Raw genomic sequence first — 115,343 nt, forward strand, 5'->3', positions numbered from 1 at the left:
AATTATAGATTTAGCCGAAAATCAGAAATTGGCGATTCTTATTTCTTCACATATTATTGAAGAGCTTAGTAAAATTTGCAACACCATGTATGTGATGAAGCAAGGCCAAATTATTAAATCGGGATTAGCTCAAGACATTATTTTAGAAAATACAACGAGTTTTAGTTTTAGTGCGCCAAATATTAAGTCGTCTAAAACTTTAAAACACTACGATGTGATTTTTAAAGGAGAAATTGCTCATGTTACCCTAACTACTAATCAAGTTCCAAAATTAATTCAGGAATTATCAGACGAAGAGATATTTATCACTTCTTGTGTTCCCGAATTAGATATGGATAAATTGTTTCAATAAGCCTAAACATGCTCGCACTAATTTCAACAGAATTTTATAAACTTTTTAAACAAAGTAAAACTTACTATGCGCTAGCAGCACTTTTTATTATAGAAGCTGTGGTGTTGGTTAGCGCGTATTTTCAAGGGACTAATATTATAGACATTCTATTAGATAATCTTAAACAAACCTTTTATTTTGAAGGGACTTTGCTAAATGGTAATCTTTTAGTATATCTAATTTTAAACACCTTGTGGTTTCATTTGCCATTAATATTAATGATTATTGTTTCGGGAACCTTAACCTCCGAATATAAAGACAGAACCCTACAGGCCGTTATGTTGCAACCTATAAGTAAATGGAAATTTATAGCTAGTAAATACATTGTGTCTATTATTTTTACAATAATAGTAGTGTTTTTTGTGGCCTTATCGGCTTTTGTTCTGTCGTATAGTATATTTGGAACAGGCGATTTAATTGTGTATTTAAACGCTTTAAATTTCTTTGAACAAGCCGATGCGTTTTACCGCCTAAAATGGGCTTTTGTATCAGGTGCTTTTTCTATGGTATTCTTCTCTGTAGCGAGTTTAACCATTGCTGTTTTTTTAAGGAGGCCACGAAAACATGGATAGTTTCGGCTTTCTTTTTAATTCTTTCGAATATTTTACTGAAAGTCGATTTTGGTGTAGAATGGTTTAACAGATTGTTTTTTGCCAAGTTAAACGACACATGGCAATACTTTTTCTACAATACAATTCACTGGGATGCCATATTTCAAAACACATTAGTATTAACACTGTATATTGGGTTAATTATGTGGCTTGGAATTTATGTTTTTAATAAAAAAGATATAGGATGATACGATTTTTACTTTTGTTTTTATGTGCTTCTTCTTTGTATGCACAAGAGATTGATGCCGATTTGTTAGCTATTAAATCTCGTATGGATGCTGTAGAAGCCTTTACGGCAGATATAGAATTAAATGTAGATGTTAGTTTTATTAACATGCCCACTAAGCATGCCAAAATGAAATATGTAAAAGGGAAACGCGCGGAATTTGAGTCTGATGATTTTGTGATGATTCCGAAACGAGGTTTAGATTTTTCGCTACAACAATTATTTGAATACCCCTTTATTACGGTCGATCGTGGTGAAGAAACCAAAAACGGAATCGCATATAAAGTTATCAATGTTATTCCTACAGATAAACGTGCCGACTTTTCTATTGCTACGCTATATTTAGATACCCAGCGTGTGCGTATAGTGGAATCTGAAATTAATACCAAAAAGAACGGAACTTATAATCTAGAGTTTTATTTCGAGAATGACGATATGTTGTTACCGGAAATGGTGAATGTGAATTTTGAAATAGAACGTGTTAAAATTCCGCTTAATTATATGGGAAAAGACACGTCTATAGATAGAAAGCAAATGAAAGAGGATGGTGTAAAAACCGGAAAAATCATGTTGAAAATGACGAATTATAATCTTGAAACGCTATAACAGCTTTTCGAGTTCTAATTGGTAGTCATATTGTAAATCTTCGTGAAGTGTAGCAATACTTTTTTTTATGCTTTCTATGGTGCGATTATACAAATTCATTAAAGTTACATTCCGTTTAATAGAGGGACTAAAAGCCTTTAATTCTGAGCAAAAAAACAGTAATAGTTCGACTTCGGTTTCTTTTTTGCCAGAATATCTAGCATAGGTTTTTATCTGCCTTAATATTTTACGAACACTCTTTTTTATGTAGTGAAAGCTATTTGTGTTTATGGTTTTAAATTGCTCCGAGATTTCAGTTTTAATTTGATTTATATATTCGGCTTCGTTGTAGGATTCGAACAATAAATAGGTGAGGAGCTCTTTGTTTTCCTTTTTAAACTTAGATAAGCGTAAACAAAGTGCAATCAATTCCTCTGGAGTTTGATCTTGTAATTCTATTTTAATTTCTCTAACGGTTGCAGCTTTCATTTTTTAAACCTTGTAATGTTTCCTAATTAGTCTACGTACTTTAATTAATCTTATAATACCAATTGCTAAAACAATAGGGGCGAGTACCAACAGCACAATCCCGAACGATTCTAATTGAGCGAACATATGCATTTTAATAATTGTTAGTCCGGTTCCTAGAAAAACCATAAAGGTTCTAAAATATGCCAAAAACGTACGTTCGTTTGCAAGCTTGGTACGCTCTATAGCAAGCCAATCTCTGGTAATTAAAAGGGAGGTGTTATTTTGGTTGTCGGAAGCCATAATTGAGAGGGTTAGGTTTCAAAAATGAAAAAAGTTATGTAAAAGGTATTATTGAAATAAAGATAGTAAAAGCATAGTTTTTTGTACTATGTTCTCTTTTTGAATTAATGAATAGGATAAAAAAAAGCCCAATCGAAAGATTGGGCTTTATATATTTAATGAAGAAGGCTTATTTTTTATCAGCTTCAACTAAATTTTTCATTTCTTTTTCTACCATTTCGTAGAATTGATCAATTTTAGGAAGTACTACAATACGAGTACGTCTGTTTGTTGCTCTGTGCTCTGCAGTATCATTATCTACTAAAGGTACATAATGGCTTCTACCAGCTGCAATTAATTGTGCAGGATTAACAGAAAGGTCTTGTAACACTCTTACAACAGATGTTGCACGTTTAACACTTAAATCCCAGTTGTCTTCAAGAATACCACCTTTTTTGTAAGGTACGTTATCTGTATGACCTTCAACCATACACTCAAAGTCTGGCTTACTGTTTACAACTTTAGCTACTTTTGCTAACACATCTTTAGCTTTGTCTGTAACGATGTAACTTCCACTTTTAAATAATAATTTATCAGCAATAGAAATAAATACTACACCTTTTTCAACATTAATTTCAATGTCTGGGTCGTTAATACCAACTTCTTTCTTTAAGCTAGTAACTACAGCTAAAGTAACACTGTCTTTTCTAGTTAAAGCATCTTGTAATCTTGTAATTTTAAGATCTTTTTCTTTTAAACTCTCTAAAGATTTTTCTAAGTTTTCAGCACCTTTTTGAGTAAGTGTTGTTAAGTTACCTTTAGTATCAATTAAATCTGTAATTTGATCTTTTAAAGCTTCAGCTCTTGCTGTTGCTGCAGCCTTATCTGTTAAACAGCTATTTAACTTAACTGTTGCTGTATTTAATAAATCTTGAGTTTCTTTTTGTTTAGCTTCAAGGGCTGCGTATTCTTTTTTAGATACACATGATGATAAAAGGAGTAAAGCAGCTGCACTGCTTAAAATGAGTTTCTTCATAATAATTCTTAAATTATATTTAAACATACCAAAAATATAAAAAAAATAGTGTTAAAACGGCGTTTAACAAAACTTTTACTAACTATTTTATAAATCGCTGAACTTTTGTTTCTTTTTAATAAAATAATCCCAAACAATAGATCTGGTTTTAAAATAATTAGGCTTTTGTTTTAGTGTTTTTCGTTGTTTTAATAGTTTTGGTAACTGACTATAAAAACTGAAATGTGCCTTAATTATTGCCAAGCAGTGGCTAAATTTTAATCCAGTTATAAACCGAATTCCAGCTACGCCATCTAACACTAATCTACAGAGGATGATAGCCCATAAATTCCCCGAAGCATTTTTTACTAAAGTGTATAAACTATTTCTGAAATTTAAATAGGTTTTTTTCGGATTTGAAGCATTTAAGGTCGCGCCACCCACATGAAATACAACCGATGTGGGTATGCATTTTATTTTATAATCTAGATTGGTAGCCCGCCAACATAAATCGATCTCTTCCATGTGTGCAAAAAAAGCGTCGTCGAAACCGTTTAAAGTTTTAAAAACATCGGCTTTAATAAATAAACAAGCCCCACTTGCCCAAGCAATATCTAGCTTAGCATTATATTGCCCTGTATCTTGTTCTAGTGTATCAAAAATACGCCCCCGACAAAACGGATAACCATACTTATCTAGAAATCCTCCCGATGCTCCTGCATATTCAAAAAAGTCTTGTTTTTAAAGTCTAAAATTTTGGGTTGGATGATAGCCGTCTTAGGGTCAGACTTAAAGCTTGATAAAATGGGTGAAAGCCAATTAGGTGTCACTTCTATATCGTTATTTAACAAGCAAAACACATCTGCTTTTATTTGCTTTAATCCGTCGTTATAACCCTTTGCGAATCCTCCGTTTTCTGTGTTTTGAATGATTTTTACACCAGGAAATTGTCTGTGTAGTATAGCAACAGAGTCGTCGGTAGAGGCATTGTCGATTACATAAACATCGGCATTTTCAGAATTAGAAATTACAGATGGCAGAAACTGTTCTAGTAATTTTTTTCCGTTCCAATTTAATATAGCAATAGCAATGTTCATATTGTATTAAGCTTCGTAATTAGGGATGTCTTGTAGGAAATTATATTGCTCTGCATCAAAATCCATTTGGCAATAATAATGATTTAATCCGTTTGTTACCATCAAATAACTGGCATTAAGCGTTAAATTATAGCGTGCAATTTGATCGAATGTTGCTTGTGTAATATTTATTTTCGGAGCTTTACATTCCACAATAACGTGAATACTGCCATTAGGATTAAAAATTACAATATCGTAACGTTTTCGTAAGTTGTTTACTGTTAATTCCTTTTCAACATTAATTAACGAAATGGGATAACCTTTAACCTGCATTAAATAGTGTACACAATGTTGTCGTACCCATTCTTCGGGTTGAAGAATCACAAATTTTTTACGGATATCATCAAAAATAGAAATTTTATTTTCGCTATTTTTGAATCGAAATGAAAACTTCGGAAAGTTTAGTTCTTGCATTGTTAGATCTTGAATTTTCAAAGGTAGATTTCAAAATTCAAAAACCAAATTCCAAAAGGGTATTTTTGGAATAATCCTAGATAGTTTACAGTTTGGACGAGATTAAACAATTAGTTGCCGATATAAAACAGAAAAAGTTAAAACCTATTTACCTGTTAATGGGAGAGGAAACCTATTTTATAGATAAACTTTCCGATTATATTGAAACTAATGTTTTAAGCGAGGAAGAGAAGGGGTTTAATCAGATGGTTTTGTATGGTCGGGATGTTACGGTTGAAGATGTTGTTGGTCATGCTAAACGTTACCCTATGATGGCCGAATACCAAGTTATTATTGTTAAAGAAGCCCAAGATTTATCGCGCACCTTCGATAAGTTTCTTGAGTATGCAAAACAACCACAACCGTCCACTATTTTAGTGCTTAATTATAAGTATAAAAGTGTAGATAAACGAAAGGCAATTTATAAAACGCTGAAGAAATCTGGAGTTGTTTTTGAAAGTAAAAAACTATACGAAAACCAAATTGCCGATTGGATTCGTCGGGTGCTATCTCCAAAGTCTTATAGCATTACTCCCAAAGCATCGCAAATGCTTATTGAATTTCTAGGCACTAATTTGAGTAAAATAAACAACGAGTTGGAGAAACTTCAAATTGTTTTGCCCAAAGATAGCCAAATTACACCCGAGCATATCGAGGAAAACATCGGGATTAGTAAAGATTATAATAATTTTGAGTTGCGTAAAGCTGTCGGGTCTCGCGATGTTTTAAAAGCGCAGCGTATCGTAAAATATTTTGCCGAAAACCCCAAAGATAACCCTATGGTGGTTTCGGTGTCTTTGTTGTTTAGCTTCTTTTCTCAGTTGCTACATATTCACGGGATGCAAGATAAAAATCCGCGTAGTGTAGCGGCGGCTTTAAAAATTAATCCGTTTTTTGTCGATGAATATTTGGTGGCGGTTCGCAATTATCCCATGAAAAAAGTGAGTGCAAATATTGCAATCCTTAGGGAGTTCGATGTAAAAAGTAAAGGGGTGGGCTCGAATGCCGTACCTCAAGGCGATTTGTTAAAAGAACTTTTGGTGCACTTAATGTTTTAGCCTTAGGGTTTAAAAGCTTTTTTAATTATAGTTTGGTAATATGTTAATCTAAATCTGATTTCGCAGGTATCACATTTTGAAATGTAGGTAGATTCTCGGTAATACTTACGGCGCCCTTTTTGTTTATTTTAAAAATTAGGTCTTTAGTGGTTGTAAATAAAATAACCGATAAAAAGAGGTTTTTAAATAGGGTGTTAAAAAGGCAAGAGCTTCATCTAAAGTAAATTCGTATTCTTCATCTTCTGTTTCTTTAGATTGATATCTTAGTTTTACTAATACCTTTTGGTGGTCTTCTAAAGATAATGGTCTAACAAAAATATTTTTCAAATTCGGTTTTCCTATAGTTTTTGCTAGGGTTAATTTTGCAAATCGTCCTTCTTGGCAACTTAATTTTACCTGTTCCCAGAATAGAACAAATTCTTCTTGATATGTCATAAACTAAAATTTTTAGATGTAAAGCATAGTTTTGCAAAGCTAGGATTTAAAATTCAATTTTAAATTATCCTTTGATGCTCATTTTTACGGATGGTATAACCAAAGTTTGAGCCTTGAAACGCTTAAATTTGAAGAGGAATATCTATTTAAATTATATTTATTTTAAGATTTCTAGTTTCTAAAGCTTGCCGAAAAGCGGTATCTTTAACTCTTAATTTAAAAGCATCTTTTTGTGTGCCTAATGGTATGCAAATAATTAAAACACTTGTATTTATTTCCGTGATAATCTGAAGGTTATAGATGTAGGCTTGAAGATTTAATTTTTGATTTTTACAACAGAAAACATATTTGTTAATCTCCCCTAAATGGTGAAACGATTAAGCAATTATGGGGTGAACTCTGTTGTTAAATAATGCTTGTTAACAATTACGATAAAAATGGTAATAGAAAAACCAGATAATCTTGTTGAACTTTTTGAGATTTCGACAGAAAAATTTAGCAATAACAGACTTTTTGGAACTAAAAAACAATCAGGAGAATTCGATTGGATAAGCTATGGAGAGGTTCGGAACCGTGTTGATAATTTTAGAGGTGGTTTATCTCAACTTCATATTAAAAAAGGGGATGCTGTAGGTATTATTGCCAGTAATCGAGTAGAGTGGGCTGTTGCGGCATTTGCTGCTTATGGCTTAGGTGGCAGATTTGTGCCTATGTACGAAAGTGAAAATTATAGAACTTGGGAATATATCATAAAAGATGCAGCTATTACATTTTTGCTGGTTTCTACACCCGAAATTTATGAACAAGTTGAACATTTAATAGCCGAAATTCCTACACTGGAGTATGTCTACTGTATAGAAAGTGACACCGAGCAAAGTATGGCGCATTTGGAAGCTTTGGGAGAACAACACCCGGTGCCTTCTCAAATTCCAGCACCTTCAGATATTGCTTCCTTGATTTATACTTCGGGAACCACATCCGATCCTAAAGGGGTGTTACTAACTCACGGTAATTTTGTGTCGAACGCTAGAGCTGGTAACAGACGCTATAAAAGTCAGCTTAACGAAAGCTCTATAAGTCTTTCTATTTTACCATGGGCACACAGTTATGGCCAGACCGCAGAACTTTACAATTGGTTGTTGTTAGGTGGTGCCATTGGTTTTATGCAAAGTATGGAAACTCTAGCAGATGATTTTGTAAAAGTAAAACCTACGTTTTTAATCGCGGTGCCTCGTGTTTTTAATAAGATTTATGCCGGTATTCACCAGAAAATGGAAGACGAAGGTGGTTTAACTCTAAAATTATTTAATAGTTCTTTAAAAGCTGCTCGAGAGTATCGCTTAAAAAACGGAAATGTTGGACTTAGCACTAAACTTATGTATTGGATTGGGTCTAAGCTAGTATTTTCTAAAATTAAAGATCGTTTTGGCGGACAGTTAAAAGGGAGTATAACCGGAAGTGCTCAAATGAATGAGGAAGTATCTAATTTCTTTGCAGACATTGGTATTTCTGTATATAATTGCTACGGATTGAGTGAAACCTCTCCAGCAATCACCATGAATAGCCCAGAGATTAATAGACCAGGTAGCGTTGGTAGCGCACTTGAATTTATAGATATTAGAATTGATAAATCTATGGTTGAAGGCAATAGCGACGATGGCGAAATACAGGTTAAAGGCCCAAACGTTATGGTAGGATATCATAATAAACCAGAAGTTACAAAAGCCGTTTTTACAGAAGATGGTTGGTTAAGGACTGGAGATCGCGGAAAGTTAGATGCCGACGGGTTTTTATATATCACGGGGCGTTTAAAAGAACAATTTAAGTTAGAAAACGGGAAATACGTGTTTCCTTCGGCAATAGAAGAAGATATTGTGCTACTGCCTTATGTAGAAAGTGCTATGATTTATGGCGATGGTAGACCTTACAACATTTGTGTAGTTGTACCAGATAAGGAGATACTAAGAAAAACGGCACAGCATTTAAATATTAAAACGCAAGTCGATAAATTAATCGATTCTCCGCTCGTACAAGAATTCGTGGGATTAGAAATTAGAAAAACCTTGAAAGCGAAATATGGCGGTTACGAAATTCCTAAGAAGTTTATTTTTTCTGAAGAAAATTTCACCGTTGAGAACGGCTTTTTAACTCAAACCTTGAAGTTAAAACGACGTTTGGTATTAGATAAATTTAAAGATAAAATAGATGCGTTGTACAAAACCAAATTGGGTGTGTAACGCTTAAAATAGCGGCTCCAATTAGAATTAATTGAGGTTTAATAGGAGAGTCGCAAAGGGTTTTTGGATAAAAATTGATTTGAGTTCTTATAAATAATAAAGGATGTGAATTCGATAATGTGATTGCTTGTTTATGTGATTTATACATTTAAAAACTCTTGAAAATAAAAGCTAATTTTCTTTGATACGTCCTATATAATATTAAATTTGTTATTATTAATAATATTATTTTATAACAGTGAAAAACGGTACAGTAAAATTCTTCAATGAGTCTAAAGGATTTGGATTTATTATCGAAGAGGGTTCAAACAGCGAATATTTTGTTCATGTTTCTGGCTTAATTGACAGAATTGAGGAGGGTGATTCAGTTGAATTTGAATTAAAGGAAGGAAAAAAAGGATTAAACGCAATAAATGTAAAAGTAATTTAATTTTATTCTTTAATTTTTTAGCACAAAAAAGCCCGCAATATGCAGGCTTTTTCATTTTATAGCTATTACTAACTTCTAGCGTAATTCTGCTCCTAATTGGCGTTCAAAATTAGATTGAAGTTTATTCATAATCTTATCAATTTGCTTATCGGTAAGCGTTTTTTGTTCGTCTTGCAATATAAAGCTCACTGCATAACTTTTCTTTCCTTGTGGTAAGTTTTTACCTTGATATACATCAAACAAGTTAACCTCTTTTAAAAGTTGCTTCTCAGACTGTTTTGCAATGGTATATATTTCTTGAAAAGTAACTTGGTCGTCTAATAACAATGCAAAATCACGACGTACTTCTGGATGTTTCGCAATTTCTGTATACTTTGTTTTATTGTGTTTTGCAAAATCTATAATCGCATCCCAATTAAAATCTGCAAACAATACTTCTTGAGAAATATCAAAATGTTTTAGAATGCTAGATTTGATAAGGCCAAATTCTACAAGTTTTACTTTTCCTAAACTCAGTTGTAATCCTTCGCTAAAAATATCGCTAGATATCGGCGAAGTTTTATGTTTCGTTAAACCTAAGCGCTCTAAAACGGTATTAATAACACCTTTCATGTAAAAGAAATCTCCTTTAGCGGCTGCAGAATTCCAAGATTCATTGGATTTGTTTCCCGTAACAAAAAGCGATAAATGTTTAAACTCTTCGCGATTTTCGCTGAACTGATGATAGGTTTTTCCGAATTCGAAAAACTTTAAATGCGGACGTCTTCTATTGATGTTATGAGACACAGCTTCTAAACCAGAAAACAATAACGACTGTCTTAACACCGATAAATCGTTGCTTAAAGGGTTTAGCATGGTTATGTTGTGTTCGGTTTTTAATTGCTCGCTTAAGGCAATATAATCTGGAGAGGTTAGCGAGTTAGCTAAAATCTCGTAAAAGCCTTGTGCGGCTAATTGATTTCCTGTAATATTTTGAAGTTTATGGTCTTCAAAACGAGACGAATTTGATATCGAAGCGTTTAGCTTTTCTGTAGTTTTAACATTGTTATAGCCATACACACGAAGAATTTCTTCTATTACATCAGCTTCACGTTGTACATCGTTTCTGTAAGCAGGAATGGTTAAGCCTAATCCCGTTTCTGTAACGTTGTTTATCTTTATATCTAAAGACATTAAAATACGCTTGATAACATCTTTCGGAATTTCTTCACCAATAAGTCGTTTTGCGTTTTCGAAACTTAATCGCACTTGAAAGTCTTCAATTTTGTTGCTGTAAGAATCAATAATATCGCTAGAAATTTCACCGCCAGCTAGTTCAATAATCAACAGGGCTGCACGTTTTAAGGCGTATTCTGTTAAATTAGGATCGATGCCGCGTTCAAATCTAAAAGAAGCATCGGTATTTAAAGCATGACGTTTAGCTGTTTTTCTAACACTAACCGGATTAAAATAGGCGCTTTCTAAGAAAATGTTGGTTGTGTTTTCTGTAACTCCAGACTGCTCACCACCAAAAACACCAGCAATACACATAGGTTTTTCTGCATCGCAAATCATTAAGTCATCTTCATGTAAAGTTCGTTCGATACCGTCTAAAGTTGTGAATTTCGTTCCGGCTTCTACTGTTTTTACAATTACTTTCTGACCAGAAATTTTATTAAAATCGAAAGCGTGTAGGGGCTGACCTAAATCGTGAAGCACATAGTTCGTAGCATCAACAATATTATTTTTAGGTGTTAAACCAATTGCTTTTAGTCGGTTTTGTAACCATTTAGGAGATTCGGCAACTTTAATTCCCGAAATACTTACACCGCAATAACGGGGTGCTAACTCTTTATTTTGCACATCGACATCTACGCGAAACGTTCTGTTATTCACGTGAAAAGCACTAACAGACGGGGTGATCAATTCGGTGTGAATGTCTTTTTGCAGCAATCCTGCTTTTAAATCGCGAGCCGTTCCATAATGACTCATAGCATCGGCACGGTTTGGAGTTAAACCTATTTCAAAAACCATATCGTTTTCTACCTCAAAGAGTTCGGCTACAGCGGTACCAACTTTCAAGTCGGCATCTAAAACCATGATACCTTCATGCGATTTTCCAAGACCTAGTTCGTCTTCGGCACAAATCATCCCGAAACTTTCTTCACCTCTAATTTTACCCTTTTTAATACTCCAAGCTTCACCTGTTTCTGTATATAAAGTAGTTCCAATAGTGGCTACAGGAACTTTTTGTCCCGCTGCAACATTAGGTGCTCCACAAACAATTTGTAACGGCTGCTCCTCGCCAATATTTACGGTTGTTACTTTTAATCTATCCGCATTAGGGTGTTGTATGCAAGTTAGAACTTCGCCAACTACAATGCCTTCTAATCCGCCTTTTACAGATTGAAATGCATCTATACCTTCAACCTCTAATCCAAGGTCCGTTAAAAGTTCTCCGGTTTGCTCTGCAGACCAGTCAGTTTTAATAAATTGTTTTAACCAATTGTATGAAATCTTCATGTAACGCTTGTTTTCTTAAAAGCGCAAAGATAGTAATACTTCAACGTCTATAAAATTGTAAAATGTTTTTTATTGTAAGGAATTTGATGTTTCTTCGAATACTATTTAAAACTTTATTTTATGCGTTATTGTGTAGTGCTTTTAGTAGCCTTATTTTTATTTAATTGTGAACAACCTTCGTCTGAAAAACTAAAACAGGGCATGTGGCGCGCTACTTTAGAAGCCCAAGACGGTGAAGTTTTACCGTTTAATTTTGAAGTTACAAATGATAGTCTGCTAACGATTTTTAATGCTGAGGAAAAAATTAAAGTAGATGAGATTACGTATAGTGATGATAGTATTTGGATTAAACCACCAGTGTTTGATGGGTATATTAAGGCGAAAATGGATGGAGATTCTGTGATGTCTGGATTTTATGTTAAAGATGAATTAAAGCGTTCTGTGCCTTTTAAAGCGGTGTTTGGTAAGGATGTGAGGTTTGAAACCAAAGATGACGCAACTGTGAATATAGAAGGTATTTGGGAGACAACCTTTAGTCCGAATAAAAGCGAGGATACATACAAAGCTAAAGGAATCTTTAAGCAGGAAGGAAATAAGGTAACAGGGACGTTTAGAACTACCACTGGAGATTATCGGTTTTTAGAAGGTGCAGTAGAAGGGAATAAGGTGAAACTTTCAGCTTTCGATGGCGCTCATGCTTTTTTATTCACAGCAGAGGTTACAGATAGTGTAATGTCTGGTATGTTTTATTCTGGAAATCATTACAAAGAACCATTTATAGCCAAGCGCAATACAGAGTTTGAACTGGCAGATGCCGATTCGTTAACTTTTTTAAAACCGGGATACGATGCTTTAGCATTTACTTTTCCTGATGAATCTGGGAATATGGTATCACTTTCCGATGAACAGTTTAAAGATAAAGTGGTTGTTGTACAGCTAATGGGGACGTGGTGTCCGAACTGTTTAGATGAAAGTAAATATTTTGTCGAGTATTTAAAGGCTCATAAAAATGAAGACATTGCGTTTGTAGGACTCGCTTTTGAGTACGCAAAAACCGAAGCTGCAGCCTTTAAAAATATAGAGCGATTAAAATCTAAATTGGGTATTACCTATCCTATTTTGCTTGCGCAATATGGTTCTACAAATAAACAATCGGCTCAAGAAAAGTTGCCCATGTTAAGTCATGTCTTGTCTTATCCTACGGCAATTTATATTGATAAAAACGGAAAGGTTAGAAAAATCCATACAGGTTTTAATGGGCCCGCTACAGGAAATCTTTATAAAGAATATAAATCTGATTTTGAAAGTTTTATGTCGAAATTATTAAATGAATAGTTTAGCTTATGTAATTCCAGATATTTTTATATTTCGCCAATTGTTGGTAGGTATAAAGTAAGGCGCGATGTTCTTCTTTTATTAGTCTAGGATCGTCTTTTAGAATGTTTTTAGCGTGAAAACGAGCGAGTTTTAAAATGTCGTTATCTTTAATAATATCGGCTATTTTTAAATTTAAAACACCACTTTGTTGAGTACCCATAATATCGCCTGGGCCTCGTAAGCGTAAATCTACTTCAGCAATTTCAAAACCATCGCTGGTTTTAACCATGGTTTCTAAACGTGTTTTGCTGTCGTTACTAAGTTTGTGGCTTGTCATTAAAATACAGAAGCTTTGTTCGGCACCACGTCCCACGCGACCTCGTAATTGGTGTAATTGCGATAAGCCAAAACGTTCGGCGCTCTCTATAATCATCACCGATGCATTCGGGACATTTACACCAACTTCAATAACGGTGGTGGCAACCATAATTTGGGTTTCACCTTTAATAAAGCGTTGCATTTCAAAATCTTTATCTGCGGGTTTCATTTTACCATGCACTATAGAGATTTGGTATTTTGGTGAGGGGAAATCGCGAGCGATACTCTCGTAGCCATCCATTAAATCCTTATAATCCATGTTTTCGCTTTCTTGAATTAAAGGGTAAACTATATAAATTTGGCGTCCTTTGTCGATTTCATCTCTTATAAAACGCAATACCTTTAAGCGGTTAGCATCGTATCGATGTACTGTTTTTATGGCTTGCCTGCCTGGTGGTAATTCATCGATTATAGAGATGTCTAGATCGCCATAAACCGACATGGCTAAAGTTCTAGGAATAGGCGTTGCAGTCATTACTAAAATGTGAGGGGGCACATGGTTTTTATGCCACAATTTACTTCTTTGTGCAACTCCAAAACGGTGTTGTTCGTCTATAATAGCAAGCCCTAAATTCTTAAATTTCACCTTATCTTCTAGTAGCGCATGTGTGCCAATTAAGATGTCTAATTCGCCATTTTCCAGAGCTTCATGAATTTCTTTTCTATCTGAAGTTTTAGTTGAGCCAGTGAGTAGTTTTATACTGATATTTAACTCTTTACATAGGTCAGTTAATCCATTATAGTGTTGGACTGACAAAATTTCAGTTGGCGCCATCAAGCAAGCTTGAAAACCGTTGTCAAGTGCGATTAACATTGACATTAGGGCGACTATGGTCTTGCCAGAACCTACATCGCCTTGTAAAAGACGATTCATTTGCGCATTGCTGCCTAAATCGGCACGAATTTCTTTAATTACTCGCTTCTGTGCATTGGTTAAATCGAATGGTAAATGATGTTTAAAAAACGTATTGAAATGTTCTCCAACTTGATCGAATGGAAAGCCTTTTATTTTTGATTTATGAATTAAATTTTTCAGAATTAATTGCAGCTGAATATAGAATAATTCTTCAAATTTTAAACGGAATTGCGAGCGTGCTAAAAGCTCTTGATTTTTTGGAAAATGAACATTAAAAAGCGCTTCAGATTTTGAAACTAATTTGAGTTCGGTTAATAAACCTGGCGATAAAGTTTCTTCAAATTTACCATGAGTTTCCAAAAATAATTGTTGCATGATTTTACTCATCACCCGATTTGTAATGCCTTTATTTGATAGTTTTTCGGTTGAAGGATAAACTGGCTGCATGGCCGAACGTAAATTTTTCTCATGCTCTTCTAATAATTCCATTTCTGGATGTGGCATGCTAAAAGAATTTCCGAACGCATTGGTTTTGCCAAAAATAACATAATCGGTATTTAGTTTTATGCTTTCTTTTAACCATTTAATGCCGCGAAACCAGACCAATTCCATAGCTCCCGAATCGTCTCTAAAGGAAGCAACTAATCGTTTTTTCTTACCCTGTGCAACCTCTTTTAAGCCGGTAACTCTGCCAGTAATTTGTACATCTGCATTATTGCGTTGTAATTGGGCTATTTTGTAATATTGGGTACGGTCTAAATACCGATTTGGAAATAGGTTTATTAAATCTTGATAGGTGTGTATGCCAAGTTCTTTTCTAAGTAAATCGGCGCGATTAGGGCCAACGCCTTTTAAATAATCAATAGGTGTTTGAAGCTTGGAATTCATAAAAACGAAGATAATTCTTATCGGTGAAACTTAAAACCTTAAATATTATCTATTTTAATAAAACCTTGCTATATTTAAGATATGAAGTACATTTTATACGTTTTTTTAAGTGTTTTTAGTTGCTTTTGTTGGGGGCAACAAATTGATGTGGTTGATTTTGAATCGATTACAGCAAATGTTACTATTCGTCCGTTGCAAAAGGAAATTTCTGGTCAGGTTTCCTATGTTTTCGATATCAAAAAAGCTACCGATTCCATTTATATCGATGCGCAACAACTAGAGATTTCTATGGTCACTTTAAATAAACAAGAGGTAAAGGTGAATAATGACGGCTCAAAGCTCTGGATTATTTCTAATTTCGAGCGTAGTGAGCATAACACCATAACGTTAAACTATAAAGCACAACCTAAAAAAGCGATGTATTTTGTGGGTTGGGAATTTGGTGCACGTGCCCAGGTATGGACTCAAGGTCAGGGCAAATATACCAGCAATTGGTTGCCAAGTTTTGACGATATGAACGAAAAAACAAGTCTAGACCTTACAGTTAATTTTCCAAAAGATTACGAAGTTATCGCGAATGGAGAATTAAAATCGTTTATAAAAACCGATTCGATTAGCACTTGGCAGTATGTTACAAAACAGCCAATGAGTAATTATTTGTTTGCCATAGCAGCAGGAACCTATGCTAAAGAAACAAGGCATTCTAAAAGTGGAATTCCACTAGAATTGTATTATTACCCTGAAGATACTGCGAAGGTTGAACCTACGTACCGCTATAGTCAGCAGATTTTCGATTTTCTCGAGGCAGAAATTGGCGTGCCTTATCCGTGGAAAAATTACAAGCAAATTCCTGTTTCAGATTTTTTATATGCGGGTATGGAAAACACGAGTGCAACTATTTTTTCTGATACTTATGTGGTCGATGATATAGGATTTATGGATAGGAGTTATGTCAATGTAAACGCCCATGAATTGGCACACCAATGGTTTGGCGATTTGGTAACCGAAACTTCCGGGACGCACCATTGGTTGCAAGAGGGATTTGCAACATATTATGCCTTATTAGCCGAAAGAGATATTTATGGTGCCGATTATTATAAAATGCGTTTATACCAATATGCTAAAGAACTTCAAGCTCAGGATAAACAAGGACAGAGTACGATATTGCTCGATCCGAAATCAAGCAGTACAACCTTTTATAAGAAAGGAGCGTGGCTGCTACATGCTTTACGAGCAGACATTGGAGATATGGCTTTTAAAACGGCTGTAAAGCGGTATTTAGAGTTGCATCAATTTAAAAATGTGTCGAGCCATGATTTTATAAAGGAAGTTGAAGCTGTAAGTGGAAAGGATTTAGAAGCCTTTTTCGAGTTGTGGTTGAATACAAAAGCATTCCCTTTGGAATCTATCATGAGTAATAAGCGTGATGAAATGCATTTCTATTTGGAATTCATGGAGCATATAGATTGCACCGCAGAGAACGATGCCGAGTTTTTACTAGATCCGTCTAAATTTTATTTTGAAAAGCAACAAATTATCAAAAAGCATCCCGAATTAATTTCGAGAAAAGTGATGCTTCAAAATGGTCCAGAAGTACGTCAAACTATAGCAGAAACCTTGACTAAGATTCCTTCAGAAGTACTGCCGGTTTACGAAACTTTTTTAGATGACCCCTCGTATCAAACTCAAGAAATGGCCTTGTATAATCTGTGGGTAAACGTTCCTGAAAAGCGATCTGTCTATTTAGATAAAATGAAAGGCAGTATTGGGTTTCGTTCTAAAAACATTAGGCAGTTATGGTTGGTTTTAGCGCTTTCTACACCAGAATACAAGCCTGAGAATAATACGGTATATGTAAATGAATTGATAGATTATACACATGCTAAATACGATTTTGAAGTGAGAGAGCTAGCGTTTAGTTATGTCGAGGCGCTTCAGCTTTATAATGAGGAAGTGATTGTAAATTTAAAACAAGCCACGAAACATCATAACTGGAGGTTGAGTAAAATGGCAAAACAACTTTTAGTGGCTTTAGAGGGAAATCCGAAATATAAACCCTTGTTAAATCAAATTCAACAAAACGGATCGACAAAATGAGAGCTTTAGTAATTTCTGGAGGAGGAAGTAAAGGCGCTTTTGCAGGAGGCGTTGCTCAGTATTTAATAGAGCACAAAAAGTATACTTACGATATTATTATTGGAACCTCTACAGGAAGTTTATTGGCCTCGCATTTAGCTTTGGGAAAGGTCGAAAAAATTAAGTCGATATATACCAGTGTAACACAAGACGATATTTTTAATAGTTGTCCCTTCTTGATTAAAAGAAAAAAAGGGATGGAAACCATTAGTATTAATCATGTTAATGTGTTGCGCAATATTTTAAATGGAAGGAAAACCTTTGGGGAAAGCTATAATTTAAAAAAGTTGATTAAAAAGGTGTTTACTGAAGCGGAGTTTTTTGATTTAAAACACAGTGGGATAGACGTTGTCGTTACAGTTTCTAATTTATCGATTAATATGGTGGAGTATAAATCGATTAAAGATTTTGACTATGATGAATTTTGCGAATGGATTTGGATTTCGTGTAATTACACGCCTTTTATGAGTTTAGTACAAAAAAATAGTTTTGAGTATGCCGACGGCGGATTAGGATCTATGGTACCAATAGAAGAAGCGATAAAACGGGGAGCTACAATTGTAGATACCATTATTTTGCAAACCGAAGTGACTCAGTTTAACCGAATGCCATCTCTCAACGCATTTTCGTTACTTACCAATATGTTTGCTTTTATGTTAGATAGAATTGAGAGTCAGAATATAAAAATTGGAAAATACGTGGCAACAAACCATAATGCGATTATTAATTTTTATTACACCCCAACCATACTAACCACCAATTCCTTAATTTTTAATAAGGAAAAAATGACAAAATGGTGGCAAAGCGGATTTGATTTCGCAAAATACAAAAATGAAGAAACAAGCCAATTAGAAGATAAATGAGAGCACTAGTAATTTCGGGAGGAGGCAGTAAAGGTGCCTTTGCAGGCGGTGTTGCCCAGTATTTAATTGAAAAGAAAAAACGCGAATACAACATGTACTTTGGTACGTCTACAGGGAGTTTGCTAATTCCGCATTTAGCCACGGGAGATTTAAGTAAATTATATAACATTTTTACGAATGTAAAACAGCGCGATATTTTTAGTGTAAGCCCGTTTGTACAACATAAAAAAGGCGATCGGGAGTATGTGTCTATTAATTTCTTGAATTCCACACTCCAGTTTATAAAACGCAAACGTACGTTTGGCGAGAGTAAATCGCTTAAACGAAATATTAAAAAGAATTTTACCGAAGCAGAGTTTAATCGAATTAAATTAAACAAGGAAGATGTTGTGGTAACCGTTACCAACTTGTCTAAAAGTGTGGTGGAATATAAGTCTATAAACGATTTTACTTACGAAGAGTTTTGTAATTGGATATGGATTTCTTGTAATTATTTACCGTTTATGTCGCTCGCAACCGTAGATGGTTACGAATATGCCGACGGAGGCTTTTCTTGTGTAGTACCCATTCGCGAGGCTATAAATCGAGGGGCAACAGAAATTGATGCTATTATTTTAGAATCGGAAAACATGGAGCGCAATAAAATTTTAGGCAGAAATCCGTTTTCGTTAATGCTAAATTTATTTGGGCATGTCTTAGATCAAGTAGAACATCATGATATTGTTATAGGAAAGTTAGCAGCGATACAAAAAAATGTAAAACTTAATTTGTATTATACCCCAACACAACTAACCGAGAACTCCTTGATTTTTAGTAAGCCACTAATGGAAAAATGGTGGAAGCAAGGCTACGAGTATGCCGAATTAAAGCATTCTAATGGTTTAGCATCTGCACATCAAGTAAAGGAAATTGTAAAACAAATGAAGTAAATATTATTTCATTTTAAGGTTACCACATGTCGCCCACTTCTTCTTTTATATAAGATAAGGCGGCATCGCTAGGGGCACGTTTTTCCATCATTTCAGATAACACAACTTCACGTAATTCGTTAGCTGTCTTTGTTTTTTCTAGCATAGAGGCTTTTCTTATTAATTGAATGGTGGCATTTTTTGCAGTGGTGATAATGCTCCAGCACTCGTCGCTTACATAAATTTGTTGCGAAAGATTATGTTCGAATTCTTGTTCTATATTATTGATTAATAGTAATTCGTAATCATTTTTATCGGCAGACATTGGCTGTACGCGGATTAGTAATTTGGAAGGTGAAATACGTTCTAAAAATAAAGCCATACGTTCGTAAGCCTGTAATCTTAACGGCATAGAATTTACTTGCATGTCTTTTTTTAATAAAAAGCGTCTGCGGCCATCTTCGTTTTTAGTGTGTTCTTTAAAAAAATAAAAGGCAATTAAACCTGTAACAAGTGCAGGTATGGTATATAAAAGAAGATTTATAATAGAATCTGTATTCATGAGTTTTTACTTTGTAGCAAACTTACTAGGTTTTTATGTTTCTGCAAAACATATTATGATAACAAGATTATAAAATTTAGATTTAATTTTATTGGTATTTTCCTCCTAAATGTTCGCAATCTTTAAGCGCTTGCATAGAGTTGAAGTGTACTATAGCTTTTTCGTAATTATACGTTTTATCTAATTCTGTAGAAAGGTTTTTATCGTCGACATTCACTTCAATATCGGTCATTTTAAATTGGCAGGGGTGTTCGTAGCCTGCTGCATGTGTAATCTCGATAAACTCTTTTCTAAAGGTTTTAAAATATTGTGCTAATCGTTCCGATTTAAGGGTTGGGTCTATACCATTTTGCAGCCATTTACTTTGTGTAGCCACACCACTAGGACAGCGGTTTGTATGGCATACTTGAGCTTGAATACAGCCTATACTCATCATAGCTTCTCGGGCTACATTAATACAATCTGCACCCATAGCGAAGGCCATGGCGGCTTTTGCAGGGAATCCTAACCTTCCACTACCAATAAACACTATGCGGTCTGTTAATCCGCGTCTTAAAAATAATTTATACAAATCGCTAAAACCATATACCCATGGTAAAGATACATGATCTGCAAAGCTAGGGGGTGCCGCGCCTGTACCTCCTTCGCCACCATCTACCGTAATAAAATCTGGGCCTTTACCCGAAACTCGCATAATATCGGCCAATTGTTCCCACTGGTCTAGTTTACCAATAGCACCCTTTATACCAACAGGAAGTCCGGTGGCTTCTGCTATATCTTCAATAAAAAGCATAAGTCCGGGAACATCGTTAAAGGCTGTATGGCTAGGCGGAGAAATAACATCTTTTCCTAGAGGTACATGACGAATATTCGAGATTTCTTGAGTGATTTTTGCAGCAGGTAGCACACCACCTTTTCCGGGTTTCGCCCCTTGCGATAGTTTTATTTCGATAGCTTTTATAAACGGATTGGCTTCTACCAATGCCAGAAGTTTTTCTATAGAAAAATTTCCGTTTTCATCTCGAATTCCAAAGTAACCCGTTCCAATTTGAAAAATGATATCTCCGCCATTACTATGGTAGGGCGAAAGACCACCTTCACCAGTATTGTGGTAGGCTCCTGCTATTTTTACGCCTTTGTTTAACGACTCTATCGCTCTTGCTGAAAGAGAGCCAAAACTCATAGCAGACACATTTACTACAGAAGCTGGTCTAAACGGTTTTTTACGTTTGTTGTAAGCCCCCATAACTTTAGCACAAGGTAAAAATGTTTTGTCTATAACGTTTGGATGGTCAAGTTCTGGCTTAAACGGAATCATGGCATTATTAATAAATATATGCTGAATGGCATAGATATCGCGGTCGGTTCCGAAACCTTCGTAATTATTTTCTTTTTTGGCAGAGGCATAAATCCATCCGCGTTCTATACGATTAAAAGGTAATTCCTCTCGATTGTTCGCTACAAAATACTGACGCATTTCTGGTCCTACGCTTTCTAACAAATATCTTAAATGACCAATAATTGGAAAATTATGACTAATGGTGTGTTTTTTCTGAATAAAAACGTCTCGTATGGCTACTAATACTAAAATAAGAATCACCCAGACCCACCAGCTAATATCACTTAAAATCATAAATTGTGTTTTAAAGAATTTAGGGTAAATATATTTAAAATAAAAGAATAACATAAACGCATGCTTTTTTCTATTATTTTTGAATGATATAAGTATATTAGTACCAACCGATTTATCGCTAAATGTCAAATAAATTTAATAAAAAAACAGGGGTAGGTATTGCCGTTTTTTTAATACTGTGTGCTGTGATTTTGTTCTTCGCAAACACTTTTGTTAAAATGAAGCTCGAATCTACAATAAAAACGTTACCAGAATCTGTACGTTTAAATTATTCAGCACTAGATGTTAATGTTTTTGATGGAGGGCTCTCTGTAGAAAATCCTGAATTAAATATAATAGAAGGTGCCAAGGGGAGAGTGGAACTAAATGTAAAACTTCAAGACATCAAACTAAAAAATGTGGGGTATTGGGATTATATTGTTAACAACACCATACATTTAGATACGATTTTAGTTAAAGGTGCCGAAATTTCTTTTGTTAGAGGTCTTGGAAAAGCCTCCGATTCTACGCAGCAAAAGGATAATAAGCCTAAAAACGAAAACAAAGACGCTAAGCCTAAAAAAGAATTTAATAAAATTGTAAAAATTGATAATTTTGATTTAAATCGGGCAACATTAACCATTTTTGAAACTACTAAAGATTCTATATTTTTAAAATCTGAAAATATAAATATCACTTTCGATAGTATATATTTTGATGCTAATACAGCAAAACAAAGTATTCCTTTTGAGTATTCCGACTATCATGTTTTAACCGATTCTTTAAAATTTAATGCAGGGCAGTACGAAACTATTAATTTGCATGCTCTAGAATTATCTAAAAAACGTTGGGTGTTTAGACAGTTTAAATTAAAAACAAAATACTCTAAACATGAATTGAGTAAGATTATAGATAAGGAGCGCGATCATTTTGATGTATCGGTCGATTCTATAACTATAGAAGCCCCAGAATTTGGTTCTGTCAATAAACGATTTTACTTTAAAAGTAATAAGGTTTTATTTCAGAAACCATTTTTAGAGGTGTATCGCGATAAATTGGTAGCCGACGATAATACCATTAAACCGCTTTATAGCGAAATGCTTCGGAATTTAAAATTCGATTTAACCTTACCTTCTGTAATTTTAAAAGACGGACAAATTGTTTATGAAGAGAAATCTAAACCGCATGTTAACGCAGGAACCATATCGTTTCACGAGTTTAATGCCGATATAAAAAATGTGAGTAATACCTATGCTTCTCCCGTAAAAACAGAATTAGATATTAACACGCTATTTATGAACTCGGCGCCATTACACGCCAATTGGACTTTCGATGTAAACGATGAGCATGATACCTTTTTATTTAAAACCCAAATAGGGAAGTTGCCAGTAAAACGATTAAATGCCTTTACAGAAAATAATGTAGGTATTAAATTAGAAGGACAATTTGATAAAATTTATGCACGAATAGATGGTAATGTACAGCGTTCTAGCATTGATTTCGATGTGAAATACGAAAATGTAAAAGTTCAGATTCTGAATAAAAAACATCATAAAAATAAATTCTTATCTACCGTAGCAAATATTTTTATAAGAAAAGATTCCGATAAAGCAGATGATGGATTTATAGTAAAGCGTGGCCATGTAACACGCGATAAAACCAAATCTGTATTTAATTTTTTATGGCTAAACTTTAAGGAAGGTTTAAAGTTGGTTTTTGTGGGTAAGATTTAAATTTCACCGAATTTTTCTTCTTAAGGGTTGTTTAGTGCTACTAATGTTTATAATTATTTATAAATCTATTTACTTAAACGGCTAACAAAGGTTAATTTTACAACCTAAATTGTAAGAACATTGGAGAAGTATTTAAGTCAGTTAAATGAAGCACAGTTAGCACCAACCATTCAAAAAGACGGCCCTATGATTGTTATAGCGGGTGCCGGCTCTGGTAAAACACGTGTGTTAACCTACCGTATTGCCTATTTAATGCACGAAGGTGTAGACCCTTTTAATATTTTATCGTTAACCTTTACTAACAAGGCAGCACGCGAAATGAAAGAGCGTATTGCAGATATAGTGGGAAGTAGTGAGGCAAAAAATTTGTGGATGGGTACATTTCACTCGGTTTTTGCTAAGATATTAAGAATTGAAGCCGACCGTTTGGGCTATCCGAGTAATTTTACTATTTACGATGCACAAGATTCTCAACGTTTAATTTCATCTATTATAAAAGAGATGGGATTAGATAAAGAACTTTATAAATACAAATCGGTTTTTTCTAGAATTTCTTCATATAAAAACAGTTTAATTACCGTACGTGCTTATTTTCAGAATCCAGAATTAATAGAAGCCGATACTATGGCTAGACGCCCGCGATTGGGAGATATTTATAAAGAATATGTCGAGCGTTGTTTTAAATCTGGTGCTATGGATTTTGATGATTTATTATTAAAAACCAACGAGCTGTTAACGCGGTTTCCAGATGTTTTGGCCAAATATCAAGATCGTTTTAGATACATTTTGGTCGATGAGTATCAAGATACCAACCACTCCCAATATTTAATTGTAAGAGCCTTGTCAGATCGTTTTCAAAATATTTGTGTGGTAGGAGATGATGCACAAAGTATTTACGCTTTCCGTGGTGCGAATATTAATAACATATTAAACTTTCAAAAGGATTACGACGATGTAAAACTGTTCCGATTAGAGCAAAATTACAGATCGACAAAAACTATAGTTAATGCCGCAAATTCTATTATAGATAAGAATGAAACCAAGTTAGATAAAGTGGTATGGACGGCGAATGATGAAGGCGGAAAGATTAAAGTAAATCGTTCTATGACAGATGGAGAGGAAGGGCGTTATGTGGCTTCTACCATCTTCGAGACCAAAATGAACGAACAACTTAATCATAGCGATTTCGCGATTTTGTATCGTACTAATGCACAATCAAGATCGATGGAAGATGCCTTGCGTAAGCGTGATATTCCGTATAGAATTTACGGAGGTTTGTCTTTCTATCAGCGTAAAGAAATCAAAGATATTTTATCGTATTTACGCATTATAATTAATCCGTCTGATGAAGAAGCACTAAAACGTGTTATTAATTTTCCGCCGAGAGGTATTGGTCAAACCACGATCGATAAGTTAATTATTGCAGCCAACGGTTATAAGCGTTCTATTTTTGAAGTCATGAAAAACATCGATAAAACCGATGTAAAAATCAATTCAGGAACAAAAAATAAACTTAAAGATTTTGTGACTATGGTTGAGAGTTTTCAAGTCATGAACCAAAATGTAAATGCCTTCGAACTTGCCGATCACGTTACAAAAACTACAGGATTAATTAAAGAATTTAGTAAAGATACCACGCCAGAAGGTGTTGCTAAAGTTGAAAATATTGAAGAACTTTTAAATGGTATTAAAGATTTTGTTGAAGAACAAAAAGAACTTGTAGACACTACAGGGTCTTTAACCGAGTTTTTGGAAGATGTGGCCTTAGCAACCGATTTAGATAATGATAATGGTGAAGACGACCGTGTAGCGCTAATGACTATTCACTTGGCAAAAGGGTTGGAGTTTCCGTATGTGTTTATCGTAGGACTTGAGGAAGATTTATTCCCGAGTGCTATGAGTATGAATACGCGTAGCGAATTAGAAGAAGAACGCCGTTTGTTTTATGTGGCCTTAACCAGAGCCGAAAAACAAGCCTATCTTACTTACGCCTTATCGCGTTACCGTTGGGGGAAATTAGTAGATTCCGATCCGAGTCGATTCATTCAAGAAATAGATGAGCAGTATTTAGACATTCTTACGCCAATAGAAGAGCGAAGAATGAACCCGATGTTAGATGCGAATATCTTTGGAGATGTAGATTCGCAACCATCAAGAAATATTCGTTTTAAGCCAGCTAAGCAATTGCCTATCCAGAAAAAAGGATCTGGAATTGCACGTAAGGAGCCAGAAAAATTCCAGGTAAGTACACCTAAAAACTTAAAACCTGTTGGCAAAACAACAGGGGGAGAAGCAGCCAATTTATTCGATAATAAGTTAGTGACAGGAAATATTGTTAAGCATTTGCGATTTGGTAAAGGTGAAGTTTTAAAGATTGAAGGTGCTGGAGCAGATACCAAAGCCGAAATAAAATTCGAAAATGGTGGTAACAAGAAACTATTGCTGCGTTTTGCGAAGTTGGAGGTTATTGGGTAGTTTTTTTAAGTTTTTGAGTTTTGAAGACTCAAAGTTTCAGAGCTGCGATAGGTAAAGAATTAGTTTCCCTGAATACGTTTCAGGGAAGTATTTTATTTTACCTTATGTTTATCGTAATTCTGAATCAGTTTTTTTTAGCTTAAATTAGAAATGTTTGTAGCTGTATTGACGTAATCCCAACTAGAGTCTTCGGAGTCTTTTTTTACAGTTGCTGTTCCAATAACTGTAGATTCGGAGAGGAGAGACCCTGTGTTTAAATCGTAAATTTTTACAGTGCTTTGGGCTTGATTGGTCTTAATCGTGTTACCTGTTCGTGGTGCGTGAGCAAAGGAGCTCATATCTTCTTTTTCAATAATCGACTTGATATTTATCAAATAATCGCAATGGGTGTTCCTTTTTAAGTCTTTTAAGGTTTCTGTGCTGGGATTAAAAGGAATCTCTTTAGCAGTAATATTTTCTTTTCTAATTTGGTGTAAAGTAAAAAGCGAGTCGTCAAGTATGGTTTTAAATTCGGATAAGGCAATGGTGTTGATGTCACTCTTTTTATTATTTGTTGTAGGAAAGTCGTTTAAAATCCATTTACCTTTAGAGAAGTCAATATGTTTTCCTTTTTCATAGTTGTAAGTGTATTTCGTGTTTCCGCACCCTAAAAGGAATGTTGTGCATATTAAAAAGAATAAAGTTTTTGTTATTCTCATTTGTACTCATAAAGAAAAGGCGTTTTGTAATATTCTATTCTAAATGTGCTTTTATAAACCCTTTTAATTTAGCCCAAGTATCTAATAGTTCTAATCCTGCCCAACCGTGACCTGCTTCTGGGTATAAGGTGTATTCGTGCATAACGCCCAAATCTTCCAGTTTTTCCTGTAACAAATTACCTTGCGAAACCGGTACAAGTGGGTCTTTACCTCCATAGAATAATATCGTTGGAGGTGCAGAATTAGTAACTTGATGATACGGACTAACTTCTTCTAAAAATTCTGTAGTTAGGTCTATGCCGTATAATTCTTCAAGCATTTTTAGGGTGTCAAAATTTACGTTTTCTGTGTAAGCGCTATCAGTAAAATTTGTTGGTCCTACAATGCTACACACCATTTTAGCGTGTTTATCATGATTAAAAGCATAGCTCCATAATAAGGCTAAATGTGCTCCAGCACTAGTACCAATAAACCCATAATCGTCAGAAATTTGGTAATCATCAAGATTATCGTTTAAATGTTTTACCACGGCAGTAATGTCGTTAATCTGCATAGGGTAAGCTTCGGTAGTTTCATCCACCAAGCGATAATTCATATTAACAATCGCTAAATTCGGTAAGTCTTTCTTTATTAATTCAACAAAACCATTCATGTCATTTTTATCTCCCGAGGTCCAACCTCCACCATGTACAAGAATAAGAGCTTTGGTGTCGATGTCGCGATGGGCTGGTAAATATATATCGTAAGTCTGAGATTCATGATCGCCGTATGGCACATCAAATTGTATAGCGGCTTCAAGATCTACAAAATCATTGCCATCTGTATTGGAGTCCGATGTACACGAATAACTCGAAACTGCAATAATTAGCAGGATGATAATGGTTTTTATTGGTTTCATTATAAAATATTAATTACTTTGTAGAACGATTCTACAATATACTTATTATGGCCGAGTTTTTAAAAATTTATGAAGAAAATCCTAACCCAAAGGAGATAAAAAAAGTAGTTGACGTTTTAAAGCGTGGCGGATTGATTATTTATCCTACAGATACGGTTTATGGATTGGGCTGCGACATTACTAATAACAAGGCTTTAGAGCGAATTGCCAGAATTAAAGGTGTAAAATTGGAGAAAGCTAATTTTTCATTTATTTGTCACGATTTGAGCAACTTAAGCGATTATGTGAAGCAAATTGATACCTCTACATTTAAAATTTTGAAGCGGGCACTGCCTGGGCCATACACTTTTATCCTTCCAGGAGCTAAAACTTTACCTACAGTTTTTAAAAAAAAGAAGACTGTTGGTATTCGTGTTCCCGATAATAAAATTGCTTTAGAAATCGTATTGCAATTAGGAAACCCGATTGTTTCCACGTCTATTCGCGATGAAGATGAGGTTTTAGAATACACCACAGATCCCGAATTGATTTACGAAAAATGGCAGAATTTAGTCGATTTAGTTATCGATGGTGGATATGGCGATAACCAAGCTTCTACAATTATAGATTTTTCGGAGTCTGAGCCTTCAATTGTTAGAGAAGGAAAAGGAAGTCTTGAAATTTTTTAAAATATAATCGTATCATATTTATTCAGTTTTTAAAGTGAATTTAATTCGCAATTAGTAATTTAGCATCAAACAATTGTTATGATTAGTAAAGCACAATTCGATAAGGAAATAGAAGGCATTATAGCCAACGCAGTACGCGAAGATGTTGGCGATGGCGACCATAGTTCATTGGCTTGTATTCCTGCTACGGCACAAGGAAAAGCAAAATTGTTAGTAAAAGATAATGGCGTTATTGCAGGCGTTGAATTTGCTAAAAAGGTTTTCGAATATATAGATAAGGATTTAAAAGTAGAGACTTTAATTGAAGATGGGAGCACTGTAAAATACGGCGATATTGTGTTTTATGTTGAAGGGGCGTCGCAATCTATATTAAAAGCAGAACGTCTGGTTTTAAATGCCATGCAACGTATGAGTGCGATTGCTACCAAAACAAAATCGTATGTCGATTTATTGGCGGGTACAGGAACTAAGATTTTAGATACTAGAAAAACCACTCCAGGCATTAGAGCCTTAGAAAAATGGGCAGTTAAAATAGGTGGGGGAGAAAACCATAGATTTGCCTTGTACGATATGGTTATGCTTAAAGATAACCATATAGATTTTGCAGGAGGAATTACACCAGCTATTACTAAAACAAAAGCCTATTTAAAAGCAAACAATAAAGATTTAAAAATTATTGTTGAAGCCAGAAACCTAAAAGAAATTGAAGAGATCTTACAAAACGAAGGTGTGTATCGTATTTTAATAGATAATTTTAATTACGAAGATACCAGAACTGCGGTTAAATTGATTGGCGATACGTGTTTTACAGAATCTTCTGGTGGGATAAACGAAAAAACACTCCGAAAATATGCCGAGTGTGGCGTAGATTGTATTTCGTCTGGTGCCTTAACGCATTCTGTTTACAATATGGACTTAAGCCTGAAAGCGGTTTAAAATGGCAAATGGTATAGAGGAAAATCTTGAGAAAATCCCGGTTATAAATGTTGTTATTAAACTTTTAAAAACAATTAAATTACCTGGGTTAGAGGGATTATCTTTATACGATTTATTGAAACTATATTTCACGGGCATAATTAAAGGAGCACTAACCTCTAGAGCTAGTGCAATTGCCTTTAATTTTTTTATGGCCATATTTCCATTTCTGCTATTTATCTTGATTTTAATTCCGCATATACCTATAGAAGGATTTAAATTGGAGTTTCTAGAGTTTTTGGAATCCTTTTTACCACCGAGCACATCAGAGTTTTTCTTTAAAAATATTTTCGAAAATATTGATAAATCAGAACGTGGCGGATTGCTTTCAACCGTGTTTTTGCTGTCTATATTCTTAATGTCTAATGGGGTGAGTGCTATTTTTTCGGCCTTCGAAAATTCTTATCATGAGCAATTAACCCGGAGTTTGTTTCGTCAATATTTATACGCCGTTGGTGTGGCTTTAATTTTAGGATTTTTAGTGTTAATTACGGTTGCGGTTTACGGGTTTGTAGAAATTTATGTGTTGGGTAGTTTGTTTAAATCGTTAGAGCTTCAAGGCTTGTCTATTGGAGATAGTGGGTTGATTTGGATTAATATCTCGAAATATTTATTCGGAATAATTATGGTGTTTTTATCGACTGCAACTTTGTATTATTTTGGGACTAGAGAAGGAAAACATTCTAAATTTTCTCAACCGGAGCATTATTCACAACCATTTTAATTGTATGTGTGTCTTATTTATTTGGAGTTTATATAGAAGATTTTTCAAGATATAACGAATTGTACGGTTCTATAGGTGCTTTGTTAATTTTAATGTTTTATTTGTGGATTAACTGTAATATATTTTTGTTAGGTTACGAATTAAATATATCACTACGTCAATTGCATAAAAGTCAATAAGTTTATGTTACATTTTATAGATGTTATTCTTCCTATTCCTGTAGAAAACCTGTTTACGTATGAAATTACAGAAGCTGAGGCTGGTTTTATAAAGCCTGGTATGCGAGTTGCTGTACCTTTCGGAAAATCTAAAGTGTACACGGCTATAGTAAAACGCTTGCATCAAAATCCTCCACAAATTTATGAAGCAAAACAAATTCATCAAATTTTAGATGAATACCCCATAGTAACAGATACGCAGTTGAAGTTATGGGATTGGATGGCAAATTATTATTTATGCACCGTAGGCGATGTTATGCGTGCCGCCTTACCCAATGCCTTTATTTTAGAAAGTGAAACTTTAATAAGTAAGAATAATAATAAGGTAATTCAGGATTCCGATTTAAAAGATGATGAATTTTTAATTTACGAAGCACTTCACCACCAATCGTCTTTACGTATTCAAGATATTGTAGATATAGTCGACAAAAAACAAGTGTTTCCTATTATTAAGCGCCTTTTAGAAAAGGAGGCTATTGTTGTCGAGGAGGAAGTTTTTGAAAAATATAAACCGAAATTAGTGAAGTATGTAAAACTTCAAGCTCAGCATACAACTCAAGACGGTTTACAAGCCTTACTAGAAGAATTAAGTCGAGCTCCAAAACAGCGCGATGTGGTTATGAGCTTGTTTCAGCTTTCTGCAAAAACTAAAAAAGCTATAAAAGTATCGGAATTAACGGAAGCCAGCGGCGCCTCGAGTAGTATTATAAAATCGTTGATAGATAAAGCTATACTAGAGGAATATTTTATACAAACCGATCGCGTAGAGTTTAACGGTAAAGATTCCGAAGATTCAAAAGCTTTAAATCCGGAACAAGAAGAAGCGCTGTTTCAAATTAAAAAAACGTTCGAAACACATCAAGTTACATTACTTCATGGTGTAACATCATCTGGAAAAACCGAAGTGTATGTAAAATTGATTGAAGATGCACTTAAATCAGAGAAACAAGTCCTGTATTTATTACCTGAAATAGCTTTAACTACACAATTAGTAAATAGGTTACAATCGTATTTTGGCGAGCAAGTTACGGTGTTTCATTCTAAATATTCGGCACACGAACGTGTTGAGGTTTGGAATAATGTGTTGACCAATTCGCCTAAAGCTAAGGTTATTCTAGGGGCACGATCCTCTATATTTTTACCATTTCGCTCGCTAGGTTTAATAATTGTAGATGAAGAACACGAGCAATCTTTTAAACAATTCGATCCTGCGCCAAGATACCATGCTCGAGATACAGCTATTGTTTTAGCTCATTTACACGGTACAAAAACTTTGCTGGGTTCTGCTACGCCAAGTTTAGAGAGTTACTTTAATGTAAAACAAGGAAAATATGGTTTGGTTGAAATTACAAAGCGCTATAATAATGTGCTTATGCCAGATATTGAGTTGGTAGATATTAAGGACAAGCAGAAACGCAAATTGATGAAAGGTCATTTTAGTGATCGTTTGATTGAGGCTATGACTGAAACTTTAGAAGAAGGGCATCAAATTATATTATTTCAAAACCGACGTGGATTTTCTCCAATAGTAGAATGTAATACGTGTGGACATTCTCCGCAGTGTCCAAATTGCGACGTTAGTTTAACCTTTCATAGTTATAGAAATCAATTGAGGTGTCATTATTGTGGGCATCATACAGCCATGTTACTTAAATGTCAGGCTTGTGGAGATCCGGGTTTAGATACAAAAGGTTTCGGAACCGAACAAATAGAGGAGGAAGTGAAACATTTATTTCCGAATTACAAAGTCGGTCGAATGGATCTAGATACCACGCGTGGGAAATATGGCTACGAAAAAATTATAACCGCCTTCGAGCAGCAAGAAATGGATATTTTGGTAGGTACCCAAATGCTAACAAAGGGATTAGATTTTAGAAACGTAGCTTTAGTGGGCATTATGAATGCCGATAATTTATTGAACTTCCCCGATTTTAGAGCCCATGAGCGTAGTTATCAATTATTATCGCAAGTATCGGGTCGGGCCGGAAGAACAGAAAAACAAGGGAAAGTTTTAATTCAAACCTATAATCCGTATCACAATATTTTGCAGCAAGTCTCTACCAATAATTATGAGGCTATGTATAAAGAGCAAATGGATGAGCGCTATAATTTTAAATATCCTCCAGTTTATAGATTGATTCGTGTAACCTTAAAACACAAAGATTTTAATCGGGTTAATAATGCATCCATTTGGTTAGGTACAGCTTTAAGGCAAGTATTTGGTGATTATGTTTTAGGTCCGGTAGATCCGCCGGTGTCGAGAATTCGGAATCAATTTCATAAAAATATAATGATAAAAATTCCTCAAAAGCAGTCGTTAGGAGGTACAAAAAAAGCCATTGTTAAAATAAACAATAGCTTTATGAATGTGAAAGATTTTAGATCTGTTCGCTTAATAATGAATGTAGACGCGTATTAAATGCTGTTTAAAGCATCAATAAGTTGCGACTTTTTATTTCGGCTTAAAGGAATTTCGTAAGAGCCTACTTCAACATTCTTGCTGTTAAATCTATCTATTTTATCTAGATTAACGATATAAGATTTATGAATTCTTAAGAATTTGCCTTCAGGAAGTTCCTGCTCGAAAGCTTTCATGGTAGATAATACCACTAAACTGCCTTCCTCTGTAACTAATTTAACATAGTCACCAAGGGCTTCAATCCATTTTATGTCGTTAATATATACTTTACGTTTTTTTAGATTACTTTTAACGAAGATATGTTCACCTTCGGTTTCATTGAAATCTAATTTTAGTTTGTGGTGCTCAATGGCTTTTTCAACAGCAACCATAAAGCGCTCACGAGTAATAGGTTTCTTTAGGTAATCGGTGGCATCGTAATTGAATGCTTTAAAAGCGTATTCTGTTTTTCCTGTTACAAAAATAATTTGGGGCTTATTATTTAAAACATCAAGAAGTTCGAATCCATTTAATACTGGCATTTCAATATCTAAAAAGATGAGATCAACCTTATGCGTGTTTAAACCATTTTTGGTTTCAAGCGCACTGCTATACTCTGCTATTAAATTAAGAGCAGGGTGGTTTTCTATCAACTTTACTATGGACAACCTCTGAATCGCAGAGTCATCTACTACTACACAGTTTAAAGTCATAACAATTAATTGTTTCGGTTAAGATATCGACAATAGTACAAAAAAATCGGATAAAAACAAAAAAAATACCGATTAAGTGAATAATTTTTGTTTTTCTTAACACTGTAAACGTGATTTTACGGGTAGAAAATAAAATAACGAGAGGTTTGTTATATTTAATAAAAATGTTTACTTTTGCAGCCATTTTTAACAATAAAATAGATTTGAATATGAATCATTATGAAGCTGTTTTCATCTTAAATCCCGTTTTATCTGAAACACAGATAAAGGAAACAGTACAGAAATACGAAGATTTTCTTGTTTCTAACGGTGCTAAGATGATATCAAAAGAAGATTGGGGACTAAAAAAATTAGCTTACCCAATTCAAAACAAAAAAAGTGGTTTTTACCATTTATTTGAATTTACTGTACCTGGAGAAGTAATTAACCAGTTAGAGTTAGAATTTAGACGTGACGAGCGTTTTATGCGTTACTTAACTGTAAAACTAGACAAGCACGCTGTGGCTTGGGCAGAGAGAAGAAGAGCTAAACTAAAACAAAAAGCGTAATTATGTCATCTATAGAACAACAAGCAAAAGGAAAAAAAGACGGAGAGATTAGATACTTAACGCCTTTAAACATTGAAACTAATAAGCAAAAGAAATATTGTCGTTTCAAAAAATCTGGAATCAAGTATGTAGATTATAAAGATGCAGACTGGTTATTAAGATTTGTAAACGAGCAAGGTAAAATTTTACCTCGTCGTTTAACAGGAACTTCATTAAAGTATCAAAGAAAAGTGTCTGTAGCTGTAAAAAGAGCTCGTCACTTAGCTTTAATGCCTTACGTAGCTGATTTATTAAAATAAAATACCGATAACAATGGAACTTATATTAAAACAAGACGTTGAAAATTTAGGATTTAAAGACGATGTTGTAACAGTTAAGAACGGTTATGGTAGAAACTTTTTAATTCCTCAAGGAAGTGCTATTTTAGCTACACCTTCTGCAAAGAAAGTATTAGCTGAAAACTTAAAGCAAAGAGCTTTTAAAGAAAAGAAAATTGTTGACGATGCTAACAAAATTGCTGAAGCTTTAAAAGCATTAGAAATTAAAATTTCGTCTAAAGTTGGTTCTGGAGACAAATTATTTGGATCTGTAAACAACATCGATCTTGCTGAAGCTTTAGAAAAAGAAGGTCAAGCAATCGATAAAAAATTTATCAACGTTACTGGAGGTAGTGTTAAGCGTTTAGGTAAATATAATGCCGTAATACGTTTACACCGCGAGGTATCTGTAGATTTACCTTTTGAAGTAGTTGCTCAAGCAAACTAATTTTAAAAGTAATTATATATTAAAAACCGTTTAGACTTGTTCTAAACGGTTTTTTTAATTCAAAGAAATAATTGTCCGTGTTCTTAGTCATAAAAAACTTGTTTCAGTCTACCATAACTAGTACCGTCAGTGAGAATCTGAACCACCAAGCTTCTCAATAAGCAATCATTTAAGATGGCGATAGACATTAATAAGGATTACGGATATTCTAATCAAAAATTATTAAAATGAAATACACACGTCTTACAAAAGAACAATTTGAAGAGTTACACCAAGAATTCATCAATTTTTTAGCAACTCAATCTATAGATGCTAACGAGTGGAAAACTATTAAAGACACAAAACCAGAAGTTGCAGAACAAGAATTAGATGTGTTTAGTGATTTGGTTTGGGAAGGTGTTTTAACGAGTGCTAAATTTTTAGAACACATTTCTGGGCAACACATGCATTTATTCTCTTTAGGCGAAACCAATATGCATTTAATAGCTATTAAGCTTAAAAATGATAAAGATTTGGCTACCCAAGAAGGTTTTAACTGGTTAAGAGAAAATTTGTTACATGACGATGTAGAGTTTCTTCAAGCGAACAAAACCTATTCTGAAGATAAAAAACTAGATATATTTAAATTGATTCAGCAAGGAGCGGTTATTACTAGAGGTGAGTTATACACCTATTTTAATGATCTGGTAAACGCGGAATAATCCTATTTTATTCGTAGCGTAACGATTCTATCGGGTCTAGTTTAGAGGCTTTAGATGCTGGGTAAGATCCGGAAATAATGGCTACAACAAACGTTATTACACTTGCCCAAATCATAGCTGCCCATGGCATACTAAATTGGAAATCGACCGCCGATGCAAATCCGAGGCCGAGTAAAATACCGAGAAGCATTCCGAGTAAACCTCCAAATTGTCCTATAATTATAGTTTCAATAAAAAACTGAAACGCAATGGTACCTTGTTTTGCGCCCAAAGCTTTACGTACTCCAATTTCACGGGTACGTTCGCTTACCGAAACGAGCATGATATTCATAAGTGCAATAGACGATCCTAAGATGGTAATGATACTTATAATCCAAGCAGCGGTTGCGAGGGCTCCTGTTATGGCACCAATTCGATTAATTAAATCGTCGCTACGTTCTAATCCGAAATTATTTTCTTCAATAGGGTTTAAACCTCTAATGTTTCTAAACGTTACAATGGCGTCATCTTGAGCGCTTTGTAGAAGTTCTTTCTTTTCAACCATAACACTTAAAGCGTAATTTATATTGGCATTGGTGAAAATAGAACGCGCTTTTTGAAGCGGCATGATAACTCTTAAATCTTGATTATTTCCGAAGGTAGAGCCTTTAGACTCTAAAGTTCCAATCACTTTAAATTTAAATCCTCTAACACTAATAATTTGATCTATAGGATTGTCATTTTTGAATAAGGCTTTAACCAAATCACTACCAATAACACAAACATTAGAGTTGTTTTCTACTTCTAAAGCGTTAAACTCACGACCACGATCGACTTTTAGTCCAGAATTTTGAATAAAATTTTCATTAGCTCCAATAACTTTTACTTCCGGGTCGGTTTTTTCGTTTTCAAATTTTACTTCTGCAGTAGATGTGCCGTCAAAAGAAACTGATGTTTTTGTGTATGGATAGTTGTACTGATCTACGAAATCACGAATGTTTTGGTAACTAATAATCGGGTTTACTTTTTGGCGTTCTCCGCTTTGTGGTCGTGCTGTAAATTTATAGCGCTGTATATTAAACGTGTTGGCACCCATAGACGAGAAATCGCTAGAAATGGTACTTTCTAAGGCCGAAACTGCACTTAAAATACCTACTAATGCAGTAATACCAATGGCAATAATAAGCACGGTTAAGATGGTACGTAGTAACTGACTTTTTATAGAATCGAAAGCAATTCTTATATTTTCTCGAACAAGTGAAAACATGTATAGGGTGTTATGGGTTGGGTGTTTTAATATAAGACTATTAAAACGGAATAAAGTTACTATAAAATTGAATTATCTTATTAAGTCAACTCAAAAATTTAGATATTTGTGCTCAAATTTAAAATACCAATGGCACAAAAACCAAGCATTCCTAAAGGGACACGAGATTTTAATCCGGAACAAGTAGCTAAACGACAATATATTTTTAAAACCATACAACACGTTTTTGAAACTTATGGGTTTCAACCTATAGAAACACCAAGCTTTGAAAACTCTGAAACCTTGATGGGAAAATATGGTGATGAAGGAGACCGATTAATTTTTAAAATTTTAAATTCTGGAGATTATCTTAGCAAAGTTAACGATGCCTTGTATGCGGAGAAGGATTCTACAAAAATGACCTCTAGTATTTCTGAAAAAGCGTTGCGTTACGATTTAACTGTGCCTTTTGCCAGATATGTTGTACAACACCAAAACGATATAGAATTTCCGTTTAAGCGTTACCAGATGCAACCTGTTTGGCGTGCCGACAGACCGCAAAAGGGACGATTTAGAGAATTTAATCAGTGCGATGCCGATGTTGTTGGATCTAAATCGCTTTGGCAAGAAGTTGAATTTGTGCAATTATACGATGCTGTATTTTCTGCATTACAACTAAAAGGTGTTACTATAAAAATTAATAACCGTAAAATTTTGGCCGGTATTGCTGAAGTTATCGGGGCACAAGATAAATTAATCGATTTTACAGTAGCTTTAGATAAGCTCGATAAAATAGGTGAGGAGAAAGTGAAAGAGGAAATGTTGGGTAAAGGAATTCCTCAAGCAGGCATCGATAAATTACAACCTTTATTTTCTTTATCGGGAACTTTTGAAGCTCAGATAAATAATTTAAAAACCATTTTAAGCATATCGGAAGAAGGTTTAAAAGGGGTTGAAGAATTAGAATTTATTAATACGGCTATAAACACGCTTAAACTCAAAACGGCAGCACTTCAATTAGATGTAACCTTAGCTCGAGGTTTAAATTATTATACCGGCGCCATTTTTGAAGTTGCGGCCCCAAAAGAAGTGCAAATGGGTTCTATTGGTGGCGGTGGTCGTTACGATGATTTAACTGGAATTTTTGGACTTAAAGATGTGAGTGGTGTTGGCATTAGTTTTGGATTAGATCGTATTTATTTGGTGTTAGAAGAATTACAATTGTTTCCAGAAACAGTGAATAAAAACATAAAAGTTCTATTTATAAACTTTGGAGATACAGAGGCCTTATACAGTTTGCAAGCCATACAAAAATTAAGAGCTGCCGGTGTAAATGCTGAATTATATCCGGATGCAGCGAAAATGAAAAAACAAATGAATCACGCCAATAAGCGTGTTATTCCGTATGTGGTTTTAGTAGGCGTAGAAGAAATGGAAGCGCAGACTTATACCCTTAAAAACATGGTTACTGGAGAACAAACTCAAAGTAGTTTAGATGAATTGATTGAGTTAGTTAAATAGTGAATCAATTTATTAATGTAATAATGGAGTAATAATTCAAAATGTAAACTAGCTAAAGTAAAGTTGATGAACTGGCTGGAACCAGATTTTGTTTTTTCCAAAGTATCGCAATAAGAAATATACAAAGAGGCTGTCTAAAAATTTTAAGATAGCCTCTTTTTTGTATTTAGCATTGGTTTTCTATGTTGCGTGTACTTTATTTTTTAACATCCACTAGTTGTAATTGTTTATAGTAAGTTTCCATTCTTCCATGGGCTGTTCCATCTACCAATAATATAACAATTAGCATAGCAATGGTGGTGATGCTAATGGCTCGCCATGTTGGTGTATTTATAAAAATAATGAGTAAAGCCGCAACAATTAGTATCATGGGAATAGCTTTAAAAACTACGGTGTTGTATTCTTTTAAGGTGCTTTCGGCACGTGCTATTTCCGATGTTACAAATGCCGGTGCATCTGTTTTGTATGCTGTTTCAAAAGTTTTAACCCGTGATTTGTTGGTGTAAAATAACCCCAGACCTATGGTTAAAAGCAAAGCTCCTGCTACCAAGGTAGGTATAATGTAAGCTTTAGCGATATCTGTTTTACCTAGCTGCCAAAAGCCAATGCTAGCCACTAAGAAAAGTATCGCAAATAATATGAAAAATCGTGTCGAGAAGACTTCTGCCTTTGCCCACTCTGTTGCTATTTTTAAGATGTCCATTTTAATTTAATTTACATTGTTCTCTGTATGAAGACGGACTTAATCCTTCCTTCTTTTTGAATAATCTCGAAAAGTAGGGAGGGTATTCAAACCCTAATTCGTAGGCCACTTCCGAAATGCTTTTATGGGGTTGTAATAAAATGTTTTTTGCCTCATCAATTAATAAGAATTGCAAATGCTCGGTTGTGGTTTTACCTGTTTCTTTTTTTAAAGTATCGCTTAAATAGCGCTGTGACACCCCCATGTTATTAGCGATTTGTTCTATACTGGGAATTCCTTTTTCTTGTAGATTTCCAGATTCAAAATATTCCGTTACATATTTATTAAATTGTTCTAATAAATCGGTAGATAATTCTTTTCTGTTTAAAAATTGTCTTTCGTAAAATCGGTTGGCATATTTAAAAAGCGTGTCTAGCTGCGAAATAATAATGTCTTTGCTAAAGGCATCTTGATTGTTCTGGTATTCAATATCAATATTATCTACAATAGCTTTTATTTGTTTTTCTTCCTTTGGAGAAAGGTGTAATGCCTCATTTACAGTGTATGAAAAGAACCCGTATTTTTTAATTTGTTGTGCTAGTTTGGTGCCTTTTAAAAAATCTTCATGAAAGGTTATAGAAAAACCTTTTTGCTCAAATACCACACTGCTATCCCATTGCAACACTTGTCTTGGCGCAATGAAAATTAATGCACCATTGGTAAAATCGTATGCTGTTCGTCCGTAATTTAAATTGCCTTTTACAAACTTTTTTAAGCTTATAGAGTAGCATTCGTTTGTAATTGGTGGCGAACTTTCTCTCGGACAAGGTAAAATTCCATCACCTTTTGAGTTAAAAATACTTAGCATGGGATGCTCAGGTCGAGGAAGTTCTAGATAATCTAAATACGATGATAAGGTTTTAAAATGTTGCATATTACTAATTTATAAATTCCACTTGAACTTTGTAGCCTTTTCTGAAACTTCCCACAATTTTTCTGCTACTGTCTTATCCTTAGCATGTGGCTGTAAGGTACATTCCCCAACAGGGCCTGTCCAGTAGTTTCTTCCTGTAGGTCCGTAAAAAGCTTGCTGGTCTAGGTTTGGCTCGATGGCACACATTAATTCTGGATACGCTCCTTTTTCTGCCGATTGTACAAAAGGGGATAATTTCATGAGCTGCCAAACAAATCGCGTCATTAAACTTCCACTTGTTTTAATTAAAGAGGTTCGAGAGGCACCGGGGTGACAAGCATAAACTTTTACCTCCTGATTTTTACTCTTTTTTATGCGATCTTGTAATTCGTAAACACTCATTATTTGTGCTAATTTACTTTGACTATAAACCCCATTAGGATTGTAGTTCTTGTCCCAATTCATATCATTAAACTGAATGGTTTTAATACCTAAATTATAACCCATACTGCCAACAACTACAATGCGTCCTTTAGAAGCTTCTATTCTTGGGTAAAGTAAGCCTTGTAATAAGAAGTTTCCATAATGATTTACGCCAAGCTGACTTTCAAAACCATCTGTTGTTAGTATTTGTTTAGGAACCTGTGCAATGGCAGCATTACAAATAAGTGCATCTATTTTTGATACCGTATTTAGTACATCTTGGGCAGCCCTTTTAACAGAATTTTGGTCTGCTAAATCCATTTGTATAGACACGAGGTCTATAGTATTACCAAGGGCTCGCTTTAATGCAGCCATAGTGGCCTTCGACTTTTTTGGGTTTCTATTAAGCATGACAACTTTTGCACCCTTAGAGAGTAATATTTTTGTGGCTTCAAAACCTGTACCACTGGTAGTTCCAGTGATTACAAATGTTTTTCCATTTAAATTTTCTATGCGGTCTGGTGTCCAACCTTGTTTTCCAAATTGATTTGTTTTCATCTTGCAACTGTGTTTGTAGTAATTAAAAGCATAATGCAAAGATCGGGTAGGAGACCATTTTAACTCTTATACAGATTTTCGAACCTTGTATACTTTTTAGTTTGTGGCCGTCTTTTAGGTTGGTGATATTGAATTGCCAAACATGATATATAGAAAGCTTAAAAATCTTAATATGTTATATTGAATAGATAAATTTTAGGATTTGCTAAATCAATTAATAAAAAATGATTTTAAGGTTAATGAATGTAAAGATGTAGCTATCTTGATTTGAATCGGTGATATTGTAACCTTGAGGCAAATTAACTTTAGTGTTCAATTTTTTTAACAATAAAACCTTTTTATATAGAAATAATAATAAAAAAAGTCCCAAACTTAGTGGGACTTTTCTGTACTTTATAATATAAAAATTAGGTTTAACTAATTAGTATTTTATACTAATTTTATTGGATTTCACACCGTTAGTAGTTTCTACTTTTATTATGTAATTTCCTTCAGATACTCTTCTAACAGGGATTTTACAATTTTGTGATAATGGTGCGTTTGTAGCATTCCAAGTTTGAACTGTTTGACCAAGTATATTAACTAAATATACTTGTTTGATTTCTGTATAATCTGGTGTTTTAATATGAATTTCATTTGTTTGGTTTAGATAATTAATCTTAATACTGTTGAATTCGTTTTCGACTATATCTAGTTTATTTTCATCTTTAAACGCTAAGAAATAACGGTCCATATAATCACCTTTATCTAAGTGTGTCTTATATTTTGAGTTGTTTATCTGTGTATAAGTATCTGAATAACTATCATAAATATAAACATCTATAGGGGTATCAAAATTTTCTAACTCCTTTAAACTAATTTCAATATTTCCATCTTTACCCATTAGTACGGCTAAAGGATATTGCTTGCTCTCGTCGAATGCACCAACTCCTTGAATAATATATGTTTTATTATTAATTAAGAATAGCATATCATTTGGCAGATTTTGAAAATTAGTAGCATCGTAACCAAAATCGATCCCATCTGTTGCCGCATTATCTGGTGTAAACCCTAATAATAATTGTCTAATGGCATTGTCTGGATTTTTAAAACTTAGTCGTAAACGTTGTACCTCATTATCTTCATTCGAGGAAGTGCTTACGCTACGAGAGAAAGTTACCCCATCTGTTTGTGTTTTAAAGATACGTTGTCCATTATTAAATATAACATTTCCACTTTGTCCAGCAGTTATAAAAAATCCTTGAGCTACAGGAACATAACGTCCAGGAACAAACTCGGATGCGTCTCCAGATCCTGCAATGCCTTCAGGTGCTACGCCTGGGGTGCCTCCAGTTAGATTATAAGATGCGTAACCACCTAGATATTCTTTAGTTACATGTGAGTTGTTTGTTGAAGCTTGCTTCCAATACCTAATTTCCCCATTATTACCACCGTCATTTAATATAGTTTCATTATCTGTAATAAAGGTGTTTGCATCGATAGCAGAAGGGTAGGGATTGCCTACCAAAGCATCATTACCCGCAGTTACAGAAGCTAAATAATCGCCATTATTCGGTTGACCAATAAAAGTGTAACTATCAGCAGAAGTACCTTTCATAATGAATCCAGATCCAACAGGTATTTCTTCGTTTTGAGTAATCTTGTTCCAACTATTCATATTGGCAATCGCATCATAAAATGTATATAGCCAACGAGTACTTATAGAAGGAGGATTTCCAGCTGCACCATTAAAATCGGCTGTCCAACCCACAGGTGTTGAACCAACGTGTAATATGTCCTGTAATGAATAAGTTCTACTATTTACATTACCAGCTGTACTAACAGGAGATGCCCAGTAATTATAATTATAAACATTTTTTGTTCCTTTCTGGTCCCTAAGTAATCCTCCCGCTCCAGTATAATCTACCAAACTTCCTTCTGGTTGTAATAACTGAGCTTCTCCATCTAATTTAAGTGTTCCATCTAACTTAAGGTATTTGGAAACGTAAAGTGGTGTTTCGTCTAGAACTGTTAAAGTATTGTCTTCTACAATTAAACCTAATACTGTAGTTTCTCTTTCAGAAGAAATATTAACATTATGATTGATTTTTACAATATTCCAATCTATATCTGTACTATTAGGTAATTGATTAACAGCACCATTAGCCCATGTGCTTTCGGTATCCCAATTTCCAGAAGCGAAAGTATTATAAGGTAGAGGTGCAGTTTCTTGTTGTATATCTGTCATATTTCTTAACACTCCTGTAGTTGAGCCTTTGGCAGAGGTTAAAATTCCATTTTGTACACTACTACCCATTTGATAGTAATCTACTAAATTAGAATTCCAATTTAAATCACCAGAAATGTTTTCTGGTATTACTACGCCACGAACTTTACCAGAGTTATCTTGAATTTCCTGATTCATCATTTCTCGTATTTGGTCTACACTAAGTGCTTTGTTCCAAATACGTAGTTCGTCTAACCATCCATTGTAAAAATTGTTAGGCAGTGTTGCGGTTTGCTTTGCACCTAAAAGAGCGAGACCTGAATTAGTTTGTACGCCATTACCAGCAGCTGTTGCTTTTTCAACTCCATCTATATATAGTTTATATATGGAACCGTTATAGGTTACTGCAATATGGTACCAACGTGTATCCGATAATCCAGATGCTGAAATAGTACCTCCGTCGTTATAGTTAAATTGGATACTTGTACCTGAAAGGGTTAAATCGTAACCAGACGTGGTATTGGTACTACTACGTTTAGAGAAAATCGTTTGGTTTCCAGAGTCACTATTTGGTTTAGCCCAAATTTCGATACTAAAAGGGCCTACTAAATTATATGCATTCCCAAAATTAACAGAAGTATTTATCCCATTAAATTCGAAATCGTTACCAGAACAAGCAGGAATATTTACAACCACTTCTGCACTGCTATCTCCACAGAGTTCGCCATTACTAATGGTCCACGTTAATGTGTAATTTGTACCACTTTCTCCTGTAAAAATTGCATTAGGATCTGTAGTGCTAGAGAACACACCTCCTAAAGGTAAAGCAGTCCAAACTCCAGCGATATTATTATTTGCCTGTAAGTTCACGGTAGTGTCATCGCAGTTTTCTAAAGTTCCTGAGTAACTCGCTACGGCTTCTATAAAAGGTAATACGGTAATCTCAATGGTTTTTGGTTCACCAGTTAGATCACAAGTTGTTGATTTTGGAGTTATAGTATAGGTTACTGTTATTGGGCTAGTTGATGTATTAATTAATTCATTACTTAATGTAAATACATTGTTGTCATCTATATCTGCAGAAGTTGATTCTCCACTATTAGCTCCTGTAACATCTGTTGTTTCATTCCTAGTCCAACTAAACGACATATCCGCATCTGTAATATTTCCATCAACAAGGATAGTAGTACTTGTACCACTACATATATTTTCTTCTTCAGCTGTTACTGAAAGTATTTTTGGAGTAGGATAAATTGTAACGTCTATAATTTCCGGAGAAATACTACAAATTAGATCATCCTCAGTAGGATTGTTTGAGTAATCGTAAACGTGAGGTGTGATTTCAAATTGACTCGTCACGGTTTCATTGGTGTTATTTTGTAATATTATTTGATCTGTACTTCCTTCAGATTCTCTAAATATATCCCACCAACCGTCGGGATCATCGGTAGTTCCTACAGGTCCTCCTGAAGCAGGAGAGAAAAACTCTGAATTAGATGACCATGAGTATCTTACTGCTGTCCACCTTCCATGAATTGAACTTATCGATATTGTGAAATCATCTCCAGGGCATTGAAAACCTTCTGGTTTTCCCGTAGATTCTATATTAAATCCCGCGTCAGTGATAACTTGGATAAATATAATATTACTAGTTTCTGTGCCACACTCATCAGAGACAACAACTCTGTAATAATAATTTACAGCATCCCAAGGCCAAAGAGGCACTCTTGGAGGTTGATATGTAATAGAATTGGCACCATTTATGTCTGTAAATTCATTATTAGCATTTTCACTACGTTGCCATTGATAAGAATAATTGCCAGAACCACCTAGGTTAGGGTTTATAAATTGTAGAGGTGTAGGATAGGAATATAAACATACGGCCTGGTCATCTCCAATTTCAGGTTTGGTAAATTGTGCATAAACATCAACTGTAGCCGTGGTAGTAGTACTACAACCAGCCCTTGTAGCGGTAATTGTAAATGTCACGGTTTGTGTCTCTGTAGTTGCATTTGTAAATGTACCTGAAGCTGTGATTCCTGTACCAGACGGGCTACTTGTTGTTACTCCAGCAGGTAGATTTGTAATTTCCCAAGAATAGTTTGTGTTATTCGTAGAATTCGTGGTATCAAAATTCATAGAGAATGAATCTCCATCGCAAATAGCTTGTGTAGTAGGATTGACTTGGACAATTGGAATTGGAGTAACTCTAATTTCAATACCTTCAATAACGTTACTTATACAACCATTTAGTTCAGCCCAAGCCTTAAATTTAACTATTCTGTTTCTGTTATGTGTACTTGTAAGCGTACCTGATATATTGGGACCTGTTCCATTCTCCATTCCAGAAACGGAAGATGAAAAATCATCCGTCCGCTCCCAAAAATACTTTACATCGTCAACATTATTAACATTTAAAATCTGAATAGGAGTTATTGAGCTGTCACTACATATAGTTTCATTAACACCAGGTCTTAAATCTGGGTCTATCGCAATTACAAGATCAGGATTTACCGTTATAGTAGCTGTTGTTATTTCGCTAGCACAGCCATTAGCCGTTGCAGTAATAGTAAACGTCGTTGTTTGTGGGGAATTCGTTACGTTAGTTAAAGATCCAGATATTGAGGACCCAGTACCGCTCTCTAAACCGGTAATTCCTGTAGTATTGTTACGTGTCCAACTGTAACTAACACCTGAAACATCATTAGGATTACTTAAAATAATGTCATTAATACTTTCTCCATTACAAATAGTTTGCAAGGTATTTGTAGCAGAAATGGTAGGACTAGGGTTAACGGAAATTGTAACGGTTAATGGTTCGGAAATACAATTATATTCAGAATTGGCAGTAACCGTAAATGTAGTAGTTTGTATTGTATTAGTTGTGTTTGTTAAATTAATAGCAATATTATTACTATCGCCATTTGAAGGTCCTGTAATTCCAGATGTATTATTTCTAGACCAAACGTAAGTTAAAGATTTGTCTACGTTATTTTCATCTACAATAGATATGTCCGTAGTTTCTCCAGAACAAATTTCAGGAGTAAACGTGGCACTTAGTTCTGGTTTCGGGTTAACTGTTATTGTAGCGGTCGTTTCGCTGGTACAACCGTTAGCTGAAGCTGTAATCGTGAATGTAGTAGTTTGTACAACTCCAGAGGTATTTGTCAAAGTTCCAGAAATTGGAGATCCTGTTCCGCCAGCATCAATTCCAGTAAGGTTCGTAGTATTGTCGCGAGTCCAGGTAAATGAAATGCCACTAACGTTATTATCATTAAGAATGTTTATAGCAGATATAGAGTCTTCACTACAAATGGTTTGACTAGGTAGATTAACAGAAACCACAGGTTCCGGGTTAACAGTTACTGTGGCAGTTGTTTTGCTGGTACAACCATTAGCAGAAGCAGTAATTGTGAATGTAGTAGTTTGAATAACTCCAGAAGTATTGGTTAAAGCTCCCGTAATAGGTGAGCCATTTCCACTTGTATTCATTCCAATAAGGTTGGTAGTATTATCTCGAGTCCAGGTAAATGAAATTCCGCTAACGTTATTCTCATTAATAATATTTATAGGTGTAAAGGAATCTTCACTACATATGGTTTGACTAGGCAAATTAACAGAAATTACAGGTTCCGGATTAACAGATACCGTAGCAGTCGTTTCGCTGGTACAACCATTAGCTGAAGCAGTAATTGTGAATGTGGTAGTTTGAATAACTCCAGAGGTATTGGTTAAGGCCCCTGAAATAGGAGAGCCACTTCCACTAGCATTCATTCCAGTAATATTGGTAGAGTTATCTCGAGTCCATGTATATGAAATTCCACTAACACTATTCTCGTTAATAATATTTATAGCTGAAATTGAACCTTCGCTACAAATGGTTTGACTTGGCAGATTAACAGAAATCACAGGTTCCGGGTTAACAGTTACTGTGGCAGTCGTTTCTATAGATTCGCAGCTGTTTGCAGAAGCTTTGATTGTAAATATTGCCGTTTGTGGAGCCCCAGTAGTGTTTAAAAAGCTTCCTGAAATTGTATTAGAAGTACTTGTTGAAATAAATGATAATCCACTTACATCGTCAATATTACTTTCCCATGAAAAAGTTGTTCCATTTACATTGTTTGGATTAGTTAGTACAATATCAGTAATTGTTTCTTCAGAACAAACAATTTGTGATGTAGGAGTTGCTATAACCGTAGGAATAGGATTAACCGTTATCGTAATTTGCGCACAAGATGTTTCTCCGCAATCCCCTTTGTAACGAGCAAAATAGGTAGTTGTGTTGGTAGGAGATACTGTAATGGTATTACCAGTTCCACCAGAAATAAGAGTACCACCACAGGAATTTGTAAACCATTCAACAGCACCATTTGTACCTAATGTTCCGCCATTGGCAGTAAGTGTAGTTGAAAATCCAGCACAAATAGTTTCTTGTGTAGCTGTAATATTTGAAGGAGCTACTGAAGGAGTATTCATTGTGACAGTTAGTGATGATGGATTACCTTCTCCGCAAACCTCATTGGTTCCTTTAACAGAAATATCTACAGATGATGTAGAGTTAGAATAATCGACTGTAATACTATTAGAATAAGGAGGTGTTGAAGTAATACTAGCACCTGTTGATACCGTCCATATATAACTTGTTGCATTTTCAATGGTAGGGACGGTATAAGTTACATTCGTATCACCCTTACAAACAATTTCGTTTCCTACGATGCTACCTGCCGAATCTACAGGTTGAACGACATTAATTGTGATTTGCGCACAAGATGTTTCTCCGCAATCCCCTTTATAACGAGCAAAATAGGTAGTTGTGTTGGTAGGAGATACTGTAATAGTATTACCAGTTCCACCAGAAACAGGAGTTCCACCACAGGAATTTGTAAACCATTCAACAGCACCATTTGTACCTAATGTTCCGCCATTGGCAGTAAGTGTAGTTGAAAATCCAGCACAAATAATTTCTTGTGTAGCCGTAATATTTGAAGGAGCTATGGGTACAATATTAGAATGTATAATTAATTCAGAAGCCAAAGCGCTTTCCCCGCATGCATTCACACCAACTACAGATATTGTAAAATTATTTGAAGGTATGTTAGAAATGTCTAAAGCAATTGAGTTGGTGTTTGAAGTTCCGTTAAAAGTAGCTGAGCCATTAGAAATTCTCCAGTCATAGGACGTTGTATTAGGTAGGCTAGGGATTGTGTACTCTACCATAGTTTGTTCTGGGCATACTGCTGTAGGGCCAGTAATAGGACCGGGATTATTTGGAACATTATTAATAGTTATTGGTAATGTTGAAGTATTTCCAGTGCCGCACGCATTTACTGCAGTTACAGTAATATTACCACTTGAAGCCGTATTAAAATTTACAGTTATAGATCGAGTTCCATTACCAGAAACTATAGAGGCTCCATTAGGGACTGTCCAATTGTATGAAGTCGCTCCAGGAATTTCTGAGACTGTATAAGTTTGAGAATCTCCATAACAAATATTAGAAACAGGATTAATGAAACTAGGTGCGTTTGGTACGTCTTCAATATTAATTACAAGGCTAGATTTCAATGAGTTACCTCCACAATCACCAACTCCATTAGCAACCACCGTTACATTTCCAGCGCTAGCATTTACATAATTTACTGTGATACTATTTGTGGTCGTTACTAAATTTCCTGTTGTAGACGAAGCACCAGGCGGAAGTGTCCAAGTATAATTAGCAGCATTGCTAACTTCTGGAACGGTGTAAGTTATATTGTTTGAGTTTTTACAGACCTCTTGTTGTCCAGTAATTGCACCAATAGAAGTGCCGTCTAAAGAACCACCTCTTGTTACTGTAACAGTGATGCAATCTGTAGTATTACAAGTGCCTTGATAGTTTACATAAAACGTTTTAGATTGCCCTTCAAGTAGATTTACAGGTAAATCATTTCCTTCCTTTTTTAAAGTTCCATTGCAACTTCCTTCATACCATTTTGGTCTAGCACCTTCTCCTAAAACACCCCCACTTACAGTTAGATTTATATTTTCATTCTGACCTGTATGGTTAATGCAGATATTAGACCCAGAAAAATTTGTATTATCAAATCTTATTGTTGTTGGAGCCACAGACAATCTTTTTATATCAATGACTTTCTGTCTGTCCTGACTTGTTACTGTATTGTTTTTGGCTACAACTTTAATATGCACTTGACCAAATGGTGCGGAGCTCTCAATAGATACCGTAATACTATTTGTATTTGCGCCATCAATAATAGTGAGACCTGTAGGTAAAGTCCAAATATACTCTGTGGCATTAGTAACTTGAGGTACACTGTACGTTACTGTTGTACCAGGACAGACATTTTGCGGTCCTTGTATTTCTCCAGGTTGGCTTAATTGTTGAATAGGTGTCAATTCAGAAGAATTCTCAAGTCCGTATAGATTTTTAGTTTTTGAGTAGGTATAATTATATGAAGTACTAAATGAATTTAAAACAGGTGCTTTAGCAAATACACCATGAGTACCAAGCGTAAACATACCAAAAAGTAGTATGAATAATCCTATAATTTTAAATGAAATAGTATTCACCAATTCGGTGATACTAGATTTTCTAGATAAAAAAGCGTGTAAAGTAAAGTTATGCATAGATTGGTTACTGTGTTAGTTAATAGAAAACAGCGTAATGGTTTAGTTGGTGTAAAAAGTAACAAATATAAGTGAAGTAAAATAAAAATTCCCAAGAAAATATGAATTTGTATTACTTTAAAATAAAAACCTTAAATTGTTTGTACTTAGAGGTATTATACCTCCAAATGAAATAGGGTAGGACGCGTAAATTGTGATCATGTAGTAAAGTTTGTTATTCCTATTGGGAGTATAGTTTTATGAAATTATTTGCAAAAAAATAAGGAATAATTGCTAAATCTCTTTTTTATAATTGCCTCCTAAACAATTGCTCAAGGTTTTTCTCCATCCTTTAAGATAATTCCATTATTTTTATGGAGTAATAAATTTACCACAGTATTGTGTGTTTTTTCCTAAATATTTATAGCTATGAGTCGTTTTAAGCACCACTTAAGGTTGCTACAATTTCTTTTGTTTTGTCTCTTAATTTCGTTTCAATTATCGGGGCAATCAACTAAAGACTCTTTAAACGCGTTGTATCTTGGTTACGCTGTAAATCCTCAAAATCCATCAGATTTATCGGAAGCTCATTCCTTTTTTAAATCTCAGTATGAAATAAATGTAGAAGAGAAAAAGTACAAAGAAGCCATATTTAATTTACGGTTACTAGCCATAACAGAACGTAATTTAGGTTTGTTTGTCGATAGTGAAAACACAGCAGTTTTAGGTCTAAAAATTTTAGATTCTTTGCCAGGATCTGTTTGGGCAAAAGACGGGAAAATAGGTTTGTTAAATCATTTAGGTACCCTAAATAAAACGTGGTATAATTACAAGGATGCTTTGAAATATTACGATAAAATTTTAAGCTTAGATCCTACCATAGACCAGCAAGAAGCTGTATTTATAAATAAGGGAAATGTGTATAAAGAAATGAAGGATTACAAAAAATCTGAAGCCGAATTTCTTAACATTTTTCAATTAGAAACAACGTCAAATTTGCCAGATAGACAGGCGAAGGCCTTAGATAATTTAGGTGTTGTTCAGGCAAAAATGAATAATAAAGAAGGTCTGGAAAAAATGATGAGCGCCTTGCGTATGAGGGAAAATGAAAACGATAGGTATGGCATGTTTATTAGTAATGTGCATTTAGCAGAATATTATAAAGAAAATTCAGATAAGGAACGCGCAATTCACTATGCAGATAGAGCATATGAATTAGCCGAAAAATTAATAGTGTAAATAATAAGGAGAAGGCCTTGGCTTTGCTTTTAAGTCTGCAAGACGATTCGCGATTGGTGTATTACCAAAAGCTTAAAGATAGTTTAGAAGAAGCGCATCAACTTAGAGTAAACGACTTTTCTGCTAAAAAATATAATCTAGACCAAGAGAAGGAACGAGCAGACAGTATGCAATTGTTAAATGAAAAGAAAAAACGTTCCATATTAATTTTACAAGCTTTAGGAGGCATACTGACTATTTGTGGCGTATCGGTTTTTATAATTTTTCAATTGAAACATCGAAAAGAAAAATTAGAAGTGGTTTATAATGTAGAGACTCGAATTTCTAAACAAGTTCATGATGAAGTGGCTAACGATGTGTATCAAGTGATGACGAAGTTACAAACTTCAAACATCAATAAATATCTTTTGTTAGATGATTTAGAATCTATTTATAATAAAACAAGAGATATTTCGAGAGAAAATAATAGCATCGATTTAAAATCTAACTTCGAAGAGGTTTTAAAAGGTTTATTACAAAGTTATTCTACATCTACTGTAAAAGTGATTACTAAAAACATGTCTGAAGTAAATTGGGATATTTTAGGCTATATTGAAAAAACCACGGTTTATAGGGTGTTACAAGAGCTTTTAACTAATATGAAAAAGCACAGTAATGCTTCTGTCGTTGTTGTAGGGTTTAAACAAAACTCAAAAAAAATTAATATTGATTATTCCGATAATGGGGTCGGATCTGCATTACATTATAAAAATGGTCTTCAAAATACGGAAACCCGTATAAAAGCTATTAAAGGAACTATTATTTTTGAATCTGAAAAAAATAAAGGATTTAAAGCTCACATAACGATATAGCATGTTTCAAAAGGTAATTATTGCAGACGATTTAGGAAGTATTAATCAGGGTGTTTTAACCATTCTTAATCGATTGGGGATAGAGCATGTAGAACAAGTACAATACTGCGATGATGCTTTATTAAAACTAAAAAAAGCAAGAGCAGACCAAGAGCCTTTCGATTTATTAATTACTGATTTATCTTTTAAACCCGACCATAGAATTCAGAAATTAAAATCTGGAGATGAATTGGCACAAGCCGTTCGAGACGAGAATATTCCCATAAAAATAATCGTGTATTCTGTAGAAGATAGAGCGCAACGTGCAAACAATTTATTAGAACATGTTAAGGTTAACGGCTATGTTTGTAAGGGCCGTTCTGGGTTAACCGAATTACAGAGCGCTATTGTTAGTGTTTATGAAGATGTTACCTATGTATCCACATCTATAGAACATGCACTAGACCAAACGTCTTTTGTAGAGATAAATGACTTTGATATTATTTTGGTTTCGTTTTTATCTGAAGGCCTTTCGCAAGAAGAAATATCGAAAAAACTAAAAACTAGAAATTTAAAACCTAATAGTTTAAGCTCTATAGAAAAGCGTTTAAACCGTTTAAAGGTGCATTTTAATGCCAATAATGCCATTCATTTGGTGGCTATTACCAAAGATTTAGGCTTAATTTAAATTTATTTTACTGTTTTACGGATTACCGTAAAATTAAATACTTCTACTACTGTATATTTGCAACAGCTATTAGTTGAAGTAGTCAATACTACTTATTTTAAAAAGAGGCTGTTTGGGAGGACAGCCTCTTTCTTTTTTATACTCTTATTTAAGTGCTTTTAACCCAGCGATAATATCGGCTGGTTCGGCTCTGTTACGGTAATCTACATCTAAAAACTCGTAAGTTATCATGCCATCTTGGTTAATAATGTATGTAGCAGCCAATGGTAATTCATTGGTTTCGTCTCCATTTACACCGTGCAAATCGAAACTTTTTGGTAACGTTCGGCAACGGCATCGGTTAGCGTATATACTATACCGTACTCTTTACCTACAACGTTTCCTACATCGCTTAAAACTTCAAATTCTAGTTCTTGTTTTTCAGCAGTATCTAAAGACTTGTCTGGTAATTCTGGAGTTAGTGCTAAAAGATTTGCGCCTTCTGCTTGAAAATTACTTAGTTCTTGTTGTAATCTTTGTAGCGTTAGGTTGCAATAAGGGCACCATCCACCACGGTACCAAGTAAGGACTACAGGTCCTTTTTTAAATAATCGCTTAAAGTAACTGTTTCACCAACTGCGTTCTTTAAGGTGAAATCTGGAGCTTTTTCACCAACATGTTTAGCTTGTTCTACAACACCACTTTCTTCTACAGCTTTTAATCCGTTAGCATAATCGGTTTTTACATCTTCATCTGCTTTGGCATTAAAATTATCTTTTCTGGCGTCTAATTCACTTTTTAAAGTAGGTACAGCTTCTTCTGGCATAGTGGTTTCTTGTTTTGTGGGTTCAACTACTGGTGTTTCTTGTTTTTGCTTGCAGTTAACTAATAATAATGCCGCAAATAGCGACAGACTAATGGTGCGTAAGTTCATTCTAAATGTTTGGTTTATAATTGTATTTAATTTAAGTCGGATAGGGCAGAGTAACATAACATCAAATTTTAATTTTATTTATGCTACGCTATATATAATTGGAAAGAGGGAATAACAGGTTTGTAAATGAAAGGAAAGTCCTTAGACATTAAATTAGAATTTTGAATACAAGGTGGTGTTTAGGTTTCTATATCTAATTGAAAATGTATAGTAACAACATCTTCAATTTTTATTAAACCTAAGACTTTTTTAGGATTTTCTAATCCAAAATCTCTAATGTTTAAACGGATATCTCCAGAAGCCTTTAATGTATGGTCGCGAGAAACTGAAATAGGAATGGTATACGTTTTTGTAACACCAGCAATTTTAAAATCTACAGTAGCTGTAGTACGTACAGGTTTTGTAATAGATCGTTTTACTTCTTTTAAATTAATTTCTATTTCAGGATAGTCTTCTGTTTTTAATAATTTATGAAAATCTTTATTAATTAATTTTCTTCCGCAGTCAAACTCATTATTTACCAATACTAATTTAGCTTTGTTAAAAGCAATACTGTTTTCTGAAATGGTATAACTTACCGGGATTTTATTTTTTAGTGTTAGGGCATTAAAATTACAAGCAAAGTTAGCAATGTTAGTAACCCCATTTACGGTGAGTTTACTACTTGGTAATATGCTTATAAATGCAGATTTATTTTGTGTGCTATTAACGAAAGATAAACCGATAATTACAACTAATAGGACAGCTAGTTTTTTTAATGTCATATTTAATTTTAATGGTTATGGGTTAGTGTTTTGTTTGAGTTAATCGCACTATGCATTTGTGGTTTGTTTGATTCGGTTGAAATGAATATCTAAAATTAATAATTAGGATTTAATTTTACTAGATTTTTAAGCGTTAATACGGTAGCTTAATAATGAAATACATTAAATATACGATTGTATTTAAGAAGAAAACCTACTGAATAAAAAAATCCTCACCAAGTTTAAACAGGTGAGGATTTTTTAGAAGGCTATTATGCAATCTATAAGTTTAGTTGTTTCTAGAATTAGAAACTAATTACAGCTTCGAACATGAATCCATTAAACTTACCATCGTTGTAGATGCTAGTTTCTGGGTAACCGTTGTACGATTGTGTTACATATTCTACTTTAGTTAAAATGTTTTTTGTCATAAACCAACCAGCACTTGCTTGGAATCTAGAAATATCGATATCGTCTGTGTCATCGTATTGAGAGTACACTACATTGTAACGTCCACCTACGTAGAATTTTTCATTCTGACCAAATCTGTAGATTAATTCTCCAGCATATTGTTGTGTTTTTCCGTCTTTAGTAGGAATAACAGTTACGTTTCCTTCGTCATCTGTAGTAGTCGTTGAATTTGTAGAACCAGAAGTGTTTTCAATTGTTCCGAAAAATTCTAATCCTCTATATTTCACGAATGGGTTAATCATAATAGCAGTTACACTATTTTTAAAGCTTGGGTTAAAACGTCCAGATCTAAATCCAGTAGAACCAGGAGCTTCTAATACATTGTAGTATCTAGAACCTGCTCTATCTGCACTATATAAGTATAAACTTGGGATATATCCAGTGTTGTATAAAGACCCTGTTAATCTTACTCTTAAGTCTGTGTTTATTTGCTTATCGTAACCTAATTTAGCTAAGAATGATGCACCACCAGTTTTTCCGTTACTTCCTTCAACAACAGATTGATTTAATTTACCGTTAGTAAAACCAACCATACTAATAAATCCATTTCTTTGGTAGTAAAGTTCCGCTCCAATTTCAGTTGTAAAAGAATCCATGATTAAGTTACCAACAAATGGGTTGTAAATAGCTTGGGCATTATCTGTTCTTCTAAAGTGAGCATCACCATAGTTGTTTTCCATCTGACCAATTCTAATAGTCGTATACTTCATAACGTTATCTAAAAGACCTTCTTTAATAAAGTCTAAAGCGTCTATTTGAAAGAAACCACCTTTTACATAAGGTTCTGGATGGTGACGAGAAGATAAATATGTTCTTAAGTGCATTCTAACACCTGGCGCTAAAGCAACGTCTAAATCTAAGTTTGCTGTAGGTAAGTTAAAGTTAGATCCGATTTGTGCTAAAGGCACACCTGAATTCTCATGACTTAAGCCTTGAAATTGTAAAGCGAAAGAACCACCCATTCTTACTTTAATTTTTTCGAAAGTAGAAATGGTATCTTTAGGATCTTCAAATACATTAATCCCACGTTGATCTGGTTTTCTGTAATTATCTAAATCTCTACTTTGAGCATTAACACTTATACCTGTAAGCGCTAAAACTACTACTAAAAGCGTTGTGTAAAATTGTTTCATTTGTTTTGATTTGAATTGATTAAATTATTGTTTTAAAACAGTGCTAAATTCTATTTTTAAATCATCACCTGTGGTAATGGTTCCAAACATAGCTTTAGGAGGATCTATTTTGAAGCTTGTCATTTTAAAGCTATAGTCTCCATTAAGTTTAGCTGTTGTACCATTAACATTTAAAGTAAAATCTAAAGCAATACTATTGGTTACTCCTGCAATGGTAAGGTCTCCAGTAGATTTTACTGCATAAGAACCATTTCCGTTAGCTGTAATCGCGTTAACTTTAGTTAATTTAAATTGAATGGTTTTAAATTTACTTGTATTTAAAGCCTTGTAAGTGTTTTTATCCATACCAGATTTTCCACTTTTTAAACTTTCTGCAACTACTTCAAAATTTAAAGAGGTAATAGAAGGTGTTTCTGTAGCATTGTCTAAAACGATAGATCCGCTTTGTTGTTCCGCTACAACTTCCCAGTCGTGTAAACTTGAAGTTCCGAATACAGTTAGTTTAGAATCAGAATTACTTAATGTATACGTTTGTGCAAACGTTGTTAAGGTTCCGAATAAAGCAATAAAAAGAAATAATTTCTGTGAAATTTTTAATGAATGATTTTCAGTTTTCATAATTAAAAAATTTTAGTATTGATTATTATGGTTTCAAAAAAAGGTTTAAAGTTATACGATGTATAAAAACCTGAATTTGCAGTGCAAATATACGACGCATCTATATATTTCGCTTACTCTTGTATATACAGTAGCACTAAGTGTATTAACACAATTTTGGCTTAATATGAGATATGCTGTGGTATTACACCACATATAAAACTTTTTGTTTTAACATTTTTTTAACAACGATAACGTTGTAATAATATCTGTGTTTTGTCAATTTTATTAATGAATATTCAATAAAACATGACAAATGTCATAAAATTTAGATATAATTAAATGAGTTGTGATACTCTAAAGGTTAAATTTGTGTTATTTTGTTTAAAAGAACCTTATAAATTTTCCCCCCTTTAGGGCGAATTTATTTTTATGTTTTCCTTAAAACTAGCTTTAGGGACTAAAAAAAAGCATAGTATTAAAAATGAATACTATGCTTTAAATAAGATGTAATTTATTTTGTTTTTTTGCGCTGCTGTTTAATTATTGAATTTGGTAATAGTCTTTATAGAGGCGTTCTGCAAATTCATATCTTTTCATTTTTTTTCCATAATACGTAGTAGGATCTAAATTGAGGTTTTTGCAAGCCTTTTCAATATCTTTTTTATGAATTTTTTTATTAGGATTAGCTTTCCAATCGGTAAACACACCTTCTAACCCTAGAAACTGTATGGCCTTATAATAAGTATCTGTTTTAGAAATATCTTTAAAATAGATAAGAACTGCGTTATTTTCTAGCAATTGGTTTTGAAGCTTTTTAATCGATATGGATTGTACTGGAGTTTGGTCGTTTATGCTTATAACAGAAGCTAAACCTGCTGCTTCACCTAAAGCCATCCAAGTGGGTTCCATACGAATGGCCGAAAACCCTAAATGCGATCCAGAAATAGGTACAGGTGCTAAGACGTTTTCTATAGTTTTTGGAACTATAACGCCGTAAGGAATGGTAAAAGGTTCTGTAGCGTAACTTATAAAACCATCTAAATGCACACGATTGTCTTCGCGTTTTCTAACCCCATGAGAATCTATAGAATAATGTCCTGCAGAAATACTATTAGCATGAAGGGGAGGTCTTTTGTCTTTTGCAGTTGGTAAGGCATCATGAGCAGTAAAAAAATAGGAGCCTTGCATACGTCTCCCTTCTCGTACATAAACTTGTCTAGGAAAATTATCATTACTTACGTATTCGTCTTTAGCTAATCCCCATTTTAGGCATTCGTTTTTAAACCAATCAGGAAGTTCTTCGTCATGTTGTGCAAACCAAAGTAACCCTAAAGTATAGTCCTTAAGTCTGTTGGCAAAAGTATCTCGCCATTTCCAACTCGCTTCTGGCCATTTCCAATTTTCCTCTGGCAAATCGGTAGAAATAAAAGCAAGATGCTGATTGTTGGCATCTGTTTTAGAGTTCGGAATTGTAATTTTATTTACAAGTCTATTTATCCCTTCCGGAGCTCCAGGAACTTTTGGTTTGCTACTTTGTTCGGGATGGTTAAGTACCGGTCTCGGCTCTGCATGATGTTTTAAATAATTAAAATAATGGTGTCCGGTATATTTTCCTGTTACCACATCCTGGATTAAAGACGTATAGTCGTCTCTATTATAGGAGCTTGGTTTTTTTATGGCTACAAAATTATCTGGATTCGTGGTTAAACACAGTCTATAATTAAATGCCTGAATAGTAGTGTCCTTTTCGAAAGTAGATCCTGCGCCTATTGGGCCTTCCCAATATTTGTAGACTTTACCCGCATATTTTTCATTATATTCAGACTGACCTTCTCTACCTACTAAATAAGGAATACCTGCAGCTGCAATTAAATCGCCCTCGTAAGTGGCGTCTATAAACGTTAACCCGGTTATGGTTTGATGGTGTCCTGTAGCACGATTAAGGATTTTAATATTTCGAACTCTATTATTTTCAACAGTAATGTTTTTTGGATTCACATCAAATTGATGATATTTTAATACTGTAATTGAAGGATGTTCTGAAATCATTTGCTCTAAAACGGCTTCTGCAACCGAGGGTTCAAAATGATAACCATTACTACAATCTTTTACTTGTTTTGAATTTTTTCCGTAGGTATCTATATAATGTTTTTCAATGCGGCTAACAAAGGTTTTAAATAAGCCTCCAACGGCTCCACGTGTTTGTATGTCGGTTGCTCCAAGTCCGTTTGCCGGTAAACCTCCTATATGTTTAGAACGTTCTATAATAATACTATTTTTTCCTGCTCTACTTGCAGCAATAGCAGCCATTATTCCCGAAGGTGTTCCGCCAACAATAACCAAATCATAGGGATTTGTGTTTTCTTGAGGTGTTTGTCCGATAACCTGAACCGTAAATAGCATGGAAATAAACGAAAAGTAGAAAAGCTGTTTTGTAGACTTAATCATAAGTACGGGTTTACATAAATTAAAATACCCCCAAAAAAATGAAGTTTTAAGAGGGTATGTACAAATATAATTAGTTTTACTTAGTAATGATGTCAATATGTAGATTTTAAGAATTTGTAATGGCCTTGTTTTTATAAATTATAGGATACTGAAGGATTGTTTTAGTAAGCAATTCAAACTAAAATTTTTATTGTAGAACCTTAGCTTTTGGTATGATGTTGAATCGAAAAAAAAAGATGCTTGTATAATTTAATATTATTTTAATAGTAATCGTTTTTAAAAATACTACTTTCATTAAGATTAATTAAAACATATAAAAATGAGTAAATTAGATAAGTACACTGAGGAAGAATGGAATAAAATTGCAGCTTTACCACAGTTAGTAGGGGGTATAATAGCAGGAGCAGATAGCAGTGGATTAGTAGGCACCACAAAAGAAATGTTTGCAACGGCAAAGAGTTATATTGGAGCTCGTGAAAAGTATCCGAATAACACATTAATTCAAGCTATTGTTCCAAATACCAAAGATCCAAAGGTTGCTATGGAAGATGCTAAAGTAGAGCGTAACCGACTTGTAGATCAAATTAAAGCGTATGGCGTAAAAAGTAAAGAAGAATTAGCAACCAAAGTTTTAGCGGAATGTTCTGCTACTATGAATGTGCTAAAGGAAAAAGAGTCTGACGAGACCGTAAACGAATTTAAAACTTGGTTACTAGAAATTGCAGATAATGTGGCCCATGCAGGTACAGAAGGTGATTTTCTAGGCTTTGGAGGTGTTAAATTTAGCGATAAAGAAAAAGCCGTTTTTAATACTTTAAAAGAAACGTTGCAATAGGCATATTACAAATTATAACATAAAAAAGTGGGTTGAAATTTAAATTTCAACCCACTTTTTTTAACTATATTTTTTATTTAGTTACTATCTATACGAGTAATTTTCGCACCAATAGCACGTAAGCGTTCGTCTATGTTTTCGTAACCTCTATCTATTTGTTCTATATTATGAATGGTCGATGTCCCTTTTGCAGACAGGGCAGCTATTAAAAGAGAAACCCCGGCACGAATATCTGGCGATGTCATAGTAGTAGCTTTTAAGCTCGACTTAAAATCATGACCAATAACTGTAGCACGATGCGGATCGCAAAGAATAATTTTAGCGCCCATATCGATTAATTTATCGACAAAGAAAAGTCGGCTTTCAAACATTTTTTGATGAATTAAAACACTTCCTCTAGCTTGGGTTGCAACTACTAAAATAATACTTAGTAAATCTGGAGTAAAACCTGGCCAAGGGGCATCGGAAATGGTTAAAATAGAGCCATCAATAAAATTCTGAATTTCGTAACCATCTGTATGTGCTGGAATATGAATATCGTCGCCTTGTTGTTCTACCGTAATTCCTAATTTTCTAATTACATTTGGGATTTGCCCAAGATCGTTCCAACTTACATTTTTATGGTTAGTTCGCTTTTTGTCATCGCAGCTAAACCAATCCAACTTCCAATTTCAATCATATCTGGAAGCATACGATGCTCTGTTCCGCCTAAACTATCTACACCATCTATAATTAACATGTTAGAGCCAATGCCACTAATTTTGGCACCCATTCGGTTTAACATTTTACAAAGTTGTTGTAAATAGGGCTCGCATGCGGCGTTGTAAATGGTTGTTCTACCTTCGGCTAAAACCGCGGCCATAACAATATTAGCAGTACCAGTTACAGAAGCTTCATCAAGAAGCATATAGGTTCCTTTTAGTTTTTTCGCTTCAACCCCATAAAAGTGATCTTCGCGGTTGTATCTAAAGGTTGCGCCCAGGTTTATAAAACCTTCAAAATGGGTATCTAATCTACGACGACCAATTTTATCTCCTCCTGGTTTAGGTATATAACCTTTTCCGAAACGGGCTAAAAGCGGTCCAACAATCATTATAGAACCACGTAATCCTTTCCCGTCTTCTTTAAACGCTTCAGATTCTAAATATTTTAAATTTACCTCGTCTGCTTTAAACGTATAAGTGCCAGGAGAAAGCTTATTAATTTTTACACCTAGCTTGCGTAGCAGTTCGATAAGTTTATTTACATCAACTATATCTGGAATGTTACTTATTGTAATTTCTTCGGCAGTTAAAAGTACTGCACATAAAATTTGTAGGGCTTCGTTTTTTGCGCCTTGAGGTTGGATGCTACCTTTTAATTGGTGTTGTCCTTCTATAATAAATGTAGCCATAGCTATTAGTAGCGTTTTCTATTACGGTTAGAATTTGAATTTGTGTTTTTCTTGTAGGTCTTTTTTGAATTCGAAGATGAATTGTATTTTGTTTTACTACGTAATAAACTTGAAGCATCAGATAAATCTTCGTCGGTATTTTTTAAATTGATTTTACCTTCAGACAATTCATATAAATGATTAAAAATAACATTGTCGTCTACGGTATCCTTGTTCCAATTTAAAAAACATTTTTTCATGTGATTTGCTATGGTATAAATAAGCGCATCTTTAAGTTCGCCTTCTTCCCAAGTATTAGCAACATCGATCATGGTTTTAATATTATTTCCGTAGAAACGATATTTAGGAAAATTTTGAGGATAAGGTAAGGGGTCTGGTCTTTTTTCAAGTAATTCTCTGTCTGGAACACCATAAGGGGAATCGACATCTAGTTCAAAACCAGAAATTATAAAAAGCTGATCCCATAGTTTATGTTGAAAATCGGGTACATCGCGTAAATGCGGTTGTAAATTTCCCATAACAGCAATTATGGCATGGGCCTCTTTATTTCTGTCGTCTCTATTTTCTATGGTTTTGGCATGATTTACCATTTTTTGAAGATGTCTTCCATACTCAGGAATAATCAAATGTTCACGCTCGGTGTTGTATTGTATGTTATCTATCAAAATATAAAGTGTAGTATTAAAATGTGCACGAAGTAATTATGCCCTCGCAAAATACAAAAAATAATTAAAGACTAATAACGCCTTCAACTTTTTCTGTAACTTCTTTATATTTTTCAATTACGGCTTCTGGATCCTTCATTCTAACATTTATAGAAACACTGGTGTATTTCCCGTTTTTAGAAGGAATAGTATTAATAACCGCACCTAGGTTATTAAATAAATCTTCTATTTGGGTGATTTTGTCTGTTTCTGTTTTTACAATAAATTTGTATAAATATTCTGATGGCCATTGGGCAGTATCATATAATTGCGCCTTTAATTTTTCGTAAAACTCCTTCGGATTTTGTGCTGTGCTCATAGTTATTTTTTAAGTTATAAAGATAGTATTTCGATTCGATTTTTTATTTCTGATTTAAATCACGAATTTTACAACCAAAACCTTGCCAAATTGGATACAAAGAAGATTGTTATAACAGGAGGTCCTGGAACTGGAAAATCCTCCATCATTCATGCGTTACAAGATAAAGGACATTCGTGTTTAGAAGAAATTTCTAGGCAAGTTACTTTACAAGCAAGAGAAGAGGGGGTAGAACAACTGTTTTTAACCCAACCTTTATTGTTTAGCGAACGCTTGTTAAAAGGGAGAGAATCGCAATTTTACGAAGCAAACGCGCTAGAAAAATCTTGTGTTTTTATAGATCGTGGTGTACCAGACGTTTTGGCATATATGGATTTTATTGGGGATACGTACCCAGAAACTTTTGTAAATGTATGTAAGTCGTTACAATACGATCATGTTTTTATTTTAAAACCATGGAAAGAAATTTACCAGAGTGATGCTGTACGTTACGAAAATTTTGAGCAAGCCGTTAAAATTCACGAGTGTTTAGTAAACACTTACGAGGGATTTAATTATACTTTAATAGATGTGCCTTTTGATACTGTTGAAAATCGTGCCGATTATATACTGAATAAAATACAAGCGATGTGATGCAACATCCGGTAAAAATACTAGAGCAGTATTGGAATTTCACTGAATTTCGTCCGTTTCAAGAGGATGCTATTCAGGCGGCTATAGAGGGTGAAGATGTATTTGTCTTAATGCCCACTGGAGGCGGGAAATCGATGTGTTTTCAAATTCCTGCTTTAGCGAAAGAGGGGATTTGTATTGTGATATCGCCTTTGGTAGCCTTAATGAAAAATCAGGTTCAAGTATTACAAGATAAAGGTATAAAGGCTATGGCTTTAACCAGTGGCTTGTCTTACAGTCAGCTAGACACCATGTTAGATAATTGTATTTATGGCAAGTATAAATTCTTATATATTTCTCCAGAACGACTTCAACAAGAATTAGTTCAGGAACGCATTCGTCAAATGAATGTAAATTTAATTGCGATAGATGAGGCCCATTGTATTTCGCAATGGGGTAACGATTTTAGACCGGCATATAAGAACATTAAAATATTACGAGAAATTCATCCTATGGTGAATTGCATGGCACTTACAGCTTCTGCCACACCTTTGGTGGTTGATGATATTATTACCGAACTCGATTTTATTAAACCTAAAGTTTTTAGACAATCTTTTTACCGATCGAATTTGGCTTATATGGTTTTTCATGAAGATGATAAATATTATCGGATAGAATCAATTTTAAAAAAATATACGGCTTCTTCTATAATTTATGTGCGGAGTAGAAAGTTAACGTTAGAAATTGCTAGTTTTTAGAATCTAAAGGCATCAAAGCGTCCGCTTTTCATGGCGGATTAAGCAATCATGAAAAGGATGAACGGATGGAGCAGTGGCTGGCCGATAATATTCAAGTTATGGTGGCTACCAACGCCTTTGGAATGGGTATAGATAAACCCGATGTAAAAACCGTAATTCATCTTAATTTACCAGAAAGTTTAGAAAGTTATTTTCAGGAAGCCGGTAGGGCAGGACGTAATGGCGAAAAAGCTTTTGCTGTTATTTGAAAAATAAAAGCGACGATTTGTTAGTTAAAAATCAGTTTTTAGATGTGCTACCAAGTATCGATTTTATCAAGCAAGTCTACAGAAAACTCTCTAATTATTGTCAGATTTCCTATGGAGAAGGCGCTTTAACTACCCACGATTTTAATTTTAACGAATTTTGTAAGGCGTATAAATTTAATGGTACTTTGGCGTTTAATGCGCTACAGATTTTAGACCGCACAAGTATTATTACGCTTACCAAGCAGTTTCAAAATAAAACTTTAGTGCAGTTTATTATTTCTAACAATGCCTTGTTTCATTATTTAGATACACATACCGAACTGCAATTAATTGTAAAATCGTTATTGCGAACGTATGGTGGGATTTTCGAACATGCGACCAAAATAAATACAGTGCTAGTAGCAGAAAAGGCATCCATACAGGAACATGTTTTAATGAGAGCTTTAACGACTTTAGAAAAAGATGATATTATTAGCCTGCAGCAAACCAAAACCGATGCGCAAGTTACTTTTATTGAGCCTCGGGAGGATGATAAAACCATAAATAGAATTGCCAATATTATAGAGCAACAAAATAATTTAAAGCAAAAACAAGTACATAGTGTTTTAGATTATGTAGATAATGATACGGTTTGTAAAACCATTCAATTATTAACTTATTTCGGAGAAAAAGAGATTAAGCCTTGTGGTATTTGTTCGGTTTGTATTGGTGCTAAAAAAACAATTAAACCGGTAGATTTTACGGCTTTAAGAAAGCAAGTTATCACGCATTTAGAACACGGCGATTTATCTTCACGAGCATTGGCCAAATTATTAAACTGTACAGAGGCAGATGTGCTTAGTGTATTAAAATTACTACTAGAACATCAAATTATTGCTATAACTAAAACAAATACATATAAATTATATCATACTTAAATTTTAGATTTAAGCAGATATTTTTCAAAATACATAGAAAATGAAAACATTAAACATTGTATTTATGGGAACGCCAGATTTTGCAGTTTCCACATTAAAAACATTAGTAGAAAACCAATATAATATAGTAGGGGTTATTACGGCGCCAGATAAACCTGCTGGTCGCGGACGTAAACTTAACGAAAGTGCCGTAAAGCTATATGCTGTATCTCAAAATTTAAAGGTTTTACAGCCTACAAATCTAAAGGACGAAGCTTTTTTAGAAGAATTAAAAGGATTACATGCAAATCTAAACATCGTTGTGGCGTTTAGAATGTTGCCTAAAGTGGTGTGGAATATGCCAGAATTAGGAACTTTTAATCTTCATGCATCTTTATTACCTAACTATAGAGGTGCGGCACCTATAAACTGGGCAATTATTAATGGGGAGACAAAAACGGGAGTTTCTACTTTTTTTATAGATGAAGAAATTGATACCGGTGAAATGATTTTACAGGAAGACATTACTATTGAACCCAATGAAAATGCAGGGCAATTACATGATAAATTAATGCTTTTAGGAAGTACATTGGTTTTAAAGACTGTAAAACAGATTGAAGCAGAAGATGTAAAGACAACGCCACAAATAGAAAATCCAGACTTAAAAACAGCGTACAAACTTAATAGAGATAACTGTAAGATAGATTGGTCGGCTTCTATTCAAGATATTCATAATAAAATTCGAGGTTTGAGTCCGTATCCAGCAGCTTGGTGTGTGCTACAAAATGGGGAAGAGGCTTTAGATGTTAAAATTTACGAAGCAACTATGGCACCCGAGGAACATCAATTAGAGTTGGGACTTATTCAGAATACAAAAAAGGAAATTAAAGTTGCTGTAAAAGGAGGCTTTATAAATATCCATTTTATGAAACTTCCAGGAAAACGAAATATGCATGCTAAAGACCTTTTAAATGGTTACGATTTTAAAACTGGTGCAAAAATGCTGTAAAGCCTTATTATTACTCATTTTAGCAAAAATCCGATGAAATGCATAGTCGTTATTAACAAATGCCATAAGTTATTAACAAATAGGTGTATTTCCCTTGCTATTGCTTGCATGGTTGCTTAATCCGTATAAATTTGTAAAGGATTTAAAAGTTTAACCAACGATTTATTAATAATTAAATTTAAAATTATGAACAAAACAGATTTAATCGATGCAATGGCAGAACACGCTGGAATCTCTAAAGCAGCAGCTAAAAAAGCATTAGAAAGCGCTCTTACTGAAATTGGTGGAGCATTAAAAGCAGGAAACAGAGTTTCTTTAGTAGGATTTGGTTCTTTTTCAGTTTCTGAAAGAGCAGCTAGAGAAGGTAGAAACCCTCAAACAGGAAAAACGATTCAAATTGCAGCTAAAAATGTTGTAAAATTTAAAGCTGGATCAGAATTATCAGGTGCTGTAAACTAATTAGTTACTCCATAATATTACATAAAGCCTTCTAGTTTAGAAGGCTTTTTTTATTATATTTTCAACAATTATTGGAATTTTAAGAAAATAATATTAGATTTAGTTATAAATTCCTATGAAATATGATTACAATTAAACCCAAAAAAGGTAATTTGTTAATCGCCGAACCATCTATTATAGGTGATGTGTCTTTTAATCGTTCTATTGTTCTATTAGCAGATTACACCGATGAAGGCTCAATAGGTTTTATTTTAAATAAGCCTTTAGATTATACAATTAAAGACCTAATTCCCGAAATTGACGCTAATTTTAAAGTGTACAATGGTGGCCCTGTGGAACAAGACAACCTGTATTTTATACACAAAGTTCCAGATTTAATTCCAGATAGTATCGAAATTTCCCTAGGAATCTATTGGGGAGGAGATTTTAATGTGGTAGCAGAACTTATTGCAAATAACCTTATTGAAGAAAAGGATATCCGATTCTTTTTAGGATATTCGGGCTGGGATAGCAATCAATTAGAAGAAGAATTACGTGTAAATTCTTGGGTGGTTACCGAAAACATTTACCAAAATCAGATCATTGAAAAAGACTATGAATCGTTTTGGAAAGAAAAGATGGTAGAATTTGGTGGCGAATATAGCATTTGGTCTAATGCGCCAGAAAATCCCAGTTACAACTAACCCAATCTTATTTTTACATTTAATTTCTGAATAAGTAATTTAGAAACTTCCGTCGTAAAATTCTTTTTGCGGTATTTAGACACGGGCTGAATTCCCACAATAGCATTACTTATAAAAATTTCATCTGCTTTTTGAAGTTCGAATGCAGAAATAGAGTCCTCTTGTAGCTCATATTCTGGTAGAGCCTTGATTATTTCTAGGAGTTGTTTACGCATTATCCCTTTTAAACAACCGTCGCTTAAAGGTGCCGTTTTTATAACATTGCCTTTTACAACAAAAACATTTCCATTTAGTGCTTCAACAACATTTTTATTCGTGTTTAACACCAAACAATTATTCAAATTATTCTCTTTAGCATAAATACTGCCAACAACATGTAAGGCTTTATTATTGGTTTTTAGGGTAGATAATAGGCTTGGAGAGATGTAATAGTCCTTAAATAAATCGACTTCATATTGGTCTTCAGAAATAAGATAAAAATCGTCCTGTAAAGGTTTAACATCTATAATAAAACTAATATCGTTGGTATCTGGAAGATATAACCCCCCCTCATTTCTAAATACTGTAAGTTTTACACGAGCAGATGCAGTGGTAAGATTATTAACTTCCAGGGTGCTTTTAATTTCACTCTCAAGAAATTCCATATTAAAATGCATCGGAATTTCCATTCGCATGATGCGCATAGAAGCCATTAGTCTGAAATAATGATCTTCCCAAAATAAAATTTTTCCGTAAGACGTTTTAATGGTTTCAAACAAAGCATCGCCATAAGCAAAACCTCTATTGTTTGTGTTTAAAACTGAATTGTTTTCTTGAATTGTTCCGTTTAAATTAATCATAAAAAAAGCCCGAATAGTTTCGGGCAAATATACTTTAAAATATATAAAAATCGATTATGCAGAGCCTAAGACATGCTTTAAATCTGAAATTTGATTTTCCCAAAGCATTTTAGTTTCGTCGATTTCATCTTCCTCAGAAAAGTCAACAACTATAAGTGACACATCTTTAGTAATTTCGTCAACTTGAATGCGAAGTTCAAAGTAATATGGTGCATCTTCGTCGTGCAACCATTTAAATTTTATACGTTCTCCACTTTTTTTGCTCAATAATTTAGCTTGTTCTTCAGCTCCATCCCAAATAAATTTATAAAGTTCACCTCTAGAATTTACGTTATCTGCAAACCATTCTGATAAGCCTGAAGGCGTTGAAATGTACTGATATAATAGGGTTGGTGATACTTGTATAGGAAATTCAAGTTCAAATTTTATTTTATCTTCCATGTGTTCATTCAAATAATTATTGGCTCAATATATACATTAATTATATACTATTTAGATAAATTCAATAAAAAAAAACTTTTATCAAATAATGTTTGTATACATTGATATTGTTGTTATATTTGCACCCTCAAAATATGGCGAGGTAGCTCAGTTGGTTAGAGCGTTGGATTCATAACCCAGAGGTCCCGAGTTCAAATCTCGGTCTCGCTACTAGAGTTTACAAGGCTTCACAGAAATGTGAAGCCTTTTTTTATTTCATGTAGTACAGAATAGGTACAGAATAAGTGGGTGAAATGGTACTATTTAAGGCTTAATGTTATTCCGTGGTTATTGGTGTTTTTTGGTGGTAGAATTTATGAATTAGTAGATTATATGATTAATTTCAATTGTAATTTTATAAAATTCAGCCGAAAAATCTTTGTATTTTAATATTTAATCTAACTACGAATTTTATTAAAAGAATCACTGTAATTTCTTTCATTAAGGTACTTGTGCTTTCAGATTCTTCGGGTGAAATTTAACTATTGTTAATTTACAATGACAAAGTTGTAAATAAATGGAATTTTTTTAGTGTTTGGTAATAAAAAATACATTTTTACATAACGAAATAAAGTATTAATATGTAAGTTTGGGTATTGATCAAAGAAATAAACTATTCTTAAATAATTCATTAAAACCAAGATAAATAATTGATTTTTTAATTAAAGAATAGGTGTTTTAATTAATTTGAGTTTATGAAAATTTCATTAATTAGGTTCTCAATATTTTTGTTGACAATCTTATGTTACTCCCAAGAAAAACAAGTTAAGTTAAGTAATCAAAGAATAGAATCTTTTAATAGTAAGCAGGGATTTTTTCAAAACACTGTACATGCTATTATTTCAGATAATAATGGGTATTTATGGGTAGCTACACCAAATGGATTGGTTAGGTACGATGGGTATACTTTCGATTATTACTATCATAATATTGAAAATCAAAATTCACTTCCTAATAACTTTATTTCTAGTCTATTAAACGATTCAAAAGGACGGCTTTGGATAGGTACTAGAGGCGGTACGTGTTTGTACCTTACAGAAAAGGAGTTGTTTATTCCCTTAGAAAATTCTATACAGCGGGATGTGTTGATTAAAGAGGATTCTAAAATCGAATTTGGATAGGTGGAGAAAACAAAATTCAAATTTATGACAGTAGTAGTGACGATTTAAATGAAGTAAGTAAACTAGGGGAAATTGTTTTAAGTAATGTATTGAACAATCAACCTATAGTAGGTGTTGAATTTTTATCAGATTCTGAATTATTGGTTGCTACCTCTACAAAAATATTTAAAGTAGACTATAATGAAAATGACAACTATTCTATAGGTTTTTTAGAGATAACTTTAGATAAAGGTGTTGATAACATAAAAGAAATTCTTAAGATTAATAATTCTATTTGGATAGGTACAAACGCTGGTCTCTATCAAACTTTTTACGAAAATAGCCAACTTATTACTGTTGGAAGTTACTTTACAACTAGTGATGAAAATTTTAAAAACTCAAAATTTGATATACAATCCTTATACTTAGATCACGAAAAGAATTTATGGATTGGTTCTCGTAATTACGGTGCACTGAAATATGATTTTAATGAAGAAACCTTTACATCTTTTCAATACGACTCTAAATATAGTAATGGACTAACTAGTAATAGGGTAAATTGTTTTTACGAAGATGATTTTGGTGTGCTATGGATAGGTACTGCTCAAGGAGGACTCAATAAATACGATAAGAATTTAAAAGATTTTCAAAATTATTCTCATAATGCGTTTGATAATCATTCACTGTCAAGTAATTTAATAACGGATTTAGTTGAGGATAAAAATGGAAAAGTTTGGGTGTCTTTCTTTAGAAGCGAAATTAGTAGATCGGCAGAACCACTAAATTTAAATAGCGGAAAGCGAATTTCATTTAGTAGGCTTAATAATCAATTAAAGAAATTAGAAAATGAATGGGTAATTACCCTGTTTCAGGACTTAAAGGGCTATTGGTGGATAGGTACCAATAAAAGTGTTTATGTATACGATGAAAATAGAGATGTATTAAAAGCTATTGAATTAAAGAATAATGGTGTTCCCGAAAGTTTAATTTTTAATCGCGTCATCCATCAAATAGATTCTAATCACGTTTTATTAGCAGGTCCGAAAGTGTTTTTATTAAAAAATCCTTGGGATTATATTTTTAATGATAAACCTTTAGAGGTAGAGTCAGAATTATTTGATATAGGTAATAATCAAATAAATGCCTATAAAAAAGATACTTTTGGAAATCATTGGTTTGCGAGTAACCAAGGACTTTACCGTATTAGAATAGAAAATAATTTATGGGAAATTAAAGATTTTTTAACAAATAACTCTGAAAATGAAAATCTAGAATTAAGCTATAACTATATTTTTGATGTTCATGTAGCGGCCAATAAAACGGTTTGGTTGGGTACTTATGGCGGCGGACTTGTAAAGATTAATTTGAATGAAAACGGTGAACCAAATCACATAAAAGGATTTCATAGGAAAGATGGTTTAAAAGATGAAGTAATATATGGGATTTTAGAGGATGATGAGGGATTATTATGGATGAGTACAGATATGGGAATTTGTTCTCTTAATCCAGATACTGAGAAATTTTATTTTTACGATGTAAATGATGGGGTGTTAAGTAATAATTTCAGACAATCCGCATTTTTAAAAACAAAGGAAGGTATCATGTTAATGGGTGGTGTAGATGGTTTAACCATCTTTGATCCAAAAAAAATTATTAAAAATAATAAAGAACCAAAAGTTATTATCTCCCGATTAAACATTAATAATGAGCCGGTTGTTCCTGGGAAAAAAATAAACGGAAAAGTGATATTAAAAAAATCTATTTCCGATACAGAAAACTTAGAAGTTAATCATGCCAATAGAAACCTTTCTCTAGATATTATAGTTCAGCATAGTTCTACACCGAATAAAAATAAAGTAGCTTATAAATTAGAAGGAGTAAATCAAGATTGGATTGAAATAAATGGAGGAAAAACAACTGCGACCTACACGAATTTGAATTCTGGAACTTATAATTTTTTATATAAAGGTGCGAATGGGGATGGCCTTTGGACTCCAGAACAACATTTTAAAATACAAGTACTTTCGCCTTGGTATTTAAGATGGTGGAGTTTGACGTTGTGGTTATGTTTAGCACTATTACTTGCTCATGCCATTATGAGGTATTTGGTTAGGTTAGAAAAACTAAATCAAAGATTAAAATTCGAGCAACTTGAAAAAGAAAGAGTACGTGAAATGAATCAGGCAAAATTAAGATTCTTCACGAACATATCTCATGATTTTAAAACACCATTATCTTTAATAATTGGTCCGCTTGAAAAAATAGCAGAACAATATAAAACTGAGGATAATAAAAAGTACTTTTCAATCATACAAAATAATATCATTAGATTACAACGTTTAATAGATCAATTAATATCGTACAGAAAGGCAGAAACCGGGCATCTAGAGGTACATTATTCAAAAGTGACTTTAGGGAACTTTATGTATCCTTTAATGGAAGCCTTTGAGGATTATGCGCACAGATCTCTTCTCAATTTTTATTACAAAATAGATAATCCTAATCAGTTAATTTCTATAGATATAAGTAAAACCGAACGTATTTTACTCAATTTATTCTCAAACGCCGTAAAATATTCTGGATCTTATAAAGAGGTAAGTATAGAAGCAGGAATTATTACTTTGAATGGTGAAGATGTATTGTCTTTAAGGGTTACCAATACAGGGGGAGAAATATCTCCTGAGAAAATAGATAGAATTTTTGATCGGTTTTATAGAGGTGTGGATGAAAAGCAAGATTGGAATGGAACAGGTATTGGCCTTGCGCTTTGTAAATCGTTGGTAGAGTTAATGAAAGGAACCATTTCGGTGACTAGTGAAGCAGATAAGAAAACAGAGTTTACAATTACCCTACCTATTACAAATGAAGGGGAGCAGTTAGAAGAGAAGGCGATACAAAAACATCATAAAATTGTTACCGATTGGTTACCATCAGAATTAGAGAGTATACAGGATGAGGTTAATGATGCATCACGTCCTACTTTATTAATTATAGACGACGAACAGGATGTTAGAACATTTTTATATGAAGCTTTTAAAGACCATTATAATGTAGAACTGGCTGTAGATGGTGAAGATGGATTATTAAAATTAAAGGAAAATCCACCGCAGCTTGTTATTAGTGATGTCATGATGCCTAAATTGGATGGGTATGATTTGTGTAAACAAATTAAATCCGATTCAGAGTTCTGTCATATCCCGGTTATTCTTTTAACCGCTATGGATGATAATACAAAACGACTTGAAGGTTTAGAATTAGGGGCCGATGATTATATAGTAAAACCATTTTCTATAAAATACCTCGAGGTTAGAGTTAAAAAACTAATAGAAAATAAGCAGCGAATTTTTCAATATTATTCTAATAATAGTTTCTTGCCTCAAGATTCACTTATAAGCTCTTCTAAAGACAAGAATTTTTTACAAAAAATAAACCTTTCGATAGAGAAAAATATGTCTAATTCATCCTTTGGAGTTGAAGAATTAGCTGCAGATATCGGAATGAGTACATCTCATTTCTACAGAAAACTTAAAGAATTAACAGGGCAAGCTCCTAATTTTTATCTTAGAAACTTTCGTATGCAAAAAGCAGCAGAGATCTTAACTGCTAATAAAAACTTAACTGCAGCCGACGTTATGTTTGAAATAGGAATTGAATCAAAATCCTATTATTCTTCAGCATTTAAAAAAATACACGGTGTTTCTCCTTCAGAATTTGTTAAAAAATAATGATTGATTTGAGTTACAATACAGTGTTAACTCTTTGTTAACTAGTTGTTTTCATGTTGCTCAAATCAATCTGAGCAAATCAAGCAATAAAAAAACATGATGCGAGTAAGTACTTTTGGTAGATAGATAACATATTTGTATTAGTCCTAATTGATTAAATTGATATTAAAAGCGACTAAAAAAATAATATTTAATAATTAAGAGTATTGTTTTTTGTTATTACCATAAAATCTTAAGGTTTTAACTCCTGTTGCTTATTTTGGAAAGAGCTATAAGAATAGTTGCAAAATGTCTTTACTTATTCTACTGTATCGCTTTCTCTTCAAACACAATATCTCCTTAATTAATATAGGTTTTAAACTTAAAAATTATTACATGTTTAAAGGTAGAAATGTTTTATTGCTATTTATAATGCTTTCAGTAGTTTCTTTCCAGTCTTTTGCTCAGGAAAAGCAAGGTGAAGAAAGTATGGATAAAATGTGGGGCGAAAATTCTGTAGTAGATGGCGATATTAGAGAAGGGCGTGGAAAGTTCTTCGACCAAAGTAATTTTGGAATGTTTATTCATTGGGGGCTATTTTCGGAATTAGCAGGAAAATGGAATAATAAAACATATTATGGTATTGGTGAATGGCTAATGAATCCGCGTGTAGCGAATATTCGTCCAGAAGATTATATGAAAGTAGCAGATGATTTTAATCCATCTAAATTCGATGCCAAGGCTATAGCGCAATTAGCGAAGGATGCTGGAATGAAGTATATAATCATTACCAGTAAACACCATGAAGGATTTGCAATGTTCGATTCTAAAGCTAGTGATTTTAATATTGTAGACGCTACCCCTTTTGCAAGAGATCCTATGAAGGAACTTTCTGCAGCATGTCATGAATTAGGTTTAGGTTTTGGATTTTATTACTCGCATTATCAGGATTGGACAACGCCTGGAGCTGCTGGTGGTCCTACTCAAAATTCAGATGGTAGCGAAGCTACGTTTAAAGAATATTTCTACAATAAATGCAAACCTCAAGTTAAAGAAATCTGTAGTAATTACGGAGATATAGATTTCGTGTGGTTCGATACACCTGGTGGTATGCCAGAAGAGTATGTAAAAGAGCTTGCAGACATGGTACGTGAATTACAGCCCAACACCATGTTATGTAGTAGAGTGGGGTATGGATTAGGAGATTATGTGAGTCATGGAGATATGGAAGTGCCTCCAGTAAACTTAGATATACTTTGGGAAAGTTGCGATACTAACAACGATTCCTGGTCTTATGCTTGGTACGATAATAATTTTAAAAGTCCGAAAGAAATCTTACACAGATTAATTTCTACAGTAGGACGAGGTGGTACGTATTTATTTAATGTTGGGCCAAACGGTGAAGGTGAAGTGCCTGAGATTGGTGTTAAGTTTTTAGAACAAGCTGGTACTTGGATTAAAAAATACCCACAAGTTATTTATGATGCAGGTAGCTCTCCTTGGGGACATGCTTTATCATGGGGTGATGTTACAACAAAAGGTAATTCATTATTCTTATCTGTATTCGAATGGCCTCAAGACGGAAAATTATATTTACCAGGACTAGAAAATGAAATTGTTTCTGCCGAAATATTAGGAGGGAAAAGCAACGAAAAGATTAAATATTCAAAGAAAAATAATTGGATAATTTTTGATGTGCCTTATAAAACTCCAGATTCACCTGTCTCGGTTATTGAAGTAAAATTAAAGGAGACACCAAAGGTAAATGGTACTCATGGTATTTATCCAAATATAGCAACAACCATACTAACAGATTTTGCAACTATAACAGATACCGAAAAGAAATCTATTAGATGGATGGAGAAATTTGGCGAGTGGAAAAAAACTACTCAAGTGAGTAATTGGAAAAAAAGTGGTGTTGCTAAATTTGAAGTTAATGTGTTAGAACCTGGATATTATTATTTAGACTTAGAGTACACCGGAGAAGGTAGGTTGGTTTGGAAGACTACTACAGATGAAGGGATAATGGTTCAAAATGAGCAGGCAGCCACAGGAAAATACCAAGCTTATCCAATGGGGATTTTAGAGTTTAAAACAGCGGGACAACATACCATTTCGGTATCCTTGGTCTCTAAAGACCAAGAGGAATCAAGTTTAAAATCAATTATCATAAAACCAATTCAGTAAAACAAGCATCAGGGCCTTTAGACTCTATAAAAATTAAACAAACCAAACTAATCATGACAAATTTAACCAAGCTTTTCTCGTTTTTAGCTCTTCTTACGATAACGATTTCGTGTAAATCAGATCCGAAGCAAGACGATAAAAAGCAGCCTAACATTATTGTGGTCATAACTGATGACCAAGGGTATGGAGATGTAGCGCACAATGGGAATACAATCATTAAAACGCCAACTATAGATTCTTTTGCTAAGCAGGGTGTAAGTTTAACCAATTATCATGTAGCTACCACATGCGCACCTACAAGGGCAGGATTATTAACGGGAAGAAATTGTAATAGAAATGGTGTCTGGCATACCATTATGGGGGCTTCTATGTTGAATAGAGAGGAAGTGACTATTGCCGATGTTTTAAAAGAAAACGGTTATAAAACAGGAATGTTTGGAAAATGGCACCTTGGAGATAACCATCCTTTTACTCCTCAAGAACGCGGTTTTGATGAAACTTTTTACCATGGAGGTGGTGGTGTAGGACAAACGCCAGATTACTGGAATAATGATTATTTCGATGATACGTATCATCGAAACGGAAAACCAGAAAAGGTTGAAGGGTATTGTACCGATGTATGGTTCGATGAAGCCATAAAATTTATCGAAGCTAAAAAGAACGATCCATTTTTATGTTATTTAAGTTTAAATGCGCCTCACTCTCCATTTAATGTACCACAAAAATATTACGATTTATATAAAGATGAAGAAAGCCTTTTAGAAACGCAAAAACGTTTTTATGGGATGATTACTAATGTAGATGATAATTTTTCTAGACTGTTAAATAAATTAGATGCATTAGAAATTGCAGAAAATACCATTGTCATATTTACAACAGATAACGGAACTTCTAATGGATATCACGTTGATAAAAATACAGGAGACGTTCATGGTTATAACGCCGGAATGCGCGGTACTAAAGCTAGTGAGTATGAAGGCGGTCACCGCGTGCCGTTTATTATAAGATGGCCAAACGGAAAATTGGAAGGCGGCAAATCACTTTCAGATTTAGTATCTCATGTCGATCTGTTACCAACCTTAACATCGTTAGCAGGTATCGATTATACGTCTGAAAAAGTGATGGATGGCACCGATGTTAGCGCCTATTTAACAGGAGAATCAAAACTTAAGGAACGCTATTTAGTAGTCGATACCCAACGTATTTCATGGCCTGAAAAAGGTAAGAATAGCTGTGTTATGCAAGGCGATTGGCGATTAATTAAAGGAAATGAGTTATATAATCTAGTCGAAGATCCTGGTCAGACTAAAAATTTAGCGGAAGAATATCCAGAGCGTGTGGCCGATATGAATGCCTTCTATGAAACCTGGTGGGAAAGTGTAATTAAAGAAACGAAGTATTCAACCATAGATTTAGGTGTGGATGAAGAAGAGGTTATAACCTGCCATGATGCTAGAACGGTAGATTATTACCCGCCTTGGAACCAAAGAATGATTCGTGTAGGAAATCCTATGAAACCAGCACCGTTCTTCGTGAATTTTGTAAATCCAGGGACTTACACCTTTAAATTAAGACGCTGGCCAGCAGAAAGTGGCGTATCACTTGGTGCTGAAATTCCAGATGAAATTCCAGAAACAGCTACAACCGATCCTAGAGTTAGAGGAAAGGCCATGACTTTTAAAAAGGCATTTGTGAAAATTGGAGATCAAGAAGTTTCGGTAGATGTTAATAATGCAACACAATCGGCCGATATAGAATTAGAATTAGAACAAGGTAAAACCGAGTTATTGGCTTGGTTCGAATTAGAAAGCGGTGAGTTAACAAACGCCTTTTATATAAACGTAGAAAAGCACTCTAAACAATAAAGTGAATATCAAATGAGAATAAGATTCAGTTTCATATTAATGTGTTTGGTTTTAATCATTGGTCAAACAGTGTTGGCGCAATCAAAATCAGATAAACCTAATATCATTTTCATTTTTGCAGATGATTGGGGGTATGGCGATTTAAGTGCTCATGGAAGTACTTGGGTTGAAACACCTCACATAGATAAAATGATTGCCGATGGTATGGATTTTTCCAATTTCACCGTAAACAGTCCGGTGTGTTCGCCTAGTAGGGTAGCGGTAATGACGGGGCAATTTCCTGCGAGACAGAGTATTCATCAGCATTTTCAAGGATGGAAAGCGCATGTGCAGAGAGGGATGCCAGATTGGATGGATCCTTCAGATATGTCTTTACCAAGAGAATTTCAAAAGGCAGGTTACGTAACGGGGCATTTTGGGAAATGGCATTTAGGATGGTCTGCTAAAGATGCACCAACGGAAAACGAATATGGATACGATGAGTATGCTACGTTTAACGGTTCTAAAACTATCGATATTCCAAAGGCCGGATCTATAGGTGTAGATTATGCCGAAGATTTTATTAAGCGTCATAAAGATCAGCCGTTTTTTATCAATTTATGGTTACATGAAGCGCATACGGCACATTATCCTCAAGAACGATTTATGAACCAATTTGGTGAGTTGGATGAACAAAAACAAGTATATGCTTCAATAATTGCAGAAGGAGATGAAGCTGTTGGCCGAATCACAAAATTATTAAAAGCTTTAGGACTAGAGGAAAACACTTTGGTCGTGTTTTCAACAGATAATGGGCCTGAATGGGAAGGTGGTGAAGATGAAAAGCAACATAAGGGAGATCCCGTTGGCTTAGGAAAATATTATTCAGTAGGAGAAACAGGCGGACTTAAAGGTCAGAAAAGATCTTTGTTCGCAGGAGGAATTCGGGTGCCTTTTGTAGCCAAGTGGCCAAATGTCATTCCAAAAGGTGTTAAAGATGATAATTCTGTGGTGACAGCGGTAGACTTATTGCCAACGTTTTTAGAAGCTGCTAATATCCCGATGCCTGAAGATTATAAACCAGACGGAGAAAGTATGATGCGAGCATTAACAGGAAAGAGATTTACAAGAAGTAAACCTATTTTCTGGGAATGGAAAGGTGGAACTAGTAAAGCTTATACTTGGCCAACTTTAGGGGTTAGAGATGGCGATTGGAAATTAGTAGTTGATGTTACGGGTAATAAATACGAATTATTTAACCTTAAAAATGATTGGAAAGAAGATCATGATTTAGCTAAAAGTAACCCTAAAAAAGCACAAGAACTTTTAGAAGAAATTAAAGAATGGAAAGCAACACTTCCAACAGAACCACGAGCAAGTTGTTTGTCTTCGGTTAGAAAATAAAGAGTAGAAAAGCATTTATAAAATGAAAAACTTAATGTTACAACATATAAAAATTGGAGTCCTAGTATTTGTTATAGGGTTTACTAGCTGTAAACAAAATCAAGCTAAAACTGTGGAGCGGGTACAAGACGAGGAACCATCATCGTTGACTTACGAACAAATGAGTGCCTCTAAAGAGGTAGCGAAGGAAGCCTTTAATGATGCCAAATATGGGATGTTTATTCATTGGGGATTATACGCTATTCCTGGAGGTATTTGGAAAGGAAAAAAAATGGAGGAGTTAAAAGGGCCTAGAGTAGCAGAATGGATACAATTTGGTGCAGAAATCCCTAGAGCTGAATATGCAGAATTAGCGACTCAGTTTAATCCAATACATTTTGATGCCGATGGTGTTGCAAAACTGGCTAAAGATGCAGGAATGAAATATTTAGTGATTACCTCTAAACATCATGATGGTTTTGCAATGTATGACTCTAAAGTGAGTGACTATGATGTAGTTGACGCTAGTCCATATGCTAAAGATATTGTTAAGGAATTATATGATGCTTGTGAGAAATACGATATCGATTTCGGTTTGTACTATTCGCATAATATAGACTGGATGGACGGGAATGATTGTGGACTTTCAGAATATTTAGCAGCAGGAGGAGAAGAACTTCCTCGAGTAAAGCGTAAGGCAGGAGTAAATACTTGGGATCCGAGTCCAAATACGTTTACAGAGTATTTAGAAAACAAGGCTTATCCTCAGGTAAAGGAAATACTAACAAAATTCCCTAATATGACTACGCTGTGGTATGATTATCCACATTATGTGACTCCAGATGAAAGTATGGAATTTTATAAAATTGCTTACGACTTGCAACCTAATATGCTAGTGAATTCTAGGGTAGGCAACGATTTAGGTGATTTTGATATTCCAGGAGATAATAAAATTCCTACCGACCATCTGGCCATAACAAAACCTTGGCAAACCGTAGGGACAACCAATAATTCATGGGGTTATAAGTCTTACGACCATGATTGGAAATCTGTAAAAGAATTATTGTTTTGGCTAACAGAAATAGTGAGCAAGGGGGGAAATTATATGTTGAACATTGGCCCAGATGCATTAGGTGATGTACCTGAAGAATCGGTTAATAATTTATTAGAAGTAGGGAAGTTTTTAGAGGTAAATGGCGAAGCGATTTACAATACGAGAAAATGGAAAGTGACTCATGAAGGTCCAACAAAAATAGAAATGAATGGAACGCATGATCGTGCGAATAAAGCAGATTTAAAATTTGAATTTACACCAAATGATTTTTGGTTTACTAAAAAGGAACATACCATTTATGCCATTTCATTAGCAAACCCAAAAGCTCCCGTGGTTATTAAAAGTATCACTAGAGATGCTGCTGGTCCTGTAAAAGCGGTGAGTCTTTTAGGAAGTGATGAAAAAATAGCATGGAAACAAACCGATGAAGGTTTAGAAGTTGACTTAGGTACAGCACAAGAGAATCCAAATGGTTATGCACTTAAAATAGAAATATAAATAAAAATGAATAGGAGATCGTCTGTTAAATTAATTGGAGCATTAGGCTTAACATTATTATTACCGGTTCGCATGTTAGGAATGGTAATTAATGAAGGTTGTGAAGCTTGTGCTGCTGCCTGGAGAAATCTAAGCAAATTTAATGCGACACGTTATCCGTTTAGATATATAGAGCCAACTAATGGTTTGCCAAAAGTGTTTCTATATGGCGATTCTATTTCTATAGGATATACTGAATATGTAAGAGCAACATTTGAAGGCAAAGCAGATGTAATGCGATTACATGTTAATGGAAGTTCTAGTGATCAAGTTATACTAAGAATGGAAACGTTTAGAAAAGCATTGTTTCAACCCTTTTTAAAAGAGGGCTGGACATTTTCTTGGGATGTTATTCATTTTAACGTGGGATTACATGATTTGAAATATGTGTATAACGGAAAATTAGATAAAGAAAAAGGTAAACAAGTTTCAACTTTAAAAGTATATGAAGATAACCTAAGAAATACCATCACTTATCTTAAAGAAACCTATCCTAAAGCGAAATTAATTTTCGCAACCACAACACCAGTTCCTGAAGGAGAAGAAGGTCGCGTACATGGAGATGCTAACAAATATAATGAGGTAGCCTTGACGGTCATGAAATCGCATCCGGATATTGTTATTAACGATTTGTACACCTATGCCATACCAGTTCAAAAAGAATTTGCAGATGGTCCCGGGAATGTGCACTATACAGCTGAAGGCTATAGATTACTAGGGATAGAAGTTGCAAATTCCATTGGAAATGTACTAGATATAAAACCTAAGGAATGCCCTTCAGTCGAAGCTATAACTGCTAAATTTAATGCTTATGAAACTAAAAACAAATCAGAATAGTATGCAATTTAAACATGTACTCTTATTCACATTAATCTTAGGTCTTTTTGGATTTCAGTCAGGTCATTCCCAAACAAAAAAAGATAGTAAGCCTAATATTATTTTCTTTTTTACCGATGATCAGTCTTACGATACTATGAAGGATTTTGGCAATAAAGTTACACAAACACCCAATTTAGATGATTTAGCGAGCAATGGTGTATCGTTTTTAAGACATTATAATACCACCGCTATTTGTATGGCAAGTCGTGCTAACGTGATGACTGGTCAATACGAATATAAAACGGGTTGTAATTTCGATCACGGGTCTTTAGGCACAAAGCAGTGGTCTACATCATATCCTGTATTGCTTAAAAAGGCAGGGTATCGTGTAGGTTTTGCCGGAAAGTTCGGCTTCTCAATTTCAGATACCAATGGAGGCTGGGGAGAAGAAGGCGAAGTTGCAAAACATGATTTTGATTTTTGGGGAGGTGGCTCGCATCAAACTTCATATAAAACCAAAGAGAATAAATATATGGTAAAATATGCTGAAGCATATCCGCATAGTACACGAGCCTATGGTGCAGCATCTATCGATTTTATAAACGAATCGGTAGAGAAGGGCGAACCATTTTGTATGAGTGTATTTTTTAAAGCACCACACAGACCAGTTCAACCAGACCCTATGTTTGATGATGTGTATAAAGATGTGGTTTTCGATAAATTACCAAACTACGGAAGAAAAGCAGGCGAGCATTTAGCGAAACAATCTAGAATGGGAAGACAATACCCAAGGTTTGTAGAGTGGGGTTATGATAAAGAAGATACCTACCAAGAAGCATTACGCAAATACAATCAGCTTATTTATGGGGTAGATTATTCTATCGGTATGGTGTTAGAGCAACTAAAAAAATTAAAAATAGACGGCAATACTATTATTATATTTTCTTCAGATAACGGTTATTTTAATGGGTCTCATGGTTTTGGATCTAAGGTTTTGCCTTACGAAGAAGGGGCTAGAACACCACTTATTATTGTAGATCCACGTCAAAAAAATAAAGCTATTAAAACGTCTGCTTTAACGGGAAATGTAGATATCACAGCAACCATTTTAGATTATGCAGGGGTGTCTGTTCCAGAAATTTACGATGGGAAGAGTATTCGGCCTTTAGTAGAAAACCCAAATACACAAATTAGAGCTACACTGCCTATAATTCAAGTCTGGGGACCTCAAGCAACACATTGTCTTACTGTTATGGACGATCGATTTAAGTATGTCTATTGGTATTATAAAGATGAAGCAGAAAACATGTATCCAACAGAAGAATTGTTCGACATTAAAAACGATCCTTACGAAATGGTAAACTTAGCAAATCAAACAAAATATAAATCAAAACTAACTTATATGAGAAAATTATATGACAAACAATTAAACCACTGGAAAACTGAAGGCGTAAAGTACAATGGGTATGAAAAATATGGCGCATTGTTTAAAAGAGCCTTGAATTAAAAATAATAGTAAAAGAGAACGAACTAACACCAAAATTAAATTAATTATGACGAAATTTTTAACCACAATTTTTGTTTTTATGATTTCCTTAAGTGCCTTTTCTCAAGAAAGGGATATTAAGGGGAAGGTAATGGATAAAGAGGGGATACCATTGGCAGGAGCAACCTTAATTATTAAAGGAACGAATAAGGGGACGACTACTGACTTTGATGGTCTTTTTACCCTAGAAACGAAAACAGGAGACATTTTAGAAATCTCTTATGTTGGAATGAAAAAACAAACAATCAACGTAGGACAATCGAGCACGCTTAATATAACCATGGAAGAAGATGCTGCCGCGTTAGATGAAGTGATTGTTATTGGTTATGGGACAGTTAAAAAAACAGATTTAACAGGATCCGTAGCAGTTGTAGATACCAAAGAAGCTTTTGTTTCACCAACAGCTTCGGTACAAGATGGACTTCAAGGTAGAGCTTCTGGGGTTCAAGTAACTTCTAACGGAGGAGCACCTGGTACAACACCAACGGTTGTGATTCGTGGAGGTAATTCTATTACCGGAGGTAATGGACCTTTATATGTAGTAGATGGCTATGTTGGGGCTGGTAATATTGGTGATTTAAACCCGAACGACATTGAAACAATGCAAGTATTAAAAGATGCTTCTGCTACAGCAATATACGGAGCAAGAGGAACCAATGGTGTTGTTTTAATTACAACTAAACAAGGTAAAATAGGTAAGCCAACAGTTAATTTAAAAGTAACTAGTGGTTTACAAAGATTGCCTAATCAGCTTGATGTTCAAACGCCTAGAGAATTAGCAGCGTGGCAAAACAGTATTGTTCAGGACCAAGATAATTTGCCTTTCGATTTGGATAATCTTCCTGGAGGAGAAACAAATTGGCAAGATGTAATGACTAGAACTGCATCAATATCTGAATACCAATTATCGGTAAGCGGTGGAACAGAGAATACAAAGTATTTCTTATCTACAGGATATTTAGATCAAGAAGGTATTATTAAAGGCTCAGAATACCAACGTTATTCTTTACGTTCAAATGTGAGTACAAATATTTCTAAGGTATTTAAGGTGGGAGTAAATTTGTTACTATCTAGAACAGAACGAGATAATAACGATATTTCTTTTCAAAATTTATTACGTGAAGATCCTTCTAAGCCAGTTTACGGAGACGATGGGGCGTACTATGTAGGTTTTAATCCAATTTTAGGTACACAAACAGATCACTTGTTGGCGAATGCAGAATTAAATCAAAACGATGTAAGACAGGATAAAGCTTTTGTTAATACCTTCGTTCAAGCTTCAATTTTAGATAATCTTACTATTACGTCTACCCTTAGTGCAGATGTGCTATATAGTACAAGTCATTCATTTGTGCCATCAACTAATCCATCAAAAATATTAAATAATAACCAGTTAGCTTCAGGAAGTATAGCAACATTTTATGATGTAGATTATTTAAATGAGAACACAGTTCATTATAACGAAATTTGGGGTAATCATTCTATCGATGTCGTTAGTGGTATTACCTTTCAAACGCATCATAGAAATAATTCAAATACTAATGCTTCCAATATTCCCAGTGATGGTGTAGGAGTAAATTCACTTCAATTAGCTCCTGCAGAAAATGTAAATGTGTCTTCAGGGTATACAGAAGATCATTTAATAGGGATGTTAGCTAGAGTAAATTATAGCTTTAAGGACAGATATTTATTAACGGCGTCTATAAGACGAGATGGATCTTCAAGACTTGGAGTTAATGAAAGATGGGAAAATTTCCCTTCTGTAGGACTTGGATGGAAAATAAAAGATGAACCATGGATGCAAAATGCAAATGCGATTAATAACTTTAAGTTAAGAGCGAGTTATGGTAAAACAGGAAATCAAGGAGCAAATCCATTCGTAACGATTGCCAATGTTGGTATTGTAGGAAATACAATCCTAGTAGATGGCGTAAGATTACCAGGAGTACAGCAAGGTCAATTAGCAAAACCAGATTTGGGTTGGGAAATTACCAATCAATTTGATGCAGGACTAGAATTAGGTATGTTTAATAACAGATTTTCTGCAGATGTAGATGTGTATTATAAGAAAACTGAAAATTTATTACTTAATGAACCTCAACTAGCATTTACAGGAGTAACATCTCAATTAACCAATATTGGTGAAGTAGAAAATAAAGGTATCGATGTTACTTTAAGTGGAGTGTTAGTAAGAAGCGATAATTTTGAATGGGATGCTTCTTTAACGATTTCTCATAATAAAAACGAGGTATTAGATTTAGGGCAAAGCACATTTATTGAGACCAATAGAATAGGTGCTCCTGCTAATGACCGTGCTAGTGAATTAAGAGTTGGACAACCAGTAGGAATTTTTGTTGGAGCAATTTATGATGGATTTGATCCAGCAACAGGGGAAGCTATTTTTAGAGATATTAGTGGCCCAGATGGTGTGCCAGATGGAGAATATACTGCAGAATATGATGATACAGTTATTGGAGATGCTAACCCAGATGTTTATGGTGGTTTCCAAACAAACTTTAGATTAGGGAATTTTGATTTATCTGCGTTTTTCACATTTAGTGTAGGTAATGAAAATTATAACGAAGAATTTTTCCGTGTAAACGAACCAAATGTGAATAGTTTTGCAGGTATACGTGAAGGTATGTGGACAGCTCAAAACCCAGATAATGCACGCTATCCAGGTTTTAGTACCTATTCATATAACCGTTCTAGTAGTCTATATTTACAAGATGCTAGTTATTTAAGATTAACAAACCTACAGTTAGGGTATACCTTACCAACAGATTTAATAAAAGGGTTCAATAAGTTTAGAATGTATGTTACAGGAACTAATTTATTATTAGTAAAGTCTGATGATTATTTAGGATTCGATCCAGATGTAAACACTTCTAGTGGTCTTACAAGAGGGTTTGATGCAATAGGATACCCACAAAACAGATCGTTTCTTTTTGGAATAGATGTAACATTTTAAGGTATGAATAATTTTAAAATAATAAGAAGATGAAAAATAAATATAGATATATTGTTATAGCACTAGTTACGGTTTTAAGTACTAGTATGATAAGTTGTAGCGATTTTTTAGATGAAGATGCTAAAGGATCCTTAACACCAGATACTTTCTTTAAAAATGAGGAAGAGGCTACATTGGCGTTAAACACTTTAAATGACGAAGTAAATGATTCTGGGTTTAATAATCATTTAGGAACAGATGTTGGGGTGTCAGGAAGAGGTACCCTAGCGGCAGCACATAGAATAGGTGCTTATGAATATGATGCCGATACCAATCAAATTGTAAATGGGTGGGCTACCGCGTATTCAGCTATTAAAAATGCGAATTTCTTTTTAGCGAGTATTCAAAACTCAGACTTGTCAGATCAAATAAAAGGAAGAGTAATTGCTCAAATTTTGTTTTTTAGAGCCTATTTTTATTTAAACTTGGCCATTCAGTATGGAGATGTACCGTATTGGAGAGATGAATTAACCGATATTGCTTCTGTATCTTTATTAGGTAAAACTGATGCAAGCGTAATCATAACCGATATGATTGCAGATTTAGACGAGGCTATTTCTTCGGGCTATTTATCTGAAGGAAAATGGAATGAAAATGATGGAAGACCTACAATCTGGTCTGCTAAAATGTTAAAAGCATATTGTTATGTTTGGTTGGCTAAAGATGATGCCTCTCAATGGAATAATGCACTTCCTGTGTTAAAAGATGTAACTTCAAATTCACCTCATCAATTAAATCCTGATTATGCAGATATGTATCGCGGTGGTAATGAATATAATGATGAAATTATTTTTGGTAAACAGTATCTTGCAGATGTATATAACAACAATGTAAACTCTACGGCTCACTATAATAACCCGGCAGAAACAGGACCTACCAGAAGTGTTATGGGAGATTTAGGTATTGCTCAGGGGTCTGCTCCATTTACTATTAGAAAAAGTTTTGCAGATACATGGCCGGATAACGATATAAGAAAAAAATATAATGTTTGGGATCATGAAATATTAGAGGATGGGTCTGAAGTGAATTTCAATTGGATTTATATTCCTAAGTTAGTTCGTGGGCCTGTACCAACTAGCGATCCATTATTAGCTGAAGCTGAAGTTAATAATATTTCAAATTCTCCAAAGCGTATAATGACTATAGCTGAAGCCTACTTATTACTTGCTGAAGCAGAGTTTATGAATGGAGGTTCTACAGACGAAGCCCTTGATGCTATTAATAAGATTAGAGAAAGAACTAGCTTACCACTTTACACTTCAATAAATCTCGAAGATATTCAAAATGAAAGAGGATGGGAATTATGTGCTGAAGGATTTTGGGGCAGAAAGCGTGATCTTATTCGTTGGGGAATTTTAGAGTCTACGGTTATTGGTTTACCTGAAGCAGAAGCAGCAGCAGGAGCAAGTGCAACAGCTTTAATCCGTGCACAAGATGAAGCAGATATAATATCGGCAGCACCAACGGGAAAATATTATGTATATCCAATTCCTCTTAACGAAATTTTACAGAGTAAAGATATTGGTGGTGCATTAACACAAAATCCACTTTGGGAATAAGCCTAATACGTTCATTTAGGATCATGTAAATTTTGGTCTAAAGTTTCTGTAAATAAATGCATTGGGTACTTGTTGTCCAATGCATTTATTTTTCTATAAATGAATTATTGAAAAGTTTGAGTTACACTTTTTAATTCTGAATAAAATGTTTCAATTACAAAAAATAGTGGTTTTACTTACCGTAAGTGTCTTTTCTTGTCAAGTTACAGCTCAAAGTAAATCTTCTAAAAAAAGTCAGCCCAATATCATCTATATTTTAGCAGACGATTTAGGAATTGGAGATTTAAGTATCTATAACGAAAATAGTAAAATTAACACTCCAAATTTAGATACTATGGGAGCAGAAGGTATGCGGTTTACCGATGCGCATACATCATCTTCGGTGTGTACACCAACGCGATATGGTATTTTAACAGGGCGTTATAATTGGCGAACACCACTAAAACAATTTGTAACTTGGGGAACATCACCTATGTTAATTCAAGACGATAGATTAACAGTTGCCGACTTATTACAACAACATGGTTATAAAACAGCTAATATTGGTAAGTGGCACCTCGGACTAAATTGGGCTACCAAAGATGGAGTTAAAGATTACGACCATTACACAGGAATACAAGATAAATACGATTTCAATCGTATCGATTATACTAAACCTTTAGACAAAGGGGCTTTAGATTTGGGATTTGATTATTCTTATTTACTAGCAGCTTCATTAAATATGCCACCTTTTGTATATATCGAGAATGATAAAGTGGTAAAAGTTCCAAATGGCATTTCAGTACAAAAAAGAGCAGAGCATCCCTATGCGTATTGGATAATAGGCGATATTTCCGAAGATTTTGTCCACGAGGAAGTATTGCCTGTATTTGTAAACAAGTCCATTTCATTTATAAAAGAAAATGCTGGAGGAGATCAACCGTTCTTTATTTATTTGCCGTTACCAGCACCACATAATCCTATTTTACCTATCGCACCTTGGAAAGGAAAAAGTAACATTAATCCTTATGCCGATTTTGTTTTAATGATAGACGATTTAATGGGAAACATTTTTAAAGCTATTAAAGACAGTGGCATAGAAGAAAATACCCTCGTTATCTTTACTAGTGATAACGGTTGTGCTTCTAATGCAAATTACCCAGTACTAGCAAAAAAAGGACATAACCCTAGCTATATCTACAGCGGAAACAAAGGTAGTTACTTAGAGGGTGGACATCGAGTGCCGTTTTTAGTGAAATGGCCTCAAAAAATTAAAGCGAATTCCGTGTCTAACGAAACGATTTGTTCCACCGATTTTATGGCCACCTGTGCCGAAATCGTGAATTACAAATTTAAAGATAATGAAGCAGAAGACAGTTTCAGTATGATGCCATTGTTAACTCAAAATGATGGTTATCAAAGAGAAGTCACCATTCATCATAGTAAAACGGGAATTTTTGCCATTAGAAAAGGTAATTGGAAATTAATTCAATCTCCAAATTCTGGAGTTTCAGCAAATGGAAAACCCGAAAAATTAAAAGAAGCGCTTCCCGAGGAAATCTTATTTAATTTAAAAACGGATATCAAGGAAAAAGAAAATGTAGCCGATCAATATCCTGAAAAAGTTCAAGAATTAAAACAATTACTTATTAAGCACATAAATGATGGAAGAAGCACCCCAGGGAATGTTCAGAACAATGATGAAATAGAGACACCTTGGGTACAAACCGCATTTATAACTCAAAAATAATTCAAATAGAACCTATGAAATTTTGCTTAAAAATAAGCTGTATAACTGTATTCTTATTGGTCTTTTTTTCATGCAAACAAGATGTTACCATTCAAGAATCGACATTTAGCCAATCACTGGTTCCTGGACAATTTATTCTTCCAGCAGAAGAAGGTTGGTGGAACTGGGGTATGTCGCCCATTTACGATGAAAAAGGAAAACTACATGTATTCATGTCTACCATTCCTAACCGTGGGCGTTGGATAAAAGATAGTAAAATTGTTCATTTTATGGCAGATACTGTTGAAGGACCTTATCAATTTGTCGATACCACGTTTTCAAGTCCATCAGCGACTTACCATAATCCACAAGTGTCTAAAGTGGGAGATACCTATGTCATGGTGTATTTGGTCAAGGATAGTGAAACCCCAAGAATAGAGCAACAAATAGGTTTGGCGACCACCAAATCTTTAGATGAACCTTGGGTGGAAAGTCCGCATAATCCCATTATAAAAGCAGCGGGAACCATGGATGGAGCGACAATTATTCACGCCTCAAACCCTACTTTTTTAGTTGATGAAGATGGGAAATATAGAATTTATTACAAGTCTGTTACAGACAAGTACAAACCCAATCAGATTAGAGAAATTTCATTGGCAATTAGCGATCATTTAGAAGGTCCTTATGAGAATTATAAAGAAAATCCATTAATATCCTATGCCGACATGGGCTTAGATATTGAAGACCCTTATGCCTTTTATTACAAAGGCATGTATTATTTAATTGTTGAAGACCGTATGGATGTTAAAAGCGCTTTAGAAGGCCATCCAAAAACACTTGATAAAAAACAGCTTGGCGGAAAGCGCCCCGGATTAATATACCAATCGAAAGATGGATTACATTGGGAAAGACCAGAAATAGGCTACAATACCAATACGCATTATTTTAATCATGAATTAGCAAGAAGCGAACGCCCTAATATTTTATGGAAAGACGGAAAGCCAGAATATTTGTTTTTGGCTTGTCATGATGAAGATCCAACAGCTGGGTATTTCTTGAAAATAGAAGATTGGGAATAGGTTTAACACTCTTATTAGAGATTTCAAATAGATATTAAAATGAAAAGTAGTTTGGTTTTATTATTCGGTGTGTTAGCATTCATTTCCTTTAATGGTAGGGCTCAAGAGCATGTTACACATCCTTACTGGGCGCCAAAAACATGGGAGCTTAGAGCAGATGATATTACAACTATTATGGGCTTTAGAGCAGAGTTAACTGGACATTTGAATTATTTAGAACGTCCTACACCCATGGTGGTTAACAATGCCTTTATTCGTGGTTTTCTTAGCAAGGAAGATGTAATGACTTGGGAAGTGGAAGCCCCTTACGAAGCCGAATATAGCATTGCCCTTTTGTATACAGGGAGCAATGATATCCTTTCGAAATCTACATTTGAAGTCACTTCAGGCACTTCAACAATCATAGAAAAAGCCAATGTTAAAAATTGGGATACCAGACCCATTGTACAGCGACACACCTTAAAACAAAATTTGCTACTTAAAAAAGGAATTAATACAATCAGTTTTCGTTTGGTGACTTTTGGAAAAGAAAAAACGAAAGAAGAAAATGCTGAAATTAAAGCTAATGCCAACATAAAACCCAATCCTTTTGCTTTTTGGTCTATAGAATTAGTACGACCAGAAGCCTTAGCAGCTATAAAAGAACGTGCGAACGCCATGAAGGCTGATGTACAATGGATGATCGATGGTAAATATGGACTGTTTGTGCACTTTTCTTCAGGCTCTGTACCATTTAATGGAGGGCCTGAATTGGGCGATCAATACCAAAAATTGGTTCAGGATTTTGATGTGGATGCTTTTGTTGAAAAAGTAGTAGAAACCGGAGCATCTTGGGTCACATTTACTTGTGCTCATGGTACACAACATTGGCCGGGGCCAAGTAAAACTATAGACAGTATTAAACCAGGATTTACTTGTAAGCGTGATTTAATTAGAGAGTTAATTGATGGCTTAGCAAAACATGATATTCGTTTAATGCTTTATTACAATCCTAACAGTGGGATGGAAGATTTATATGGGAATACTTATGGTAACGGCGAAACACCAAATCCATCAGGGTATTTTAATTTTTTAGAAGCGCATTTTCGTGAGGTGAGTCTTCGGTATGGACTAGAGTTAGCAACCACTGCGGGGTATATTGACGATGGTGGTTGGAAAGTTTATCAGCTAGACCCGCCTTGGGAAAAATTTGCAAATGCGATTAAAGCAGGTAACCCAAACGCACCCATAGGGTTTAGTCAAAATTTATTTCCAAACTTAACACCTTTTAGTGATTTGGTGGCATCCGACGGATCGGGAAGGGTTCCTGAAATTCAGCCAGCATTTTTGTTTAAAGAAGGCGGACAATTAGAGGGGCAATATCCTGCAAGTTGGTTTTATATGGACGGATGGTCTAGCCGTACCGGACATGGGAAGTTTACCCAAAAACCTAAATTTTCAGCAGAAAAATACATTCAAATTTTTAAAGATGCAGATGCTGCCAATATACCAATAACCATTAATCTAGCCATGACCCCCGATGTTACTAAAAATCACCCCTTTTTTAATCCGGAGTGTATTGAGATTATGAAACAGGTACGAAAGGCCGTAAAAGGGTATTAATATGAAAGAGGAGATCACCTATAAAAGGGTAAAGCTTATAGTTAAACAGATTTTAGTTCTTGTTTTTGTACTCGTTTCGATAGCTCCAAAAATAGCTTGGTCTCAAACGATAAATGAAGCAATGGAACCAACTTTTGAAAATTCGGATGTTATTAATTTACTTGAAGGGGAAACGCTTAACGCTTGGCAACCATCTTCAGAACATTGGTATATAGAAAACAAAACAATTATTGGAAACACAAAGCACAAGGTGCTAGATACGCCCGAATGGATGTATAGTAAGCAAAAATTTAGTGATTTTGAATTTACTTGTGAGTTGAAATTAACTGGAGATAATCGTCGAAATACCGGGGTGTATTTCCGAGTAAATCCTTTCATTTTTAAACAAAAAAAAGGCAAAAAATCTTATGAAGCAGCTGCGGGCTATGAGTATGATGTAGCGTTTCATAATCCAAAGAAAAAGAATATGCAAGGCACGCTAGGCGATTGGTATGCAAGGCCGAAGTTACGTGTGTTTCCAGATGAAAAGTTAATTAAGCAATTTTTTAAACCAGAAGATTGGAACCGCTTAACCATTCGTGCACGTAGTAATCGCATAGAATATTGGCTAAATGGCGTTAAAATTATAGACTATTTAGATGAAGATCCTAAGGCATTCCGGAACGGGTTTTTAGGGTTTCAGATTCATGATGGCACTGTGATGCAGGTCACTTATAGAAATATTTTAATACATCCGTTGGGTACAAAAGAGTAAGTAAAAACACAATTAAGAATATCAAGAATAAGTCAAACCATTTTTTTTGGTTTTCTGAAAAAAAAGATAATAATGAAAAATAAATCGATTTATTGGGCGCCTAAATTGTTGCTAATCCTATTTTTTAATGCAACTATTTTTGTGGGTGCTCAGGAGGGTGATAAGACTATAGCAACTACTGAAAAAACATTGCGCATTTGGTACAATGAGCCTGCTCCAAATAATGATACGGGCTGGATTAATGGTTCAATCCCTATGGGTAATGGCTACATGGGAATCAATGTGTTCGGCGGTACAACAACAGAGCGGATTCAGATTACCGAAAACAGCTTATACGATAGTGATGGCGATCGTGGTCTGCGTCGTAGAGGTCTTAATAATTTTGCTGAGGTCTATATCGATTTCAATCATAATCATGCTAAAAACTACAAGCGAGAGCTAAATTTAAATGAAGGCGTATCGTCAGTAGTCTATGAGCAAGATGGTGTAACCTACAAGAGAGCATATATTACCAGCTATCCAGATAAAGTCATGGCCATTCGTTTGTCGGCTTCAAAAAAAGGGAAATTGGCATTCACACTACGTCCTCAAATTCCTTTTTTAGGTGAAGGGAAATCGGGTTCGGTTTCGGCCAAGGGCGATGTAATAACCCTTTCTGGTATTATGAATCATTTCAAAATAAAATTTGAAGGCCAGTTTAAGGTGATTCCTGAAGGAGGAACAATGAAAACCACCGAAAATGGAGAAATTCAAGTTAAAGATGCCAATAATGCTTTAATTTTAATTGCCGTAGGCACCAATTATCAGCTCGATCCTAAAGTGTTTCTTACCGAAGATCCAGCAAAAAAGTTAGAAGGTTTTCCAGGTCCACATCAAAAAGTGACCAAGTACATCAATGAAGCTTCAAAAAAGTCTTTTGAAGTCTTGTTGGCAAATCATCAGGCAGACTATAAAACCATTTATAATCGTGTGGATTTTGATCTTGGTGCGGTGGAACCTGCGATGCCAACTAACAAACTGGTTGATGCTTACCCTTCAAAAGAAACTAGCTTGTACTTTGAAGAGCTTGCGTTTCAGTACGGACGTTATATGTTAATTTGTTCTTCTAGAAAAGGAACACTTCCTCCGCATTTACAAGGGATTTGGAATGTTTATCAGAGACCACCATGGTCGTCGCAATACCTTCATGATACGAATTTACAGATTGCTTATGCGCCTGTGTTTTCTACGAATTTATCCGAGCTTTTTGAGTCGTATGCCGATTATTTTAAAGCGTTCGAACCAAGGCAACGCAACTATGCAACCCAATATATTAAAGAGTTTAATAGCGCTCAACTAGACCCCGAAGGCGACAATGGTTGGTCTGGGCCTTTTTGGAGTAACCCTTACAATGTTCCCGGGAAATCGCCTGTGGCTGGTTTTGGAACAGGTTCTTGGATAGGACTTTTATTTTGGGATTATTACGATTACACACAAGATAAATCGTTTTTAGCCGAACAGGTGTACCCGATACTTTATGATCAAGCCAATTTTGTGTCTCGGTTTGTCACGGATGTTGATGGGGTTTTGTTAGCTAAACCGTCCTCTAGTCCAGAACAAAAATTACGTAATACGGTGGGTACAACTTTCGATCAGCAGATGTTTTTCGAAAATCATCACAACACGTTAAAGAGTGCCGAAATATTAGGTCGCTCCGATAAACGCTTAGCAATTTTTGAAAAGCAATTGCCTTTATTAGATCCGATTCAAATTGGGAAATCTGGGCAAATTCAAGAGTTTCGTCAGGAAGAATATTTTGATGATATCGGCGACCCAAACCACCGACATACTTCTATGTTGCTTGGATTATATCCGGGGCAACTGATAAACGATAAAACTCCAGCTTGGTTAGATGCTGCTAGAGTGAGTTTATTAAAACGTGATCATAAAACCAATATTGGTTGGGCGCGTGCCGAACGTATGGCCATGTGGGCACGTGTGCATGATGGGGAAGAAGCGTATGCGTATTACAAAGAATTGCTAAGTGAAAATTATTTACACAATTTATTTAACGACCATCGTGGCGATCCATTATTTCAGGCCGATGCGAATTATGGTGCCACAGCAGGAGTTGCCGAAATGCTTATGCAAAGCCAGGATTATGTGATTACGCCATTAACAGCTCTACCAAAAGCATGGTCTACGGGAAGTTATAAGGGTTTATTGGCTCGTGGTAATTTTGAAGTGTCTGCACAATGGTCAAATGGTCAAGCGGATAAATTTGAGGTTTTATCAAAGTCTGGTGGCACTCTAGAGTTGAGGTACCCTAACGTTGCTAAGGCTAGTATTAAAACGTCTAAAGGTCAAGTAGTCGCCTTCAAATCAATCGGTGAAGACCAAGTTAGTTTTCAAACACGAAAAGGGGAGACTTATGTGATTCATAACATACCAAGTTTTAGTCCTGTAGCGGCACCTTCAAATTTGAAATGTAATACTAAAGCGAATGCCATTACGCTGACTTGGAATGCGAGCGAAGATGCTAAAACTTACAAAGTGTACCGTGCCGTGGGCAATGCCGCAGATTACGAGTTGCTAGCTTCCGAAGTAACAGACAGGCATTTTACACATAAGGCTTCAAACCTGAAACAGATTAATCAAATAACCTTCAAAGTAACGGCTGTTGGCAAGGATGGTCGCGAAAGTGCTACCGGAACTACTAAAGTTTGGTTACAGCCTTAAATAAAATAATATTGATGAAAAGTATAAAAAATATAAGTACTGCATTTTTAGTGATGTTCTGTTTAGTGTTTAGCATCATCAGTTGCCAAAAACAAAGTGAAAAGCAAATTCCAACCTATCTGAAAGGCTATGAAGATGAGTATGCTAAAAACCCAAGAGCAGCTGCCTTAAAATGGTTTAGTGAGGCTAAATTCGGAATGTTTATCCATTACGGATTGTTTAGTTTAACTGAAGGATATTGGGGCAATATACATTCAAAACCTGCAGAATGGGTGCAATTACGTGCGTTAATTAGACCAGATGAATACGCAAAACTGGCTGATAAATTCACCGCAGAAAATTTTGATGCCGATTTTATTACCGATTTAGCGGTCGATGCCGGTATGAAATACATCAACATAACAACCCGTCATCACGACGGTTTCTGCCTTTTCGATACAGCTTTTACCGATTTTAAAAGCACAAATAGTGCGGCGAATCGGGACTTGGTTGCTGAGTTGGCTGAGCAATGCCAGAAAAAAGGCCTTGGGATATTTTTCTATTATTCACATGGACGCGATTGGAAACATCCGCATGCCCCAAATAGGGAAGATTGGGGTGGAAATCCACGTCCCGATTACAACCCACGTGAGGAATCTTATAAATATGGCGAAGCACATGACCTTCAACTTTATGTGGATTATATGAAAAATCAAATAACAGAACTGCTAACCAACTATGGTCCAGTAGCGGGCATTTGGTTAGACGGCAGAGCGGTTCCAAATTCTCGCCCAGATAAAGTTCATGAATTAAAAATTCAAGAATTATACGATCATATTCATGCCCTTCAACCGCAAGTTTTAGTGTCGTACAAACAAGGTGTGTTAGGCACCGAAGATTTTAAAGCACCCGAACGTCATTTTACAGGTGAATCGGATGTACCCTTAGAAATTTGCAATACCATGCAACCTTATGCTTGGGGCTACGATCGAGATAATGATGTTGGACATAAAACACCAGATGACGTCATGGACATGCTAGAACATACCAAAAAAATGAACGCTAATCTATTACTAAATATCGGGCCGTTACCAGACGGTACTGTTTTCCCCGATGATATTACAACATTACAAGAAGTTGGTAAACGAATTCGTAATTAAACTATCTAAGACCACAAACTAATGAATAAAGGAATCTCTCTTTTTATTGCTGCTTTCATAGCGCTTTTGGCGATACCACTTCATGCCCAGCAACGCCGTTCTAATCCTATTGTTAGTCATATGTTTACGGCAGATGCTTCGGCTCACGTTTGGGATGATGGCCGTTTATATGTATATCCATCAACCGATGTTGCTCCTGCAAAAGGCTATAGTACGATGGATGGGTATCATGTGTTTTCAACCGATGATATGATTACTTGGAAGGATCATGGTGAAATTTTACATTCTAAAGATGTGAGTTGGGGGATTGAAAAAGGTGGTTTCATGTGGGCACCTGATTGTGTTTTTAAAGACGGAAGGTATTACTTCTATTTTCCACATAAGAATAAAGAAAAAGTTTGGGAAATTGGAGTCGCCACAAGTAAAAACCCGGCATCTGGTTTTAAAGTTCAAGGTTTTGTAAAAGGAGGTAATGCATTTTGTGATCCCAATGTGTTTATTGATGATGATGGGCAAGCCTATTTATTTGCTGTTCGAGATGCTAAATGTTATGGAGCAAAGCTAAAGAATAATATGATTGAAGTTGAATCAGAAATGGTTCATCAAGAAGGTGTAGACGAACATCGCGAAGGCCCTTTCGTGTTTAAACGTAACGATTTGTATTATATGATTTATCCAAATCACCTCAAGCCACAAAACCAAATGTGCTACTCCATGAGTAAAAGTCCGTTAGGCCCATGGAAACCTCAAGGAGTGTTAATGGATCATACCGATGTGATTACCATGCATGGTTCTGTGGTTGAATTTAAAAATCAGTGGTATTTATTTTATCATAATGGGTCGCTTTCCGGAGCTATCGGTCCGCAGCGTTCCATTTGTTTCGATCCCGTATATTTTAATGAAGATGGCACCATGAAAATGGTGAACCAAACGCTTGGCGTAAAGGAACCTACTTTTCATAAGGAGGTGAATTTTAATGGAATGTTCGGCACTTTAACTATTGGAAGCTATAAAAAATCAGATTTAGAAAAGCATCACATTTTGCCAAATGCTATTTCTTCAATTCAAATTCCGGAAGGCTATTCAGTAGAATGTTTTGAGAAAGACAATTTTAAAGGCAAATCGTGGATGTTTAAAGAAGACCGTATCGATTTGAGTGCTTTAGGTTGTGATAATGTTATTTCTTCAATCAAAATTTCTAAAATAGAATCCGATAATTTGGTGAAAAACCCATCATTTGAACTCGCTACACAAAAAACGGTTAAGTATTGGAAAAGCAAAACTGTTGATTGTACAAATCAACTAGACGAAACTGCTACAGGCTACTATTCACTTCAATATAAAGGAAAAGGCACTCCAGCAGATATCATACAACAAGTAGATCTTGAGCCAAACACTAGTTACCAACTAAGTGTGATGCTTAAAGTAAAAGCAGGAACAAAAGGCAAGGTTATTTTCGATACCACAGGTACTCTTGATAGCCAGTGCAAGTTTGAATTAGGAGCTGATACCAAAGCCGATGACTGGCAAACGTTTAAAGGCACATTTAACAGTGGCGATCTTAAAAAGCTAAACTTACGTTGTACCACAACTGAAGATTTTGATGGGGTGGCGTATTGGGATAATGTGGTATTGGTAGAGAAAAATAAATAAGTCTATTTAATAAATCAATCAAATGAAATTTAAAAGTATTTTTAATTTTGTATTCGTTTTTATAACAATTTTAGGATGCCAAACACCACAGCAAGATATTGAATTGTATGTGGCTGTAGATGGAAGCGATACGGCCAATGGTAGTTTGTCATCACCCTTTGCTACGCTTACAAAAGCCGTTAATGCAGTACGCGAACAGCGTAAAAACGGAAATACTAATCCGGCTACTATTTACCTTCGTGAAGGGCGCCATCAACTTAACAAAACTTTAGTATTGGGTTTAGAAGATGGTACATCACCTTCAGAAAATTCACTTCCATTTGAAGACGTTGGAGCAGGAACATTACCGCCTGCGTATTTAACCTTCGCGGCATATCCTAATGAAACACCTGTAATAAGCTCAGGTATTCCAGTTGAAGGTTGGACGTTGTTAGAAACAGGAAATCCCGAAATTTCAGAACAGGCGAAAGGGAAAATATGGGTTGCCCAAATCCCTGAAGGTCTTGATACTTTTTATACACTATATGATGCTAATGGACGATTGAATCGCGCTAGAGCCACTGGTTTTGTGCCAACAAAATTAGGCGATAAAACCACGCTTTATTTTCCCGAGGGCAAATTGAAAAACTGGGATAACCTTGAAGATGTTGAAATAAACATCAGGCCAAGTCGTGCTTGGATGATTAATATGCTTCCGCTAGCCTCAGTTGATGAAGAACAAGGCATGGCAAAAACCAAAGTGTCGGCTACTTACGAGATGGGGAAACTAGCCCATTGGGTACACACAAAGGATGGAAATTCAGCATGGATAGAAAACACCTTGGAATCTTTAGACGAACCTGGCGAGTGGGTTATAAACAGTAAAACAAGACAGATTTATTTATGGCCAAGAACAGTGAACGCCAATGGTATTCCAAATGATATTCTTGCACCAACCACCAGTGAACTTATTCGTGTAGAAGGAAATATTGATTATGATGGTGCCATAGATCAACCCGTAAACGGAATTGCATTTACAGGAATTACCTTTTCCCATGCCGATCGTAGAGCTTGGACTTCAGAAAAAGACCGTTTAGGTTGGGGAATGCAACACGATTGGGACTTGTTTGATAGACCAACAGCGATGTTGCGATTCCGTGGTGCCGAAAACTGCCAAGTCAGCGATTGTAAATTTATAAATTCAGGAGGAACAGGCATTCGTTTCGACTTACATGCACAGCGTAATAAAGTTGAAGATTGCGAATTTGCTCACTTAGGGGAAGCAGGTATTTTATTAGCGGGTTATGGTCCAGGAACAAAAGATGTTAACCACCACAATACTATTGTAAATAATAATATTCATCATTTTAGTGAAATTACTTGGCATGCTCCAGGAATATGGGCCTGGCAAAGTGGCTATAATCATATCGTTAATAATTATTTACACCACAGTGGCTATGCTGCGATTTTAATTACGAATCGCGTAGAACCAGATAGAAAATTGAATGGTGAAGGCGGAAGAACCATACGCCATAACGAAATTTCTAAGGAGGTTATAGCGCATACCAAGGAAGATTACGAGAGTTGGAAGGATAGAGAGCAATACAACCATTCCCGACATAATATTGTAGAGTATAATGAAGTCACAAATGCAGTCGAATTATTATCAGATGGTAACTGTATTTACGTATCTGGTGCTGGAACAGGAAATATTGTACGCTATAATTATCTGCACGATAATTTAGAGCCTTCTATGCCTGCCCCAATTCGTTGTGATGATGATCAGCATGAAACACTTATTTACGGGAACGTCCTTTATAATAATTTCGGGTTTAGTGCCGGAATTGCTTCAAAAGGGGTTAACGACATCATTAATAATGTTATCGTAGCTCCAAAGGTGGTTCCAAAGTCGGGGTATTTAAGTTATGAATGGGTTCCGGTTGCGGGATCTAAAGTGTATCATAATATCATTGTTTCCCATCCCGATGGTGGTGTTGCTAATAACGAAAGGCCTCGAAAAGATCAAACCACCAATCTGCCTAATTTGGATGATGTGGATATAGATTCAAATCTGTATTTCAATCCGTCAAATCCACATTGGATGGATGCTCATTTTTCAAGAATGCGAGCCATAGGTAAGGAAACTTCAAGTCTTTTTGCCGATCCCATGTTCATTGATGTCGAAGCTGAAAACTTTGGTTTTAAAACGGGAAGCCCTGCTTTGAAATTAGGAATTGAAGCCTTAGATGTTTCAAAAATGGGATTGAAAAATTAGAATAATCAAAATGTGTCAACCTTCAAGAAGAACGTAATATGAAACAAATAAGCATTATAGGTCTTTTGATATCATTTTTATCAGTTCCATTATTTTTTTCTGGCTTTGTAAAAGGTGAAAATCACGAGTCCAATTTAGAAGAAAAAAGGAGACCAAATGTTATTCTTATAATAACAGATGACCAAGGTTATGGCGATTTAGCCTGTCATGGGAATTCGATTATAAAAACACCAAATTTAGATAAACTGCATAGTGAGGCCGTTCGTTTTACCAACTTTCACGTTAGTCCATTTTGCACACCTACCCGAGCGGCATTAATGACGGGTAGATACCCAGGAAGAACAGGTGCTTACCGCACCAGTAGCGGACGTACCTTACTTCATACAGATGAAAAAACCATGGCAAATGTATTTTCAGATCATGGATATGTAACTGGAATGGTTGGCAAATGGCATCTTGGGGATAACGCACCTCACCGTCCGCAAGACCGAGGTTTTCAGCAAGTTACTTGGCACAGATGCGGTGGTGTTGGACAAGCATCAGACTATTGGGGTAACGATTATTTTGATGACGTTTACGAGAAAAATGGGAGCTTTAAACAATTTGAAGGCTATTGTACAGATGTCTGGTTTAATGAATCACTAGATTTTATTGAAGCTCACAAGGAAAAACCTTTTTTCCTTTATTTGGCAACTAATGCGCCACATGGACCATACAGAGTTGGAGAGGAATGGAGTTCTCCTTATAAAGAGAAGGTTAATTGGAAGTTTGGTGCTGAATTTTAGGGAATGATTACCAATTTTGATCATAATCTTGGAGTTCTAAGAGCCAAGCTTGAAGAACTTGGTTTATCCGATAACACAATTTTGATTTATATGAGCGACAATGGTACTGCAAAAGGCAGTGCTTTCAAAGGGTTAAATTCTGTGCCTTCAGAAGGGTTTAATGCAGGGATGCGAGGAAAAAAATCTTCCGTATACGAAGGAGGCCATCGCGTGCCATTTTTTATGTATTGGCCAGATGGAAAACTTAAAGGAGGAAGAGACATCAACGCGTTAACAGCACATATCGATATGCTACCAACATTGGCAGATTTATGTGGTATCTCCATGTCTAATGAACACAAATTAGACGGCATATCTTTTAAACCCATATTGAAAAATGAAAACAATCCTGAAAAAAGAGCGCATTTGATTGTTCAATTACAAGGAGGACCAAATTTTGAAGGGGAGCCAAAGGCTTGGGATTACACTTGTATATTAAAAGATGATTGGCGTCTAATTAATGGGAAAGAACTTTACAATATTCAGAATGACTTAAGTCAGAGTCATGATATAGCAGAAACGAATCCGTCTATAGTGAAAGAATTAAAAGCACTTTACCCACCATTTTGGGAGTCTATGTCACCACGAATGACACCTGTTTACATCGACCTTGGGAATCCAGTAGAAAACCCAACGACCCTATGTTCTCAGGATTGGTATTTATCAAAAGGGAATCCGCCTTGGAATTTTGGCACCATTTCCAAATTACCAAAAGAGACCGGCCCTTGGAAAGTCGATGTGAAACAGGCAGGGAATTATCGCATAACGCTTAGACAGTTTCCTAAGGAAGCCAATAAACCTATTAAAGCTATAAAAGCTAGGGTTTTAATTGCTGGGATAGAAGCAGAATCAACTATAAAAGAGAATAGTTCAGGCGTTGTTTTTGAGCTGAATTTACCTAAAGGAAAAACAGAGCTTTTAACCTATTTAACAACAGAGGATGGAGAAATAGGAGGCGCGTACTTTACAGATGTTGAAGCTTTAGATTTATAATGCCATGAATTTCACTGCTCTTATAGCCACTTTTTAAGATAATAAATATGAAAAATAAAAACAGATTACTAACATTTCAAAAGGAATAAAAGATGAATGAATCACCATTAAAATATATGAAACCATACGTATTCTTGTTATTCTATTTTCTTTTTGGAATGTTACAATTTTCAGTTTACGCCTTGGATATTTATGTTAGTCCAAAAGGTTCCGATTCTAATTTAGGAACCAAAAACAAACCTTTAGCAACATTTCTCGCAGCACAACACAAAGCCCGAGCTTATGCAGGCAAGGAAACAGTAACCATTTATTTTGCCGATGGTGTGTATTATTTGCCAGAAACGATTGTGTTTACAGCAAAAGATTCTGGTTCTAAAAAGCACCCTATACATTATCGAGCTCAAAATGAAGGAACTGCTGTATTAAGTGGTGGTTTAAAATTAGAGCTTCAATGGCAATTGTATAAAGACGGCATTTATAAAGCAAAAACACCAAAAGGGATTCACATCGATCAGGTTTTTGTTGATGGATTAAATCAACGTATGGCACGTTATCCCAATTATGATGCGAGTAAAAAAACAGATGCGTACCAAGGGTATGCTGCCGATGCGTTTTCTAAAGAACGTGCTGTAGGTTGGGCAAATCCTAAAGGCGGATATATTCATGCCATGCATTCTAAACGTTGGGGCGGTTATAATTATGTTATTACAGGAAAAAACGCCGAAGGAGAAGTGACTTATGAAGGCGGTTGGCAAAACAATCGTCAGATGGGAATGCATGAGGAATACCGAATGGTTGAAAATATTTTTGAAGAATTAGACGATGCAGGCGAATGGTTTCATGATGAAAGTACCCAAACCTTATATTTTAAACCTGGGGCGAAAATAGATTTAAATCAGGCCAAAGTTGAGATTGTACGTTTAAAACAACTAATAGATTTTCAAGGAAGTATAGAACAGCCAATAAAACATATTAGCTTACAGGGTTTTGTGTTTAAGCATGCTGCAAGAACATTTATGGAAACCAAAGAACCTATGCTGCGTTCCGATTGGGCTATTTTTAGAGGAGGCGCGGTGATGTTAACGGGAACAGAAGCTATTCAAATTTTAGATTGTGAATTCGACCAACTTGGTGGCAATGCCATTTTTGTAAACAACTACAATCGAAATACCTTAATTAAAGGGAATTATATCCATCATACAGGAGCGAGTGGTGTTTGTTTTGTAGGAGATCCTAATGCTTTACGAGATCCTTTATTTGAATATGGAGAGAAAAATGAAGTTTCAAAAATTGATAAAACACCTGGACCTAAAACTGAAAATCACCCTGCTCTGGGAGTTGTTACCGATTGTTTAATTCATAATGTAGGAACGGTCGAGCGTCAGCCAGCAGGTGTACAGATTGAAATGGCTATGGAAATTACGGTTAGCGATTGTTCTATTTACGATTGTGCACGTTCAGGAATTAATATTGGCGATGGTGCTTTTGGTGGTCATATTATCGAACGATGCGATGTATTTAATACCGTTTTAGAAACCCACGATCACGGATCTTTTAACTCTTGGGGACGCGATCGTTATTGGAGACTTAAAGGTTTCGATTTTAAAAAATACCCTGAATTACCCTTTGCAGATGCCATGAAAACTACCATTATAAGAAACAGCCGCTGGCGTTGTGATCATGGTTGGGATATCGATTTAGACGATGGTTCTACAAACTATGATATTTATAATAATTTGATGTTAGCTGGAGGTTTAAAATTACGCGAAGGCTATAGAAGACGTGCTTGGAATAATATTACCGTAAACAATACTTTTCATCCGCATGTGTGGTATGAAAACAGTGGCGATGAAGTGTTTTCTAATATTTTCATGTTTGTTTATCAGGGCGTGAATGTTCCGAAGGAAAATAAATCAGGAAAGCGTGTCGATAGCAATTTATTATTTGATGCTAAGCTAACACAAGAATTTGGTTGGGATGAAAACTCGATCGTTGCCGACCCCCAATTTATTGATCCAGCAAACGGCGATTTTAGAGTAAAAGCAGGCTCTCCGGCTTTCAAAATAGGATTTAAAAATTTCCCAATGGATCAATTTGGTGTAAAAAAGCCTGCGCTTAAGGCCATAGCCAAAACACCTGAAATTCCTGAGTTAGGTATTTCAGAAGCACTTAAAAAGAGCGATCGTACCAAAAGAAAAACGAAAGTGATTCGATGGGAAGGGGCTGTAATTAGTCGTTTGTCGGGTCAGGATTTTTCGGCTTATGGCGTGTCTAAATCAGATGGCGGAATAGCCTTAATAAAAGTGCCTCAAGACAGCGAGGTTGCTAAAATGGGATTTTTAGAAGGGGATTTAATTTTAGAAGTAAACGGACAAAAAGTCGCTCGGGAAGGGGTGTTTTTAGATTTAATGAACGCTAGTAAATCAGCTTCTGCAACTTTTAAAGTGGTTCGCGAACAGCAAGAAATAGACATTAAAACCGTATTAAAATGATAAATTATATGGGGTTAAAAATCAGCAGCAGTAAAATATATCTGAAACCACAGAGCTTTTTAATACTCCTATTGTTTTTTATGTTCGCTGGGGCAGAGTTATGTGCGCAAAGCTTTAATAAACAAACCGATTTGTTATTGGCAAATTTCGATCTTAAACCAGACGAAGACGATGTAATGGCAGCGGCGGCTTTAGCCTGCATACTAAAACATCCCGATTTTAATAACGTAAATTATTATGCTGTGGCCGGAGCTTATGGCGATCAAAAACATCTTTTTATTACAGCAGGCGTTCCTGGTTATTATAATTTACTGTTTGGTGCAGAAAATACACATTGGACCAACGCTCATGAGCATTGGGATGCATCTGTAACACGCGTTAAAAATAAGCTGTTGCCTGTTTTGAATTCTGGAGGCAAGGTGTTTGTTCAAGAGGCGGGGCAATCCAACTTTACTTACGATGTTTTACAGGCTGCTTTAGCTGAAGGTATAGACGCTGCACTTTTAAAGCAGCAAGTTGTCATCGTACAGCACAGTCGTTACAATGAAAACAATACAACCCCATCGGAATTAACCTGGCTAAAAGCACATACGCAGTATAAAAAAATAGACGATGGAAATACCGACGATAATAAAACGCCTGATTACCGAACTAAAGATGTAAAATGGTTGGCGCTTGCTAAATCAGAAAATAACCCTAATGCAGTCGCACGAAATATTTGGACGGAAGCGGATAAAGTTTGTGATGCCTGGGAGGGCGAATGGACTAACAAATGGATCGCAGCAGGAGGTATCGATTTTTCCGATTGTGTAGAAAATTGGTTCAATTTCAATCTAGGAAGCGAGGCGAATAACATCGCATCCTTTTGGGAGAAATTTGTTGTAAATCAGAAGTAATAGTATGCTAAAAATATAATTTAGAATGAAAAATAAAATAGTTTTAATCGTATTAGTTTGTACTGTAATGGCACAACTTAACGCCCAAAACCGAAGGTCAAACCCTATAGTTAGTCATATGTTTACTGCCGATCCTTCGGCACATGTTTGGGACGATGGCAGGTTATACGTGTACCCTTCAACCGATGTTGCACCACCAAAAGGCTATAAAACCATGGATGGCTATCATGTGTTTTCTACCGATGATATGGTAACATGGAAAGATCATGGCGAGATTTTACATTCCAGACAAGTGGAATGGGGCCGTAAAGAAGGTGGTTTTATGTGGGCTCCCGATTGTGCTTATAAAAACGGAACTTATTATTTCTATTTTCCGCATCCTAGCGGTACAGATTTTAAAAAAAACTTGGAAAATAGGAATAGCAACTAGCGTTAAACCAACTTCCGGTTTTAAAGTCCAAGGGTACATCAATGGCTTGGAATCTTTAATAGATCCTTGTGTTTTTATTGACGACGACGGCCAAGCTTATTTGTATCATGGAGGTCCAGACATAGCTCATGCTTATAAATTGAAAGAAAATATGATGGAAATTGAAGGCGAACGTCATATAATTAAAGGTTTAGATGGTTTTCGTGAAGGTCTGTTTGTCTTTAAACGCAACAATCTTTACTATGCCATCTATCCGGACGATTTTCCAAAATATAACAAAATGCGATATGCCATTAGCGAAAATCCATTTGGTCCTTTCGAGTGTAAAGGTGTTTTTCTGGGTAGTACAGATGTTATAACCATGCATGGATCGGTAGTAAAATTTAAAGAGCAATGGTATGTTTTTTATCACAATGGGAATTTGTCTGGAGGCATTGCTACCAACCGATCTATTTGTTTTGATCCCATAACTTTTAATGAAGACGGCACTATAAACATGGTCACTCAAACGCTTGGAGTAGATCTGCCAACCTTTCATAAAGATGTTCATTTTAATGGCATGATGGGAGCGCTTGGTTTAGGGCATTATACCAAATCCGATTTGAAAAAATTAGGAATTTCTGCTAATGAAATTTCATCTATTGAAATACCAAAAGGTTATGTTGTAGAAGGTTTTGAAGCCGACAATTTTAAGGGTAAATCCTGGCTGTTTGAAGAAAATAGAATTGATTTAAATGACATAGGCTGTAACGATAAAATAGCTTCCATAAAAATTTCAAAATTGAATATTGAAAATTTAGTAAAAAATGGGTCTTTCGAATTGGCTACCCAAGGTCAAATAAAATTCTGGTTTAATAAAAATCCAGAACCATTTGCTCACCATAAAAATGATGCAGCAAAAGGATATTTTTCAATGCAATACCAAGGCAGCGGAAAACCAAAAGCCATAACTCAAAAAGTAGCATTGAAACCACATACCGAATATGAGTTAAGTGCACAGCTAAAAGTGGAATCAGGAACTAAAGGGAAAGTTGTTTTTGACACCAATGGGAGTTTTGATGACCGTTGTAAGTTTGAGTTAGAAGCAGCCCACGCATCAGATAAATGGGTAACCTACAAGGGCACATTTAATAGCGGATCTAAAACTGAGGTTGAATTGCGTTGTTTGACTTCCAATGATTTTAAAGGAACGGGGTATTGGGATCATGTGATTTTAAAAGTGAAATAATCAGCTTGCTATGAAGACACAGTTGCAAAAGTTTTGCAAATAAATCAACAACAATAAAAAGCTTCATATAAAGAAGTCATACACGTAATTATGAAAGTAAAAAACATTATAAAAATAGGGTTATTGTTTGTCCTTATGTTGTCAAACTTAATTACCCATGCACAAGTTATTTCAAAAGAAAATAAAACGATTTCCTTTGTAAATAGCGAAGGCGGTCGTTTTGAATCAAAAGATTTTTATCCCCCATTTAGTTGGGATACCACGCCGCTGTATTTCATGTTTGGAGATAAAGCACGAGTATTGCTTCCGGAAGAACGTAACTTTATTGCAGCACGTACCAACTTTATTTGCATAGAAAAATCGCATGGTTACGATACTTTAGGAGCTGCAGAATTAGGGGCAAAATACGAAGTTTCGGCATTTAAAGCCATAAAGCCAGATTTGAAAGTCTTGTTTTATTTTAATGCGGCTTTGGCTTGGCCTTACACGTCGTACAGTAAAGATTTTACAACCGATCGTATCGATGCTAATCCGCAATTGAAATCCTTTTTAATAGAGAATCCTAAAACGGGACAATTAGCACAAAAACACACGGCTTTTCTTTTTAATGTGTTAAATCCCGATTTTCGTAAGTGGTGGGTAAATACTGTTGTGAAAGGTGTAAAAGAATCTGGTAGCGATGGCGTTTTTATAGATCAAATGCATGGAAATGTCAATTTGATGAAAGACAAAAAAGAGGCTATTGAAATTGCTATGGGTGAAATGATGTCGAATCTTAAAAAGCAGTTAGGTCCCGACAAAATTCTATTAGCTAACAATGCAAATAGCCCTAATGCTAAATATATTTACCCTGTGAGCGATGCTCTTATGTTCGAAAATTATAGCGCAGTGCATTACAATAAGGAAAATTTACTTTCCGACTGGGAGGATATGCTTAAAAATGCTCAGGCTGGTAAAGTTTCTGTTTTTCGGCTTGGCGTAGAAGGGCACGACCGCGGATTTCTTAGAAGTATAAGCAAGGAAGAAAAGTACGAAGTCATGCCTAAAATTTCTCAAGAAAAATTAGAGTATGCTTTGGCCTGTTATTTAATAGGGGCGCAGCCATATTCTTATTTTATGTATAGCTGGGGCTGGGCTTTGGCAGATGGATCTTTAGTAGATTATCCAGAGTTACAAAAACCTTTAGGAGCACCAAAAGGTGCTTACAAAAGAATAACACCAACGGGTTGGGAGTTCACTCGTGAGTTTGAACGCCAAAGTTTGGATAAATACTGAAAGTAGAAAAGCAAAAATTACGTGGAATTAAAATTATTTAACTTATAAAAAATGAAAAAACACTTCACCCTAGCTTTAACATGGCTCATGGCATGTTTCATAATATGCTCTTGTAGTTCGGCTCAAACAGAGTCCGATAATAGAGCAGACTTTTATGTGTCCACCAAAGGTTCCGATAAATGGTCGGGAACATTAGCAGCACCTAATGCGAACCGAACCGATGGCCCTTTTGTAACTTTAGAACGTGCTAGAAATGCTGTTAGAACCTTAAAAAAGAAGCAGGCCAAAGATATTTTGGTGCTTATTAGAGACGGTGTTTATCAACTAAACAAAACCGTTGTGTTTGGTTTAGAAGATTCTGGAGAAAATAATAAAATAACCTATGCTGCTTATCCGGGGGAAACGCCTGTATTTAGTTCTGGGGTTGAAATTAAGGATTGGAAAAAAGTAACCACTCAAGTTCCTGGTTTGCCCAAGGAGGCAGAAGGTCACGTGTTTGAAGCCGATGTTTCGGATAAATTTTTAACACTTTTTGATGATGAAGGCATGCTGCCCCGGGCACAATCTAAAGAATATAAGCCTTTAAATACAAGTACTAGAACAGAACTTCATTTTTCGAAAGGAGAATTGAAAAATTGGGATAATGTTGAAGATGTTGAAATTTTGGTACGTCCAACACGTGATTGGATTGTAAACATGTTACCTCTTGCTTCTGTAAATGAGGAAAAGGGCATTGCTACAACTTCGATTGAAGCCACTTATGCTATGCAAAGAAAAGGGTATTGGGTAGAAAACGTATTGGAAGCACTTGATAAACCTGGAGAATGGGTTCTTAATACCAAGGAGGGTAAAGTGTATCTGTGGCCTAGAAATAAATCGGCTGTTTTTGCACCTAAACTTTTAGAATTAATTCGTGTAGAAGGTAGCATTGATTTTGATGGACCTAAAGACACGCCAGTACGTAACCTTCATTTTCGTGGGCTAACCTTTAAACATGCCGAACGTTATACTTTAACTAAACACGATGCAGGTTTGCAACACGATTGGGATATGTTAGATAAGAACAATGCCATGGTACGTTTTCGTGGTACAGAAAATTGTTCGATTGACAAAAGCCATTTTTTATACGGAGGCAGCGGTGCCATTCGTGTGGATTTACACGGTATAAATAATAGAATGTCCAACAACCATATTGAGCATATGGGCGGTGGCGGAATTCTGCTTTGTGGGTATGGCCCAGGAACCAAAGACGTCAATAAAAAGAATACGGTTTATAATAATAACATCCATCATGTTGGTGAAATTTATTGGCAATCACCAGGGATTTTCCTTTGGAATAGCGGCGAAAATCGGGTAGCCAATAACCTAATTCACGACACCAATTATTGTGGGTTAATTGTTTCTGGTTGTGTGATTCGTTTTTTCAAACATTCTAAAATTCGTGAGCAATATCGCGCGATTAGATGGCATGAAATTGGCGATTTACCAAAAGAATTAACTCCCGATATAGTGCGCCCTTATTGGCATAGTAGAAATAATGTTATTGAATATAACGAAATTCATAACGTCATGAACAAGCTAGGCGATGGAAATGGCATCTATATCCGTGCTTCTGGCCCAGGGAATATTATTAGAAGAAATTATATTCACGATTTGGTGACAGAAACAGGGAAACAAAGTGGTATTCGCACCGATGGCGGACAAATGGACGCTTTAATTGCCGAAAACGTCATCTATAAATGTACCTCACAAGGCATGATTTTAAAATTGAATAACCGTTTTGAAAACAATATTATCGCCGATATTTTTGAGCCTCGAGAAGTGTTTTTAAAAATTGTTGAAGGCCCGATGGAAGGCGCCAGTAATAAGCGTAATATTTTCTATTCTTTATCTAAAGCAAGTACTTTCATTTCTCAACCGCCACCAGGAAAGGGTTTATTTGGTGAAGATAGCCGCGGAAGAGTTCCTGCAACCATAAAAGATGTAGATTCAGATTATAACATTTACTTTAATAAAGCAGACAATAGTATTGCTGAAAAAACTTTGAAAAGTCTGCAAACAGAAGATCATTCAGATGCAAATAGTTTAGCCACCGATCCATTGTTTGTAGATATTGAACATGGCGATTTTAGGTTTCAACCCAATTCTCCGGCCTTAAAACTTGGTATTGTTCCTATTGATGTTTCCGAAATAGGGTTGCGTCCAGTGGAATAATAGGAGTCCACTAATTATCATACAATAAAATATTTTTAATACATAACACTCAAATTTGGTTTTTTCATTTTGGGTGTTTTTTTGTTTTTGCAGGGGTAATATTTATTGTTTAATAACACGGATTATGGCTTGAAACCGGAAGTAGAGTCATAGTGGTAGTTAATATAAAAACGTATGTTTTATTCAAATTTATATGCTGCATTATGCACTGAATTCATCTCCAAGTTTTAAAATATGGAATAGATTTTTTAGAGGAGTTTTGTTATTTAATTTTGATCAAATTAAGCATTGGTTTATACTTTTAGTGTATTGAAAATGAATCAGTTTTACTTCGTTTTTTGTGTAAATCTTATGTTAATAAAGTGTCAAATACATAAAATTGATGTCTAATTTTTGAAATTACTTTATAAAAGTACGTGTTAATATTAGAAATATATAAATTTTAACAAAAGTCGATTTGAGTAAGCCTCTCTTGTATTATACAGTATATAGGGAATTAAGGGTCCTCATTTTCATTCGGTTGAATTCAGCAATTTAAAAGCAAGACAAGAGTAAGCCTTTTTTAGGTTGAGGTATGCATATTTGTATTTGGGGTCGAAACCCTATTTAAAAGACATAAACTAACTTTAAAAAGCTAATAGTAATGAAAATGACTACAATTAAAACTTACATGTTATTGCTATGTTTGTTTGCTGCGAACATACCAATGAAAGCCCAACAAGTTCCAGATCCGAATCAAGGCCTAAGAGCAAATTGGATGCGTGGATCTTGGGCCGCTCTATGGTTGCCAGAAAACAACTATAATGGTCATATAGAAGGGGTGTCAATAGAACCTTTTATCGAACAAATTAAGGAACTTGAAACGATTGATTATATTCAAATTGGTCTTACTAACCCTAATATTTATTCACCTGTACATACCGCACCACATCCCATTATTGAAAGTTTATGGCAAGGCGATGTCGATCCTGACGGAAATCCGTTGAACTTAGTAGTACCAAGGGCTTCAGCACCAGATCCATTTTTAAGCTGGTTAAAGGCTATTAAAGCGGCTGGGTTAAAAACAGAAATTTATGTGAATTCCTATAATTTATTGGCACGTGTTCCCGATGGTATTCCTGCGGGTTATCCAGACCTTTCCGAACGTTGGGAAGAATACTGTAATACAAATGCAACAGCTCAAGCGTTTATAAAAAATAATCCATATATAAGTGAAGACGACCCGGAAAGAAGAAAATATATGTTTTGTTATGCCGAGTTTATTTTAAAAGAATATTCAGAGCGTTATGGTGATTTAATTGATGCTTGGTGCTTCGATTCTGCCGACAATATTATGGGAGCTTGTGGTGATGAGCCTCAATCGGATGATGTTAATCATCAAAGAATTTATCAAGCGTTCGCAGATGCGTGTCATGCAGGAAATCCAAATGCAGCCATATCGTTTAATAACAGTGTTGGAGATAGGGAATTAAACCCATTCTCTACAGCAACTTATTTTGATGACTATACCTTTGGTCACCCTTTTGGGGGAGCTGGAAATATGGTGGAACCTAGAGATCCTTTATATACGTACAATTATCATGTAATTGAATGGATGAGCGATTACAATGGGTCTGCTTTTTTAGTGGAGTCTGTAAACAAGGAAATTTCAACAGACGGCAATAAAATTTTGATTGAGAATCGAGCATGGAATGATAATGTGGTGAGTCATTTCTTTCCTAAACAAAGTGCAACTTCTTGGAATGCCGGAAATACGCCATGTCTTACAGATGAAGAATTTGTGGAATGGACAAGCACAGGAATTATAGATGGTGGGGCTATTACATGGGGAACACCATTAGTAAGGACTAATCTTAATAATGCACCAGACCTTACACTTCAGCCTTATGCCCTTAGACAATTAGCATTAACAGACGAATATTTAAAGCAAAATCAATTTCCAGGAGCACCAAATTGGGCTAGACAAACTACAAGATTGTCAGAAGTGATTCCTGGGCAAGCTTATGAGCATGTTTTAGTTGAAGGGGTTGATTTCTGGGATCCAGAAAATTTAGGGTCTACCAATACTATTTTGTCCATTGTAGACGATGGAAAAGCTCCAGATTGGTTAACGCTAACCGAAACAGAAGAAGGAGTATGGACTTTAGGAGGCATACCAACAGAAACAACAGAAACAGTATATACTTTTGAACTGAAGGCTCAGGACGCCGATGGATCGACCAATAGACAAGTTAGTTTAAAAACGGTATCTCATCCAGATGGTTTTGTAAATCCTGGAGATGGTTCGCCGGTATGGAAAGCAAACCCTATGATTTTAGAAAACACTGTGGTTTCAGAATTTTTTGAATATTATTTAGAATTAGGTGAAGATGTTTATGATTTTGAAGGGGACGATTTAAGTATTGCTATTTCTGGAGAAGCACATTGGCTTAATTTAGAAGAATTATCAAAAGGTGTTTGGTATTTAAGCGGAACGCCAGAAAAGGTAGATGAAGGCGAAAATAAGTTTACATTAAGCCTTACCGATGGAACACATGCTTCAGAAACAGAGCTGATAATCAATGTGGATAAAAGTTTGTCAACAGATTTAGAAGTGCTAATTCAAGCAGCTGCCGATACAAATTATGGCATAGGTACGGTGGCAACTATGATTTCTGAAGAACAAACGGGCCCCGATGGGATAGCTACATATAAATTATCTATAGAGATTACACCTTCTATCGATAAAGCTATTATTTCTGGTATATCTGGTGGGACATCTACAGAAAAAAGTTGGGGGCTTGGTGATGGTACAACTGCTAATAGTGATGATATATTTAACGGAGACCAAAACGAATGGGTAGAACATATTGGTAACATTAAAATTGTTGATTTTAATCCAAATGGAGGTGATTTAAAACTTGAATATATGTCTGCCTTTTTTAATGCTGTAGATATTATAAATGGACAATCTTCACAGGATCGCGTTTCACTGCGTGTAGGAGACTTGATTACAGAGGGGAAGAAAATGGAGAGTAATACATCAACTTTTTATTTAGAGTTTGAAACAGGTATTGAAAATATTACTGAATTTGCCATTGGTACAGGTAATGAAGCAACTACCAATAAGTGGTCTATAAACGGTATTAATGTACTTGTTAAATTCGATATTCCTTTGGAATTAGTATCCCTAGAATCAACGCCATTACTTTGTTCTAGAGATGCAACAGCATCAGCATCGGTTGAAGTGAAAGGCGGACAACGACCTTATGCCTATAAGTGGAGTGACGGACAGAAAACGCAAACAGCAATAGATTTGGCTGCTGGAGACTATACGGTTCAAGTTACAGATAAAAATGGAAATAGTGTAACAGGATCGGTTAGTATTGAGGCCATAGCGCCAATAGAAATAACAATGATTCAAGATCAAGAAATTCACATTGGTTATTTAACAGAATCAGTTGTTTTAAGAGCAGAATCCATTATTGGTGGAACAGGTGACTACACCTATGAATGGAGTACAGGAGAAACCTCACCAGAAATTACTGTTTCTCCAAAAAATACTACAACTTATACCTTAACAGTGACTGATGAAAATGATTGTGCTACGACTAAAGTAGTACTTGTAAAAGTAACAGATGTAAGTTGTGGGAATAATGGTGCTAAGGTACAAATTTGTCACAATGGTCATGTTATATGTGTTTCTCCAAATGCGGTGCCTGCATTTTTAAGAAAAGGTGCTGTATTAGGAAGTTGTGATACTGAAATATCAATCGATAATATTTCAGTAACTCCAAATCCTGTCGCTTCTGAAACTACCATTAGCGTAACGAGTAGTTACAGAGGGAGTGCTTTATTACAAGTTTTCGATTTACAGGGTAACTTAAAATTGAGTAATACAATTTACTTGAATGAAGATATGTCAGATTTTCAGCTTAATATTTCTAATTTTATATCTGGGGTTTATATCATTTCAATTAATGGAAATGGTCACCAAAGTCAGCCAGTAAAAATCATTAAAAACTAATCTGGTAGAAACACTTGTTATAGAATTAGGTTAATTGAAATACCAAGAACCTAATACTTAGAGAACTATTTTAATACTACAACACCCAAATGAGATCATTCTAATTTGGGTGTTTTTTTGTTTGTGGGTTTAATAAAATTAAGTATAGAATTGCTGTGTAATATTAAAATTATAGGCTTCAATTTACCCTAATTTCTTTCATGCGTTTTTTTATAAATTCCCTTTTTTAGGAGACTTTCTATTACCAATTTAAGATTGGTTTAAACACTTTGCGATACTATTTAGTGCTTTAAAAAGAATCGGGTTAATTGTAAATCCTGTTGTAGAATTAAAGTTAATAAGATATGAAATACTTAAAATTCATATCTAATTTTTAGTATAACGATATAAAATCTCATGTTAATTTTAGAAATATATAAAATTTAACAAAAGTTGATTTGAGTAAGGTCTCTTGAAATCTTACGGTATATGGGGAATTAGGGTTACTCATTTCTATTTGGTTGAATTCAGCAAAATAAAAGCAGGACAAGAGTAAGTCTTTTTTAGAGCGTGGTGTGCATATTTGTAATGAGCAACAAATAATTGTCAACTGCATGAAGAAACAATACGCTTAAAAAGATTCAAAATTCCGAAGTAAGCATTTTAAAAACACACCTTTTTTACACATTGTCTTAACGTATTTTTTGGATAAAAATTGAAATCTATTTTACAAATTGTTTTACAACGTTGTCGTTGATTTTTATGAGAAACTAAAACCTTTTTCTTTAGGCTTTATGTTTAGGTTAAACAAGTAATAGAATTTTAAGTTATGAATCGATTTTTTGTATATGCGTTATGTTTTGTAGGTGTGATGAATGCTCAAAATTCTAATCAAAAGGAATTTTACGACACAGAATTTCAGAAACTTGATGGGAATGAGAATGGTTTGTTAGAACAATCTGAAGTTAACCAGGTTTGGAAACAAATAAAAGCCTACGATACCGATAATAGCGGAACCCTTACACTAAAAGAATTTTATAAGTACGATATCCCATACCTTAAAACAGCCGGCAAAATAAAGTTGAATATTAAGTACAAATCGACACCAGAAGAAGGCTTATATCTAGATATTTATTACCCTGAAGCAAAAATCGGGAACAAAAAATATCCTATAATGCTATATACGCACGGAGGAGGTTGGTTTAATGGGAGTAAAGAAAATATTGTAAGACCACCTGTTAAATATCCATTTATAGAATTGGTGAAACAAGGTTTTGCGGTGGTTTCCATTAACTATCGCCTTACTAGACAAAAGTCCGTTTTAATGCGAGACTGTGTTATAGATGCTATGGATGCAGTACGTTATTTATCAAAACATGCAGATGAATTAAGTTTAGACCAAAACCAAGTTTATGTACTTGGCGATTCTGCTGGCGGACATATAGCACAAATGTTAACGCTTGCAGATCCTAATGATTTTAAAGGCGATGAACAGCTATTTGGAAATCCGTATAAAGTTATTGCTGGCGTATCGTGGTATGGACCTTCAGATTTTACCATAAAAGCACTGTTCGAAACAGATGATCCATCCAAAGATCCAGACAGATTTAGTTCTAGAATCAGCAAAACAGAATCCGATTCCACGAAAATAAAGGCCATGTACAAAGAGATGAGTCCTATTTTTTATTTAACTAAAAATAGTCCGCCTTTGTTTATGATGGCCGCCGATAACGACACCACAATTCCTGTTGGACACGCTACACATATGAAAGCACAAGCAGATCGTATTGGTGCAAATGTAGAGGTGTTTATTGTTAAACAAGCAGGGCATAATTGGAGAAAAGCAGGTGGAGACATTGTCCCTCCATTAGACGATATCACCAAATTAACCGTAGCGTTTTTCCAAAAATATAAAGCATAAAATGTTTCAAAATTAAACACCAATTAATAACTAACTAAAAACCATAATTATGAAAAAAATTACTTAAACAACACATTTAAAAGAACCTTAGGCATATTTGCTGCAGTTTGTGTTTTAAAAACCTTTAATCGTGAAATTGAA

At 34.9% G+C, this 115,343-nt stretch carries 86 protein-coding genes, 1 tRNA gene and 4 pseudogenes (1 of these 91 only partly in view); 61 read left to right on the forward strand and 30 right to left on the reverse strand.

Annotated elements, in window-relative coordinates; translation table 11 throughout:
• From A9D35_RS00275 to A9D35_RS00285, 3 genes are all read left to right on the forward strand, one after another.
• Window positions 1-352: the 3' portion of an ABC transporter ATP-binding protein gene (locus A9D35_RS00275; protein WP_066217641.1), read on the forward strand. 494 nt of this gene lie to the left of the window's left edge; the window shows 352 of its 846 coding nt (coding positions 495-846); the start codon falls outside the window, past its left edge; it ends in the stop codon at window positions 350-352.
• Between the two features lie 8 nt (window positions 353-360).
• Window positions 361-963, forward strand: coding sequence for an ABC transporter permease (locus A9D35_RS00280; protein ID WP_235817822.1), 603 nt, complete (start codon window positions 361-363; stop codon window positions 961-963).
• 223 nt (window positions 964-1,186) lie between these two features.
• The gene (locus tag A9D35_RS00285; RefSeq protein WP_066217643.1) at window positions 1,187-1,834 is read left to right on the forward strand and encodes a hypothetical protein; all 648 of its coding nucleotides are present in this window, start codon (window positions 1,187-1,189) and stop codon (window positions 1,832-1,834) included.
• Here the strand turns inward: A9D35_RS00285 and A9D35_RS00290 are convergent.
• From A9D35_RS00290 to A9D35_RS00310, 5 genes and pseudogenes are all read right to left on the reverse strand, one after another.
• Complete coding sequence (locus A9D35_RS00290) at window positions 1,829-2,302, reverse strand: hypothetical protein (RefSeq protein ID WP_066217646.1); 474 nt, start codon at window positions 2,300-2,302, stop codon at window positions 1,829-1,831. The genes A9D35_RS00285 and A9D35_RS00290 overlap by 6 nt on opposite strands.
• 3 nt (window positions 2,303-2,305) lie before the next feature.
• On the reverse strand, window positions 2,306-2,584 hold the full coding sequence (locus A9D35_RS00295; RefSeq protein WP_066217651.1) for a DUF202 domain-containing protein: 279 nt from the start codon (window positions 2,582-2,584) through the stop codon (window positions 2,306-2,308).
• Window positions 2,585-2,753: 169 nt separating this feature from the next.
• On the reverse strand, window positions 2,754-3,599 hold the full coding sequence (locus A9D35_RS00300; RefSeq protein WP_066225653.1) for an OmpA/MotB family protein: 846 nt from the start codon (window positions 3,597-3,599) through the stop codon (window positions 2,754-2,756).
• Between the two features lie 87 nt (window positions 3,600-3,686).
• A pseudogene (locus A9D35_RS00305) lies at window positions 3,687-4,675 on the reverse strand (glycosyltransferase family 2 protein).
• Between the two features lie 6 nt (window positions 4,676-4,681).
• Window positions 4,682-5,128: a type I restriction enzyme HsdR N-terminal domain-containing protein gene (locus tag A9D35_RS00310; RefSeq protein WP_066217654.1), complete on the reverse strand. Its 447-nt coding sequence runs from the start codon at window positions 5,126-5,128 to the stop codon at window positions 4,682-4,684.
• Window positions 5,129-5,220: 92 nt separating this feature from the next.
• On the opposite strand from A9D35_RS00310, the gene holA reads away from it, so the two are divergent.
• Window positions 5,221-6,225 (forward strand): DNA polymerase III subunit delta, encoded by a 1,005-nt coding sequence (holA, locus tag A9D35_RS00315; protein WP_066217655.1) that lies wholly within the window; start codon window positions 5,221-5,223, stop codon window positions 6,223-6,225.
• A gap of 135 nt (window positions 6,226-6,360) precedes the next feature.
• Here holA and A9D35_RS00320 read toward each other — a convergent pair whose 3' ends face one another.
• Window positions 6,361-6,660, reverse strand: a complete 300-nt coding sequence (locus A9D35_RS00320; RefSeq protein WP_235817823.1) for a hypothetical protein — start codon at window positions 6,658-6,660, stop codon at window positions 6,361-6,363.
• 437 nt (window positions 6,661-7,097) lie between these two features.
• On the opposite strand from A9D35_RS00320, the gene A9D35_RS00325 reads away from it, so the two are divergent.
• Together A9D35_RS00325 and A9D35_RS00330 are read left to right on the forward strand one after the other, a co-directional pair.
• Window positions 7,098-8,897 carry an AMP-dependent synthetase/ligase gene (locus tag A9D35_RS00325; protein ID WP_066217657.1) on the forward strand — a complete coding sequence of 600 codons (1,800 nt, stop codon included), beginning with the start codon at window positions 7,098-7,100 and terminating at the stop codon, window positions 8,895-8,897.
• A 238-nt stretch (window positions 8,898-9,135) separates the two neighbouring features.
• Window positions 9,136-9,327 carry a cold-shock protein gene (locus tag A9D35_RS00330; RefSeq protein ID WP_066217659.1) on the forward strand — a complete coding sequence of 64 codons (192 nt, stop codon included), beginning with the start codon at window positions 9,136-9,138 and terminating at the stop codon, window positions 9,325-9,327.
• 75 nt (window positions 9,328-9,402) lie between these two features.
• Here the strand turns inward: A9D35_RS00330 and pheT are convergent, their stop codons facing one another.
• Complete coding sequence (pheT, locus tag A9D35_RS00335; protein ID WP_066217661.1) at window positions 9,403-11,829, reverse strand: phenylalanine--tRNA ligase subunit beta; 2,427 nt, start codon at window positions 11,827-11,829, stop codon at window positions 9,403-9,405.
• Between the two features lie 120 nt (window positions 11,830-11,949).
• Between pheT and A9D35_RS00340 the strand changes: the two genes are divergently transcribed.
• On the forward strand, window positions 11,950-13,164 hold the full coding sequence (locus tag A9D35_RS00340) for a peroxiredoxin family protein (RefSeq protein ID WP_066217663.1): 1,215 nt from the start codon (window positions 11,950-11,952) through the stop codon (window positions 13,162-13,164).
• 1 nt (window position 13,165) lies between these two features.
• Here the strand turns inward: A9D35_RS00340 and recG are convergent, their stop codons facing one another.
• Entirely contained in the window at window positions 13,166-15,268 is a 2,103-nt protein-coding gene (gene recG / locus A9D35_RS00345; RefSeq protein WP_066217665.1) for an ATP-dependent DNA helicase RecG, read from the reverse strand.
• 81 nt (window positions 15,269-15,349) lie between these two features.
• On the opposite strand from recG, the gene A9D35_RS00350 reads away from it, so the two are divergent.
• Genes A9D35_RS00350 through A9D35_RS00360 form a run of 3 tightly spaced genes read left to right on the forward strand, consistent with a single transcriptional unit; the run spans window position 15,350 to window position 19,196 of the window.
• Window positions 15,350-17,365: a M1 family metallopeptidase gene (locus tag A9D35_RS00350; protein ID WP_066217666.1), complete on the forward strand. Its 2,016-nt coding sequence runs from the start codon at window positions 15,350-15,352 to the stop codon at window positions 17,363-17,365.
• Window positions 17,362-18,267 (forward strand): patatin-like phospholipase family protein, encoded by a 906-nt coding sequence (locus A9D35_RS00355; RefSeq protein ID WP_066217668.1) that lies wholly within the window; start codon window positions 17,362-17,364, stop codon window positions 18,265-18,267. The genes A9D35_RS00350 and A9D35_RS00355 overlap by 4 nt, the downstream gene beginning before the upstream one ends.
• Window positions 18,264-19,196, forward strand: coding sequence for a patatin-like phospholipase family protein (locus A9D35_RS00360; RefSeq protein ID WP_066217671.1), 933 nt, complete (start codon window positions 18,264-18,266; stop codon window positions 19,194-19,196). Before A9D35_RS00355 ends, A9D35_RS00360 begins: the two co-directional genes overlap by 4 nt.
• A gap of 19 nt (window positions 19,197-19,215) precedes the next feature.
• Here A9D35_RS00360 and A9D35_RS00365 read toward each other — a convergent pair whose 3' ends face one another.
• Complete coding sequence (locus A9D35_RS00365) at window positions 19,216-19,737, reverse strand: DUF7935 family protein (RefSeq protein ID WP_066217672.1); 522 nt, start codon at window positions 19,735-19,737, stop codon at window positions 19,216-19,218.
• Window positions 19,738-19,825: 88 nt separating this feature from the next.
• On the reverse strand, window positions 19,826-21,370 hold the full coding sequence (locus A9D35_RS00370; protein WP_066225655.1) for an FMN-binding glutamate synthase family protein: 1,545 nt from the start codon (window positions 21,368-21,370) through the stop codon (window positions 19,826-19,828).
• A 218-nt stretch (window positions 21,371-21,588) separates the two neighbouring features.
• Between A9D35_RS00370 and A9D35_RS00375 the strand changes: the two genes are divergently transcribed.
• The gene (locus A9D35_RS00375) at window positions 21,589-23,082 is read left to right on the forward strand and encodes a hypothetical protein (protein WP_141675447.1); all 1,494 of its coding nucleotides are present in this window, start codon (window positions 21,589-21,591) and stop codon (window positions 23,080-23,082) included.
• Between the two features lie 120 nt (window positions 23,083-23,202).
• Window positions 23,203-25,557: an ATP-dependent helicase gene (locus A9D35_RS00380; protein WP_066217676.1), complete on the forward strand. Its 2,355-nt coding sequence runs from the start codon at window positions 23,203-23,205 to the stop codon at window positions 25,555-25,557.
• Between the two features lie 134 nt (window positions 25,558-25,691).
• On the opposite strand, the gene A9D35_RS00385 is transcribed toward A9D35_RS00380, so the two are convergent.
• Together A9D35_RS00385 and A9D35_RS00390 are read right to left on the reverse strand one after the other, a co-directional pair.
• Complete coding sequence (locus tag A9D35_RS00385; RefSeq protein WP_066217681.1) at window positions 25,692-26,255, reverse strand: hypothetical protein; 564 nt, start codon at window positions 26,253-26,255, stop codon at window positions 25,692-25,694.
• Window positions 26,256-26,289: 34 nt separating this feature from the next.
• On the reverse strand, window positions 26,290-27,153 hold the full coding sequence (locus tag A9D35_RS00390; RefSeq protein ID WP_066217683.1) for an alpha/beta hydrolase: 864 nt from the start codon (window positions 27,151-27,153) through the stop codon (window positions 26,290-26,292).
• 47 nt (window positions 27,154-27,200) lie between these two features.
• On the opposite strand from A9D35_RS00390, the gene A9D35_RS00395 reads away from it, so the two are divergent.
• From A9D35_RS00395 to priA, 5 genes are all read left to right on the forward strand, one after another.
• Window positions 27,201-27,821: an L-threonylcarbamoyladenylate synthase gene (locus A9D35_RS00395; protein WP_066217686.1), complete on the forward strand. Its 621-nt coding sequence runs from the start codon at window positions 27,201-27,203 to the stop codon at window positions 27,819-27,821.
• A gap of 78 nt (window positions 27,822-27,899) precedes the next feature.
• On the forward strand, window positions 27,900-28,757 hold the full coding sequence (gene nadC, locus A9D35_RS00400) for a carboxylating nicotinate-nucleotide diphosphorylase (RefSeq protein ID WP_066217688.1): 858 nt from the start codon (window positions 27,900-27,902) through the stop codon (window positions 28,755-28,757).
• A 1-nt stretch (window position 28,758) separates the two neighbouring features.
• Window positions 28,759-29,520, forward strand: a complete 762-nt coding sequence (locus A9D35_RS00405) for a YihY/virulence factor BrkB family protein (protein ID WP_369692130.1) — start codon at window positions 28,759-28,761, stop codon at window positions 29,518-29,520.
• An 8-nt stretch (window positions 29,521-29,528) separates the two neighbouring features.
• Complete coding sequence (locus A9D35_RS19570; RefSeq protein ID WP_369692131.1) at window positions 29,529-29,699, forward strand: YhjD/YihY/BrkB family envelope integrity protein; 171 nt, start codon at window positions 29,529-29,531, stop codon at window positions 29,697-29,699.
• Window positions 29,700-29,703: 4 nt separating this feature from the next.
• Window positions 29,704-32,157 (forward strand): replication restart helicase PriA, encoded by a 2,454-nt coding sequence (priA, locus tag A9D35_RS00410; RefSeq protein WP_066217690.1) that lies wholly within the window; start codon window positions 29,704-29,706, stop codon window positions 32,155-32,157.
• Here the strand turns inward: priA and A9D35_RS00415 are convergent.
• Complete coding sequence (locus tag A9D35_RS00415) at window positions 32,154-32,849, reverse strand: LytR/AlgR family response regulator transcription factor (RefSeq protein WP_066217693.1); 696 nt, start codon at window positions 32,847-32,849, stop codon at window positions 32,154-32,156. The two genes, priA and A9D35_RS00415, sit on opposite strands and share 4 nt — an antisense overlap.
• A gap of 209 nt (window positions 32,850-33,058) precedes the next feature.
• On the opposite strand from A9D35_RS00415, the gene rpsF reads away from it, so the two are divergent.
• The 4 genes from rpsF to A9D35_RS00435 all read left to right on the forward strand — a co-directional run bounded on the left by rpsF (window position 33,059) and on the right by A9D35_RS00435 (window position 34,863).
• Window positions 33,059-33,397, forward strand: a complete 339-nt coding sequence (rpsF, locus tag A9D35_RS00420; protein WP_066225657.1) for a 30S ribosomal protein S6 — start codon at window positions 33,059-33,061, stop codon at window positions 33,395-33,397.
• A gap of 2 nt (window positions 33,398-33,399) precedes the next feature.
• A complete protein-coding gene (rpsR, locus tag A9D35_RS00425) occupies window positions 33,400-33,696 on the forward strand; it encodes a 30S ribosomal protein S18 (RefSeq protein WP_038528424.1) in 297 nt (98 codons plus the stop codon).
• A 13-nt stretch (window positions 33,697-33,709) separates the two neighbouring features.
• Window positions 33,710-34,162, forward strand: a complete 453-nt coding sequence (rplI, locus tag A9D35_RS00430) for a 50S ribosomal protein L9 (RefSeq protein WP_066217695.1) — start codon at window positions 33,710-33,712, stop codon at window positions 34,160-34,162.
• 227 nt (window positions 34,163-34,389) lie between these two features.
• The gene (locus tag A9D35_RS00435; RefSeq protein WP_066217697.1) at window positions 34,390-34,863 is read left to right on the forward strand and encodes a DUF6495 family protein; all 474 of its coding nucleotides are present in this window, start codon (window positions 34,390-34,392) and stop codon (window positions 34,861-34,863) included.
• A 7-nt stretch (window positions 34,864-34,870) separates the two neighbouring features.
• Here the strand turns inward: A9D35_RS00435 and A9D35_RS00440 are convergent, their stop codons facing one another.
• A complete protein-coding gene (locus tag A9D35_RS00440; protein ID WP_066217699.1) occupies window positions 34,871-36,109 on the reverse strand; it encodes an ABC transporter permease in 1,239 nt (412 codons plus the stop codon).
• A gap of 129 nt (window positions 36,110-36,238) precedes the next feature.
• On the opposite strand from A9D35_RS00440, the gene hisS reads away from it, so the two are divergent.
• Entirely contained in the window at window positions 36,239-37,609 is a 1,371-nt protein-coding gene (hisS, locus tag A9D35_RS00445) for a histidine--tRNA ligase (protein WP_066217701.1), read from the forward strand.
• Between the two features lie 196 nt (window positions 37,610-37,805).
• Here hisS and A9D35_RS00450 read toward each other — a convergent pair whose 3' ends face one another.
• From A9D35_RS00450 to A9D35_RS00465, 4 genes are all read right to left on the reverse strand, one after another.
• Complete coding sequence (locus A9D35_RS00450; RefSeq protein ID WP_066217703.1) at window positions 37,806-38,312, reverse strand: hypothetical protein; 507 nt, start codon at window positions 38,310-38,312, stop codon at window positions 37,806-37,808.
• Window position 38,313: 1 nt separating this feature from the next.
• Window positions 38,314-39,225: a helix-turn-helix domain-containing protein gene (locus A9D35_RS00455; protein ID WP_066217706.1), complete on the reverse strand. Its 912-nt coding sequence runs from the start codon at window positions 39,223-39,225 to the stop codon at window positions 38,314-38,316.
• Between the two features lie 9 nt (window positions 39,226-39,234).
• Window positions 39,235-40,185, reverse strand: a complete 951-nt coding sequence (locus tag A9D35_RS00460) for an SDR family oxidoreductase (protein ID WP_066217708.1) — start codon at window positions 40,183-40,185, stop codon at window positions 39,235-39,237.
• A 421-nt stretch (window positions 40,186-40,606) separates the two neighbouring features.
• The gene (locus tag A9D35_RS00465; protein WP_066217710.1) at window positions 40,607-49,015 is read right to left on the reverse strand and encodes a PKD-like domain-containing protein; all 8,409 of its coding nucleotides are present in this window, start codon (window positions 49,013-49,015) and stop codon (window positions 40,607-40,609) included.
• A gap of 408 nt (window positions 49,016-49,423) precedes the next feature.
• Between A9D35_RS00465 and A9D35_RS00470 the strand changes: the two genes are divergently transcribed.
• Genes A9D35_RS00470 through A9D35_RS00480 form a run of 3 tightly spaced genes read left to right on the forward strand, consistent with a single transcriptional unit; the run spans window position 49,424 to window position 51,751 of the window.
• Window positions 49,424-50,233 (forward strand): tetratricopeptide repeat protein, encoded by an 810-nt coding sequence (locus A9D35_RS00470; protein ID WP_141675448.1) that lies wholly within the window; start codon window positions 49,424-49,426, stop codon window positions 50,231-50,233.
• A 17-nt stretch (window positions 50,234-50,250) separates the two neighbouring features.
• Window positions 50,251-51,084, forward strand: coding sequence for a sensor histidine kinase (locus A9D35_RS00475; protein ID WP_066217714.1), 834 nt, complete (start codon window positions 50,251-50,253; stop codon window positions 51,082-51,084).
• A 1-nt stretch (window position 51,085) separates the two neighbouring features.
• Entirely contained in the window at window positions 51,086-51,751 is a 666-nt protein-coding gene (locus tag A9D35_RS00480; RefSeq protein WP_066217715.1) for a helix-turn-helix domain-containing protein, read from the forward strand.
• A 144-nt stretch (window positions 51,752-51,895) separates the two neighbouring features.
• Here A9D35_RS00480 and A9D35_RS19005 read toward each other — a convergent pair whose 3' ends face one another.
• The 7 genes and pseudogenes from A9D35_RS19005 to A9D35_RS00505 all read right to left on the reverse strand — a co-directional run bounded on the left by A9D35_RS19005 (window position 51,896) and on the right by A9D35_RS00505 (window position 58,059).
• On the reverse strand, window positions 51,896-52,054 hold the full coding sequence (locus tag A9D35_RS19005; protein ID WP_235817824.1) for a hypothetical protein: 159 nt from the start codon (window positions 52,052-52,054) through the stop codon (window positions 51,896-51,898).
• A pseudogene (locus tag A9D35_RS19010) lies at window positions 52,042-52,278 on the reverse strand (redoxin domain-containing protein); the annotation flags it as partial. The pseudogene A9D35_RS19010 and the gene A9D35_RS19005, both read right to left, overlap by 13 nt.
• A 41-nt stretch (window positions 52,279-52,319) precedes the next feature.
• Window positions 52,320-52,664, reverse strand: a complete 345-nt coding sequence (locus A9D35_RS19015) for a redoxin domain-containing protein (protein ID WP_235817825.1) — start codon at window positions 52,662-52,664, stop codon at window positions 52,320-52,322.
• Between the two features lie 179 nt (window positions 52,665-52,843).
• On the reverse strand, window positions 52,844-53,428 hold the full coding sequence (locus tag A9D35_RS00490) for a YceI family protein (protein ID WP_066217716.1): 585 nt from the start codon (window positions 53,426-53,428) through the stop codon (window positions 52,844-52,846).
• 284 nt (window positions 53,429-53,712) lie between these two features.
• On the reverse strand, window positions 53,713-55,011 hold the full coding sequence (locus A9D35_RS00495; protein WP_066217721.1) for a hypothetical protein: 1,299 nt from the start codon (window positions 55,009-55,011) through the stop codon (window positions 53,713-53,715).
• Between the two features lie 24 nt (window positions 55,012-55,035).
• Window positions 55,036-55,629, reverse strand: a complete 594-nt coding sequence (locus A9D35_RS00500; RefSeq protein WP_066217725.1) for a YceI family protein — start codon at window positions 55,627-55,629, stop codon at window positions 55,036-55,038.
• A gap of 522 nt (window positions 55,630-56,151) precedes the next feature.
• The gene (locus A9D35_RS00505; protein ID WP_066217726.1) at window positions 56,152-58,059 is read right to left on the reverse strand and encodes an FAD-dependent oxidoreductase; all 1,908 of its coding nucleotides are present in this window, start codon (window positions 58,057-58,059) and stop codon (window positions 56,152-56,154) included.
• Between the two features lie 319 nt (window positions 58,060-58,378).
• On the opposite strand from A9D35_RS00505, the gene A9D35_RS00510 reads away from it, so the two are divergent.
• On the forward strand, window positions 58,379-58,894 hold the full coding sequence (locus A9D35_RS00510; protein WP_066217728.1) for a hypothetical protein: 516 nt from the start codon (window positions 58,379-58,381) through the stop codon (window positions 58,892-58,894).
• Window positions 58,895-58,971: 77 nt separating this feature from the next.
• Here A9D35_RS00510 and murA read toward each other — a convergent pair.
• From murA to A9D35_RS00525, 3 genes and pseudogenes are all read right to left on the reverse strand, one after another.
• Window positions 58,972-60,287: pseudogene (gene murA / locus A9D35_RS00515) on the reverse strand (UDP-N-acetylglucosamine 1-carboxyvinyltransferase).
• A gap of 5 nt (window positions 60,288-60,292) precedes the next feature.
• Window positions 60,293-60,952, reverse strand: a complete 660-nt coding sequence (locus A9D35_RS00520) for a DUF4290 domain-containing protein (protein WP_066217730.1) — start codon at window positions 60,950-60,952, stop codon at window positions 60,293-60,295.
• Window positions 60,953-61,016: 64 nt separating this feature from the next.
• Window positions 61,017-61,310 (reverse strand): DUF493 family protein, encoded by a 294-nt coding sequence (locus A9D35_RS00525; protein WP_066217732.1) that lies wholly within the window; start codon window positions 61,308-61,310, stop codon window positions 61,017-61,019.
• Window positions 61,311-61,400: 90 nt separating this feature from the next.
• Between A9D35_RS00525 and A9D35_RS00530 the strand changes: the two genes are divergently transcribed.
• From A9D35_RS00530 to A9D35_RS00550, 7 genes are all read left to right on the forward strand, one after another.
• Window positions 61,401-61,943, forward strand: coding sequence for an AAA family ATPase (locus A9D35_RS00530; protein WP_066225659.1), 543 nt, complete (start codon window positions 61,401-61,403; stop codon window positions 61,941-61,943).
• Window positions 61,943-62,680 (forward strand): RecQ family ATP-dependent DNA helicase, encoded by a 738-nt coding sequence (locus A9D35_RS19575; RefSeq protein ID WP_369692132.1) that lies wholly within the window; start codon window positions 61,943-61,945, stop codon window positions 62,678-62,680. The genes A9D35_RS00530 and A9D35_RS19575 overlap by 1 nt, the downstream gene beginning before the upstream one ends.
• An 11-nt stretch (window positions 62,681-62,691) precedes the next feature.
• On the forward strand, window positions 62,692-62,928 hold the full coding sequence (locus A9D35_RS19580) for a helicase-related protein (RefSeq protein WP_369692193.1): 237 nt from the start codon (window positions 62,692-62,694) through the stop codon (window positions 62,926-62,928).
• Window positions 62,925-63,845: a RecQ family zinc-binding domain-containing protein gene (locus tag A9D35_RS19585; protein ID WP_369692133.1), complete on the forward strand. Its 921-nt coding sequence runs from the start codon at window positions 62,925-62,927 to the stop codon at window positions 63,843-63,845. Before A9D35_RS19580 ends, A9D35_RS19585 begins: the two co-directional genes overlap by 4 nt.
• Before the next feature lie 40 nt (window positions 63,846-63,885).
• The gene (gene fmt, locus A9D35_RS00540; protein ID WP_066217733.1) at window positions 63,886-64,833 is read left to right on the forward strand and encodes a methionyl-tRNA formyltransferase; all 948 of its coding nucleotides are present in this window, start codon (window positions 63,886-63,888) and stop codon (window positions 64,831-64,833) included.
• Between the two features lie 186 nt (window positions 64,834-65,019).
• Window positions 65,020-65,292 (forward strand): HU family DNA-binding protein, encoded by a 273-nt coding sequence (locus tag A9D35_RS00545; protein WP_066217735.1) that lies wholly within the window; start codon window positions 65,020-65,022, stop codon window positions 65,290-65,292.
• A gap of 122 nt (window positions 65,293-65,414) precedes the next feature.
• On the forward strand, window positions 65,415-65,975 hold the full coding sequence (locus tag A9D35_RS00550; RefSeq protein ID WP_066217737.1) for a YqgE/AlgH family protein: 561 nt from the start codon (window positions 65,415-65,417) through the stop codon (window positions 65,973-65,975).
• Here the strand turns inward: A9D35_RS00550 and A9D35_RS00555 are convergent.
• A complete protein-coding gene (locus A9D35_RS00555; protein WP_066217739.1) occupies window positions 65,972-66,814 on the reverse strand; it encodes an aminotransferase class IV in 843 nt (280 codons plus the stop codon). The genes A9D35_RS00550 and A9D35_RS00555 overlap by 4 nt on opposite strands.
• Window positions 66,815-66,868: 54 nt before the next feature.
• Window positions 66,869-67,255 carry an START-like domain-containing protein gene (locus A9D35_RS00560; protein WP_066217741.1) on the reverse strand — a complete coding sequence of 129 codons (387 nt, stop codon included), beginning with the start codon at window positions 67,253-67,255 and terminating at the stop codon, window positions 66,869-66,871.
• A 136-nt stretch (window positions 67,256-67,391) separates the two neighbouring features.
• On the opposite strand from A9D35_RS00560, the gene A9D35_RS00565 reads away from it, so the two are divergent.
• From A9D35_RS00565 to A9D35_RS00700, 28 genes and pseudogenes are all read left to right on the forward strand, one after another.
• A tRNA-Met gene (locus tag A9D35_RS00565) sits at window positions 67,392-67,465 on the forward strand.
• 524 nt (window positions 67,466-67,989) lie between these two features.
• Window positions 67,990-68,415, forward strand: coding sequence for a ligand-binding sensor domain-containing protein (locus tag A9D35_RS00570; protein WP_083191567.1), 426 nt, complete (start codon window positions 67,990-67,992; stop codon window positions 68,413-68,415).
• Window positions 68,416-68,504: 89 nt separating this feature from the next.
• A complete protein-coding gene (locus tag A9D35_RS00575) occupies window positions 68,505-72,119 on the forward strand; it encodes a hybrid sensor histidine kinase/response regulator transcription factor (RefSeq protein WP_066217744.1) in 3,615 nt (1,204 codons plus the stop codon).
• Window positions 72,120-72,494: 375 nt separating this feature from the next.
• Window positions 72,495-74,285 carry an alpha-L-fucosidase gene (locus A9D35_RS00580; protein WP_066217746.1) on the forward strand — a complete coding sequence of 597 codons (1,791 nt, stop codon included), beginning with the start codon at window positions 72,495-72,497 and terminating at the stop codon, window positions 74,283-74,285.
• Between the two features lie 53 nt (window positions 74,286-74,338).
• Window positions 74,339-76,150: an arylsulfatase gene (locus A9D35_RS00585; RefSeq protein WP_066217748.1), complete on the forward strand. Its 1,812-nt coding sequence runs from the start codon at window positions 74,339-74,341 to the stop codon at window positions 76,148-76,150.
• 12 nt (window positions 76,151-76,162) lie between these two features.
• Entirely contained in the window at window positions 76,163-77,533 is a 1,371-nt protein-coding gene (locus A9D35_RS00590) for a sulfatase family protein (protein ID WP_083191568.1), read from the forward strand.
• Window positions 77,534-77,555: 22 nt separating this feature from the next.
• Window positions 77,556-79,064 carry an alpha-L-fucosidase gene (locus A9D35_RS00595; protein ID WP_083191569.1) on the forward strand — a complete coding sequence of 503 codons (1,509 nt, stop codon included), beginning with the start codon at window positions 77,556-77,558 and terminating at the stop codon, window positions 79,062-79,064.
• A gap of 81 nt (window positions 79,065-79,145) precedes the next feature.
• Window positions 79,146-79,940 carry an SGNH/GDSL hydrolase family protein gene (locus A9D35_RS00600; protein ID WP_439951249.1) on the forward strand — a complete coding sequence of 265 codons (795 nt, stop codon included), beginning with the start codon at window positions 79,146-79,148 and terminating at the stop codon, window positions 79,938-79,940.
• Window positions 79,915-81,429 (forward strand): sulfatase family protein, encoded by a 1,515-nt coding sequence (locus tag A9D35_RS00605; RefSeq protein WP_218017709.1) that lies wholly within the window; start codon window positions 79,915-79,917, stop codon window positions 81,427-81,429. Before A9D35_RS00600 ends, A9D35_RS00605 begins: the two co-directional genes overlap by 26 nt.
• A gap of 46 nt (window positions 81,430-81,475) precedes the next feature.
• Entirely contained in the window at window positions 81,476-84,439 is a 2,964-nt protein-coding gene (locus A9D35_RS00610) for a SusC/RagA family TonB-linked outer membrane protein (protein WP_066217756.1), read from the forward strand.
• 29 nt (window positions 84,440-84,468) lie between these two features.
• Window positions 84,469-86,037 carry a RagB/SusD family nutrient uptake outer membrane protein gene (locus A9D35_RS00615; RefSeq protein WP_066217758.1) on the forward strand — a complete coding sequence of 523 codons (1,569 nt, stop codon included), beginning with the start codon at window positions 84,469-84,471 and terminating at the stop codon, window positions 86,035-86,037.
• A gap of 145 nt (window positions 86,038-86,182) precedes the next feature.
• Window positions 86,183-87,766, forward strand: coding sequence for a sulfatase family protein (locus A9D35_RS00620; RefSeq protein WP_066217761.1), 1,584 nt, complete (start codon window positions 86,183-86,185; stop codon window positions 87,764-87,766).
• Window positions 87,767-87,780: 14 nt separating this feature from the next.
• Window positions 87,781-88,824: a glycoside hydrolase family protein gene (locus A9D35_RS00625; RefSeq protein ID WP_141675449.1), complete on the forward strand. Its 1,044-nt coding sequence runs from the start codon at window positions 87,781-87,783 to the stop codon at window positions 88,822-88,824.
• Between the two features lie 39 nt (window positions 88,825-88,863).
• Entirely contained in the window at window positions 88,864-90,426 is a 1,563-nt protein-coding gene (locus tag A9D35_RS00630) for an alpha-L-fucosidase (RefSeq protein ID WP_066217765.1), read from the forward strand.
• 1 nt (window position 90,427) lies between these two features.
• On the forward strand, window positions 90,428-91,180 hold the full coding sequence (locus A9D35_RS00635) for a 3-keto-disaccharide hydrolase (RefSeq protein ID WP_066217766.1): 753 nt from the start codon (window positions 90,428-90,430) through the stop codon (window positions 91,178-91,180).
• A 72-nt stretch (window positions 91,181-91,252) separates the two neighbouring features.
• Window positions 91,253-93,898 carry a glycoside hydrolase family 95 protein gene (locus A9D35_RS00640; RefSeq protein WP_083191570.1) on the forward strand — a complete coding sequence of 882 codons (2,646 nt, stop codon included), beginning with the start codon at window positions 91,253-91,255 and terminating at the stop codon, window positions 93,896-93,898.
• 14 nt (window positions 93,899-93,912) lie between these two features.
• The gene (locus A9D35_RS00645; protein ID WP_083191571.1) at window positions 93,913-95,037 is read left to right on the forward strand and encodes an alpha-L-fucosidase; all 1,125 of its coding nucleotides are present in this window, start codon (window positions 93,913-93,915) and stop codon (window positions 95,035-95,037) included.
• Between the two features lie 21 nt (window positions 95,038-95,058).
• The gene (locus tag A9D35_RS18630; RefSeq protein WP_066217769.1) at window positions 95,059-96,690 is read left to right on the forward strand and encodes a family 43 glycosylhydrolase; all 1,632 of its coding nucleotides are present in this window, start codon (window positions 95,059-95,061) and stop codon (window positions 96,688-96,690) included.
• Between the two features lie 22 nt (window positions 96,691-96,712).
• Complete coding sequence (locus A9D35_RS00655; protein WP_066217771.1) at window positions 96,713-98,944, forward strand: right-handed parallel beta-helix repeat-containing protein; 2,232 nt, start codon at window positions 96,713-96,715, stop codon at window positions 98,942-98,944.
• A 38-nt stretch (window positions 98,945-98,982) separates the two neighbouring features.
• Window positions 98,983-100,761 (forward strand): annotated as a pseudogene (locus A9D35_RS19020) (arylsulfatase).
• A gap of 92 nt (window positions 100,762-100,853) precedes the next feature.
• Complete coding sequence (locus A9D35_RS00665; protein WP_218017712.1) at window positions 100,854-103,253, forward strand: right-handed parallel beta-helix repeat-containing protein; 2,400 nt, start codon at window positions 100,854-100,856, stop codon at window positions 103,251-103,253.
• 8 nt (window positions 103,254-103,261) lie between these two features.
• Window positions 103,262-104,149 carry a hypothetical protein gene (locus tag A9D35_RS00670; RefSeq protein WP_218017713.1) on the forward strand — a complete coding sequence of 296 codons (888 nt, stop codon included), beginning with the start codon at window positions 103,262-103,264 and terminating at the stop codon, window positions 104,147-104,149.
• A gap of 25 nt (window positions 104,150-104,174) precedes the next feature.
• Entirely contained in the window at window positions 104,175-104,579 is a 405-nt protein-coding gene (locus A9D35_RS19355; RefSeq protein ID WP_066217775.1) for a family 43 glycosylhydrolase, read from the forward strand.
• Window positions 104,488-105,807, forward strand: a complete 1,320-nt coding sequence (locus A9D35_RS19360; protein ID WP_218017714.1) for a family 43 glycosylhydrolase — start codon at window positions 104,488-104,490, stop codon at window positions 105,805-105,807. Before A9D35_RS19355 ends, A9D35_RS19360 begins: the two co-directional genes overlap by 92 nt.
• A 90-nt stretch (window positions 105,808-105,897) precedes the next feature.
• Window positions 105,898-107,082: a putative glycoside hydrolase gene (locus A9D35_RS00685; RefSeq protein ID WP_218017715.1), complete on the forward strand. Its 1,185-nt coding sequence runs from the start codon at window positions 105,898-105,900 to the stop codon at window positions 107,080-107,082.
• 51 nt (window positions 107,083-107,133) lie between these two features.
• Window positions 107,134-109,296, forward strand: a complete 2,163-nt coding sequence (locus A9D35_RS00690) for a right-handed parallel beta-helix repeat-containing protein (protein WP_083191572.1) — start codon at window positions 107,134-107,136, stop codon at window positions 109,294-109,296.
• 649 nt (window positions 109,297-109,945) lie between these two features.
• On the forward strand, window positions 109,946-113,302 hold the full coding sequence (locus A9D35_RS00695) for a T9SS type A sorting domain-containing protein (RefSeq protein WP_066217780.1): 3,357 nt from the start codon (window positions 109,946-109,948) through the stop codon (window positions 113,300-113,302).
• An 808-nt stretch (window positions 113,303-114,110) separates the two neighbouring features.
• Window positions 114,111-115,202 carry an alpha/beta hydrolase fold domain-containing protein gene (locus A9D35_RS00700; protein ID WP_066217782.1) on the forward strand — a complete coding sequence of 364 codons (1,092 nt, stop codon included), beginning with the start codon at window positions 114,111-114,113 and terminating at the stop codon, window positions 115,200-115,202.
• Window positions 115,203-115,343: the final 141 nt, after the last annotated feature.

This window comes from Formosa haliotis (assembly GCF_001685485.1).
Taxonomy (GTDB): Bacteria; Bacteroidota; Bacteroidia; order Flavobacteriales; family Flavobacteriaceae; genus Formosa; species Formosa haliotis.

Bases quoted from the DNA above. Each gene is read 5' to 3' on its own strand.
- A9D35_RS00280 (WP_235817822.1), top strand. From the start codon at position 361: ATGCTCGCACTAATTTCAACAGAATTTTATAAACTTTTTAAACAAAGT.
- A9D35_RS00285 (WP_066217643.1), top strand. From the start codon at position 1,187: ATGATACGATTTTTACTTTTGTTTTTATGTGCTTCTTCTTTGTATGCA.
- A9D35_RS00290 (WP_066217646.1), bottom strand. From the start codon at position 2,302: ATGAAAGCTGCAACCGTTAGAGAAATTAAAATAGAATTACAAGATCAA.
- A9D35_RS00295 (WP_066217651.1), bottom strand. From the start codon at position 2,584: ATGGCTTCCGACAACCAAAATAACACCTCCCTTTTAATTACCAGAGAT.
- A9D35_RS00300 (WP_066225653.1), bottom strand. From the start codon at position 3,599: ATGAAGAAACTCATTTTAAGCAGTGCAGCTGCTTTACTCCTTTTATCA.
- A9D35_RS00310 (WP_066217654.1), bottom strand. From the start codon at position 5,128: ATGCAAGAACTAAACTTTCCGAAGTTTTCATTTCGATTCAAAAATAGC.
- A9D35_RS00320 (WP_235817823.1), bottom strand. From the start codon at position 6,660: ATGACATATCAAGAAGAATTTGTTCTATTCTGGGAACAGGTAAAATTA.
- A9D35_RS00325 (WP_066217657.1), top strand. From the start codon at position 7,098: ATGGTAATAGAAAAACCAGATAATCTTGTTGAACTTTTTGAGATTTCG.
- pheT (WP_066217661.1), bottom strand. From the start codon at position 11,829: ATGAAGATTTCATACAATTGGTTAAAACAATTTATTAAAACTGACTGG.
- A9D35_RS00340 (WP_066217663.1), top strand. From the start codon at position 11,950: ATGCGTTATTGTGTAGTGCTTTTAGTAGCCTTATTTTTATTTAATTGT.
- recG (WP_066217665.1), bottom strand. From the start codon at position 15,268: ATGAATTCCAAGCTTCAAACACCTATTGATTATTTAAAAGGCGTTGGC.
- A9D35_RS00350 (WP_066217666.1), top strand. From the start codon at position 15,350: ATGAAGTACATTTTATACGTTTTTTTAAGTGTTTTTAGTTGCTTTTGT.
- A9D35_RS00355 (WP_066217668.1), top strand. From the start codon at position 17,362: ATGAGAGCTTTAGTAATTTCTGGAGGAGGAAGTAAAGGCGCTTTTGCA.
- A9D35_RS00360 (WP_066217671.1), top strand. From the start codon at position 18,264: ATGAGAGCACTAGTAATTTCGGGAGGAGGCAGTAAAGGTGCCTTTGCA.
- A9D35_RS00365 (WP_066217672.1), bottom strand. From the start codon at position 19,737: ATGAATACAGATTCTATTATAAATCTTCTTTTATATACCATACCTGCA.
- A9D35_RS00370 (WP_066225655.1), bottom strand. From the start codon at position 21,370: ATGATTTTAAGTGATATTAGCTGGTGGGTCTGGGTGATTCTTATTTTA.
- A9D35_RS00375 (WP_141675447.1), top strand. From the start codon at position 21,589: ATGAAGCTCGAATCTACAATAAAAACGTTACCAGAATCTGTACGTTTA.
- A9D35_RS00385 (WP_066217681.1), bottom strand. From the start codon at position 26,255: ATGAGAATAACAAAAACTTTATTCTTTTTAATATGCACAACATTCCTT.
- A9D35_RS00390 (WP_066217683.1), bottom strand. From the start codon at position 27,153: ATGAAACCAATAAAAACCATTATCATCCTGCTAATTATTGCAGTTTCG.
- A9D35_RS00395 (WP_066217686.1), top strand. From the start codon at position 27,201: ATGGCCGAGTTTTTAAAAATTTATGAAGAAAATCCTAACCCAAAGGAG.
- nadC (WP_066217688.1), top strand. From the start codon at position 27,900: ATGATTAGTAAAGCACAATTCGATAAGGAAATAGAAGGCATTATAGCC.
- A9D35_RS00405 (WP_369692130.1), top strand. From the start codon at position 28,759: ATGGCAAATGGTATAGAGGAAAATCTTGAGAAAATCCCGGTTATAAAT.
- priA (WP_066217690.1), top strand. From the start codon at position 29,704: ATGTTACATTTTATAGATGTTATTCTTCCTATTCCTGTAGAAAACCTG.
- A9D35_RS00415 (WP_066217693.1), bottom strand. From the start codon at position 32,849: ATGACTTTAAACTGTGTAGTAGTAGATGACTCTGCGATTCAGAGGTTG.
- rpsF (WP_066225657.1), top strand. From the start codon at position 33,059: ATGAATCATTATGAAGCTGTTTTCATCTTAAATCCCGTTTTATCTGAA.
- rpsR (WP_038528424.1), top strand. From the start codon at position 33,400: ATGTCATCTATAGAACAACAAGCAAAAGGAAAAAAAGACGGAGAGATT.
- rplI (WP_066217695.1), top strand. From the start codon at position 33,710: ATGGAACTTATATTAAAACAAGACGTTGAAAATTTAGGATTTAAAGAC.
- A9D35_RS00435 (WP_066217697.1), top strand. From the start codon at position 34,390: ATGAAATACACACGTCTTACAAAAGAACAATTTGAAGAGTTACACCAA.
- A9D35_RS00440 (WP_066217699.1), bottom strand. From the start codon at position 36,109: ATGTTTTCACTTGTTCGAGAAAATATAAGAATTGCTTTCGATTCTATA.
- hisS (WP_066217701.1), top strand. From the start codon at position 36,239: ATGGCACAAAAACCAAGCATTCCTAAAGGGACACGAGATTTTAATCCG.
- A9D35_RS00450 (WP_066217703.1), bottom strand. From the start codon at position 38,312: ATGGACATCTTAAAAATAGCAACAGAGTGGGCAAAGGCAGAAGTCTTC.
- A9D35_RS00455 (WP_066217706.1), bottom strand. From the start codon at position 39,225: ATGCAACATTTTAAAACCTTATCATCGTATTTAGATTATCTAGAACTT.
- A9D35_RS00460 (WP_066217708.1), bottom strand. From the start codon at position 40,185: ATGAAAACAAATCAATTTGGAAAACAAGGTTGGACACCAGACCGCATA.
- A9D35_RS00465 (WP_066217710.1), bottom strand. From the start codon at position 49,015: ATGCATAACTTTACTTTACACGCTTTTTTATCTAGAAAATCTAGTATC.
- A9D35_RS00470 (WP_141675448.1), top strand. From the start codon at position 49,424: ATGAGTCGTTTTAAGCACCACTTAAGGTTGCTACAATTTCTTTTGTTT.
- A9D35_RS00480 (WP_066217715.1), top strand. From the start codon at position 51,086: ATGTTTCAAAAGGTAATTATTGCAGACGATTTAGGAAGTATTAATCAG.
- A9D35_RS19015 (WP_235817825.1), bottom strand. From the start codon at position 52,664: ATGAACTTACGCACCATTAGTCTGTCGCTATTTGCGGCATTATTATTA.
- A9D35_RS00490 (WP_066217716.1), bottom strand. From the start codon at position 53,428: ATGACATTAAAAAAACTAGCTGTCCTATTAGTTGTAATTATCGGTTTA.
- A9D35_RS00495 (WP_066217721.1), bottom strand. From the start codon at position 55,011: ATGAAACAATTTTACACAACGCTTTTAGTAGTAGTTTTAGCGCTTACA.
- A9D35_RS00500 (WP_066217725.1), bottom strand. From the start codon at position 55,629: ATGAAAACTGAAAATCATTCATTAAAAATTTCACAGAAATTATTTCTT.
- A9D35_RS00505 (WP_066217726.1), bottom strand. From the start codon at position 58,059: ATGATTAAGTCTACAAAACAGCTTTTCTACTTTTCGTTTATTTCCATG.
- A9D35_RS00510 (WP_066217728.1), top strand. From the start codon at position 58,379: ATGAGTAAATTAGATAAGTACACTGAGGAAGAATGGAATAAAATTGCA.
- A9D35_RS00525 (WP_066217732.1), bottom strand. From the start codon at position 61,310: ATGAGCACAGCACAAAATCCGAAGGAGTTTTACGAAAAATTAAAGGCG.
- A9D35_RS19575 (WP_369692132.1), top strand. From the start codon at position 61,943: ATGCAACATCCGGTAAAAATACTAGAGCAGTATTGGAATTTCACTGAA.
- fmt (WP_066217733.1), top strand. From the start codon at position 63,886: ATGAAAACATTAAACATTGTATTTATGGGAACGCCAGATTTTGCAGTT.
- A9D35_RS00545 (WP_066217735.1), top strand. From the start codon at position 65,020: ATGAACAAAACAGATTTAATCGATGCAATGGCAGAACACGCTGGAATC.
- A9D35_RS00550 (WP_066217737.1), top strand. From the start codon at position 65,415: ATGATTACAATTAAACCCAAAAAAGGTAATTTGTTAATCGCCGAACCA.
- A9D35_RS00555 (WP_066217739.1), bottom strand. From the start codon at position 66,814: ATGATTAATTTAAACGGAACAATTCAAGAAAACAATTCAGTTTTAAAC.
- A9D35_RS00560 (WP_066217741.1), bottom strand. From the start codon at position 67,255: ATGGAAGATAAAATAAAATTTGAACTTGAATTTCCTATACAAGTATCA.
- A9D35_RS00570 (WP_083191567.1), top strand. From the start codon at position 67,990: ATGAAAATTTCATTAATTAGGTTCTCAATATTTTTGTTGACAATCTTA.
- A9D35_RS00580 (WP_066217746.1), top strand. From the start codon at position 72,495: ATGTTTAAAGGTAGAAATGTTTTATTGCTATTTATAATGCTTTCAGTA.
- A9D35_RS00585 (WP_066217748.1), top strand. From the start codon at position 74,339: ATGACAAATTTAACCAAGCTTTTCTCGTTTTTAGCTCTTCTTACGATA.
- A9D35_RS00590 (WP_083191568.1), top strand. From the start codon at position 76,163: ATGAGAATAAGATTCAGTTTCATATTAATGTGTTTGGTTTTAATCATT.
- A9D35_RS00595 (WP_083191569.1), top strand. From the start codon at position 77,556: ATGAAAAACTTAATGTTACAACATATAAAAATTGGAGTCCTAGTATTT.
- A9D35_RS00600 (WP_439951249.1), top strand. From the start codon at position 79,146: ATGGTAATTAATGAAGGTTGTGAAGCTTGTGCTGCTGCCTGGAGAAAT.
- A9D35_RS00605 (WP_218017709.1), top strand. From the start codon at position 79,915: ATGAAACTAAAAACAAATCAGAATAGTATGCAATTTAAACATGTACTC.
- A9D35_RS00610 (WP_066217756.1), top strand. From the start codon at position 81,476: ATGACGAAATTTTTAACCACAATTTTTGTTTTTATGATTTCCTTAAGT.
- A9D35_RS00615 (WP_066217758.1), top strand. From the start codon at position 84,469: ATGAAAAATAAATATAGATATATTGTTATAGCACTAGTTACGGTTTTA.
- A9D35_RS00620 (WP_066217761.1), top strand. From the start codon at position 86,183: ATGTTTCAATTACAAAAAATAGTGGTTTTACTTACCGTAAGTGTCTTT.
- A9D35_RS00625 (WP_141675449.1), top strand. From the start codon at position 87,781: ATGAAATTTTGCTTAAAAATAAGCTGTATAACTGTATTCTTATTGGTC.
- A9D35_RS00630 (WP_066217765.1), top strand. From the start codon at position 88,864: ATGAAAAGTAGTTTGGTTTTATTATTCGGTGTGTTAGCATTCATTTCC.
- A9D35_RS00635 (WP_066217766.1), top strand. From the start codon at position 90,428: ATGAAAGAGGAGATCACCTATAAAAGGGTAAAGCTTATAGTTAAACAG.
- A9D35_RS00640 (WP_083191570.1), top strand. From the start codon at position 91,253: ATGAAAAATAAATCGATTTATTGGGCGCCTAAATTGTTGCTAATCCTA.
- A9D35_RS00645 (WP_083191571.1), top strand. From the start codon at position 93,913: ATGAAAAGTATAAAAAATATAAGTACTGCATTTTTAGTGATGTTCTGT.
- A9D35_RS18630 (WP_066217769.1), top strand. From the start codon at position 95,059: ATGAATAAAGGAATCTCTCTTTTTATTGCTGCTTTCATAGCGCTTTTG.
- A9D35_RS00655 (WP_066217771.1), top strand. From the start codon at position 96,713: ATGAAATTTAAAAGTATTTTTAATTTTGTATTCGTTTTTATAACAATT.
- A9D35_RS00665 (WP_218017712.1), top strand. From the start codon at position 100,854: ATGAATGAATCACCATTAAAATATATGAAACCATACGTATTCTTGTTA.
- A9D35_RS00670 (WP_218017713.1), top strand. From the start codon at position 103,262: ATGGGGTTAAAAATCAGCAGCAGTAAAATATATCTGAAACCACAGAGC.
- A9D35_RS19355 (WP_066217775.1), top strand. From the start codon at position 104,175: ATGAAAAATAAAATAGTTTTAATCGTATTAGTTTGTACTGTAATGGCA.
- A9D35_RS00685 (WP_218017715.1), top strand. From the start codon at position 105,898: ATGAAAGTAAAAAACATTATAAAAATAGGGTTATTGTTTGTCCTTATG.
- A9D35_RS00690 (WP_083191572.1), top strand. From the start codon at position 107,134: ATGAAAAAACACTTCACCCTAGCTTTAACATGGCTCATGGCATGTTTC.
- A9D35_RS00695 (WP_066217780.1), top strand. From the start codon at position 109,946: ATGACTACAATTAAAACTTACATGTTATTGCTATGTTTGTTTGCTGCG.
- A9D35_RS00700 (WP_066217782.1), top strand. From the start codon at position 114,111: ATGAATCGATTTTTTGTATATGCGTTATGTTTTGTAGGTGTGATGAAT.